Source organism: Butyrivibrio sp. MB2005 (assembly GCF_000424285.1).
Classification (GTDB): Bacteria; Bacillota; Clostridia; order Lachnospirales; family Lachnospiraceae; genus Butyrivibrio.
Window position 1 is genome coordinate 1 of record NZ_AUJP01000008.1, and the last position, 115343, is coordinate 115343.

General features: G+C 43.0%; 88 protein-coding genes, 6 tRNA genes, 1 rRNA gene, 1 other RNA gene and 1 pseudogene. 82 read left to right on the forward strand and 15 right to left on the reverse strand.

The window, feature by feature from the left end; translation table 11 throughout:
• The 8 genes from G610_RS0103560 to G610_RS0103595 all read left to right on the forward strand — a co-directional run.
• Positions 1-261, forward strand: a 23S ribosomal RNA gene (locus tag G610_RS0103560); the annotation flags it as partial.
• 78 nt (positions 262-339) lie between these two features.
• Positions 340-413, forward strand: a tRNA-Asp gene (locus G610_RS0103565).
• 24 nt (positions 414-437) lie between these two features.
• A tRNA-Val gene (locus tag G610_RS0103570) sits at positions 438-510 on the forward strand.
• A 27-nt stretch (positions 511-537) separates the two neighbouring features.
• Positions 538-610 (forward strand) — tRNA-Thr (locus G610_RS0103575).
• 8 nt (positions 611-618) lie between these two features.
• Positions 619-700 (forward strand) — tRNA-Tyr (locus G610_RS0103580).
• Between the two features lie 13 nt (positions 701-713).
• A tRNA-Met gene (locus G610_RS0103585) sits at positions 714-787 on the forward strand.
• A 9-nt stretch (positions 788-796) separates the two neighbouring features.
• Positions 797-869 (forward strand) — tRNA-Phe (locus tag G610_RS0103590).
• Positions 870-979: 110 nt separating this feature from the next.
• Positions 980-1501 carry an HD domain-containing protein gene (locus G610_RS0103595; RefSeq protein ID WP_051197581.1) on the forward strand — a complete coding sequence of 174 codons (522 nt, stop codon included), beginning with the start codon at positions 980-982 and terminating at the stop codon, positions 1499-1501.
• Positions 1502-1674: 173 nt separating this feature from the next.
• Here the strand turns inward: G610_RS0103595 and pckA are convergent, their stop codons facing one another.
• Positions 1675-3288, reverse strand: a complete 1614-nt coding sequence (pckA, locus tag G610_RS0103600; RefSeq protein WP_026523690.1) for a phosphoenolpyruvate carboxykinase (ATP) — start codon at positions 3286-3288, stop codon at positions 1675-1677.
• Between the two features lie 193 nt (positions 3289-3481).
• Positions 3482-4489 carry a LacI family DNA-binding transcriptional regulator gene (locus G610_RS0103605; RefSeq protein WP_026523691.1) on the reverse strand — a complete coding sequence of 336 codons (1008 nt, stop codon included), beginning with the start codon at positions 4487-4489 and terminating at the stop codon, positions 3482-3484.
• 125 nt (positions 4490-4614) lie between these two features.
• Here G610_RS0103605 and G610_RS0103610 point away from each other — a divergent pair, with 125 nt between their 5' ends.
• The 17 genes and pseudogenes from G610_RS0103610 to G610_RS0103690 all read left to right on the forward strand — a co-directional run bounded on the left by G610_RS0103610 (position 4615) and on the right by G610_RS0103690 (position 24239).
• Positions 4615-6003, forward strand: a complete 1389-nt coding sequence (locus G610_RS0103610; RefSeq protein ID WP_026523692.1) for an acyclic terpene utilization AtuA family protein — start codon at positions 4615-4617, stop codon at positions 6001-6003.
• A gap of 63 nt (positions 6004-6066) precedes the next feature.
• A complete protein-coding gene (locus G610_RS0103615) occupies positions 6067-6459 on the forward strand; it encodes an AtuA-related protein (protein ID WP_026523693.1) in 393 nt (130 codons plus the stop codon).
• On the forward strand, positions 6459-7670 hold the full coding sequence (locus tag G610_RS0103620) for a CaiB/BaiF CoA transferase family protein (RefSeq protein ID WP_242829606.1): 1212 nt from the start codon (positions 6459-6461) through the stop codon (positions 7668-7670). The genes G610_RS0103615 and G610_RS0103620 overlap by 1 nt, the downstream gene beginning before the upstream one ends.
• Positions 7671-7746: 76 nt before the next feature.
• Positions 7747-9438 (forward strand): CocE/NonD family hydrolase, encoded by a 1692-nt coding sequence (locus tag G610_RS0103625; RefSeq protein WP_026523695.1) that lies wholly within the window; start codon positions 7747-7749, stop codon positions 9436-9438.
• Between the two features lie 33 nt (positions 9439-9471).
• Positions 9472-11553 (forward strand): helix-turn-helix domain-containing protein, encoded by a 2082-nt coding sequence (locus G610_RS0103630; protein ID WP_026523696.1) that lies wholly within the window; start codon positions 9472-9474, stop codon positions 11551-11553.
• A 342-nt stretch (positions 11554-11895) separates the two neighbouring features.
• A complete protein-coding gene (locus G610_RS0103635) occupies positions 11896-12879 on the forward strand; it encodes an ABC transporter permease (protein WP_026523697.1) in 984 nt (327 codons plus the stop codon).
• Between the two features lie 15 nt (positions 12880-12894).
• Positions 12895-13794 (forward strand): carbohydrate ABC transporter permease, encoded by a 900-nt coding sequence (locus tag G610_RS0103640; protein ID WP_026523698.1) that lies wholly within the window; start codon positions 12895-12897, stop codon positions 13792-13794.
• Positions 13795-13845: 51 nt separating this feature from the next.
• The gene (locus G610_RS0103645) at positions 13846-15489 is read left to right on the forward strand and encodes an extracellular solute-binding protein (RefSeq protein ID WP_026523699.1); all 1644 of its coding nucleotides are present in this window, start codon (positions 13846-13848) and stop codon (positions 15487-15489) included.
• Between the two features lie 96 nt (positions 15490-15585).
• On the forward strand, positions 15586-17136 hold the full coding sequence (locus G610_RS0103650) for a carboxylesterase/lipase family protein (protein ID WP_196809800.1): 1551 nt from the start codon (positions 15586-15588) through the stop codon (positions 17134-17136).
• Positions 17137-17239: 103 nt separating this feature from the next.
• The gene (locus G610_RS0103655) at positions 17240-18646 is read left to right on the forward strand and encodes an aminotransferase class I/II-fold pyridoxal phosphate-dependent enzyme (protein WP_035796861.1); all 1407 of its coding nucleotides are present in this window, start codon (positions 17240-17242) and stop codon (positions 18644-18646) included.
• A 19-nt stretch (positions 18647-18665) separates the two neighbouring features.
• The gene (locus tag G610_RS0103660; protein ID WP_026523701.1) at positions 18666-19259 is read left to right on the forward strand and encodes a hypothetical protein; all 594 of its coding nucleotides are present in this window, start codon (positions 18666-18668) and stop codon (positions 19257-19259) included.
• Between the two features lie 11 nt (positions 19260-19270).
• A complete protein-coding gene (locus G610_RS0103665) occupies positions 19271-19711 on the forward strand; it encodes a YaaR family protein (RefSeq protein WP_026496267.1) in 441 nt (146 codons plus the stop codon).
• A 20-nt stretch (positions 19712-19731) separates the two neighbouring features.
• Positions 19732-20808, forward strand: coding sequence for a DNA polymerase III subunit (locus G610_RS0103670; protein ID WP_026523702.1), 1077 nt, complete (start codon positions 19732-19734; stop codon positions 20806-20808).
• A 3-nt stretch (positions 20809-20811) separates the two neighbouring features.
• Positions 20812-21726: pseudogene (locus G610_RS23740) on the forward strand (PSP1 domain-containing protein); the annotation flags it as partial.
• A 388-nt stretch (positions 21727-22114) separates the two neighbouring features.
• Positions 22115-22855, forward strand: a complete 741-nt coding sequence (locus G610_RS0103680) for a tRNA1(Val) (adenine(37)-N6)-methyltransferase (RefSeq protein ID WP_026523703.1) — start codon at positions 22115-22117, stop codon at positions 22853-22855.
• A gap of 30 nt (positions 22856-22885) precedes the next feature.
• A complete protein-coding gene (gene rsmI, locus G610_RS0103685) occupies positions 22886-23758 on the forward strand; it encodes a 16S rRNA (cytidine(1402)-2'-O)-methyltransferase (protein WP_026523704.1) in 873 nt (290 codons plus the stop codon).
• A gap of 16 nt (positions 23759-23774) precedes the next feature.
• Positions 23775-24239: a restriction endonuclease gene (locus tag G610_RS0103690; RefSeq protein ID WP_026523705.1), complete on the forward strand. Its 465-nt coding sequence runs from the start codon at positions 23775-23777 to the stop codon at positions 24237-24239.
• Between the two features lie 75 nt (positions 24240-24314).
• Here the strand turns inward: G610_RS0103690 and G610_RS0103695 are convergent, their stop codons facing one another.
• The 3 genes from G610_RS0103695 to G610_RS0103705 form a co-directional block, all read right to left on the reverse strand.
• Entirely contained in the window at positions 24315-26294 is a 1980-nt protein-coding gene (locus tag G610_RS0103695) for an alpha-glucuronidase (RefSeq protein WP_242829607.1), read from the reverse strand.
• 108 nt (positions 26295-26402) lie between these two features.
• Positions 26403-27779: an MATE family efflux transporter gene (locus tag G610_RS0103700; RefSeq protein ID WP_242829608.1), complete on the reverse strand. Its 1377-nt coding sequence runs from the start codon at positions 27777-27779 to the stop codon at positions 26403-26405.
• 84 nt (positions 27780-27863) lie between these two features.
• Positions 27864-28664 (reverse strand): FRG domain-containing protein, encoded by an 801-nt coding sequence (locus G610_RS0103705; RefSeq protein ID WP_196809801.1) that lies wholly within the window; start codon positions 28662-28664, stop codon positions 27864-27866.
• 167 nt (positions 28665-28831) lie between these two features.
• Between G610_RS0103705 and G610_RS0103710 the strand changes: the two genes are divergently transcribed.
• From G610_RS0103710 to hflC, 3 genes are all read left to right on the forward strand, one after another.
• Complete coding sequence (locus tag G610_RS0103710; protein ID WP_026523709.1) at positions 28832-30937, forward strand: glycoside hydrolase family 3 C-terminal domain-containing protein; 2106 nt, start codon at positions 28832-28834, stop codon at positions 30935-30937.
• Positions 30938-31153: 216 nt separating this feature from the next.
• Positions 31154-32179: an FtsH protease activity modulator HflK gene (gene hflK, locus G610_RS19585; RefSeq protein ID WP_035792035.1), complete on the forward strand. Its 1026-nt coding sequence runs from the start codon at positions 31154-31156 to the stop codon at positions 32177-32179.
• A gap of 20 nt (positions 32180-32199) precedes the next feature.
• Entirely contained in the window at positions 32200-33075 is an 876-nt protein-coding gene (hflC, locus tag G610_RS0103725; protein WP_026523710.1) for a protease modulator HflC, read from the forward strand.
• A gap of 120 nt (positions 33076-33195) precedes the next feature.
• Here hflC and G610_RS19590 read toward each other — a convergent pair whose 3' ends face one another.
• Positions 33196-34491, reverse strand: coding sequence for a glycoside hydrolase family 5 protein (locus tag G610_RS19590; protein WP_035792092.1), 1296 nt, complete (start codon positions 34489-34491; stop codon positions 33196-33198).
• Between the two features lie 10 nt (positions 34492-34501).
• Positions 34502-37276: a carboxylesterase family protein gene (locus G610_RS23770; RefSeq protein WP_330368089.1), complete on the reverse strand. Its 2775-nt coding sequence runs from the start codon at positions 37274-37276 to the stop codon at positions 34502-34504.
• Between the two features lie 236 nt (positions 37277-37512).
• Between G610_RS23770 and G610_RS19595 the strand changes: the two genes are divergently transcribed.
• On the forward strand, positions 37513-38994 hold the full coding sequence (locus G610_RS19595; protein ID WP_081667192.1) for a glycoside hydrolase family 43 protein: 1482 nt from the start codon (positions 37513-37515) through the stop codon (positions 38992-38994).
• On the opposite strand, the gene G610_RS19600 is transcribed toward G610_RS19595, so the two are convergent.
• Positions 38974-39939, reverse strand: a complete 966-nt coding sequence (locus tag G610_RS19600) for a helix-turn-helix transcriptional regulator (RefSeq protein WP_242829609.1) — start codon at positions 39937-39939, stop codon at positions 38974-38976. The genes G610_RS19595 and G610_RS19600 overlap by 21 nt on opposite strands.
• 313 nt (positions 39940-40252) lie before the next feature.
• On the opposite strand from G610_RS19600, the gene G610_RS0103750 reads away from it, so the two are divergent.
• The 22 genes from G610_RS0103750 to G610_RS0103855 all read left to right on the forward strand — a co-directional run bounded on the left by G610_RS0103750 (position 40253) and on the right by G610_RS0103855 (position 69747).
• The gene (locus G610_RS0103750) at positions 40253-41722 is read left to right on the forward strand and encodes an endo-1,4-beta-xylanase (RefSeq protein ID WP_026523712.1); all 1470 of its coding nucleotides are present in this window, start codon (positions 40253-40255) and stop codon (positions 41720-41722) included.
• A 27-nt stretch (positions 41723-41749) separates the two neighbouring features.
• On the forward strand, positions 41750-44674 hold the full coding sequence (locus G610_RS0103755; RefSeq protein WP_026523713.1) for an extracellular solute-binding protein: 2925 nt from the start codon (positions 41750-41752) through the stop codon (positions 44672-44674).
• An 18-nt stretch (positions 44675-44692) separates the two neighbouring features.
• Positions 44693-45631 carry a carbohydrate ABC transporter permease gene (locus G610_RS0103760; RefSeq protein ID WP_026496253.1) on the forward strand — a complete coding sequence of 313 codons (939 nt, stop codon included), beginning with the start codon at positions 44693-44695 and terminating at the stop codon, positions 45629-45631.
• Between the two features lies 1 nt (position 45632).
• Entirely contained in the window at positions 45633-46496 is an 864-nt protein-coding gene (locus tag G610_RS0103765) for a carbohydrate ABC transporter permease (protein WP_026496252.1), read from the forward strand.
• 21 nt (positions 46497-46517) lie between these two features.
• Entirely contained in the window at positions 46518-48041 is a 1524-nt protein-coding gene (locus G610_RS0103770) for a hypothetical protein (RefSeq protein ID WP_026523714.1), read from the forward strand.
• 4 nt (positions 48042-48045) lie between these two features.
• A complete protein-coding gene (locus tag G610_RS0103775) occupies positions 48046-48705 on the forward strand; it encodes a YIP1 family protein (RefSeq protein WP_026496250.1) in 660 nt (219 codons plus the stop codon).
• A 21-nt stretch (positions 48706-48726) separates the two neighbouring features.
• On the forward strand, positions 48727-51306 hold the full coding sequence (locus G610_RS0103780; RefSeq protein ID WP_026523715.1) for a DUF5696 domain-containing protein: 2580 nt from the start codon (positions 48727-48729) through the stop codon (positions 51304-51306).
• A gap of 16 nt (positions 51307-51322) precedes the next feature.
• Positions 51323-52231, forward strand: a complete 909-nt coding sequence (locus tag G610_RS0103785; protein WP_035792038.1) for a carbohydrate ABC transporter permease — start codon at positions 51323-51325, stop codon at positions 52229-52231.
• A complete protein-coding gene (locus tag G610_RS0103790; protein ID WP_026523716.1) occupies positions 52224-53234 on the forward strand; it encodes a carbohydrate ABC transporter permease in 1011 nt (336 codons plus the stop codon). Before G610_RS0103785 ends, G610_RS0103790 begins: the two co-directional genes overlap by 8 nt.
• Positions 53235-53317: 83 nt before the next feature.
• Positions 53318-54856 (forward strand): ABC transporter substrate-binding protein, encoded by a 1539-nt coding sequence (locus tag G610_RS0103795; RefSeq protein ID WP_026523717.1) that lies wholly within the window; start codon positions 53318-53320, stop codon positions 54854-54856.
• A 141-nt stretch (positions 54857-54997) separates the two neighbouring features.
• The gene (locus G610_RS0103800; RefSeq protein ID WP_026523718.1) at positions 54998-56737 is read left to right on the forward strand and encodes an SGNH/GDSL hydrolase family protein; all 1740 of its coding nucleotides are present in this window, start codon (positions 54998-55000) and stop codon (positions 56735-56737) included.
• Between the two features lie 156 nt (positions 56738-56893).
• On the forward strand, positions 56894-58489 hold the full coding sequence (locus G610_RS0103805; protein WP_026523719.1) for a xylulokinase: 1596 nt from the start codon (positions 56894-56896) through the stop codon (positions 58487-58489).
• 124 nt (positions 58490-58613) lie between these two features.
• The gene (locus tag G610_RS0103810; protein WP_026523720.1) at positions 58614-59312 is read left to right on the forward strand and encodes an L-ribulose-5-phosphate 4-epimerase; all 699 of its coding nucleotides are present in this window, start codon (positions 58614-58616) and stop codon (positions 59310-59312) included.
• 193 nt (positions 59313-59505) lie between these two features.
• On the forward strand, positions 59506-60339 hold the full coding sequence (locus tag G610_RS0103815; RefSeq protein WP_026523721.1) for a transketolase: 834 nt from the start codon (positions 59506-59508) through the stop codon (positions 60337-60339).
• Between the two features lie 16 nt (positions 60340-60355).
• Positions 60356-61297, forward strand: a complete 942-nt coding sequence (locus G610_RS0103820) for a transketolase family protein (RefSeq protein WP_026523722.1) — start codon at positions 60356-60358, stop codon at positions 61295-61297.
• Between the two features lie 83 nt (positions 61298-61380).
• On the forward strand, positions 61381-62034 hold the full coding sequence (gene rpe / locus G610_RS0103825) for a ribulose-phosphate 3-epimerase (RefSeq protein ID WP_026523723.1): 654 nt from the start codon (positions 61381-61383) through the stop codon (positions 62032-62034).
• Between the two features lie 199 nt (positions 62035-62233).
• Positions 62234-63109, forward strand: coding sequence for a methionyl aminopeptidase (locus G610_RS0103830; RefSeq protein WP_026523724.1), 876 nt, complete (start codon positions 62234-62236; stop codon positions 63107-63109).
• 140 nt (positions 63110-63249) lie between these two features.
• Positions 63250-65304: a methionine--tRNA ligase gene (gene metG, locus G610_RS0103835; protein ID WP_026523725.1), complete on the forward strand. Its 2055-nt coding sequence runs from the start codon at positions 63250-63252 to the stop codon at positions 65302-65304.
• A gap of 134 nt (positions 65305-65438) precedes the next feature.
• Positions 65439-66374, forward strand: coding sequence for an alpha/beta fold hydrolase (locus tag G610_RS0103840; protein WP_026523726.1), 936 nt, complete (start codon positions 65439-65441; stop codon positions 66372-66374).
• 89 nt (positions 66375-66463) lie between these two features.
• Positions 66464-67177, forward strand: a complete 714-nt coding sequence (locus tag G610_RS19605; RefSeq protein WP_051197589.1) for a YesL family protein — start codon at positions 66464-66466, stop codon at positions 67175-67177.
• 235 nt (positions 67178-67412) lie between these two features.
• Positions 67413-68522 carry an ABC transporter ATP-binding protein gene (locus G610_RS0103850; RefSeq protein ID WP_026496236.1) on the forward strand — a complete coding sequence of 370 codons (1110 nt, stop codon included), beginning with the start codon at positions 67413-67415 and terminating at the stop codon, positions 68520-68522.
• Positions 68523-68655: 133 nt separating this feature from the next.
• The gene (locus G610_RS0103855; protein ID WP_026523727.1) at positions 68656-69747 is read left to right on the forward strand and encodes a PucR family transcriptional regulator; all 1092 of its coding nucleotides are present in this window, start codon (positions 68656-68658) and stop codon (positions 69745-69747) included.
• Between the two features lie 59 nt (positions 69748-69806).
• Here the strand turns inward: G610_RS0103855 and G610_RS0103860 are convergent, their stop codons facing one another.
• Positions 69807-70769 carry a radical SAM protein gene (locus tag G610_RS0103860; RefSeq protein WP_155830943.1) on the reverse strand — a complete coding sequence of 321 codons (963 nt, stop codon included), beginning with the start codon at positions 70767-70769 and terminating at the stop codon, positions 69807-69809.
• A gap of 33 nt (positions 70770-70802) precedes the next feature.
• On the reverse strand, positions 70803-71360 hold the full coding sequence (gene tadA / locus G610_RS0103865) for a tRNA adenosine(34) deaminase TadA (protein ID WP_051197591.1): 558 nt from the start codon (positions 71358-71360) through the stop codon (positions 70803-70805).
• Between the two features lie 113 nt (positions 71361-71473).
• Here tadA and ffs point away from each other — a divergent pair.
• Positions 71474-71573: signal recognition particle sRNA small type (gene ffs, locus G610_RS22585), an RNA gene on the forward strand.
• 54 nt (positions 71574-71627) lie between these two features.
• Here ffs and G610_RS0103870 read toward each other — a convergent pair.
• Positions 71628-73103 (reverse strand): nicotinate phosphoribosyltransferase, encoded by a 1476-nt coding sequence (locus G610_RS0103870; RefSeq protein ID WP_026523730.1) that lies wholly within the window; start codon positions 73101-73103, stop codon positions 71628-71630.
• 213 nt (positions 73104-73316) lie between these two features.
• Here G610_RS0103870 and G610_RS21960 point away from each other — a divergent pair, with 213 nt between their 5' ends.
• From G610_RS21960 to G610_RS0103885, 3 genes are all read left to right on the forward strand, one after another.
• Positions 73317-74699, forward strand: coding sequence for a 5-bromo-4-chloroindolyl phosphate hydrolysis family protein (locus G610_RS21960; RefSeq protein WP_051197593.1), 1383 nt, complete (start codon positions 73317-73319; stop codon positions 74697-74699).
• Between the two features lie 104 nt (positions 74700-74803).
• Positions 74804-75970, forward strand: a complete 1167-nt coding sequence (locus tag G610_RS0103880) for a toxic anion resistance protein (protein WP_026523731.1) — start codon at positions 74804-74806, stop codon at positions 75968-75970.
• Between the two features lie 66 nt (positions 75971-76036).
• Positions 76037-77200 (forward strand): galactokinase, encoded by a 1164-nt coding sequence (locus G610_RS0103885; protein WP_026523732.1) that lies wholly within the window; start codon positions 76037-76039, stop codon positions 77198-77200.
• An 11-nt stretch (positions 77201-77211) separates the two neighbouring features.
• On the opposite strand, the gene G610_RS0103890 is transcribed toward G610_RS0103885, so the two are convergent.
• Positions 77212-77832 (reverse strand): hypothetical protein, encoded by a 621-nt coding sequence (locus tag G610_RS0103890; protein WP_026523733.1) that lies wholly within the window; start codon positions 77830-77832, stop codon positions 77212-77214.
• Between the two features lie 187 nt (positions 77833-78019).
• On the opposite strand from G610_RS0103890, the gene G610_RS19615 reads away from it, so the two are divergent.
• The 8 genes from G610_RS19615 (at position 78020) to G610_RS0103935 (ending at position 87987) form a co-directional block, all read left to right on the forward strand.
• On the forward strand, positions 78020-79678 hold the full coding sequence (locus G610_RS19615) for a VanW family protein (RefSeq protein ID WP_081667196.1): 1659 nt from the start codon (positions 78020-78022) through the stop codon (positions 79676-79678).
• A gap of 12 nt (positions 79679-79690) precedes the next feature.
• Entirely contained in the window at positions 79691-80677 is a 987-nt protein-coding gene (locus G610_RS0103905) for an AIR synthase-related protein (protein ID WP_026523734.1), read from the forward strand.
• Positions 80678-80845: 168 nt separating this feature from the next.
• Positions 80846-81334 carry an Lrp/AsnC family transcriptional regulator gene (locus tag G610_RS0103910; protein ID WP_026523735.1) on the forward strand — a complete coding sequence of 163 codons (489 nt, stop codon included), beginning with the start codon at positions 80846-80848 and terminating at the stop codon, positions 81332-81334.
• On the forward strand, positions 81331-82491 hold the full coding sequence (locus G610_RS0103915) for an aminotransferase class I/II-fold pyridoxal phosphate-dependent enzyme (RefSeq protein ID WP_026523736.1): 1161 nt from the start codon (positions 81331-81333) through the stop codon (positions 82489-82491). The genes G610_RS0103910 and G610_RS0103915 overlap by 4 nt, the downstream gene beginning before the upstream one ends.
• Before the next feature lie 26 nt (positions 82492-82517).
• Positions 82518-83891 (forward strand): S1C family serine protease, encoded by a 1374-nt coding sequence (locus G610_RS19625; protein ID WP_051197596.1) that lies wholly within the window; start codon positions 82518-82520, stop codon positions 83889-83891.
• Between the two features lie 27 nt (positions 83892-83918).
• Positions 83919-84866: a 3'-5' exoribonuclease YhaM family protein gene (locus G610_RS0103925; RefSeq protein WP_026523737.1), complete on the forward strand. Its 948-nt coding sequence runs from the start codon at positions 83919-83921 to the stop codon at positions 84864-84866.
• Entirely contained in the window at positions 84863-87244 is a 2382-nt protein-coding gene (locus tag G610_RS0103930) for an endonuclease MutS2 (RefSeq protein ID WP_026523738.1), read from the forward strand. The genes G610_RS0103925 and G610_RS0103930 overlap by 4 nt, the downstream gene beginning before the upstream one ends.
• 41 nt (positions 87245-87285) lie before the next feature.
• Entirely contained in the window at positions 87286-87987 is a 702-nt protein-coding gene (locus tag G610_RS0103935) for a response regulator transcription factor (protein ID WP_026523739.1), read from the forward strand.
• A 55-nt stretch (positions 87988-88042) separates the two neighbouring features.
• On the opposite strand, the gene G610_RS0103940 is transcribed toward G610_RS0103935, so the two are convergent.
• Positions 88043-88924, reverse strand: coding sequence for a helix-turn-helix domain-containing protein (locus G610_RS0103940; protein ID WP_026523740.1), 882 nt, complete (start codon positions 88922-88924; stop codon positions 88043-88045).
• Between the two features lie 184 nt (positions 88925-89108).
• Between G610_RS0103940 and G610_RS0103945 the strand changes: the two genes are divergently transcribed.
• The 5 genes from G610_RS0103945 (at position 89109) to G610_RS0103965 (ending at position 95637) form a co-directional block, all read left to right on the forward strand.
• Entirely contained in the window at positions 89109-91382 is a 2274-nt protein-coding gene (locus G610_RS0103945) for a beta-glucosidase family protein (RefSeq protein ID WP_026523741.1), read from the forward strand.
• A gap of 233 nt (positions 91383-91615) precedes the next feature.
• Positions 91616-93052 (forward strand): sensor histidine kinase, encoded by a 1437-nt coding sequence (locus tag G610_RS0103950; RefSeq protein WP_026523742.1) that lies wholly within the window; start codon positions 91616-91618, stop codon positions 93050-93052.
• A gap of 51 nt (positions 93053-93103) precedes the next feature.
• Positions 93104-93598, forward strand: coding sequence for a tRNA (cytidine(34)-2'-O)-methyltransferase (locus G610_RS0103955; protein WP_026523743.1), 495 nt, complete (start codon positions 93104-93106; stop codon positions 93596-93598).
• A 63-nt stretch (positions 93599-93661) separates the two neighbouring features.
• Positions 93662-95212, forward strand: a complete 1551-nt coding sequence (gene rlmD, locus G610_RS0103960; RefSeq protein WP_051197597.1) for a 23S rRNA (uracil(1939)-C(5))-methyltransferase RlmD — start codon at positions 93662-93664, stop codon at positions 95210-95212.
• Between the two features lie 23 nt (positions 95213-95235).
• Complete coding sequence (locus G610_RS0103965; RefSeq protein ID WP_051197634.1) at positions 95236-95637, forward strand: GNAT family N-acetyltransferase; 402 nt, start codon at positions 95236-95238, stop codon at positions 95635-95637.
• A gap of 417 nt (positions 95638-96054) precedes the next feature.
• On the opposite strand, the gene G610_RS0103970 is transcribed toward G610_RS0103965, so the two are convergent.
• Positions 96055-96423: a helix-turn-helix domain-containing protein gene (locus tag G610_RS0103970; protein WP_026523746.1), complete on the reverse strand. Its 369-nt coding sequence runs from the start codon at positions 96421-96423 to the stop codon at positions 96055-96057.
• A gap of 107 nt (positions 96424-96530) precedes the next feature.
• Here G610_RS0103970 and G610_RS0103975 point away from each other — a divergent pair, with 107 nt between their 5' ends.
• Positions 96531-97466, forward strand: coding sequence for a hypothetical protein (locus tag G610_RS0103975; RefSeq protein WP_026523747.1), 936 nt, complete (start codon positions 96531-96533; stop codon positions 97464-97466).
• A 1-nt stretch (position 97467) separates the two neighbouring features.
• Positions 97468-97833 (forward strand): PBECR3 domain-containing polyvalent protein, encoded by a 366-nt coding sequence (locus G610_RS0103980; protein ID WP_026496214.1) that lies wholly within the window; start codon positions 97468-97470, stop codon positions 97831-97833.
• Between the two features lie 363 nt (positions 97834-98196).
• Here G610_RS0103980 and G610_RS0103985 read toward each other — a convergent pair whose 3' ends face one another.
• Positions 98197-99492, reverse strand: a complete 1296-nt coding sequence (locus tag G610_RS0103985) for an MATE family efflux transporter (protein ID WP_196809802.1) — start codon at positions 99490-99492, stop codon at positions 98197-98199.
• Positions 99493-99668: 176 nt separating this feature from the next.
• Here G610_RS0103985 and G610_RS22930 point away from each other — a divergent pair, with 176 nt between their 5' ends.
• The 12 genes from G610_RS22930 (at position 99669) to G610_RS0104045 (ending at position 114947) form a co-directional block, all read left to right on the forward strand.
• A complete protein-coding gene (locus G610_RS22930; RefSeq protein ID WP_242829611.1) occupies positions 99669-99821 on the forward strand; it encodes a hypothetical protein in 153 nt (50 codons plus the stop codon).
• Positions 99822-99836: 15 nt separating this feature from the next.
• Positions 99837-101213: an MATE family efflux transporter gene (locus tag G610_RS19630; protein WP_035796880.1), complete on the forward strand. Its 1377-nt coding sequence runs from the start codon at positions 99837-99839 to the stop codon at positions 101211-101213.
• 60 nt (positions 101214-101273) lie between these two features.
• Positions 101274-102365 carry a substrate-binding domain-containing protein gene (locus tag G610_RS0104000; RefSeq protein WP_081667198.1) on the forward strand — a complete coding sequence of 364 codons (1092 nt, stop codon included), beginning with the start codon at positions 101274-101276 and terminating at the stop codon, positions 102363-102365.
• Positions 102358-103836, forward strand: a complete 1479-nt coding sequence (locus tag G610_RS0104005) for a sensor histidine kinase (protein ID WP_026496210.1) — start codon at positions 102358-102360, stop codon at positions 103834-103836. Before G610_RS0104000 ends, G610_RS0104005 begins: the two co-directional genes overlap by 8 nt.
• 74 nt (positions 103837-103910) lie before the next feature.
• Positions 103911-105512 (forward strand): helix-turn-helix domain-containing protein, encoded by a 1602-nt coding sequence (locus tag G610_RS0104010; protein ID WP_026523750.1) that lies wholly within the window; start codon positions 103911-103913, stop codon positions 105510-105512.
• An 85-nt stretch (positions 105513-105597) separates the two neighbouring features.
• On the forward strand, positions 105598-106701 hold the full coding sequence (locus tag G610_RS0104015) for a substrate-binding domain-containing protein (protein WP_051197599.1): 1104 nt from the start codon (positions 105598-105600) through the stop codon (positions 106699-106701).
• A 256-nt stretch (positions 106702-106957) separates the two neighbouring features.
• Positions 106958-108151 (forward strand): multiple monosaccharide ABC transporter substrate-binding protein, encoded by a 1194-nt coding sequence (chvE, locus tag G610_RS0104020; RefSeq protein ID WP_026523752.1) that lies wholly within the window; start codon positions 106958-106960, stop codon positions 108149-108151.
• A gap of 116 nt (positions 108152-108267) precedes the next feature.
• Positions 108268-109824: a multiple monosaccharide ABC transporter ATP-binding protein gene (gene mmsA, locus G610_RS0104025; protein WP_026523753.1), complete on the forward strand. Its 1557-nt coding sequence runs from the start codon at positions 108268-108270 to the stop codon at positions 109822-109824.
• Positions 109817-111007 carry a multiple monosaccharide ABC transporter permease gene (gene mmsB / locus G610_RS0104030; RefSeq protein WP_026523754.1) on the forward strand — a complete coding sequence of 397 codons (1191 nt, stop codon included), beginning with the start codon at positions 109817-109819 and terminating at the stop codon, positions 111005-111007. Before mmsA ends, mmsB begins: the two co-directional genes overlap by 8 nt.
• Positions 111008-111188: 181 nt before the next feature.
• Complete coding sequence (locus tag G610_RS0104035; protein ID WP_026523755.1) at positions 111189-112295, forward strand: acyltransferase; 1107 nt, start codon at positions 111189-111191, stop codon at positions 112293-112295.
• 134 nt (positions 112296-112429) lie between these two features.
• Positions 112430-113824 (forward strand): GGDEF domain-containing protein, encoded by a 1395-nt coding sequence (locus G610_RS0104040; protein ID WP_026523756.1) that lies wholly within the window; start codon positions 112430-112432, stop codon positions 113822-113824.
• A gap of 31 nt (positions 113825-113855) precedes the next feature.
• The gene (locus G610_RS0104045) at positions 113856-114947 is read left to right on the forward strand and encodes a substrate-binding domain-containing protein (RefSeq protein ID WP_026523757.1); all 1092 of its coding nucleotides are present in this window, start codon (positions 113856-113858) and stop codon (positions 114945-114947) included.
• The last annotated feature ends 396 nt before the right edge of the window (positions 114948-115343 follow it).

Below are 115343 nucleotides of genomic sequence, written 5' to 3' on the forward strand. Positions count from 1 at the left end.
AGAGGAGCTGTCCTTAGTACGAGAGGACCGGGATGGACGGACCGCTGGTGTATCAGCTGCATCGCCAGATGCATAAGGCTGGGTAGCCAAGTCCGGAAGGGATAAACGCTGAAGGCATCTAAGCGTGAAGCCCCCCTCAAGATGAGATATCCCTCCATTATGGAGTAAGACCCCTTAGAGACTATGAGGTAGATAGGCACAAGGTGTAAGCATGGTAACATGTTCAGCTGATGTGTACTAATAGGTCGAGGGCTTGTCCAATAGGATATAGAACAAAGAGATTTGGAATAAGATGGAATAATTCAGTGTTCGGTTTTGAAGGTACAACTTCAAGAATTTGGCCCGGTGGCTCAGCTGGTTAGAGCGCCGCCCTGTCACGGCGGAGGTCAGGGGTTCGAACCCCCTTCGGGTCGCTCAAAATTGAATAAATTTTGAATGGGGTCTTAGCTCAGCTGGGAGAGCATCTGCCTTACAAGCAGAGGGTCACAGGTTCGAGCCCTGTAGGCCCCACTATTTCAAAGATTTTCTTTGAGATAAGCCGATGTGGCTCAATTGGCAGAGCAGCTGATTTGTAATCAGCAGGTTAACGGTTCGAGTCCGCTCATCGGCTCTTTATATGGATGGCTTCCCGAGTGGCCAAAGGGGACAGACTGTAAATCTGCTGCAAATTGCTTCGGTGGTTCGAATCCACCGCCATCCATTCAACTTAATATCGCGGGGTGGAGCAGTCTGGAAGCTCGTCGGGCTCATAACCCGAAGGTCATAGGTTCAAATCCTGTCCCCGCTACTCACAAATGCCTAGATAGCTCAGTTGGTAGAGCAGAGGACTGAAAATCCTCGTGTCCTTGGTTCGATTCCGAGTCTAGGCATCTTTTTTTACCCTTTTTTCGCTGAATTTTAATTTGATTTTTCCCCGTACAGCTATATAATGTAAAGCATCATATATTTGATTTGTAATATAGAAAGATGTAAATAGGTTATGACAAGAAAAGAAAAGAAAAAGCTTGCAAGGGAATTGCTTGAGAAGCATGGTAGTGAGATCCTGAATTCTCATTCTTTCTTAAAATCACATAAGTTTATACAGCATGGTGATATGTCTGTGTATGAGCATAGTGTTAATGTTGCAGAGAGAGCACTTAGGATCAATCGTTTTTTGCATGCCAAATGTAAAGAGAGAGATCTGGTCAGAGGAGCCTTATTACACGATTATTTCCTCTATGATTGGCATATAGACGGCAAAGATAAGGGAAATGTACATCCAAAGCTTCATGGCTTTTTTCACCCCTCTACGGCCCTTAAAAACGCATCCAGGGACTTCGTATTAACAGAGAGAGAAAAGGACATAATTAAGAAGCATATGTGGCCTCTGACAGTCGTTCCTCCGCTTTGCAGAGAGGCATGGGTTGTGACACTGGCTGATAAGTATTGTTCAGCTATGGAGACGATAGGCTTACATAAAGCCAGATTGAAGGCTAAATATATTGAACTGAACAATGATTGAGTATTATAAGAGGTTAGATATTTTCTGACCTCTTTTTTATTGTAGAAAGAAATAATAAAGTATCATAACTCTCTATATTTTAATGAAATGCATTAGCAAAAGATGATAAAAAAGGTGGCCACAAATCAATGTGACCACCTTTAATATCTTAATCAGATTTACTTTTCAAAGAATCAAAGCTTAGGGCCAGCTGCTACAAGAGCCTTACCAGCGTCGTTGCCTTCATACTTCTTGAAGTTCTTTGTGAATCTCTCAGCAAGATCCTTAGCCTTAGCTTCCCACTCAGAAGCATCAGCGTATGTATCACGAGGATCAAGGATTGCAGGATCAACACCAGGAAGAGATGTAGGAACTTCGAAATCGAAGATCGGGATCTTCTTTGTCTCAGCCTTGTTTACATCGCCGTTAAGGATTGCATCGATGATTCCACGAGTATCCTTGATGGAGATACGCTTGCCTGTGCCGTTCCAACCTGTGTTAACGAGGTAAGCCTTAGCGCCAGACTTCTGCATCTTCTTAACAAGCTCTTCACCGTACTTTGTAGGATGAAGCTCAAGGAATGCCTGTCCGAAGCAAGCTGAGAATGTAGGTGTGGGCTCTGTGATTCCACGCTCTGTTCCTGCAAGCTTAGCTGTGAAGCCTGAAAGGAAGTAGTACTGTGTCTGCTCAGGTGTAAGGATAGATACAGGAGGAAGTACTCCGAATGCATCAGCTGAAAGGAAGATAACATTCTGAGCATCAGGACCAGCGGAGATCTTGTTAACCTTCTGAACGATGTTGTCGATGTGCTGGATAGGATATGATACACGAGTGTTCTCTGTTACGCTCTTATCATCAAAGTCAATCTTGCCGTTAGCATCAACTGTAACGTTCTCAAGAAGAGCATTTCTCTTGATTGCGTTGTAGATGTCAGGCTCAGCGTCCTTATCAAGACCGATAACCTTAGCATAGCAACCACCTTCGAAGTTGAATACGCCGTTGTCATCCCAACCGTGCTCGTCATCACCGATGAGGAGTCTCTTAGGATCTGTTGAAAGTGTTGTCTTACCTGTTCCTGAAAGACCAAAGAAGATAGCTGTGTTCTTACCTTCCATATCTGTGTTAGCTGAGCAGTGCATGGAAGCCATGCCCTTAAGAGGAAGGTAATAGTTCATCATTGAGAACATACCCTTCTTCATCTCACCGCCGTACCATGTGTTGATGATAACCTGCTCACGGCTTGTGATATTGAATGCTACGCAAGTCTCAGAATTGAGGCCAAGCTCCTGATAGTTGTCAACCTTAGCCTTAGATGCGTTGTAAACAACGAAGTCAGGCTCGAAGTTTGCGAGCTCTTCATCTGTAGGAACGATGAACATGTTCTTGATGAAGTGTGCCTGCCAAGCAACTTCCATGATAAAACGAACTGCCATACGGGAGTCTTTGTTTGCACCGCAGAATGCATCAACTACGAAAAGTCTCTTGTCGCAGAGCTCTTTCTTAGCGATATCCTTAACAGTTGCCCAAACATCCTCACTCATAGGATGGTTGTCGTTCTTATACTCGTCTGATGTCCACCAAACAGTATCCTTAGAATTAGCATCCATAACGATGTACTTATCTTTAGGAGAACGTCCTGTGTAGATACCTGTCATAACATTAACAGCACCGAGTTCTGTATCCTGTCCAACTTCATAGCCTTCAAGACCGGCCTTTTTCTCTTCTTCATAGAGAACCTCATAAGAAGGATTATGAACGATTTCAGTTGTGCCAGTAATGCCATACTTTGTTAAATTAATTTCTGCCATTTCTTTAACTCCTTTTCTTTTTCTATTTTGATAGCATATGATTACAAAAAATCAATGCTAAACGCTCATACACTACATTATACAATATTCTGTTAGAAAAATAACAAAAATCATAGAAATTTTACAAATACTTTAAAAATAGGACAAAATAGAAATATTGTCTGCAAAATACCAAACAGATTATGAAAATAATTCACACGGGAGAGCTTTTCCTTGAAATGTATTCCACATGGAACTGTTGTCTGTCCGGTGTAAGATCAAATTCAGTAATTGCTCGGGCTATTCTTGTAAGGCATGCATCTGCCATCTCTTCAATAGGAAGTCCAACCACTGAAAGAGAAGGAATGGCGTATTCTTCATGATCCTTAAGACCGTTACCGATACTGATGAGTTCAAGGTCTTCAGGAATCTTTATTCCTTTTTCATGAAAGCCTTTGAGGGCACCGAATGCAATGTTGTCGGAAGTGCAAAGAACACAATCGGGAAGTTCTTTTCTTTTACATATCTCCAAAGCACCAAGATAGCCTCCGCCAAGGCTGTCCTGTACTTCAATTTTTCCAATATCTGATATGCCAAATTCATTCATCTTAAAACGAAAGACATTTTCTCTGATGTGCATTCCGTTGAAGGTTGCAACAGAGCCAAGAATGCAGGGGCGTTTTTTTTCATGCCTTGCAAAGACCTCTGCAGGTATAAGGCCGATTTCGTTATCATCCATATTTACAGTGGGATATTTGTCTGAATATCTGTTGTAGAGGACGATGGGAATTGGAAAATCGTTGCTGTCGAGGAATTCCATATCGTTCTCTGATGCATTACAGATAATCACTCCATTACTGCTGGTGAGCGTTCTTTGGGTGATGGCTTCACTAAGGTGCGATGTGTTATAAGGGTTGATATTTAGTCCGTACTTATAACCATGCTTAATTATTGAAGACTGTAAGCCTGATAAAAATCTTGAAAGCGTATCCTGTCTTGCGGAAGCGTCCCAGAATATGGTGATAACCGGCATATTGGGCAGGTTACTTCTAAGAAGCTTTGACTGCATGTTGGGAGTGTATCCAAGCTTAACTGCAGCCTCCTGGACTTTTTTTATAGAAGACTCTGAAATATTTCTTTTCTTACCAAGTCCTCTAAGAACTATAGAAACTGTACTGGGTGACAGTTCTGTGTATTTTGCAATGTCTTTAATTGTAACCATAATAAAAAATCCTTTAGTCAAACGATGTACTATTGACATTATACACTAAACGGGGTTATATTCAATATGCTAGTACAACGTTGTAGTAATTATTTACTATCTCTATTATTTCAGGAGGCTACGAAATGAAGAAAATAGCTATCGGCGGAGGTCAGGGATTTTGGGGTGATTCTCCGGATGCAGCAATACATATGATTAGAAAAGCTGATATACAGTATCTTGCCTGCGATTATCTTGCAGAGCTTACACTGTCTATCATGGCAAGACAGAAGATAAAGGATCCCACAAAGGGCTTTGCGCCTGATTTTGTAACAAGGCTCCTTAAGGAGGCCGGAAGAGAGGCTTTTGAGAAAAAGATAAGGATTGTTACAAATGCAGGTGGAATGAATGTCCAGGGCTGTGTTGATTCTATAAAGAGCTGGGCTGAGGCTGAGAACTTAAAGGGTTACAAGATTGGTTATGTAACAGGAGATGATATTAAGGATAAGATTCCTCAGCTTATTGCAGACGGATGGGAATTCCCTTCAATGGACACAGCGGGAAGCGATGATACAAGCGGTGTTCGTTTTGAAGATATAAAGGATAAGATTTACAACTGTAACGCATACATCGGTCATGAGCAGATTCAGAAGGCTATAGCAGACGGTGCGGACACGGTTATAACAGGAAGAGCAGCAGACTCTGCACTTTTCCTTGCACCTTTTGCTCATGAGTTTGGATGGGCAGATGATGACTGGGATAACCTTGCAAGAGGTATTATGGCAGGTCACCTTCTTGAGTGCGGCGGTCAGGGTGCAGGCGGTAACTTCATGTATGACTGGAGATCCGTTCCTGATATGGAACATCTTGGATTCCCCATCGCTGAGATTACAGAGGATACATTCGAAATCACTAAGGCTCCGGATTGCGGCGGACTTATTACTGAGCAGAGTGTTAAGGAACAGTTCTTATATGAGGTTCTTGATCCTGCCAATTATTACACACCTGATGTTAACGTTGATATCAGCCACGCTACTGTAACTCAGAAGGGTGAGAACAGAGTAGCTGTTGCAGGCATAAAGGGTAAGGAAAGACCTGATACCATCAAGCTTTGCGTTGGATATCACAAGGGCTGGAAGACAGTTTCAATGCTATCCTTTGCATGGCCGGATGCCTATGAGAAGGCAAGATACTGCGCAGATGTGATCATGAAGAAGATGCAGGAGAGAGGCATGAAGGCAGATGATGTGCATATCAGCTTCATCGGTCTTGATTCACTTCATCTTGGAGTTGCTGATAAGAGTCCTGAAACAATCGCAAGACTTAATGAGTGCGTAATGAGAATCGCAGTATTCTCAGAGGATAAGGCAGAATGTGCAAAGATCATTCCTGAGATCAGCCCACTGCAGCTTAACGGACCTCAGGGAGCATCTTTCTTTGGCGGAAGAGCACACGTTCAGGAAGTTATGGCACTTTATCCTACAGTTATTCCAAGAGATGCGCTTAAGGTTGAGAGTCACATTCTTACAGTATAAATTGGTAGCATTTTTGAACCAGAGGTTCAGGAATGGATTTTTAGTGAAAATTAGGAGGTCATCATGCCCAGAATATATTTATATGATATCGCACACGGAAGAAGCGGCGATAAGGGAGATACCAGTAATGTCTGTGTTTTTGCAAGAAAACCTGAGTATTACGACATAATCTTGAGGGAAGCAACACCTGAGAATTTGAAGAACTATTTTGGTGATATGGTTAAGGGCGATATCACAAGATATGAGGTTGCATCCTTAAACGGAATGAATTTTGTTATGCACCACGCACTTGGCGGCGGCGCTACTATGAGCCTTAGACTTGACTCCCTTGGAAAATCCATGGGATCAGCAGTTATGAGAATGAAGATAAACGTATCAAAGGAAGAACTTGACAGTCTGCTTGAAAGCGGCGTTAAGCTTATGCCCTTCGAGGATCCTTATGCGGAGGAAGAGTAATGGAACAGGCTTTAAATATGGGCGGACAGGCACTTGAGGATGTTCGCGTCCTTGATCTTACAAGAGTTGTGGCAGGACCTTATGGCGGATCGATTCTTGGAGATTTTGGAGCAGATGTAATTAAAATAGAGGTTCCCGGAAAAGGTGATGATGCAAGAGGCTATGCGCCTTACAGAAATGGCGAGAGCATGTACTATGCCAATCTTAACAGGAACAAAAGAGGAATCACTTTAAATCTTAAGAGTGATGAAGGAAAAGAGATTTTTAAGAAGCTTGTTGCCAAGGCAGATGTACTTCTTGAAAACTACAGACCAGGTGTCATGGAGAAGCTTGGTCTTGGATATGATGTGTTAAAGGAAATAAATCCAAGACTGATCTATGCTGCCTGCTCCGGCTTTGGAAGCTATGGAAGATACAGCCAGCGTCCCGGATATGACATTATTTCTCAGGGAATGGGCGGACTTATGTCAGTTACAGGTATTCCGGGAGGCGAGCCTACAAGATCAGGTAATGCTATGGGTGATATCCTTGGCGGAATGAATATGATCATGGGCGTACTTATGGCGCTTCATGCAAGAGAGCGTACAGGACTTGGCCAGAGAGTTGATGTTTCTCTTGTTGATTCGGTTGTGGCAAGTCTTGAGAATGCGTATATCAGATATTTTGACTCGGGAAAAATCCCTGTAAGAAATGGTAACGCATATGCATCAATCGCACCTTATGATACATATCATGCAAAGGACGGATTTGTAGTTATCGCCTGTGGTAACCAGAAGCTTTACGAGAAATTCTGTAAGCTCATAGACAGAGAAGATATGATAACCGATGAGCGATTTCTTACAGTTCCTCTTCGTGTAAAGAACAACCTGATCCAAAAGGCAGAGATAGAGAAGTGGACAAAGGACAGAACTGTCAGTGAGATAGTGGATATTATTCTTGGTGCAGGTATTCCTGCAGGTCCTATCTATGATGTTAAGCAGATAACAGAGGATGAGCATATTTGTAAAGACAGAGAGATGTTCATTGATGTAGATCATCCCGTTATCGGACCTATGAAGGTAAATGGCAATCCCATTAAACTCATGGATATGATGCCCAGAATAAATCGCCCTGCTCCTACTCTTGGACAGGATAATGACAGCATTTTAAAAGACGTACTTGGCTATTCAGATGAAGAAATCGCTGCTTTTAAGGAAGCAGGGACAATCTGATAAGTTTTAATTTTCGGCCACCGTATCCGGACGGCATAGCTACATGTAAACCGGCGATTAAAGAGGAGAACGAACCATGGCATTAGATAAGGCAGCAATTGAAGAGATGATCAGGCAGTATATGGAGAAGCAGAAGAAGCTTCTTTGCAACATTCCACTTGATATAGTGGCAGAAGAAGGCGAACTTGAAGAGGTCATGATTCCTTCAGATGATGGAAAAAAGCTGAAAACATGGTTCTTTTTCCCTAAAAATATGGAATATCCTCTTCCCTGTATTGCAGTTAGATGCTGCTATGTGGATCAGGTGGAATTACTGAAGCTTAAGGCAAGGGAGTTTAATAAAAGGGGCTTTGCCTTTGCAGTTCAGTGGTGCCGCGGTATAAATGGCTCTGAAGGAGAGTGGGTACCTAACATAAATGAGAGAAGAGACGGACTTTCCTTTATGAATGCACTTCAGGAAGACGATAGGATTGAAAGTGTTGGCTACTGGGGAGATTCATATCTTGCACTTACAGGATGGTGCATGGCTGATGCGGTTCCCTCCAAGGTTAAGACCATGTATCTTGGAGTCTATGGCTGCTTTAGACATACCTCTGCATACAAGGATGGTATGTTCAGGCAGGACATCCTGACAGACTGGGCCATGAATAATGCGGGAGTTCCGATTAGCGCAGACTATCTTGAAAGCGCAGCTTACATGCCGCAGGCAGAAGTTGATGAGAAGCTTTGGGGCGTAAAGCTTGACTGGTACAGGGACTGGATTACTCATACAGACAGAAATGATCCCTATTGGGAAGAAGGCTTCTGGGGAATGCTTAAGGAAATCCCCGGGAAGGTGAAGATACCCGTATGCGTCAGACAAGGTTGGTATGACCATCATCTTGGCAGCGCTATTGAGACCTGGGAAGCTCTTAGTGATGAGACCAAGGCTATAAGCAGAATAGAGATTGGCCCTTGGAATCATGGGTATGCAAATTGTATAGATCATCAGAATACCGAGAATGTAGGTGAAGATGCATTTTCATCGCCTGCTCTTTGGTTTGATGAGATACTTAGGAAAAATAAGACTACTTCAGAGAATGTAAGATTATATGAAGTAGGTGCAGATAGATGGGAATATCCTAAGGAATTCCCGGTTAGATCAGAGAAAATAAAGAGCTTTTATCTTGATAAGGATAAAAAGCTTTGCAGAGAAATGTCATCAGATAACGGAGAATGCTCTTTTGTATATGATCCAAAGAATCCGGTTATGGTATGCGGAGCGGAGTCAACCTTCCATTCTATGATGGAAAATGGATCACACATACAAAAAGAAGCGGACTATCGAAGCGATGTTACCAGTTTTGTATCAGATAAACTGGAAGAGGAGATCCATGTCCTTGGACAGATCAATGTAAAGCTTCATGTATCATCTGATGCGGAGGATACAGCCTTCTATGTAAAAGTAATTGAGGAATTTGAGGATAAAAAGAGTTATAATGTTAGAGGTAGCATTACCACTTTGGCATATAGAAATGACGCTGACGCAAGACAAAGCTATGAGCCGGGTGATGTATGCGAGGTCAACATAAAGCTCTGGGACATCGATTGGTGTTTTCAAAAGGGCAGCAGGATCAGACTTGATATAACATCATCGAATTTCCCTGAATACAGCTTACATTCAAACAACGCCGGAGTATGGTCACTTCAAAAAGATCAGAAAAAGGCAAAACAGACTATATATACAGGCAAAGAAAGGGCCTCTGTCCTTGAGTTGCCCATAGCATAACTTATTTTACTAGAAAAAGATGGGAGAACTTGAATGTTTGGGAGACTCTCAAAATATTTGAAGCACCGCCCAATACTGAGAAGATGGATTTTAGTAGGGCTGGCTATTGTTTTACTCACCGGTGTGGGTATGATAGGGTCAGCCTTCTTTTTGGTGCATAAATTGTATGCCAAGGAGGAGTCTCTTCAGGAGGAGCTCCTTCGTGAGCAGGTGGCATCAATTGAAAACATCTGCGAAGAGGTAGTACTTGGGGCACAGACCTTTATAACCAATAATCTGGTTCAGATTGCGGCAAAAAAGCATGATGAAAATCTGGAAGACAAAATGCGTCTTTCTGAGATAGCGGATCTGATGGATGAATATGGCGCTGTTCATGATGTGTTTGGTAAGATGTATCTTTTTTTACCTAAGAATACGCCATCAGTTCTGACAAAAGAAGAATTTATCAACATCAGTGATAATATAAACAGCGTTCAGGGCCTTGGTCTTACAGCTGAGGATATGCAGATTTTGTACAACGATGCGCTGTACAGTAAGTTTAAGGTTGCAGGATCAGGCAGTGAGAAGCGCCTTTTTTACTCTATGTCCACACAGTATGCAGCTCCTTTTGAGGAGCAGGATGCCGTCTTACTCATAGAGATAGATAAGACCAAAATGAAGGAAGCAATAAATAATAATTATAATTTTTTGCTTATTTCGGAAGATGATGAATATATAGAGCTGGGCAACGGTGGTCTCGACGAAGAGATGATTACTGAATGCAAAGCTTCTGTGGATAAGCATATAGTTGGTAAGAAGGTAATATATCCTTTTGCATTGGGACCTTATGGACTCAGAATGGTCGCTGTTCTTGATACGGGACTTGCTATTGATGCAGTTAAACCCTTTGTTGTCGGGGTAATTATTTATGGTCTTGCTCTTATTCTGCTGGGCGGAATTTTTGTCACCCACATTATGAGAGTTCAGTACAGACCCATCGAATCACTTCTGGATTTCATGGATAAATACGAGACTACCAGATTTGCAGATGGTTCTGAGTTAAATGATGACGAGTTCAAGCGTATTGAAATTGGAATAAGTAAGTCAATCAATAGCATTCAGATGTTGCAGGTATCCCAGAAGGAGCTCGATAAATTCAAAAATGACAACGAGACAAGGATTATAAGACTGTTGAATTACGGAACGGATACCTTATCCGAGGATGATGGCGATGGCAACAGATACCTGGTAGTCAGCTATGATATCGATAATCCTACTGAAACTCCAATGGATCAGAAGGAGAGAGATCAGGTATGGTTTATCATTCACAATGTATCGGAAGAGCTTATTGGGAAAGAGAATCTGCTAATTACAGGCGGCCTGGCTCACTGGTTTTACAATATTGTTGAACTTAGAGGACAGGATGAGCTGTCACTTCCGGACCTGACCGATAAATTAAATACCGTATGCAGCTTTATCAGAGAGAAGTTTGATATAGCTCTTGTAGCGAACATTTCTGACATCCATCATGGTAAAAAAGGAATCCCTACAGCCAACAGAGAGGCTATGCTGGTTCGAGAATACCGTATTTATGTAGGTACTCTTCCAAATGTAGCATTCTATAAAGAGTTGTCTCTCGATGATGAAGCAAAGGCAACCCTGACAAGCTGGGATCAGATGGAGCAGGTTCAGAACCTTTACCGCATGCATAGAGGCATTGAAGCTCAGAGCATGCTTGATAATATCGTAAATGCCGCTGTTGAGAGCAGTAAAGGCACTGATAGTGTTGATGAATCCGAGAAGGAAAACAGCGGAAAGAGCATGCAGCTGGTGGAGAAGGCCAAGGAGTTTGTTGATAAGCAGTATTCTGATAAGGATATGAACGTCAACAGCGTGGCAAACGAGCTTAATGTCAATAATTCCTATCTATCAAGAACTTTTAAACAGATATATGGCATAGGAATGCTGGAATATATCAACAATGTAAGACTTGATAACGCTGAAATACTTATGGCAAACGGAATGACTGTTAAAGATGCTGCCGACAAGGTTGGATTTACAACACCAAGACCTCTTATAAGATGCTTTAGAGAAAAACATGGAACCACCCCGGGAGATTTTTATAAGAGTAAATAATTTATTAAAAAAATAAAAATTTTATTACCCAAAGTAAATAATTAAGATGATTATAAAATCGGAAATACGTAAATGTATTTCCGATTTTTTATTATAAACATTCTGTAAAATATCACTATTTTTCATAGTAAAAAATTGTACATCAATCTCAGAATGCAGATAAATACAGGGTTTTCAGAGGACAATATTTCGGAACATAGCACATTTTTTACATAATGACAAAAATGATACCCTGACGTAAAAAAGCGGTTCTTTTAATGCGTATAGTACAACGATATACTAAACTCACACAAGGCAATCAGCTGCATAGGGAGCAGCCAAAAGAAAAAGGAGAAGGAAGGAATGGAGCAAAAAGTAACAAAAGAAAAGCCGGTGATTCCGGCAACGGGGTATGTAGAGCATGCCGGCTTTGCAGGGTTCTTACATAATTTAAAGACAGACATCCTGCGAAACAAAGTAATCTACATTATGTGCATACCGATCGTGGTATGGTACATCATTTTCCATTATATACCGATGGCAGGTATCATAATGGCATTTCAGAAGTATACACCGGCACTTGGAATATCAGGTAGCCCTTGGGTAGGACTTGATAACTTCACAAGATTTTTTACCGGTCCTTATTTTGGAAGACTTCTTAGAAACACAACTGTGATCGGTGTTCTGGATGTAGTATTCGGATTCCCGGCACCAATTATTTTCGCATTGCTTCTTAATGAAGTAAGAGCAAAATTCTATAAGAAAACAATTCAGACAGTTTCTTATATGCCCTACTTCATATCAATGGTTGTTGTCTGCGGTCTTATCGTAGACTTCACACAGAGCGGCGGACTTATTTCAAACGTAGTAGCTAAGCTTACAAACACAACAGTAGAGAACCTGCTGGCTAACCCTTCAAACTATTGGGCAATACATATTGCTTCTAATATATGGCAGGGAATGGGCTACGGATCAATCATCTACATCGCAGCACTTGCCGGTGTTGATCAGGAGCTTTACGAGGCAGCAGTTCTGGACGGTGCATCAAGATGGCAGAGATGTATCCACATTACAATCCCGTCCATCATGCCTACAATCATGATCATGCTTATCCTCAGAATGGGATCCATCCTGCAGGTCGGCGCAGACAAGATTCTGCTTTTGTACACACCTGCAACTTACGAGACAGCAGATGTTATCAGTACTTACATTTACAGATGTGGTCTTCAGCAGTATGATTACGGTTTTTCAACTGCAGTAGGTCTTTTCAACTCAATAATCGGTACTGCATTCCTGCTTACAACAAATGCAATTTCAAGGAAATTTACAGAGTCAAGCCTGTTCTGATTGGAGGAAATAGAAATGGTAGTAAAAAAGACATTAGGAGATTATATATTTGATTCACTCAATTATATATTCCTCGCATTAATAGCTTTTCTGTGTGTGGTTCCAATCGTACATGTATGCTTTGCATCAATTTCAGAACCCGCACTTGTTGATAAGGCTACAAGTTTTATTCTTTTGCCTTTAGGTAAGCCTTCACTTAATGCTTACAGAATTATCATGCGATACAAGAACATCTGGATCGGCTACAGAAACACAATCGTTTATGTTGTAGCACAGTGCCTTATAACCAGCGTACTTTCAGTTATCGCAGGTTATATCACATCAAGAAAAAGATTTCGTTACAGAAATGCACTTATGATGTTCCTGGCATTCACAATGCTGTTTAACGGCGGAATGATCCCAACCTATATGGTAGTAAATAAGCTGGGACTTTTGAATACAAGAGCTGCGCTTTTGATTCCGCAGGCCATGGGCGTTTTCTATATAATTATTATGAGAACAGCTATCCAGGCTATTCCGGATTCTCTTGAAGAATCTGCAAGAATTGACGGAGCAGGGGAGTTGACAATCATGTTTAAGATCATCCTTCCTTTGTGTAAAGCGACCTTTGCAGTAATCATTCTGTTTATCGCAGTTGGTAAGTGGAATGAATGGTTCCCGGCTCTCCTGTATCTGCCTACCGCAAGAGATAAATATCCTCTTCAGATGTTCATGAGAGAGATTTTGATTTCTGCGCAGAACTCCACAAATTCAGTTACTGCAAATGCAGGCGATCTTATGGATAATGCTCAGATGTATAAGACACTGGTTAAATACGGATCAATCGTAGTATCAACACTTCCGATTCTCGTTATATATCCGTTCGTACAGAAGTACTTCGTTACAGGTGTAATGGTAGGATCTGTAAAAGGTTGACATTATTGGTATCAATTAAAAATGATATAAATGAAAGAGAGGTAATTTTTAATGAAAAAGAAGGTATTGGCAGTAATGCTGACAGCAGCAATGCTTGCAGGAACTATCGCAGGCTGCGGTAGTAAGGGTGCAGACACAGGTTCAGGCACTGATTCAGCAAGTTCAGGGGATGCAGCTGTAACAGCAGATGCAGGCGATTGGACATGGCCCCTTGCAGAGAAGAAGGAGCTTAGCATCTGGATCGTTTGGAGTAACGACTATGTAGAGAATCCTAATGACCTTAAAGCTATCCAGAAGATGGAAGAGCTTACAAACGTACATGTTAACTGGCAGGTAGTAGACGCTGCATCCGCTCAGGAGCAGTTCGGTCTTATGCTTGCATCCGGTGAGTATCCGGATATCATCCGTGACTGCGGAACATATTATCCCGGCGGAACAGAGAAGGGTGTACAGGACGGCGTCCTTGCAGACCTTACAGACGTAGCAGATAAGTATATGCCTAACTATCAGGCACTTCGTAAGAGCAACGAGCAGCTCGAGAAGGATACTGTAACTGATGAAGGTAAGATTGTTGGAACACGTACAATTGCATCATACTTCGGTGATGTAAAGGGTGAGAGAGTTTGGGCTGGTATGGCACTTCGTGGTGACTGGCTCAACGATCTTGGTCTCGAGGTTCCCAGAACTATCGATCAGTGGGAAACAGTTCTTACAGCATTCAAGGATAACTATCCTGAGTGTGAAGCACCTCTTATGATCGGTACAAATGGTTATGACTACTTCAGCCACTTCCTTTCAGCTTATGGATGCCTTGGTGAATTCTACAAGGATGGCGACAAAGTTAAGTATGGTCCTCTTGAAGATGGTTACAAGCAGTGGCTTACACTTTTCCATGATTGGTATGAGAAGGGTCTCATCGATCCTAACTTCATGACAAATGCAGCCGACATCATGTCTCCTGCAGATTACATGGGCACAGGCAAGGCTGGCGCAGGTATTCAGCTTTGGGGTATGACAGCAGACGTATTTAAGCAGCAGGGTTACAACACAGATGAGGACTTCAATATCGTAGCTACATCTGCTCCTGTTCTTAAGGAAGGTGACACACCTGAAATCGGATTTGCAACATCTGACCTTGTTAAGGAAGAAGTTGGTATCGCAGCTACAACAAAGGATCTTGAGCTTGCATGCAGATATCTTGATTTCTGGTATACAAACGAGGCTATGCTTCTTGATTCTGTAGGTATCGAAGGCGAGTCTTACACAAAGGACGGCGACACATATCACCTCACAGATGCTATGCAGCAGATGGTAGACGAGGGTAAGGTTAACACACTTTCAGAGGCAGTTTACACATATTCACTTGGAACATCTGACTTCGGTCTTTACAACTGGGGTATGTTCGATCCCATCTATGAGGGACAGGATGCTCTTAAGGCATACGACGAATTCAATAAGGACCAGTTCGACCTTATGCTTCCTTCCTGCATGACAATGACAGATGCTGAGAACTCTGAGTATGTAACACTTTACACAGATATCCAGACACTTGTTCGGGAGAACACAGTTAAGTTCATCACAGGCGAGCAGTCACTTGATGACTACGATGCATTCGTAGAGCAGCTTAAGACATACAACATCGATCGTTGCATCGAGCTTAAGCAGGCAGCACTTGATCGTTACAACGCTCGTTAATCTTTAAAGAAACAGAGAAGGTATTTAACAATATAGGGTAGGGGGATGATCATTATCCCCCTACCCAATTAATTACAGAAAAGTGGGGACATAATAATGAAATTTTTTAAACAGGATGAATCAACAATCGTAAGTACAAAGGCCGGAAAACTTCAGGGATATTTCTATGACGGTACTTACATTTTTAAGGGCGTACATTACGCAGAAGCAGAGCGTTTCTGTCAGCCTACAGAGGTAGAGCCCTGGGAAGGCATCAAGGATGCAACTTCTTTCGGAATGGTTTGCCCTCTTATGCAGCAGGATACACCCAGAGGAGAGCTGATGGTTCCTCATGCATACTGGCCTCAGGATGAGCACTGCCAGAACCTTAACATCTGGTCAACAAAGCTTTGCAAAGAAGCTAAGAAGCCAGTAATGGTATGGCTTCACGGCGGCGGATTCTTTGCAGGTTCTTCTATAGAGCAGCTCTGCTATGACGGAGCAGCAATGGCTAAGGAAGGCGACGTAGTAGTTGTTACAATCAACCACCGTCTCAACCTCCTTGGATACCTTGATCTTTCTCCTTTTGGTGAGAAGTATAAGAATTCCGGAAACTGCGGTAACGCAGATATGGTAGCAGCCCTTAAATGGGTTAAAGAAAACATCGCAGCTTTCGGCGGCGATCCCGACAACGTTACAATCTTTGGTCAGTCTGGTGGCGGTATGAAAGTTACCTCTCTTATGCAGACACCTGAAGCTGATGGACTTTTCCACAAAGGTATTGTAATGAGCGGAGTACTCGGCAAAGACTTTATGGATACAGGAAAGGGTGATGGCAGACCGATCGTTACAGCTATGCTTAAAGAACTAGGACTATCTGAGAACGACGTTGAAAAGCTTGAGACCCTTCCTTATCCGGCTCTTTGCGAGGCTTATGGCAAAGTAGTTGAGGATATCAAGAAGCAGGGACTTTACACAGGTATGTCACCTATGATCAATGACTGGTATAAGGGTGAGCCTCAGTTCGTAGGATTCACAGAGAATTCCAAGAAGATCCCGCTTATGATCGGTAGTGTATTTGGCGAATTCGCATTCATGCCTCTTACATTCGATAAGACAAAGATGACTGAAGAAGAGATGAGAGCAAAGGTTGCAGAGACCTTTGGCGATCAGGCAGATGAGCTCATTGAGAAGTTCAAGGCAGCTTATCCTGATAAGAAGATTGTTGATCTTATTTCTTATGACTCAATCTTCCGTGCGCCTACTAGAGTACTCATTGAGGAAGCAAGTAAGAGAACAGAAGCACCTGTTTACTCTTATGTATTTGCTCTTGAGTTCCCGATTCAGCACAACAAGCCCGCTTGGCACTGCTCAGATATTGCATTCTTCTTCCACAATATCGATCTCGTACCTGTAGCAAACGTACCCGGCGTATCCGATAAGCTTCAGGAGCAGATCTTCAAGGCAGTAATGAACTTTGCAAGAACAGGCGATCCTAACCACGAAGAGCTTCCTACATGGGATGCATCCAAGCCCGGTGATGAAGCTACAATGATCTTCGACAGAACCTGCGAGTGTAAGCACAACTTTGATGCAGAGCTCGTAAAGCTTCATTCAAGCATTATTCCGAAGTTTATGTTCGGCGGAGATGTTGAAATTCAGCACTAATTCATATCTTAAAATATAGTCATGACAGGCAGCTGCGTATGTAGCTGCCTGTTTTTATGATAAAATATAAATATATTCATTAAATTCCAAGAAAACGGACAAAATGGCGAAGAAACATATTTTAGACGAACTTCAAAACTTAAGAGACAGTGATCTCTATCCTTTACATATGCCCGGACATAAGAGAAATAAAAATGCAGGTCCCATGGCAGGCTATATGGATATTGATATCACGGAGATAGATGATTACGATAACCTCCATGATGCAGAGGGTATGATTCTTGATGCGGAAAAAAGAGCAGCAAAGCTGTACGGCGCAGAGGAGACGCATTTTCTTGTTAATGGCAGTACCTGCGGAGTACTAAGTGCGGTATCAGCAGCTGTTTCTAAAGGCGGAAAGCTGATAACTGCAAGGAATTGTCATAAGTCTCTATACAATGCAGCTTATTTGAGGGAGCTTTCGCTTTCATACATCATGCCGGAATGTACCTGGCTTCTTGGCAGGATAAGTCCTTCGTCAGTCAGAGAAACCCTTTTACAAAATGAGGATGCACAGGCACTTTTTATCACATCTCCAACATACGAGGGAATATCATCTGATATAAGATCCATAGCAGATATCTGTCATGAAAAAGGAGTTATCCTTATCGTGGATTCTGCTCACGGTGCACACTTTGGCCTGGACGATAGGCTCCCTAAAAGTGCGTTAAATGAAGGTGCTGACATAGTTATATGCAGTGTTCATAAGACATTGGCCTCAATGACACAGACAGCGCTGATACATGTACAAGGAGATTTTGTTAACAGAGAAAGACTTCGCAGATATCTTAGGATTTACCAGTCGAGCAGTCCTTCATACGTATTAATGGCATCAATTGATTCATGCCTAAGGGATATCGAAGAGCGGGGCGAGGAAGTATTTTCAAGGCTTCTCGCATACAGAACTCGAATTGAAAAGGAAACTGCCGGTTGCAGGAATATATTCATTCCTGACATGAACGAGATAACTGATCCGGGAAAAGTACTGATCTGCTCGGCATCAGCAAATATCACAGGGCAGCAGATATATGATATACTTCGTTTAGAGTATCATTTGCAGCTGGAGATGGCAGGAGATACCTACGGTCTTGCCATTATCACAGGTTACGATACGGATGAAGGAATAGACAGGCTGATACAGGCCATAAAGGATATGGATTTGCGACTTGCCGGTAAAGGTAATCCCGGTGAGTACAAAACCTTTAATATTCCAAGAGCAGTTTTTCCTTTATATAAGGCATGGGATGCGGATTGTGAATATGTCGATATTTCCGCAGCTGCAGGCAGGATTGCGGGAGATTTTATAAATCTTTATCCGCCGGGAATACCTCTTATAGTCCCCGGAGAAACCTTTGATAAAGATCTCATAGCAGAAATTGGGGAATATATTAATGCGGGTATGAATGTCCAGGGCGTAGAAATTGCGCATGCCGGAGATAGAAGATTAAAAGTAATAAAAAGTGAAAGTTAAGTTGGAGTAATTAATACTGATGGGAAAGATTTATGAAATAATGGGCAGGAGCTCCTGCGGTAAGGATACAATATACAAAAAGCTCCTTGAGAGAGGTAATGCGAATCTCAATAAGGTGATCATCTATACCACAAGGCCCATGAGAGACAGAGAATGCGATGGTGTACAGTACTTTTTTTGCGATGAAGAGCGTTATCTGGAATTCAAAAACAGTCGAAAGATAATAGAAGAGAGGACCTACAACACTGTCTATGGGCCCTGGCATTATTTTACCGTGGACGATGGACAGATAGATTTGGATAAAGGAAATTACCTTATAATCGGCACAATTGAGATGTATACATCGATCAGGGATTACTTTGGCAAAGACAAGGTGGTGCCCATGATGATCCAGGTTGATGACGGAGTGATCCTTCAAAGAGCCCTTGGAAGGGAGCTGAAAAGGGAAAATCCCGGATATGATGAGATGTGCAGAAGATATCTGGCGGACAAGGCGGATTATTCTGATGAGAATTTGAAGGCAGCAGGTGTCGATAATTTTTTCAATAACGACGGCGACATCGAGGAGTGTCTTAGCGAAATCGAAGCATTTATCCTTGCGGATGAAAAATAAGAGGAAACCTAATGGATATACGAATAGACAATATTCAAAATACACAGCAGGTTCAACAGACACAGTCACAGCAGGAGGTAAGCGGTGACTTTAAATTCACGCTTACAAGTAAGATTGAGGACTCGTCTCTGGCGGAGCGCCTTAACCTTATGATGCAGGACATCGTTCAGCAGGGAAAACAGATATCCAAAAAGAACGATATCAGAGACATGCAAAGATATCGCTTTCTTATTAAGGATTTCCTTAATGAAGTGGTTACGAGATCCCATGCCTTTTCCAGAGAAAATTTCCTGGACAGAAGAGGAAGACACAGGGTTTACGGCATAATCAGACTTATTGATGAAAATCTTGACGAGCTGGCACAGGAGCTTGTTAAGGATGAAAAGGACAATATCCAGATACTGGCAAAAATAGGCCAGATTCAGGGATTACTGCTTGATATATTTACGTAATGACGGGAGGAGCTGCAAAAATGGCGCATTTTGCAGATATTATTGATCAGGGGCAGATAGTGGAACACATGCAGAATGCCCTGAGAACAGGAAAAATATCCCACGCATATATTATCTCCGGTGATGTCGGATCCGGAAAAAAGCTTATAGCTGATACATTTTCCAAGGCAATTTTATGTGAAAACAGAAAAGATGACGGTAAGCTCATAGAGAGCTGCGACGAATGTCATTCCTGCAATCAGACAGAGAGTGGATCTCATCCTGATATCAGGAAGGTGACCCACGAGAAAGCCACTATCGGTGTTGACGATATCAGGCAGCAGGTCTGCGATGATGTTTACATCAAGCCCTATTCCGATCATAAAATCTATATAATACCGGAAGCCGAAAAGATGACGGTTCAGGCTCAAAATGCTCTTCTTAAGACCTTGGAAGAGCCGCCTGCATACGCTGTTATCATCATTCTGACAGCCAATATAGATGCATTTTTGCCAACAATACTGAGCAGATGCATTGTATTTCAGATAAAACCCGTAAGGGACGATCTTCTTATGAAGTATCTTATGGAAAAAAGGAAGATTGTGGACTATAAGGCAAGGCTTTCTGTTTCCTTTGCTCAGGGCAATATAGGAAAAGCAATTCTGTTATCTGAGAGCGAGGAGTTTGAGAGGCTTAAAAACGGCACAATTGATCTGCTATCGAGGATGGAGAGACTCACCGTAAATGAAATTGCAGACAGAATGTCCGATATGCTGATCACAGGTAATGCAGTTGAAGAGAGTGATGATTCCGATACAGAAGAGAAAAAGGCAAAGGCCACATCCAAAAAGCCGGATCCTGTAGCGGTTAATAACTATCTTGATATATTATTGTTTTTGGGCCGTGATTTCCTTGTGTATAAAGCCGAGGATAGCGCTGAACACTTGATTTTCGCGGATAAACTGTCGTATATTAGTAGTGTTACCACAAAATGTACGTATAAACAGATAGGCAATATGATCAAAGCTGTCGATGAGGCCAGAAGCAGGATAAAAGCTAACGTTAACGTGCTTCTTACTCTTGAGATGCTAATGCTAAATATAAAGGAGAATTTATAATATATGACCAGGGTTATCGGCGTCAGATTCAGAACGGCCGGAAAGATCTACTATTTTGATCCCGGGGATTTTGAGATAAAAAAGGGAGACCACGTCATCGTTGAAACTGCCAGAGGTATCGAGTTTGGAACAGTTCTGTGCAATCCAAGGGATGTGGAGGATGAAGAGGTTACAAAGCCCCTCAAGGGCGTTCTTCGTATGGCAAATGACAAGGACGTTGAGCAGGAGGCTACCAACAGGATAAAAGAAAAGGAAGCATTCCGTATCTGTAAGGAGAAGATCATCAAGCACGGTCTTGAGATGAAGCTTATCGATGCAGAATATACCTTTGATAACAATAAAGTGCTGTTCTATTTTACAGCAGATGGACGAATCGATTTCAGAGAACTGGTTAAGGATCTTGCTTCAGAGTTCAAGACCAGAATTGAACTTAGACAGATAGGTGTACGAGATGAGACCAAGATAATAGGCGGATACGGCATCTGCGGAAGACCGCTTTGCTGCCACTCTTATTTATCCGATTTCATTCCTGTATCTATCAAGATGGCCAAGGAGCAGAATCTTTCACTTAATCCCACCAAGATTTCAGGTGTGTGCGGAAGACTTATGTGCTGCCTGAAAAACGAAGAGGATGTATACGAAGAACTCAATCGCAAGATGCCCGGAGTAGGCGATATTGTTGCTTCTAACGATGGCCTTGAGGGCGAGGTTGCAAGCGTTAATATTCTCAGACAGACAGTTCGTATCCTTGTGGATGTGGATGATGAGAAGGAAGTACATGAGTATCATGTGGACGACATCACCTTCCTTCGTAAAAAGCAGAAGCATAAGCAGAACAATGCTCCCAAGGAAAAGGATGTAGATGAAGAAGCACTTAAGGCTTTAGAGCAGGAAGACATCTCAGGTCTTGATGATGACGGAAATGCAGGAGCGCCTAAGGCTAATAAGGGCGATAGAAACCGCGACAGGAAAAACAACGATAGAAGAGACAGACAGAATAAGCAGAACAAGCAGGGCGGTCAGAATCGTCAAAATAACCAGAACCCTCAGGATGCTCAGAATGCTGCCGGCAAAGATAACAATCAAAACAATCAGAACAGTCAAAATAATCAGCCGGGAAAAGGCGCAGCTGAAAAGGAAAACGCCCAGAATAATCAGGGCGCAGGTGTAGAAGCTGCTGAGCAGAAGGGCCAGAATGACGGCGATAACAGGAAAAAGAAGAATCGCCACGGCGGAAACAGAAAGAACTTTAACAGAAACGGCAATAAAGGTGGCGGTAAGCCCCAGGGCCAAAAGGGTAACCAGGATGGAAGCACCAAAGCTTAAGACAGGTGAGAGACTTGATGACCTTCAAAGGAACGGTTTTCAGATAATCCAGAATCCCGAGAAATTCTGTTTTGGCATGGATGCTGTGCTTTTATCTGCTTTTGCAAGTGCGGGAAAAGGGGCAAGAGTCCTTGATCTTGGAACGGGTACAGGAATCATTCCGATACTTATGGCAGCTAAAACACAGGCAAAGGAACTGGTAGGACTGGAGATCCAGGAAGAAAGTGCAGATATGGCGATGCGCAGCGTGATGCTAAATGAAATAGCTGATCGCGTGCGCATTGTATGCGGAGATATAAAAGAGGCGGACAAAATATTTGAACCTGCCTCTTTTGACGTTGTGACAACAAATCCTCCATATATGATAATGGGCCATGGACTAAGAAATCCTGAAGGACCAAAAGCCATAGCCAGACATGAAGTACTCTGCGACCTTGATGATGTACTAAGGGCTGCAAAGATCATGCTTCATCCGGGCGGTAAGTTTTACATGGTACACAGGCCCTTTAGACTTTCAGAGATTTTTGTAGCCATGACTAAACACAGGCTTGAACCCAAAAGAGTGCGCTTTGTGCACCCTTACGCCGATAAAGAGCCAAGCATGGTTCTCATTGAGGGCCTTAGGGATGGAAAGCCCAGGTTGTCTGTCGAGCCCCCGCTTATTATTTATAAAGAAGATGGCAAATACACCGATGAAGTAGCCGAAACTTACGGCTTTTAAGTATTAATTGCAATTAAAATAGGAGTTCTAATGGAAGAAAACAGAACGGGTATGCTTTATTTGTGTGCTACTCCCATAGGGAATCTTGATGATATCAGCTTTCGCGTATTAGATACGCTAAAGAATGTGGATATCATCGCTGCGGAAGACACAAGAAACAGCATAAAGCTGCTTAATCATTTCGATATTCATACAGAAATGACCAGCTATCACGAATACAACAAGGTGGAGAAAGCAGAGTATCTAATAAGACTCATGAATGAAGGTAAGGACATCGCCCTTATTACAGATGCGGGAACTCCTGCCATCTCAGATCCCGGAGAGGTTCTGGTCAGAATGTGCCATGAAGCAGGCATTATTGTGACATCGCTCCCGGGGCCTGCAGCTTGTATCACAGCCCTTACGCTCTCAGGACTTAGCACCAGAAGATTTGTCTTTGAAGGTTTTTTGCCTCCTGCAGATGATAAAAAGGAGAGGCGAAGAATACTGGATAGCCTTAAGGACGAGCACAGGACTATCATCATGTATGAAGCACCTCATCACCTAAGGGGAACTTTGGCTGACCTTGCGGATACACTTGGGGACAGGAAGATCACCATTTGCAGAGAGCTTACAAAGAAGTTTGAGGAGATAGTGCCCACAACCATAAGCTCAGCCATAGCTTTTTATGAGGAAAATGATCCAAGAGGAGAGTACGTACTTGTAATAGATGGGGTAAGTCTTTTGGAGCTTGAAAAACGAGGTCAGGAAGAATGGCTTAAAATGAGCCTTCAGGACCACATGGCCTACTATGAAAAGGACGGAATGAGCAGGAAAGATGCCATGAAGCAGGTTGCTTCAGACAGAGGAGTAGGAAAGCGCGATATTTACAAGGCTCTTTTGGAGGAAGAAGGTAAGGAATAAGATTTGGGGAGGATAAATGCAGGCAGATTTACTTAAAACCACATACATACTTATCGCTGTCATAGCAGTTATCCTGATCATGGTGGTTATAGTTCTTCTAATTAGGAGATGGAGAAACAGACCTCTTCCCATGGATGAGCTTGGCGGCCATGAATTTGAATACTACTGCGCAGACCTTCTAAAAAGCCACGGCTTCCAGGAAGCTACGGTTACCAAAGGAAGCGGAGATTTCGGAGCAGATATCCTTGCGGAGAAGGATGGCGTAAGCTATGCGGTGCAGTGTAAGTGCTACGACAGGCCAATCGGCGTAAAGGCCATACAGGAAGTATATGCAGGAAAAGACTTCTATGACTGCATGGTTGGCGTAGTAATGACCAATCAGTACTTCACAGAGCCCGCGGTTACCATGGCAAAGAAGCTAAACATCATGCTTTGGGACAGAGGCTATATAGACAGTATGGAAAAAGAAAATGAACATTAGCGAGGAGTAAAAAAGAGGCTATGGAACAAGTTAAGTTCCATAGCCTTTAGTTATTTAAGCTGCTCTAAAATTTTATCAGAAAATATCTCTTCCCTTTTCATCTGCTATTCCGCTTTTTCTAAAGAAGTAGGAATTCACCTGATCGCACCACTCCTTAGCATTGTGAATCTGCATGTCAAAGCGCTGCTTTACTCTTGCAAATGCTTCAGGTTCAATCTCCTTTTCAAGACTGTCCCACATAGCTGCAAGCTCTTCAGCTTCTGACTCACCCTCAAAGTGGGTATCGTAGATGTACTGTATAAGAGTTCTGCCGTCCTTCAGCTTCCAGGTATAAGGGATGTGATGGAAGAAAAGAAGCAGTTCTTCAGGGCAGGTCTTGGGATCATTGTAGATTTCAGCATTTTCCTTGTAGTACTGCTGAGCATAGCCAGTACCCTTATCGCTTCTGTCAACGCCAAGTCCCAGGTGGTCTGCTCTGTGGTAGGTGCCCCATCTTGAGTACTCATAGCCATCCACACTTGGTCCGTAGTGGGTTTCCGGAGTAACCATCCAGCCAATTCCAAGAGGACAGGTATATTTCTCGTATATTCTTCTTGAGTCAAGAAGCATCTTTACAAGCTTATCCTCAGCGGCCTCGCTGAGAGCAAAGGTCAACTTAACCCACTCTCTTGCGATCTCTTCAGAGGAAAGAGTCATATCAAAGGCAAGTCTGCCAAAGCCGTAGGTGTTGGCAGCAGCCAGGTCGTTTCCTGTCCAGTTGAGGTCGTTACCCGTATTAATAACAGCAGCGATTCCGCAGTTCTTATTTCCAAAAGCTTTGCCGCTTATGACATCTGCTACAGTATCCTTATCATCCTGGCAGTGTGTTCTGAACTCAAGAACTTCCTTGAACATGGGCATAAGATAGCATAAGTCGATCTGATGTCCTGTATACTCCTGAGCAATCTGAACTTCCAGCATCTGATTTGTCTTGGTAAGACCGCCAAGAAGAGGAGAAACGGGTTCTCTTATCTGGAAATCCATGGGGCCGTTCTTAATCTGAAGAATAACATTGTCGTGATACTCACCGTCAAGATCCTTGAAATAGTCATAGCCTGCGCGGGCTCTGTCTGTCTTTTTATCTCTCCAGTCCTGTGTGCAGTTATATACAAAGCATCTCCAGATGATGAGTTTATCGTATTCTTTTACAATGTCAGCCAGCATGTTTGCGCCGTCTGCCTGTGTCCTTCCATAGGTAAAAGGACCGGGTCTTCCCTCAGAATCGGCTTTTACAAGAAAACCTCCAAGTTCAGGAAGCTCTGTGAATACTTCCCTGCATTTATCCTTCCACCAGGAAATAACCCCTTCATCAAGGGGATCGCAAATGTCCATCCCGCCGATTTCTATGGGAGATGCGAAATTAAGAGACAGGTACATTTTGATACCATAGTCTGCAAAAACTTCAGACAGCTCCCTTAGCTGTGCGTAATATCTGTCAGTTATCATGTAGCTGGCAGCCTGCTTTACATTTACGTTGTTAATTACGATGCCATTAATGCCGATGCTTGCCATGAAACGTGCATAATCACGGGTCCTGTCATCAACAATAATCTCATTATTAACATAGAAAAATGATCTTCCCGAATAACCTCTTTCAATGCTGCCATCCATATTGTCCCAATGGTTCATCATACGAAGCGGATTATCAGGCTCTGATAATAGCTCAAAATCAGCGTCAACTTCTCTTAAAGTGATAAGTCTAAGAAGCTCGAACATTCCATAGAGGGCACCGTTTTCGTCGGATGCGCCGATTGTAACTGTGCTTCCCATCTTTTTAACAACAAAGCCTTCCTTAGCTATGGATGAATCCTTTATTACCTTAAGCTCTGTGTCAGCACCGGTATCTGTAATCTCAGCTCCCGTAAGTTTTGGAAGAGCAAGAGAAACTTCGTTTTTAAGGCTATTAATAACTCTGTTTTTCTCATCAAATCCATCAAAAGAAATATGCCATTTTCCGCCATCATCACTTACTTTGTGATAAGCAAGCCAAAGCTGTGACCAATCTGTATTTTTCACTGTAATAATTCTCCTTAATGTACAAATAATGCCATGTAACACAATAATTCTAAAATTTTTCGTGGTACATGGCATTTCAATATTTGCGAAGTTGTATTTACTTATTGCTTAGGTAATTGCCTTGGTTTTCCATCTTCCAACCTTGTAGGTAAGGAAGGTTATGAATGCACCAAGGGTCCAGGTAATCAGCATTGAGAGCTGCATCATGTAGCAGTTACCCTGGGGAAGCTCAGGTGATTTTGTAAGGTTTACAAAAATGTAGGCCATTGGCACACGCATGATGATTGATGAAAACATGGAGATCCACATGGGAGCAACCGTATCACCGGCTCCGCGCATAATACCTGAAAGGCACTGGGTAACCTCCATGGCGATATAGCCAACAATCAGGATGCACATCATCTTGTAGCTCATATCGATAAGCTCCTGGGTACTGGTGAAAATTCCCATAATATATTTTCCAAAGATGATGATCAGTACTGAGAGAATTGCGGAAATCCCCATTGCTGCAAGAGTTCCGCTCTTTGCACCCTTTTCTACGCGGTCGATTTTTCCTGCTCCGATATTCTGACCTGCAAAGGTGGTCATGGCACTTCCGAATGAGAATGCGGGAAGCATTACGAATCCGTCGACTCTCATAACGATTACGTTAGCAGCTATATACAGCTCGCCGAAGGTGTTTGTAAGGTTCTGAACAACTATCATGGACATTGAGAAAATAGCCTGTGTCACACCGGAAGGAAGTCCTAACTTGATAAGGTTCATTGTGTAGTATTTTTCCGGTATCAGGTATTCCTTCTTCATGTCGAAAACATCTGACATCTTGGTAAGCTTCCTCATACAGAGAAATGCTGATACAAACTGTGCAAGTACTGTTGCAAGGGCAACACCTGCTACGCCCATCTTGAAGGTAGCAACAAATACAAGGTCCAAAGCGATATTGAGGAATGTTGCAACCAGCAAATAAATAAGTGCTGAAACAGAATCACCAAGACCTCGAAGGATTCCGCTCATTATGTTGTAGAATCCACCGCCCAGGATTCCGATGAAGATGATCCACAGATAAACCGTACACCAGTCAATGATGCTCTCCGGGGTTCCAAGGAGTTCCAGTATGGGCCTCGTTATTATGGGACCCATGATCATAATGATAAGTGATGCTATTGCTGTCAGTGTGATACTGCAGCCAATTGCTTTTGATAAGTGTTCCCTCTGCTTAGCGCCAAAATACTGGGAAACCATGATTGATGCACCTACTGCGATACCCATGAAAAGAACAAGCATGAGATTAAGGATGGGACCTGCACTTCCGACTGCTGCAAGTGCGTTATCGCCAACAAATCTTCCAACTATTATGCTGTCTGCTGTGTTATAAAGCTGCTGTGCGATGTTTCCCAGAAGCATGGGAATGGTAAACTTGACAATCTGCCTGACGGGGCTGCCCTCTGTCATGTCAACAGGGGCGAAAATACTCTTAAAATTCATAACTTTCACCAACTTCTTTTTCTTTCTCTTCTATAAAATATGTTAATGAAAAGTATGACAATTGTCAAGGTTTTTAACCGGCTATTATTTTACAAAATAGTGTCTTCCAAGCCAGCGTGAAATGCCGTCGAGGCCCGGATATACTATTCTTTCGGAGATGTTTTGGTGATCAAGCATGTCTCGTATCTGCCATCTCAGCTCTTTTCTGATAATATACTTCACTGTTTTTTCTGTGTTCCTGTTAAGGAACCCCTCAATATCCTCCATGGAACTTGGGATGACGGCAAAAAACGAGTACTGGTTCACGATTCTGACATCGACAGAGGGTGGCTCTATCATCAGAAGCGACTCAGAGCCCATATCTTCATCATACTGTTCCAGGGAGGAGCAGGCTTCTGCCAGCATATCAACGGAAAATACAGTGGTTGCGTACTTTGTTGCGATTTTTTGATATTTTTCCGGTAAAAGATCGTGGAGCTCGTGGATGTCGGTTCGCCAGACTGCGCTGTCGTGAGCTTCCATCTCATCCATATCATTCTCTGTTACGGAGAAATGCAGAGCCATAAGGGGCGAAAATGACCAGTCAAGAAGCCTTGTGGGAAGACCGTGATGCTGTCCAAAGATCATCTGTCGCCAAATGGAGCGCTCAATCGTGGGCTCTTCAAGGGCGGCATATTTTGTAAAGTTTCTAAGCATACAGGGTTCAAGTTCTTTTCTTTTGTCCTTACAATTGCGCATAAGGCTTGTGGTGAGAGGAAACTCTGCGTCAGGCTGCCCTCTGTAGACAAAGAGATTCCGGTGACGATCTAAGTCTTTTCTGTATTCCTGTTCGGAAACCATATCAAAAAGGGAGTTCATATCAGAAATTTCAACCGTTTTAATCATATTGAGGACCCTCATTAAGAATGAAAAACATTTATGGTTGCTTACAATAATATTTTATCACATTGCGCAATTTTTAAGTGCATTGAAGCAACGAATGAGTGGAAAAAATAAGGGCTAACACTTACAATTTGCTCATCAAACTGACTTTAGTTATAAGAGGATTCGATATGAACAGAGAAGAAGCAAGAAAAAGAGCAGAAGAACTTGTTAGCAAGATGACCGTTCAGGAGAAGGCATCTCAGCTTAAGTTCGATGCAGAAGCAATCGACAGACTAGGAATTCCCGCATATAACTGGTGGAACGAGTCTCTTCACGGCGTAGCAAGAGCAGGTACCGCAACCATGTTCCCTCAGGCAATAGGAATGGCTGCAGCTTTTGACGAGGAGCTTATGCAGGAAGTGGGCGAAGTAATCGCTACTGAGGGCAGAGCCAAGTACAACGAGCAGAGCAAACGCGGTGACAGAGATATCTATAAAGGTCTTACATTCTGGGCACCCAATGTAAACATCTTCCGTGATCCCAGATGGGGACGCGGTCATGAGACTTATGGTGAAGATCCCTTCCTTACAGGAAAGCTTGCAGTGCCTTTTATCAAAGGTATGCAGGGTGATGGTGAGTATATGAAGGTAGCTGCATGTGCCAAGCATTTTGCAGTTCACTCTGGTCCTGAAGCTTTAAGACACCATTTTGATGCAAAGGCTTCCAAGAAGGACATGGAGGAGACATATCTTCCCGCTTTTGAGACCTGCGTTAAGGATGCAGATGTAGAAGCTGTAATGGGAGCATACAACAGGACAAACGGTGAACCCTGCTGCGGACACGAGGTTCTGATGAAGGATACTCTTCGCGGAAAATGGGGCTTTAAGGGACATTTCGTTTCCGACTGCTGGGCTGTTCGTGATTTCCATGAAAACCACAAGGTTACAAGTATTCCTGAGGAATCAGTAAAGCTTGCCCTGGAAATGGGATGTGATCTTAACTGTGGTTGCACATATCAGAGAGTAATGAATTCATACAGAGCAGGAATGCTTGATGAAAAGTACATTACAGAATCATGTATCAGACTTTTCACAACAAGATTCCTTCTTGGTATGTTTGATGAGACAGAGTATGACAAGATTCCTTACACTGTAGTAGAGAGCCCTGAGCACCTTGCAGTTGCAAGCAGAGCAGCTCTTGAAAGTGTAGTAATGCTTAAAAATGACGGCGTTCTTCCTCTTAAGAAGGGCGAATATAAGACAGTGGGCGTTATCGGTCCCAATGCAGATTCCAGAGTTGCTCTTATGGGTAACTATCACGGAACAAGTTCCAAGTACGTAACTGTACTTCAGGGAATCCAGAACGCAGTAGGAGAGGACACAAGAGTTCTTTACTCAGAAGGCTGCGATCTTTGGAAGGAAAATATCAGCGGACTTGCTAATCCCTTCTATCCCGACAGATTATCAGAGGCTCAGACAGTTGCTGAATATTCAGATATCGTATTTGTTGTTCTGGGACTTGATGAGACCCTGGAGGGTGAAGAGGGTGATACAGGTAACCAGTTCTCATCAGGAGATAAGAACGACCTTAACCTTCCTCTTTGCCAGAGACTTCTTTTGAAGAATGTCCTTGATATGGGAAAGCCTACCGTTGTCATTAATATGTCAGGAAGCTCTGTAAACCTTGAGCTTGCTGACAAAAGAGCAAACGCTATTCTGCAGGCATGGTATCCCGGAGCAAGAGGCGGCGAGGATATCGCTAAGATTATCTTTGGCGAAGTATCTCCTTCCGGTAAGCTTCCTGTAACCTTCTACGGAGAAGGCAAGGATCTTCCTGAGTTTACAGATTACTCAATGAAGAACAGAACCTACAGATATTATGAAGGAACTCCTGAGTATCCCTTCGGTTTTGGACTTACATACGGCGATAATAAAGCACTTTCCGTGAAGACAGGCGACTTTACAGAGGACGGAATGGACGTCACTGTAACAGTTAAGAACGACGGAAAAGTGGCTACAGATGACGTAGTACAGATCTATATTAAGGATATGGACAGTGAGTTTGCTGTTAGAAATTACAGTCTTTGCGGCTTTAAGAGAGTAAGTCTTAGTGCCGGCGAAGAGAAGGATGTAACAGTTAGCTTGGATAAAAGAGCATTTACTACAGTTGATGAAGACGGAAACAGAGAGATTTTCTCTAAGAACTTCACAATCTATGCCGGCTTCTCACAGCCTGATGAGCGTTCTAAGGAACTCACAGGATACGAATGTGTATCTGCAAAAGTTACACTCTAAAAAGCTCATAAATACCTTCTATTATACGGCGGCGGACCTTTCATGGTCCGTCGCTGTTATTTTACCTAAAAAGCAAGATAGAGGGCGATAAGTGGGACAACTGTGTATGGAATGGTTTACGAAATCACATTATAATCATATCAACATAAAAAACATGCAGATAGCACGCATTGCTGATATACTGATTTTTGTTATGAAAAAAGTAGGAGGAAATAAATGGAAGTAGAAAAGAATGTACGCAAAAAAGTAGAACACTACAAGGACAGAAAAATCGGACCCTTTATTCCGATCATAATCGTTCTGGTTTTCCTTGCAGGTGCAGCCTTTGACTCCTTTTATAATGTAAGTGAGCAGGAGCAGGCAGTTGTAACACAGTTTGGTAAGGTTGTGGCTACCAATTCAGCAGGACTTTATTTCAAGGTTCCCTTTATCCAGGCTGTTCACAAGGTAGATATGACAACCCACGGTATAGGAATCGGATATACCATAGATGGAAACGGCCAGAATATCACTGTTGAGGATGAGGGTCTTATGATCACCTCTGATTTCAACTTTGTTGATATCGATTTCTATCTTGAATACAAGGTTAGCGACCCCGTAGCTTATATCTACAACACAAGTGATCCTGAGACCATCATGAAAAATGCCGCACTGGCAAGCATCAGATCAACAGTTATCAACTTCCCTGTAGATGAAGTAATCACCACAGCTAAGGGCCAGATCCAGTCCGATGTTAAGACACTTTTATCAAATGAACTCACCAAGCAGAATATCGGTCTTTCAGTTGTGAACGTATCCGTACAGGACGCAGAGCCCCCGACGGATGAGATCAAACAAGCCTTCAAGGCTGTAGAAACTGCTAAGCAGGGAAAAGAAACCGCTGTAAACAATGCTAAAAAGTATCAGAGTGAGCAGGTTCCCGCTGCAGAGGCAAGTGCTGACAGAATCGTTCAGACTGCAGAAGCTGCCAAGGCTGCAAGAGTTGCAGAAGCAGAAGGTGAAGTTGCAAAGTTTAACAGCATGTTTGAGGAATACAGCAAATACCCTCTTATCACCAAGCAGAGATTATTCTATGAAGCTATAGAGGATGTCCTTCCGGATGCAAAGCTTATTATCACTGATGGACAGACAGAAGAGATACTTCCTTTGGATAGCTTCAATCAGAGTACTACAGAAATGGCTCCTATTCTGAATTATGGAGACACTACTGAGACAACTGATCAGAATACAGATGGTGAATAAGATATTGGAGGATATGATATATGAAAAAAACAATAGCCGGAACCCTGGTAGCGTTTATCGCTTTAGCACTGGTGGTAATCCTTGGCAATTCATTATTTACAGTTCATCAAAAAGAATTTGTTGCAGTAAGACAGTTCGGTAAGATTGTACGCGTTGAAAACGAGCCCGGTCTTAAGATGATCACTCCTTTCGTACAGTCAACCCAGAGAATTAATGCAGCGATCAAGATGTATGACATCCCTAAATCCGATGTCATCACAAGAGATAAAAAATCCATGATAGCAGATACCTACGTGCTTTGGAGAGTTGTTGAGCCCGTTAAATTTATCCAGTCACTTAATGCTATCGATTCAAGGGCTCAGGAGAGAATAGAAGCTGCTGTTTACAATGCTACAAAGACAGCTATCTCTTCAATGAGTCAGGATGAAGTTATCGAGGCAAGAGGTGAGACTCTCACAAAGCTCATCACAGATGATGCCAACTCAGATATGGACGGATATGGCATTGAGATAGTTACAGCTCAGATAAAAGCTCTTGACCTTCCGGATGACAACAGAACCGCTGTATATGAGCGTATGACATCAGAGCGTAACAACATCGCAGCTTCTTATCAGGCAGAAGGTGCAGCAGAAGCTCAGAAGATAAAGAACGAAACCGATAAAAAGGTTGCTATCTTAACAGCAGATGCCGAGAAAACCGCAGCACAGCTTGAAGGTGAAGGCGAAGCAGAGTACATGAGTATTCTTTCTGAAGCCTATAACACAGAGGATAAGGCAGATTTTTACAACTATGTTCGTTCTCTTGAAGCAATGAAAAAATCCTTAAACGGTGGACAGAAGACAATTATTCTTGATAAGAATTCTGAGATTGCAAGACTTCTCTATGGCATGAACTGATAAATTAGAGCCCAAACCCGTACCTGGCGGGTGTTTTGGAAATATATATAAAACAGAAGAGGCTATGGAACTTAACTTGTTCCATAGCCTCGATTTTGTTTAAAGCCTTTTGCCAGGGTATTACTTATAAATATCCATGATTGCGTCTACAACGCTTTCTCTGTACCAGGTCAGGTTGTTACGGTCAAATATTGCAAAGTGCTCATTGCCTTCCTCATACTGACCATTATCCCACCAGATGCAGGGTACACCATTTGCTTTTGCAATTGAGAGGTAATCAGAAACCCATCTTGTTACGTGGGTTATATTGTCATTTTTGTGGATAGCTCCGTATTCAGTGATGATAACAGGAATATCCTTACTTAAGAAAGTCTTCTTTAAGTCATTGAATACATCCTGAATATCCTTTTTGTGGCTGCCATCCCATGTGTTTAACTCCCAATCTTCATCGATGTCAAAGGTAAATGCATAAGGTGTGTAGGCATGTATTGATACGCCTATATGGTCATCCTCGGGAATCTCAACATCATTAATTGTTACAGGAAGAGGAGATGCAGCAACGGATGTTATAAGAAGAAGTCTCTTCTCATTGTTGCCGCCTGTTGCTCTTACTGTATCAACAAAGGTCTTGTTAAGACGATTTAAGCATTTTCTTACTTCGTCTGTTCCGCCGTCCCATTCATGGGCATCGCCCTTAATTCTGGGCTCGTTCAGACCCTCGAATATAAGGTGATCTCCGTAGTCTTTGAAGTGTTCTGCGATTTGCTTCCAAAGTGCAGCGTGTTTTTCATCGACTTCATCAATGTGAGCATCATCAGGGATTCTCCAATCCTCCTCATGATGGGTGTTGAGGATTACATACATTCCATCATCAAGGGCGTAGTTTATAACCTCTTCAACTCTGGAAAGCCAAGCTTCATCAACGGTGTAATCCGGTGCTTCGCCTATGTGGTCCATCCAGGTGGTGGGAATTCTGATAAGGTCAAAGCCCTTGTCGTGAAGGACATCAATCATATCCTTGGTGGTCTTGGGGTTACCCCAGCTGGTTTCAGCAGCGACTCCCTTTGTGCCGTGGGAGTCGAAGGTGTTTCCAAGGTTCCATCCTGTGGTCATTTCAGCGACCAGGTCTTTTGGTGAAATATCTCTCATTTCGTATTTATCCCCCGCTGCTGCAGGTGCATCTTCTGTTGTTTCGGCATCTGCTTCCTCAGCATCGTCTGTAGCTTCTGCTGTTTCTTCTGTTTCTTCTGTTTCTTCTGTGGCAGTGGTTTCGGCTTCCTCAGAGGCAGCAGTTTCTGCTTCCTGTGTAGCAGCCGGCTCTGCAGGCTTTTGTCCGCAGCCGCTTACTGTGGTAGCCATAAGGGCTGCAGCAACCATAACTGCCGAAATATTTTTCTTAATTACATGTGACTTCATTTTTTGCTCCTTAATCATGCAAGAATTCTATGGAAGCAAGGCTTGCGCTTCCTGTACCATTATACCTTAGATAAAGAGCATGTGTGCCACTTATTTTCGGGAACCTGCACTCAAAGGCTGCCCATATATTTGATGAGATGGCTTCAATCTCTCCAAGAGGCGCATCATTAATGCCGGTCTTTACTTCGAACTTGCCGCCAAAATAAGCTCTTGTGCGAATTCTAAGACCTGTAACATCCTTAAGGTCAAAGTACTTAAATCCAATGGTAGTACCGTCTGTGATGGACTTGATATAACCGGGATTCTGATCGCCGTCGCCGCCTTCCTGGACAACTCGTGGAGCTGTGGGCTCAACGTAGATGTCATGCTTTTCTGTAAAGATGTTGCAGGCAAGATATGCCGGGTATTCACCTACATCAGAAAGTGGACCGCCGTTAAGTCCGCAGGATGTGATCTCAACCTGCGGAATTGATCCGTCAGCATTAATTGTGAGCTTTTCTGCGCAGCCCTGTCTGCTGTACCAGTTACCGTTTGTGTGTCTGTGATAGAAGATATACCAGTCATCACCTATCTGAACCATGCTTCCGTGGTTATTTGCGCCGTAAGCAGTAGCTTCCTCAGCCCTTTTGTAGCTGTCTATGTGAAGGTCGCAGTTACTTACAAGGACGCCGCCATACTTGAAGGGACCTCTGGGATCCTTGGAGGTAGCATAGCAAAGCTCATGCATAACTTCTGATGAATAAATGAAGTAGTAGGTGTCCTTATGCTTTCTGATTGATGATGCCTCGAAGAATGCATGGCCTTCGAATTCAGTTCCTGCAGCATATTCTTTTCCGGGAGCTACAAAAATGGGAGCTTCCTTAATTGTCAGCATATCTGGACCAAGAACTGTCAGCATGGAGCCGTGTCTTGATTTATCACCCTGTCCGCAGAAGCCTGTGTACATATAGGTAACATCGCCCTCTGTGAGAACGCCGGGATCAAACTGAGGCTCATCGCCCTCTTTATCTCCAAGCTTTGTGCCATCTTCATAGTGAACATAGCCGTAGAACTCGTAAGGGCCTGCCGGAGTATCACTTACTGCCACAGAAACGATTGAAATCTTATCAAGCACATAATACAGATAGTATCTGCCGTCGGGGCCAACCGTTACATCAGGGGCATAGAGACACATATGGCCGTCCGGATTTGCGGGATCCTGAGTCTTTTTATAAATAACACCTTCGTAGTGCCAGTTGCCAAGGTCATTTATAGGAGCAGAGTAGCAGATATAATCTCCAAGGCAGAAGGTCTCGCCGTTGTAAAGATCATGAGATCCGTAAACATAGACTCTGTCTCCGAAAACATAGGGCTCTCCGTCGGGAACATACTCCCAGCTTGGAAGATAAGGATTTACAGCCTGCTTTTTACTGTTCTGGCGGATGCCACCTTCAAACTTAGGAGTTGCGCCTCTTCCAAGGAACTCCATCTCAGCTCTGCACTTATCTGTGTAGGGGATCCACTTGGGAAGCTCTTCGCCATCCCACCCCTTGCCGTTAGGATCGCCTGTCTTTATAAAGTTGGCAAAATAGTCGCACATCTGACGTGCCAGATCAAAGTGCCTTCCGGCGTAAGGTCTGTGACATTTTGCAAGGGATTCAAAGAAGAACCACAAATCTACTGAATGGAAGGTTCCGGGATAGGAATCACCCTTGTTGCCATCACCCGGGATATCGGGATCAAAGCGATAGTAGTAATTATTCTGTCCGTTTTTCTCAGCATCAAGGAAGGTCTCTTTTACTGACTTTTCTACGATGCTTTCGCCATTAATTGCAAACTCATCTGAAGTATTTCCTGAGATTATGGGAGCTTTGGTGCATTTGCCCTCTGCAAGAAGCTCTATGGGATTACCCTTGCAGAACTGGCCGTCCATAATAGGGAACATTCTGGGATGATCAGCGATATATTTTCCATAGCCGTTAAAAATCTCTTCAGTGGAAAGCTTTCTTGCTTCTTCAAGTGTTGATACGCCGAGAACCTCGAAGAATTCTTTTCCGTGAGCTTCAGCCTTTTCCAGTGTGAGAGGCTTAAAGATATCAGAATCTTCATCAGGATGATGGATCATTCCGCTGATTACAACGGCGCCTTTAATGATGTCAAAGTTTTCCTCATTGGTGAACTGCTGCATTACACTGGATCCGCCTGCTGACTGACCTGCAATTGTAATTTTGTCAGGATCTCCGCCAAAGGCTGCAATATTTCTGTGAACCCAGTGAAGTCCGGCTCTCTGATCGAGAAGGCCAAAGTTACCGGGAGCATCGGGAGCTTCTGCTGTGATGTCGGGATGAGCAAGATATCCGAATACATTCAGACGATAGTTTACGCTGACAACGATAACGCCGCGTCTGGCAAGCTTTTCGCCGTCAAACTCCATCTCTGCTGTGTATCCCCACTGGAATCCGCCGCCAAAGAACCATACAAGAACAGGAAGCTTTTCGTCTGTCTTTTTAGCAGGTGTCCATACATTCAGATACAGGCAGTCCTCGCTGATTTCGATGCCGGGATCTACGTGCCACTCGCGGCAGTATATATCTGTTCCAAGGCCCGGTCTGTCCTGAACGGAGATAGGAGCAAATTCAAAGGCATTAAGTGTGCCTTCCCAGTCCTTGCAGGGCTGAGGTGCTCTGAATCTGTTCTCGCCAACAGGCGGAGCAGCGAAAGGAATGCCTTTATAAACTGTTACTCTGGGATCTGCACCGGGCAGACCCTTAACTTTTCCGTTTTCTACTTTTGTCTCTCTAAGCATGTCTTTTCCCCTTTATTTTGCTATCATTCATTAGTTTTTAGTGAAAGAAATATATACATAATTTATATTATCTGACACTTGTAAAGTCTTATCAATAATTGCTACGCCTTAGTCAAAGCTTGCCTATATGCAGCTTTACGCAATTACTGAAATTATTTTCGCAACTTTTTTGTGGCGGCTATTGCAGACTCAAATTTATATTTTTGTTAAAGTAATTTTTTTGAGGAGACGTAAATATGATGAACGTTTGTGCACAGCCTGCAGAAGTGGGTGAGATCGAAGCTACCGCAGAACTTAAGGAAAGCTATAAGGCAGTAACTGACCATAATCCGCTTATGGTGCAGCGCTTTGGTGCAGATCCTTACGCTCTTGTATATGACGGAAGAGTATATATCTATATGACAGGGGATAAGATTTCCTATAACCCTGATCGCACAGTAAAAGAAAATACCTATGGAAACATAAACACAATCTGTGTCATTTCATCAAGTGACCTTGTAAACTGGACTGACCACGGAACTGTTTATGCAGCAGGTAAGCTTGGCGCAGCAAACTGGGGTAACAACTCCTGGGCACCTGCGGCTGCTTATAAAAAGATAAACGGTAAGGACAAGTTTTTCTTATATTTTGCCAATAATGGAAACGGCATAGCTGTTCTTACAGCTGATTCACCTACAGGACCTTTCACAGATCCTTTGGGAGAAGCTCTTATTTCAAGAGAAACACCTACCTGCGCAGAGGTTACATGGCTTTTTGACCCTGCTGTACTTATGGATGATGACGGAAGTGCATACATTTATTTTGGCGGCGGTGTTCCGGGACCTGATAAAGCAGACAACCCGGGAACAGCAAGAGTTGCAAAGCTTGGCGATGACATGATAAGCCTTGATGGCGATCCCAAGCCCATTAAAAATGTACCTTACCTCTTCGAGGATTCAGGCATCAATAAGATTGGAGATACATACTATTACTCATATTGCTCCAATTTCGATGTAACCAAGGATGCCACCCAAAAATATGGCTTTGAGTCCGGTGAGATCGTGACCATGAAATCAGATTCACCCATGGGACCTTTTGAGCTTTGCAATCCCGTTCTTAAGAATCCTGAATTTTTCTTTGGTCTTGGCGGAAATAACCACCACTGCATATTTGAGTTTAACGGTGAGTGGTACATTACCTATCATTCAAGAATTCTTGAGGAAAAGATGGGAGTTCTTGGCGGCTACAGAAGTACCAGCATCGACAAGCTCATATTGAATGATGAGAATGAGCCTACAACAAGTAAAGGCACAAGAACAGGTGTTAAGCAGCTTGAGACAGTTGATCCTTATAAGGATGTGAAGGCTGTTACAATTTCAAACGCAGCAGGAATAGACACAAAGCAGTTTGGCGAAGAGGCTAAAAAGTACGGATCAGGCGACATGATCCTCTCTGAGATCTCCGATGGCAGCTGGACCTGCGTAAGCGGAGTTGATTTTGGAAAAGATGGTGCCAAGGAAGTTTCAGTAAATGCCTGCGGAACAGGAAGCGGAAGCATCAGCATTCGTCTTGATACTCCCAGCGGTAAAGAGGTGGGAACAGTTGAAATCGATAAGCCCGGAAAAGAGCTTAAGAAGATAAAAGCTGTTTTGGACGAAAAAATAACCGGAAAACACAATTTGTACTTTGTATTCTCTGGTGAAGATTATGAAGTATATTCATGGAAGTTTGGGCGATGATACATCGCCCATATCTTTATTTCCCAGGCCGCCTGAGAAAAGGGTTCTGTATTCACCAGGCGTGCATCCCTTCTTTTGCTTGAAGGTTCTGTTGAAGGTAGGGATGCTTGAGAATCCGGCCTGAAGAGCAATATCTGTAATTGACAGATCGTCTCTTGTCAGAAGGACCTCGGTTGCCTTAATTCTGGTATTTATCAGATAATCGTAGAAGGTGCAGTTCATGTATTCCTTAAACAGTCTCGAGAAATGGAACTTGGAGAAACCGCTGTAGGAAGCCACATCTTCCAGAGTGATCTTATTCGTATAATTCTCATCAATATAATCGATGGCATTATTTAATCTGTCAAAATACTCTCTTCTCTTAATAGGTGAAGTATCATTGAAAAGCTGAAGCTTATTCAGATGATATCTGGATAAGATGGTCAGTATCTGGAACAGGTGCGAATAAATCGAGAACTCGTAGAATTCTGATTTCTGAAAATACTCATTCCAGATCTGTGAAAAGAGATCGTAAATATCATTATATATAGGAGCATATTCGTCAGGAGTAATGTGTATGCAGTCCTGAAGCATGGAGATAAGTCCCGAATATCCTCTTACAGACGAAAAGAAGTCTATATCGAACAGACATATATATCTTTCACCGGTCCTGGGTGCATGGAGAAAATGCGATTTTCTGGGCGGGATGAAAAGAATATCTCCCGGAAGAACGTGATGTCTTTCTGTATCAACATCAACGTCATAGTAATTTACTATAGGAAATACTATCTCCAGCGCATTGTGCCAGTGAGTAGGATAATCCGTAGTCTCGATATTATGCCAGATACGGATGGAACTGTCCTTAGGAAAGATTGATTTCTCATTATCACCTTCCAGCACACGCTCTGTAAAATCAGTATTCTGCTGATAATAATTGAGTTTCAACTCGTCTTTTAACTTAATCACGATATGTACCCCTTGCTAACCCCAAATTAACATTGCAATCGTATATTAGCACAAATGATAACACATTACTATCAAATTTTGCTTTTTTGTTTTAAGTACAATGGTAATTTTATTAAAGAACACAAGGCATCTATGTGGTTTTTGTATATAGTGCACAAAAAACATGGTTCATTTTTTGCTCATTAATCGCAATATCTGAAAGGCGCAAGGCAAGAAGTGGTAAGCATGCCCATTTTGAAGCCATTATACTAAGCATTATCATAACTGACTATGATTAGCAAAATTTGGTAAGCAAATATTGGGAGGATACATCTTGTATCGGAGGGGCAAATCTTTTATTTCAGCAATTGCCTGCATGACAGCGTTGGGGTTAACACTTGGTGGCTGTGGCAGTGCAGATCATACAGAAAATCAAGCAGAATCAGAAAGTACCATATCGAATGAATCGGCTGAGACTGAAAGCTCCGAAGAGAGTAAGGAAAGTCCTGCCGAGAGCGAAGAAGCTTCTGAGAGTGATTCAGAAGAAGCTGCAGAGGTCACAGAAGTGACCGCGGAGGAGACGGAAGAGGTGGACGAAGCGCAGGAAGTTCCCATACTAAGGGACTGTGTACAACAGAAGATGGGATGCAGAATCGGATGCGCGCTCACAGGGGATGAGCCCTGGGACATTCCTCTCTGGAATCTGGTTACCACACATTTTAGTTCGGTAACGCTTGGAAATGAGTTAAAGCCCGATTCGCTGTTTGGATACAGCGTAAGCACATGCCCCGGAACAGAAGAGGCAGAGCTTAACGGAGAGACCATAACGGTTCCTGTTCTTAATTATAAGAATCCCGAGAAGATTCTTAATAAGATACTTAAATGGAACGAGGCCAATCCGGACAAGGCACTTGAAGTAAGAGGACATGTTCTTTTATGGCATTCCCAGACACCTGAGTGGTTTTTCCATGAAGACTACGATAAGACAAAGCCTTATGTAACACCTGAGGTGATGACCAAGAGAGAAGAGTGGTACATAAGAGAAGTACTTACACACTTCACAGGCGAGGACAGTCCTTACAAAGATCTCTTTTATGGATGGGATGTTGTTAACGAAGCGGTTTCGGATGCAACAGGAACCTACAGAACAGACACCGAGAATCCTAACGAAGATCTTAATGAAGACAGACACGGAAACAATTCAAGCTGGTGGCATGTATATCAGAGCGAAGAGTTCATAATAAATGCATTTAAGTTCGCCAACAAATATGCACCTGCAGATTTAGAGCTTTATTACAACGACTACAATGAATGTGTTCCTAAGAAAAGACAGGGTATCATAAAGCTCCTTGAAGCCATTAAGGCAGAGGAGGGAGCTCCCGGAGAGGGAACAAGAATTGACGCCATGGGCATGCAGGGACATTACAGTGTAAACAGCAATGCCAACGATGTAGAGGTTTCGGCCGAAGCCTACGGCGAAGTGGTTGGAAACGTACAGATCACAGAATGGGATCTTTCAGCATCTGATGGCTACGATGGCAGCGTGGAAGCCATGGAGACAGAGTATGAGAAGCAGCGCAAGACATACAACCTTATGTACTACGCACTTCAGTCAGCAAAGAACTCAGGCAAGGTTAACATCACAGGAATGACTTTCTGGGGAACGGTTGATAAATACTCATGGCTGAACTTCCGCTCCAATGTCGGCGGAGGAAGTAAGAAAGACCAGAAACAGTGCCCGCTTTTGTTTGACAGTAATTACGAACCAAAGCCGTGCTTCTATGTTTTTGCGGATACTAATTAACCTAAAAAGGGAAAGAGACTTAAGGTAATGAACAAAAATCTAAAAACCGTAATTGGTGTAATCATAGCTTTAGCAGTAGTTATAGGTATATGCGTAGTACTTTCTCACACCGAGGTAAAAGACTTCCATGAAAAATATGAAGGAGTCGACCTTACTGAAGAAGTAGAGGGAATGGAGAGAACAGGAAGCTATACCGGATACCTGAATGAACATGCCGGCGTGAAAAAAGCAGACAAGGATGTTGAGGTTAACCTTATGGATTACACATCCGAGGGCGATGTTCACGAAGAAGAAAATGCAGTTTTCACAGAGACAGGTTCAAAGATCACCTGGAATGTGGATGTGCCTGAAGAAGGAATGTACAGACTATTCATTGAGTACAAGCTTCCTGAGTCAAGAGGTGTAGCTGCAGAGAGAACAGTATACATAAATGATGAGCTTCCCTTTGAGGATGCAAGAAATATAGCATTCACAAGAATGTGGATGGACGGTGGCGAGGTCAAGGTTGATAACCAGGGCAATGAGATCCGTCCCAGACAGGTTGAGTATTTCGACTGGCAGAGTGCTTACTTCAAAGATGATATGGGATACATCGCTGAACCCTATCTCTTCTATATGAATAAGGGAGCAAACACTCTTACATTTGAAGCAGATAACGAGCCGATGCTCATTTCCAAGGTTGTTGTCAGTGCGGCAACAGAAAGACCTACTTATGAAGAGTATGCGGCAGCTAATGCAGGAAAGAGCGACAGCGCAGAAGCAAAGAGCTTCATGGAACTCATACAGGGTGAGGATTCAACAATCAGATCCGAGTCATCACTTTATGCAAAGTATGACAGATCATCACCCACAACAAGTCCTAACAGTGTAACAACCACCAAACTCAACTATGTAGGTGGTGAGAGCTGGAGAAGCTCAGGACAGTGGATTGAATGGAACGTTGAGATTCCGGCAGACGGTTTCTACAACATCATGGTAAAGGGTCGTCAGAACTACGCAAGAGGATCTGTTTCAACCAGAAGCGTACTGATCGATGGCGAGATTCCTTTCAAGGAGCTTGAGGAAATATCCTTTGGATATAACAACGATTGGGACAGCATTACTCTGGCAGATGAAAACAAGACTCCTTACAACTTCTACCTTACAAAGGGTACTCACACCATAAGGCTTGAGGCAACTCTTGGTGGAATGGGAACAATCCTTCAGGAAATGGAGGATTCAACCTACAGACTCAATCAGATTTACAGAAGAATACTTGTATATACAGGAGCAAATCCTGATATCTACAGAGATTATCATATTGATACAACATATCCCGAGATCATGGAAGCCATGGAGCTTGAAAGTAAGCGCCTCTACAAGATAGTAGATGACATGGTTGCATATTCAGGACAGAAGGCAGATAACATAGCAACAGCACAGACAATCGCTCAGCAGCTTGAAAGATTCTGTGCAAAGCCTCAGAAGATAACAACAGAGTTTGTAACATTCAAAGATAACATCACATCACTTGGTACTGCTTCACTTAAGATGAGTGAGACAAAGCTTGATATCGACTACCTGGTTGTATCGGGTACAGATACACAGCCCAAGAAGGACAAAGCCAACTTCTTTACAAAGGCAGCACATGAGATCAAGTCCTTCGCAGCATCCTTTGTAGTTGATTACAACTCAGTCGGTGATGTTTACGACGAGAATTCAGGTGAAGAGATCGTAAAGGTTTGGGTACTCACAGGTCGTGACCAGGGTACAATCCTCAAATCCATGGTCGATGACGATTTCACTCCCAACTCAGGAGTAAAGGTTAACGTAGAAATCGTTGATCCCGGAGCACTGCTTAACGCTGTACTTGCAGGAAGAGGACCGAACGTAGTTCTCTCAGTTGGTGCAGATCAGCCTGTAAACTACGCTCTGCGTGGTGCAGCTGAAGATATAACCCAGTTCGATGGTTGGGAAGAAGTAATGTCCCACTATTCGGAAAGTTCTTATGAACAGTACAGACTTGATGGTCACATCTACGGAATACCTGAGACACAGACCTTCAACGTAATGTTCTACAGAAAGGACGTACTTGAGGAGCTCGGACTTGAGCCGCCTCAGACATGGCAGGAGCTTATAGAGATGCTTCCCACAATCCAGGGAAATAACCTCTCTGTCGGAATTCCTACCGCAGCAGGAAGTAGCGGTGCTACAGCAGCTTCAACATCAATCATGTCGAACGTTCCTGACCTTTCAATGTACTTCTCACTTCTCTATCAGTATGGCGGAGATATGTACAACGAAGACGGAACAAAGACAACTGTTAATACAGAGGCCGGAGTAAGGGCATTTGATGACTACGTAAGATACTTCAATGATTATGGAATACCTACTATTTACGATTTTGTCAGCAGATTCCGTTCAGGTGAGATGCCGATAGGTATATCCCCGTATTCGACCTACAACACATTGATGGTTTCCGCACCGGAGATCAGAGGACTTTGGGATTTCACTCTCATCCCCGGAACAGAAGTAAATGGTCAGATAGACAGATCAGATTTCATTACAGGAAGTGCCACAATGATGATCAGTACAGACAATGATCAGCTCAGACAGAATTCCTGGGAATTCATGAAGTGGTGGGCAACAGCTGATACACAGGTAAGATTCGGTCGAGAGATCGAGGCACTCCTTGGTTCATCTGCAAGATATGCAACAGCCAACAGAGATGCATTTTCAAATCTGTCCTGGAGTGCTGACGACATAGCAGTACTTGATGAGCAGTGGGATCAGACCGTTGGTATCAGGGAGGTACCCGGCGGATACTTTACCGGAAGACATATCTCAAATGCCATCAGAAAAGTATTAAATGAGAAGGTTGACTCACGAGAGACAATCATAGATTACTCAATTCTGATAGATGAAGAGATTATAAAGAAACGTAAAGAGTTCGGTATGCCGGTAGAGGAATAAAAGGGAGAAACTATAGCGATGAAGGAATACCTGCAGAAATATTTTGTACTGCGTAAACATAATATGAATGTTGCGTGGAAAAAGGCTAAAAATCGTAAGATGTGTTACCTTTTCCTCGCACCCTACGCAATCTTATTTACGATGTTTTATGTGTTTCCTGTAGTAGCCTCGATCTATTACAGCTTCACATATTACAACATACTCGAACCTCCTAGGTTCATAGGACTTCAGAACTATGTGAGTCTTGTTTTACAGGATGACATATTTCTGATCGGTGTGAAAAACACAATGATGATAGCGCTGATCACAGGGCCTCTTGGATACATTTTGTCCTTCCTATTTGCCTGGCTCATAAATGAGCTGCCCAGATGGATCAGAAGTATCGCTGTCATCGTGTTTTACGCACCGTCTATAGCAGGTAACTGCTATGTAATCTTCTCAGTATTCTTCAGAGGAGATGCTTACGGATACGTAAACGCGTTCCTGATGAATTTAGGTATCATTGATGCACCAATACTTTGGTTTATAAATCCTCAGTACATGCTTCCCATATGTATGGTAGTTATCCTGTGGATGTCACTTGGTACCGGATTCCTTTCATTCGTAGCCGGACTTCAGGGTGTAGACAGAGCACAGTTCGAGGCCGGATACATGGATGGTATCAAGAACAGATGGCAGGAGCTGTGGTACATCACACTCCCCAACATGAAGCCCATGCTCATGTTCGGTGCGGTAATGTCAATCACACAGTCCTTTGGTGTTGCAGACGTAACAATGGCACTTTGCGGATATCCCAGTACGGATTACGCAGCAAGAACAATTGTTACTCACTTGTTTGACTATGGTTTCTCAAGATTTGAGATGGGTTATGCCTGTGCCATAGCAACTATATTGTTCCTCATGATGATACTTTGCAATAAAGCTATTCAAAGTCTGTTAAGGAGAGTTGGAACCTGAAATGAGCAAGAAGCTAATCAAGAAAAGAAAGCCAAACAGATCGATCGCAGGAGATATAGCACTTTACGTTTTCCTGTTACTTGTAGCATTTGTAATGGCATTTCCAATTATATACGCAGTCAGCAGTGCACTGAAGCCTTTGGATGAGCTGTTTAAGTTCCCGCCGAAGATCTTTGCACAGCATCCTACAATGGACAACTTCTCGGATCTGTTTGTAACAATGGGTAAATCCTGGGTTACATTCTCCAGATACTTGTTCAACACAGTGTTCATAACCTTCCTTGGAACCTTTGGACACCTCATAATCGCATCCATGGGTGCGTTCGTACTTGCTAAGTACGATTTCCCCGGCAACCAGACATTCTTCAAAGTTGTAACAGTTGCCATGATGTTCACAGGTTGGGTAACACAGATTCCTAACTACCTGATCCTGAACAAACTCGGATGGATCGATACCTACTGGTCAATAATCATTCCGGCATTTGCTTCACCTATGGGACTTTTCCTTATGAAGCAGTTCATGGAAGGTCTTCCGACATCACTTATCGAGGCTGCCAAGATCGACGGTGCCAATGAGTGGCTGGTATTTTCAAGAATTGTAATGCCTAACGTTAAGCCCGCATGGATGACACTTATCATCTTCTCAGTACAGGGACTTTGGAACAACAAGGCATCAACATACATCTATTCAGAGGAGCGCAAGACACTGGTTTATGCACTCCAGCAGATACAGAGCGGTGGTATAGCCAGAACAGGACAAGGCGCAGCCGTACTTGTAGTAGTAATGATCGTGCCGATCATAATATTCGTATTCTCAGAAAGTCAGATCCTCGAGACCATGGCAAGTTCTGGTTTGAAGGATTAATGCTGAAAGGACTTAAATCTTATGCGTAAGAAAAACATACTTTTAAAAACCGCAGCACTGGCTATGGCTGCAGCATTTACAGTCGTTACTCCGATAACGGCGCAGGCATCTGCGGAATATGGATATTCATACAATTACGATTACTGGGGCGATGTTCAGGAAAGCCCGGATCTGTACAACGTATGTAAGGTATTCACATCTTCAGACTTAGGACTTGATGTGAAATTAAAGAATCCTCAGGGAATGTACGTACATGGTGATAGCATTTTCATCTGTGACAGTGGTAATAACAGAATTCTTGAGCTGAAAAGATCTTCCGCTGAGAGCCTTGAATATGTAAGAACAATAGATTCTTTTAATGGCGGCGAAGGAGAGGCAACTCTTAATAACCCTACTGATATAGCAATATCAGAGGATGGAGATATTTTCATAGCAGATCAGGGTAATGCAAGAGTTTTAAAGCTTGATAAAGATTTGAATTATCTTATGAAGTTTGAAAAGCCCGATGATAAGACTCTTGATCCCAAGCTGGTTTTCCAGCCCAGCAAGCTGGCGATCGATACAGCTGAGCGTGTTTACTGTATAGCAGTTGGAATCAACAAAGGTCTTGTCAAATATGAAAACGACGGAACCTTCTCAGGATTTGTAGGAGCAACACCTGTTACCTATGATTGGACAGATTATATATGGAAGAAGTTCGCATCTCAGGAGCAGAGAGCCAAGATGGTATCATTCGTTCCTACAGAGTATGACAACATCTTCATGGATTATGAAGGCTTCATATATGCCTGCACCGGTGCAGTTAAAGCTGATGACCTTAGAAACGGATCAGCTGATGCAGTCAGAAAGCTGAATCTTATGGGTAATAACATCCTGGTTCAGAACGGTGACTGGAACGCATACGGTGATCTTTACTTTGGATCAGGCGGTGGTTACGAAGGACCTTCATATTTCACAGATATCACTGTGATGGACAACGACATCTATGCATGTCTTGATAAAAACAGAGGTCGTGTATTTGGATATGACGATCAGGGTCACATGGTATTCGCCTTTGGCGGAAACGGTAACATGGATGGTTACTTCAGACAGCCCTCAGCAATAGAAAGATATGGTCATGAGCTTTATGTACTGGATTCACTTGATTGTTCAATAACAGCTTTTGTGCCTACAGAGTTTGGTAATCTCGTTTATGATGCCATCGAACAGTTCGACCAGGGTAATTACGAAGCATCCGGTGCTTCCTGGGAGAACGTAATGAAACAGAATGGTAACTACGATCTCGCTTATATCGGTATAGGAAGAGCACTTCTTCGCCAGAAAAGATATAAGGAGGCGATGGACTATTTCGAGCTCAAGTATGACGCAGAGAACTACTCCAAGGCATACAAACAGTACCGTAAAGAGTGGGTTGAGGATCACATAGTAATAATTGTTATAGTGATCCTGGCACTTTTCCTTATCCCTCTTTCAATTGGAAGGGTAAAGAGAATACGCCACGAAATAGACACAGCAGACATTTTCGTAGCAGGCAGAAACAGGTGAGGATATGATTGCAAAATTAAAACAGTTTAATACACCGAAAGAAAAATATATAGACTCCCTTAAGTTTGCATTGTATTGCATCTCACATCCCCTTGACGGATTCTGGGATCTCACCCATGAGGGCAGAGGAACTTATGCGGCAGCAAATACTATTTTGTTCCTGACATTACTTATAAGAATACTGAAGCTCAGATATACAAGCTTTATATTCGTACAGGTTTACTGGGAAGAGCTGAACATCTTCTTATACCTGGCCAGTGTTCTTTTTCCGCTGGCACTTTGGGTAGTAGGTAACTGGGGACTGACAACACTTTTTGATGGAAAAGGAAGACTGGGACAGGTATATATGGCAACCTGTTATGCGCTTACTCCCTATCCGTTAGTACAGTTCCCGCTGATGATATTCAGTAACTTTGTAACAGTAGATGAAGCTGAGTTTTACAGCACATTAAGTGCTCTGACACTGGTTTATGCGGCGATTCTGGTTGTGGTAGCCATGGGGCAGATCCATGAGTATTCAGCTAAAAAGAACCTGCTGTTTACAGTAGCAACACTGTTCTCAATGCTGGTAATGATCTTTATACTTATGATCTTCTTTAGCATGATTTCGCAGGGTGTGTCATACTTCATATCCATTGCGAAAGAATTGATGTTCCGAATATAGGAGTAACAAGAGGTGACGAACTTGAAAAAGAACAATTTAGCCAAAAAAATAGGGAAAGCGGTTTTATCACAGCTTCCTAAAATAATACTTCTTCTGATCATCCTCACAGGTGTGTTCGTAGTTATCAACTACAAAGCACCGGCAGAACATGAGGAAGCGATTGCTCCTTACGCATATACCGGCGAGCAGGAACAGACAGTAATAGAGAATGATGAACTTAAGCTGGTAATGGATAACGCTACAACAGAGTTCTCCATTGAAGTTAAGGATTCCGGTAAAGTGTGGTACTCAAATCCCAAGGACGCAGCAAGTGATCCTATAGCACTTACTGATGAAAAAGCTCTTCTCCAGTCACCACTGGTAATGAGCTACTCAATCACACAGGGTCTTGAGACAACCTATAACTCATTCGGCTACAGTGCACAGAACGGAATTTATGAGATTGTTCCGGGAGATAATGAGATCCGGGTAAATTACTCAATGGGTACAGTTTCCAAGGAGTTCGCAATTCCTCCTGTAGCAACCAAGAAGGAATTCAAAAAGCTTCTTAAGAAGATGGACAAGAAGGATGCCGATCTGGTAAAGCAATACTACAAGAAATATGACATCAATAAGCTTAGCAAGAAAGACAATAAAGACGAGCTGATCGCAAATTATCCCATCATCGAAGAGAGTGTAATCTATGTCCTCAGACAGAAGACTAAGGATGCAACCAAGCAGCAGATGGAGGAGCTTTTTGCTGCAGCAGGCTACACCTATGATGATTATATAGAAGACAAAGCACTTGATATGTCTTCAACCTCATCAGATAATCCGATCTTCAATGCAAGCATCATTTACAAGCTTGACGGAAAAGACCTTGTAGTTGAAATTCCTTATGAAGATCTTGCTTATGATAAAGAAACACCTATTTATACGATAACACCTCTTCCGTATTTCGGAGCAGGCGGCCCTGAAGACGAAGGCTTTATCATGGTACCCGAGGGCGGCGGAGCAACAATAAACTTTAACAACGGTAAAACAGCACAGAGCAGTTACTATGCTAATGTATATGGCTGGGATAAGTGCTTAAAGAGAGATGCAGTTGTACATGACACAAGAGCTTACTACGGAGTGTACGGTGTATCTGAAGGAGAGGATTCCTTCATCTGTATTCTCGAGGATGGCAGATCCTATGCAGCAGTACAGGCTGATATAGCAGGCAAAAACAACAGCTACAATTACGTAAATGCAATTTACAGCGTAAATCAGCGTGAAAAATACGATGTAGGTGATATCGCTAACAGTGATATTTACGAATACATCCCTGAACTTCCAAATGAGACTCTCAGACAGAGATATTCCTTCATCGGTTCAGGAAGTTATGTGGACATGGCAAAGGATTACGGCAGCTATTTACAGAATGAGTATTCAGGATATCTGGATATGCTTGATGAAGAGAGCACACCTGTTGCCATCGAGATAGTCGGAGCCATCGACAAGATCAAGCAGATTGTTGGTATTCCGGTATCAAGACCTCTTAAGCTTACAAGCTTCGATGAAGCTGCAGATATAGTTACACAGCTCAGTGACAGCGGCGTTACCAACATGGATGTCAAGCTCACAGGCTGGTGTAACGGAGGCGTTAAGCAAAAGCTTCTTAAATCTATTAAGCCCATCGGTGCACTTGGTGGAAAGAGCGACCTTAAAAGCTTCATAAGCACAGCTGAGTCAAAGGGCGCAACAGTTTACTTAAACGGAATTACACAGTATGCATATGACAGTAACATATTCGACGGATTCTTCTCATTCCGCGATGCGGCCAAGCTCATCAGTAAAGAGAGAGCACAGCTTCATGAGTACAGTCATATCACATATGCAGAGAGAGAAAACTCAAACAATACATACTATCTGCTTCACACAGAGCTGGCTGACAGCCTTGTGAGCAATCTTGCAAAAACAGCTGATAAGTATGCAGCAGGCGCTTCCTTCCAGGATCTGGGCATGGATCTTTCATCAGACTTCTACAGGAAGAACACTTACAGCAGACAGGCGGTTCTTAACCTCCAGACAGAGAGGCTTAAGAGCATTGCCGATGCAGGAACACCTATCATGGTAAACATGGGTAATGATTACGCAGTTCCCTATGCAAGCATGATAACAGGCATGGATTTAAGAGGTAGTGAGTACACAATCCTCGATGAGTGCATTCCTTTCTTCCAGCTTGCAGTACATGGAAGAACAAACTACACAGGAAAAGCAATCAATATCTGCGGAAACGAAGAGAACGAGGTTCTCTACAGCGCAGAGTATGGCGCAGGTCTTAATTTTACATTCATGGAAGAGACATCATTTGCAACACAGAAGACCTTATACACAGATTACTACGGAGCAACCTTTGATGCATGGAAGGACAAGATGCTCGAGATCTACACAAGATACAACAACGAACTCGGACATACCTTCAATCAGGAAATGGTAGACCACAAGAATCTGAGCGCAGACGTCTCCCGTACCGAATATGCCGATGGAACAGCGGTTTATGTAAACTACGGTTACAGCGAATTTGTAACTGAGGATGGAGTAAAGGTTCCGGCAAGGGATTATATGGTAACTAGGTGAGAAAGGATAAATAGTAATGAGTAAGCAGAAAAACAAACTGGCCGGATTACAGAAAAGAAAAGCCATATCAGGATATCTTTTCATATCCCCGTTCATAATCGGTTTCCTGGTATTCCTTGTTAAACCGCTTTTTGAGTCATTGTATATGAGTTTTTGTAATGTGGATCTTTCAGCAGGTAAGATTACGAAAACTCTGGCAGGATTAGAAAACTTCAAGTTCGCATTCAGAGTTGACCCTGAATATACAAGACTCCTTGTGGAAGAGCTTTCAAGAATGATGGTTTATTCACTGGCTATAATCGTGTTCAGCTTTTTCGTGGCACTGATCCTTAACCAGAAATTCAAGGGAAGAGCTCTTGTAAGAGCAATATTCTTCCTTCCGGTTATTCTTTCATCCGGTGTTATTATCGGTCTTGAATCAAATAACCAGCTCATGGCATCCCTGGCTCAGACAATTGAGCAGACAACAGAGGGTGTCAGCGTGACAGCAGCTCTTGAGGATATATTGAGAACAGCAGGCGTCGGTGTAAGAGCATACGAGCAGGTATTCGAGGTTATCGACAATATCTATGATGTAGCCCTTGCATCAGGTATCCAGATCATCATTTTCCTCTCAGGACTTCAGACCATCTCATCAAGCATGTATGAAGCCGCTGATATCGAGGGATGTACTAAATGGGAAAGCCTCTGGAAGATCACATTCCCTATGATAAGCTCACTTTTCCTTGTTAACTGGATTTACACAGTAGTCGATTTCTGTATGAGATCTGATAACCAGGTTATCGAGAAGATTCAGAAGGTTATGATCGATCAGCAGCAGTACGGAAATGCTTCAGCAATGTCTTGGATTTACTTTGTGCTTGTCCTTGCGTTTGTTGGAATTACATCATATTTCATTTCAAAGAGGGTTTACTATTATGACTAATTCAGAAGCTATGGCAAGCTATAAAAAGATGGGATTCTGGGAGAGAAACAAGCTCTCAGGAGGATACCTTCTTAAAAAGGTAATCGGTGAGAAAGCTGTAAGTATCATAAGATTCATTCTTTTATTCGGAATGTGCTTTATGATCATTCAGCCCATACTCAATAAAATCTCTGTAAGCTTTATGACAGAGCAGGATCTGTATAACCCCGTTGTAATCTCAATACCCGAGCATTTCACAACAGCCAATTACAGACTTGCTGCAGAGCTTATAAGCTTAAAAGAAGCGGTACTCAATTCATTTTTGATCTCACTTACCATTGCGGCACTACAGATTGCAGTGTGCACACTGGTTGGTTACGGATTTGCAAGATTTGAGTTCCCCGGTAAGAAGTTCTGGTTTGCGATGGTCCTTTTGGTAATTCTTATTCCGCCGCAGACAATTGCCAGCTCACTTCACCTTCACTTCAGATACTTTGATGTTCTTGGTATTTTCAAGTTGATAACCGGAGAGACGCTGAACCTTCGTGGATCAAAGTTACCTTATTACCTGATGAGTGCCGGATGTATGGGACTAAAGAACGGATTGTATATTTACATGATCCGTCAGTATTTCAGAAATATTCCCGGCGACCTGGAAGAGGCGGCTTATGTTGATGGTTGCGGAACACTTAAGACCTTCTTCACAATCATGCTTCCTCAGGCAAGACCTATTATTACTTCCTGCTTCCTTTTCGCATTTGTATGGCAGTGGACAGACGGATTCTATTCCAGAATGTTCCTTGGAAACACAAAGCTTGTAAGTACAGGACTTTCAAGAATCGTAGACAGCCTTGGAGCTTACATTCAGAGAATTAACGGAGTTAAGACCACAATTTCTGTTGCATATTCGAACTGCATACTTGCAACAGGTACACTTATCATCATTGTACCCATTATTGTTATTTACCTCTTCGCACAAAGAGAGTTCGTTGAGAGTATTAGCAGTACCGGTATAAAGATGTAAATAAAGCAGTCAGCCGGAGCATTAGCTCCGGAGGATATAAAAGTTTCCTATGAGTAGGAGTATTTAAAAAGGAGGATTAGAGTATGAAAAGATCTCTAACAACAAAGACAACCGCTGTTATCACAACAGCAGCCATGCTCATGAGTATGGCAGCATGCGGTGGCTCATCAAACACTGAGGCACCTGCAACTGAAGCAGACCAGGCTGAAGCTACAGAGACAGAAGAAGTAGCTGAGGATGCTGCAGAGGAAGAAACAGAGGACACAGAGGAAGCAGCTGATGAAGAAGCTGACGAAGAAGAGGATGAGGAAGAGGAAGAAGTAGCTGATAGCGACTACGATCCTTATCAGGTTATCACAGATGCTGATGGCAACCCCATCGACCTTGGTGGTATGGATATTATCATCCGTGACTGGTGGTCAGGTGACCCGACAGAACCTCAGAACGATTATGAGGAAGCTCTTCAGGAGTACAGAGATTGGATCCAGGAGACATACAACTTCACAATCAAGCCTCAGGCTATCTCCGATTGGGGTTCAACACCTACAGATTTCGTAGATTATGCTACAACAGGTGATGACGGTAACAACTATCTCTGGACTCTTCGTGATGATCCGGCTATCACATCTGCTATGGCTAACGGTCTTATGTATGACCTTTCTACACTTGACTGCCTTGATTTCTCTCAGGACAAGTTCCAGAGAAACAAGCTCCATGAGCAGTACTCAGATGGCGACAAGATCTACGCTATGTTCGCTGGATATTCAGAAGCTCGTACAGGTGTTTACTTCAACAAGAGACTCCTTACAGATGCAGGTATCGATCCTGAGACAATCTATGATATGCAGGCAGACGGAACATGGACATGGGATGCTTTCGAGGATCTCCTTTCCAAGGTTCAGAGAGATACAGACAACGATGGTGTTATCGACGTTTACGGTCTTACACTTAACGAAGGTGTTATGACAACTGAGGCAGTATTTGCTAATAACGGTGAGTTTATCGGCAAGGATGCTAACGGATTTACATATGAACTTGAGAACCCTAACACACTTGAAGCTCTTGAGTGGTGCGTAAAGATCTATGACAACTATGATATGCCCGATCCTGAAGGCGCTGAGTGGGATTACTACAAAGAAGCATTCATCAACGGACAGGCTGCATTCCTTGTAGAGGATGAGTATGCTGGATGCCCTGGCAACTTCCTTGAGGATATGCCTGATGAACTTGGATTCGTTATGTTCCCTAAGGGACCTAAGGCTTCTGATTACATCAACGTTTGGACAAACAACCCGGTTTCAATCCCTGCTTGCTATGATGCTGATAAGGCTTGGAAGCTTGCATTCGCTTGGAACCTCTATACAAACGCTCCTTCTGCTGAGTACCTTGATTACAACGGATATCTTTCAACAGCTAGAAATGGTATCTTCGACAGCAGAGCAGTTGATGAGACAATCACAATGATGACAGAGAAGGGTTGCATCGCTTATCACGGCATGGTTCCTAACCTCAGCCTTGGTTCTGACTTCGTATGGAACATTGCTCCCGGCGCAGTAGTATCTGAGCAGGTTGAAGCAATCAGAGATACATGGAAGTCATATGTAGATGATGCAAACAAATAATTAACATTTAACAGAAACTGTTAATGTAGATTTGGGCGGTGTCTGTAAAGACATCGCCCTAGTTGTTTTTAATAGCAGATAATGACAGTACTTCGCATAGGAAGTGCTTTTTAGACAAAACGGAATTGAAGGAATTTGATTATGCAGGTAATGGAAAGAAAAGGACCCACAGCGCCAAAGGATCCGGAGAAAAAACGCCCATATTTTTTCATAATGCAGGGTAAGGGAATATTCGGAGCTCCTCAGCCTGATGGAAGGGGAATTCAGTTTATATATGAAAATGACGGAAGGATCATTGATGCTGCAAAGCTTTCCGGTAATGTAACAGATGAAGAGATGCTTGAGAACCTTAAGAGCACAAGGGGCTTCAGAAAAATGGTTCACAGTATCGGTGTAAGTGTTTCTTCAAGAATCAATGATGAAAAAGTAAAATTTGTAATGCAGATGTATCCGAGAAATCCCGGAGAACCTGCGACTGAGATAACAAAAGAATTTGAAACCGATGGTATGGAGACGACTATTGATCTTGCTGATGTTTCATGGGTTCCTACAGATTATGAGATAGGACAGATCCGCTTTGAATTTCCGGAATCCGGAGTTCAGGCAATGGCAGATGTGAGATTTTATCTAAACGACGGATTTACAGCTCCTCCGCAGCCAATGGAATATGCGGTGGATTTTGAATCTGACGGATATAAAGAAATGATTGCAAGAAGCCTTATGAAGGCCGGCAATACAAAGAGACTTGAGAAGGTTCTTGAAAAGGCTGCAATGGGCGAAGAAGTAACACTTTCATTCATAGGCGGTTCAATCACTCAGGGAGCAGGTGCTATACCGATCCATGAGAAAAGCTATGCAAGACTTTTTGCCAATGAATTCGAGAAGAAGTTCTCTAAGGAAGGAAAAGTCAAGCTTGTAAAAGCAGGCGTTGGCGGAACTCCCTCAGAGCTTGGAATGATCAGATTTGAGAGAGATGTACTCAGGGATGGCCAGGAACAGCCGGATCTTGTGGTTATCGAGTTTGCTGTTAATGACGAGGGCGATGAGACCAAGGGCGTATGCTATGAGTCCCTTGTAAGAAAAGCTCTTGCACTGCCCTGGAAGCCTGCGGTAATACTGCTCTTTGCAGTGTTCTCCTACGACTGGAATCTTCAGGACAGACTGTTACCGGTTGGAGAAAGATATAATCTTCCTATGGTAAGCATTCTGAATGCGGTGACACCGCAGTTTTCACTTCTTCCTCAGGACGGCAGAGTAATATCCAAGAACCAGTTCTTCTATGATGTATATCATCCAAGTAACCTTGGTCATCAGGTTATGTGTGACTCACTGCTTTACGTGCTTGATGAAGTAAATGCAGGAAGAATCGGCAGCAATGAAGAGGAAAAGCCTGTTGAAGAAATCGCTCCTGTTCTTGGCAAGGATTTTGAGAAGGTTATACTTCTTGACAGAAAAGAAATGCCCCTCTTAAAGAGCAGATTTGGAATTACTCTTTTTGAGATGGGGGCCTTCTCTGATATTGATAAGGATCTTCAGAAGGTTGAGATGGACAGCGAGATCACTCAGGTTCCTGAGTTCCCCTATAACTGGGCACATCTTGATGATTCTCAGGGAGATGATCCTTTCAGATTAAAGCTTAGCTGCAAAAAGCTGTTGCTTGTTTTCAAGGATTCGGGACTTCCCACAGCAGGTACCGCAGAGGTATTTGTTGACGGTAAAAAGGTAATGGATGCTGATCCTTTAAAGACGGGCTGGACCCACTGCAATCCCGTTATCATCCTTAACGAGGAAGAGACGAAGGAACATGAAGTAGAGATTCGCATGGCTAAGGATATGGAAGGCAAAAAGTTCACAATACTGGGATTTGGCGTTGTTAAATAGAAAATATTACACAAAAAAGTAAAATATTTTAAATTTTTATAAAAAAATAGTCCGCATAGTAGTGCGGACTATTATAAACTATATTATAATGTTCATTGTGAGCATAAAAATATAACTCAAAACCAGGCAAAAACACAGAAGGGAAGGTGCATTTAAATGGGAGATGCAAAAAGTTTTATCGCTGAAGGCAAAACTTTACTCGGAATCGAATTTGGTTCCACCAGAATTAAGGCTGTGCTTACAGATATGGATAACAATCCGATAGCACAGGGTTCTCACAGCTGGGAGAACAGACTTGATAACGGAATCTGGACTTATACCCTTGAGGATATTTGGGGTGGACTTCAGGACTGCTACGCAAACCTTGCAAAGGACGTTGAGAAGCAGTATGGGGAGAAACTTACTAAGGTAGGTGCCATGGGCTTTTCAGCTATGATGCATGGCTATATGGCATTTGATAAGGATGGAGAACTTCTTGTTCCTTTCCGCACATGGAGAAACACAATTACAGAGAAGGCTTCCGATGAGCTTACAGAGCTCTTTGGTTATCACATTCCTCAGCGTTGGAGTATCGCTCATCTTTATCAGGCAATGCTTAACGGCGAGGAGCACGTTAGCAAGGTAGATTTCTTTACAACCCTTGCAGGTTACATTCACTGGCAGCTTACAGGCGAGAAGGTTCTTGGCGTAGGTGATGCTTCAGGTATGTTCCCTATCGATTCAGCAACTTGTGATTATAACGAGAAGATGGTTGGTCAGTTCGATAAGCTTACAGAGGAGAAGGGCTTTTCATTCAAGCTTCGCGACATTATTCCTAAGTCTCTTCCTGCAGGTGCTGATGCAGGAAAGCTTACAGCAGAAGGTGCTAAGAAGCTTGATCCTACAGGAACACTTCAGGCAGGTATCCCTGTATGTCCTCCCGAGGGCGATGCAGGAACCGGTATGGTTGCCACAAACTCAGTTGGCGTAAGAACAGGTAACATCTCAGCAGGAACATCAGTATTTTCAATGGTTGTTCTTGAGCATGACCTTTCAAAGGCATATCCTGAGCTTGACCTTGTTACAACACCTTCAGGCGAGCAGGTTGCAATGGTTCACTGCAATAACTGCACATCTGACCTCAACGCTTATGTAGGACTTTTTAGAGAATTTGCACAGGCTGTAGGCGCTGACGTAGATGATGATACACTTTACGGAACACTTTACAGAAAGGCTATGGAAGGCGACGCAGATTGCGGCGGACTTCTTGCATATAACTATTTCTCAGGTGAGAGCATTACAGGCTTCAACGAAGGAAGACCTCTTTTCGTAAGAAGACCTGATGCAAAGATGAATCTTGCCAACTTCATGAGAACACACCTTTACACAGCACTTGGTGCGCTTAAGGTTGGTAACGATATCCTTATGAAGGAAGAGAATGTAAAGGCTGACTTCTTCTTCGGCCAGGGCGGATTCTTCAAGATCAGAGGCGTTGGTGACAGAGTAATGGCAGCAGCCCTCGATACACCCATTAAGCTTATGGAGACAGCAGGAGAAGGCGGCCCTTGGGGTCAGGCAATCCTTGCAGGATTCATGCTTAATAAAGAGGATGGAGAGACTCTTGAGGCTTATCTTAATAACAAGGTATTTAAGGATGGCAAGGTTGAGACCTGCGAACCTGTTGCTGATGACGTTAAGGGCTTTGATGAGTTCATGAAGGATTACAATGCAGGTCTCGCAATCGAGAGAGCTGCTGTTGATACATTGAAGTAATGTGCCCCTCATCCGGCACTTCGTGCCACCTTCCCCCCAGAGGGGGAAGGCAAAATTATGAGCCTTCTCCCTTGGGAGAAGGTGGCGCCGTAGGCGACGGATGAGGGTAGAAAAGGAGCAAATCATGTTAGAAGAACTTAAACAGAAAGTATACGAAGCCAATATTCTGCTTCCCAAGTATGGACTTGTAACCTTCACATGGGGTAATGTCAGTGAGATCGACAGAGAATCAGGGCTTTTCGTAATTAAGCCAAGCGGCGTAGACTATGAGACCATGACTCCCGACGATATGGTTGTTATGGATCTTGATGGTAATAAGGTTGAGGGAAAGCTTAATCCCTCTTCCGACACACCTACTCACGTAGAGATTTACAAGGCATTTAAAGAAGTGGGCGGCGTTGTTCACACACATTCATCCTATGCCACAAGCTGGGCTCAGGCAGGAAGATCCATTCCCTGCTACGGCACAACCCATGCAGATTATTTTTATGGCGAGATTCCCTGCGTAAGATGTCTTACCAAGGAAGAGATAGAGGATGCCTATGAGGAGAACACAGGTCATCTTATCGTAAATGAGTTTAATGCCATGGGAAAAGACCCTGTTGCTGTTCCTGCAGTTCTTTGCAAGAACCACGGCGTATTCTCATGGGGTAAGGATGCTCATGAAGCCGTTCACAATGCAGTAGTTACAGAAGAGGTTGCCAAGATGGCATACAGATGCGAGGTTATCAATCCCAGAGTAATGCCCGCACCTCAGGAGCTCCAGGATAAGCACTACTACAGAAAACACGGCGCCAATGCTTATTATGGACAGCTTAAGTAATCACTTAGCCCGGTTTTTTCGGGCTTAGTGTACTACTTAGTTCTGGCGAGGGCTTTAGCCCGAGAGCAGAACTTCCTTATTAACAATTATTTGATAAAACACCGCAAAAAATACGATAGACGCATATTTCTAAGTGTGCTAAATTTTATGTGAAGATTTTTCGCGCTATTAAAGCAAAGGAAGTGGAGGAATTATGACAAATAAAGAATTGCAGAAAATTGCAAACGAAGTCCGCAAGGGCATTGTTACGGCTGTTCATGCAGCAAAAGCAGGACATCCCGGCGGATCACTTTCAGCAGCAGATATCTATACATATCTGTATTTTGAGGAGATGAACATCGATCCCAAGGATCCTAAGGCTGAGAATCGTGATCGTTTTGTTCTTTCCAAAGGACATACAGCACCCGGCCTTTACTCAGTAATGGCTCAGCGTGGTTATTTCCCTGTTGAGGAGCTTACAACTCTTCGTAAGCTTGGATCAAGACTTCAGGGACATCCCAGCATGCAGTACCTTCCCGGACTTGATATGTCTTCAGGTTCACTTGGACAGGGCATTTCAGTAGCATGCGGTATGGCACTTTCTGCAAAGCTTGATAATAAGGATTTCAGAACTTACACACTCCTTGGTGATGGTGAGATCGAAGAGGGTCAGGTATGGGAGGCAGCTATGTTTGCAGGCTTCCGTAAGCTTGATAACCTTGTAGTTATCGTTGATAACAACGGCCTTCAGATTGACGGACCTGTTGATCAGGTTTGCTCACCTTATCCCATCGACAAGAAGTTTGAGGCATTTAACTTCCATGTAATCAATATTGATGCTCATGATTTTGATGCGATCAGAGCAGCCTTCAAGGAAGCAAGAGAGACTAAGGGTCAGCCCACAGCTATCATTGCACATTCCATAAAGGGTAAGGGTGTATCCTTCATGGAGAACCAGGTTTCATGGCACGGTGTTGCACCTAACGACGAAGAGTACGCACAGGCAATGGAAGATCTTAATAAGATTGGCGAAGCATTAGAAGCATAAAAGTGGAGGTTACAAAATGAGCGAAGTTAAGAAAATTGCTACCAGAGACAGCTATGGTAAAGAGCTTATCGAGCTGGCTAAGGTTAATGATAAGGTTGTAGTTCTCGATGCTGACCTTGCTGCAGCAACAAGAACAGGCTGGTTTAAAAAGGAGTTTCCTGAGAGACATATCGACTGCGGTATTGCAGAGTGCAACATGATGGGTATCGCTGCAGGTCTTGCAACAACAGGTAAGATTCCTTTTGTCAGCACATTTGCTATGTTTGCAACAGGACGTGCTTTCGAGCAGGTTCGTAATTCAATCGGATATCCCCATCTCAACGTTAAAATCGGCGGAACACATGCCGGTATCACAGTAGGTGAGGACGGAGCAAGCCACCAGTGTAATGAGGACCTTGCTCTTATGCGCACAATTCCCGGAATGGTAGTTATGTGCCCTGCAGATGATATCGAGGCAAGAGCTTGCGTACGCGCAGCAGCTGAGCACGAGGGCCCTGTTTACATCCGTTTTGGACGAGCAGCTTGTCCTGTAGTTAATGACAGACCTGATTACAAGTTTGAACTTGGTAAGGGAACAGTTCTCCGTGAGGGAACAGATGTATCCATCATCGCTACAGGTATCGGTGTTGGTTCTGCTCTTGAAGCAGCTGAAAAGCTTGCTGCAGACGGCATCAGCGCAGAGGTTGTAAACATCTGCACAATCAAGCCCATCGACAGAGAGCTTGTTGTAGCAACTGCAAAGAAGACAGGCAAGGTTGTTACAGTTGAAGAGCATTCCGTAATCGGCGGTCTTGGAAGTGCTGTATGTGATGTACTTTCAGAAGAGTGCCCTACAGTTGTTAAGAAGATCGGTATGCAGGATCGCTATGGTGAGTCCGGAAGTGCAGGAGATCTTGTTAAGAAGTATGGTCTCGATGGTGAGGGTGTATACAGCTCAGTTAAGGAATTCCTTAAGTAATTTATGCAATAATGATTTGACTCTCAGCCCACATATGTGATATATGTGGGCTGTATATTTTTAATCAGAGGTTATATAGATTTATGAACATTCTTGCACCATCAATTTTATCGGCAGATTTTACAATACTTGGACAGCAGATCAAGGAGACAGAGGCAGCAGGCGCAAAGTACCTTCACTTTGATGTAATGGACGGTATATTTGTTCCTTCCATATCCTTTGGACTTCCTGTTTTAAAGTCTATTCGCAAGGCATCAAATCAGGTATATGATGTACACCTTATGATAGAGGAACCCATCAGATACATTGAGGAATTTGCCAAAGCAGGAGCGGATATCATAACTTTTCATCTTGAAGCTGCATCAGACCCAAGAGAAGTAATAGAGAAAATAAAGAGCTGTGGTAAAAAGGCAGGTATTTCCATAAAGCCAAAGACACCGGTGGATGCATTAAAGCCTTATCTTGAGCACGTGGATATGGTTCTTATCATGACAGTTGAACCGGGATTTGGCGGACAGAAATACATAGATGAATGCACAGCCAAAATAACTGAAGTGAGAAAACTTATCACTGACGCAGGACTTTCAACAGATGTTGAGATAGACGGCGGCGTTACAATTGACAATGTTCATATTCCCTTAGAGGCAGGCGCCAACGTAATTGTAGCCGGCTCTGCAGTATTTAACGGTGATATAGCTGAGAATACAAAGCTTTTAATGGAAAAGCTCTCAAAGTGATATTTACGGATATATCAGGTTTTAACAAATTGGAGATTACTAACAGGAAGCGGTGGCAGAGATGCTGCCGTTTTTTATGCCATAAGGTGGCTTTTATTGACAATGGCGGCGCAAAAAGGCATACTAGAAATTGGCTAACTAGCTGTAGGTATGGATTTCTGACTATACAAAGAAGTTTTTGGCTAAAGAAAGGCAGAAGATGTACAAGAAAATTGAAAGAAATGCACCTTGCTGGTGCGGCAGCGGTAAGAAGTATAAGAGCTGCCACGAGGCCTTTGATGATAAGATCATAGGTTACGAGCGAATGGGACATATCGTCCCGAAGAGATCACTTATTAAAACAGAAAAAGATATCCTTGGAATCAAAGAGAGCGCCAAGATTAATATGGCATGTCTTGACGAAGTTGCTGACAAGATCAAGGCAGGAATGTCAACTCAGGATATTGATGACATCGTAGCAGATGTTACAAAGAAAATGGGCGGAATAGCAGCACCTCTTAATTATGAGGGCTTCCCCAAAAGTGTCTGCACATCCATTAATGACATGGTTTGCCACGGCATACCTTCCAAAGACGATATTCTTAAGGATGGCGACATTATTAATGTTGATTGTTCTACTATATTAAATGGCTACTATGCAGATTCTTCCCGAATGTTCTGCATCGGTGATGTGGATCCTGAGTGGAAGAAGCTGGTTGATGTGACCAAGGAAGCTATGGAGATAGGTATTAAAGCTGTAAAGCCCTGGACCCCTTTGGGAGATATGGGCGATGTAGTTCACCAGCATGCGCTTAAGCATGGCTATACAGTAGTTCGCGAAATCGGCGGACACGGATGCGGCAATGAATTCCACGAAGAGCCTTTTGTAAGCTTCGTAAGTAAACCAGGTACCGAGATGCTCATGGTACCCGGCATGGTATTTACGATTGAGCCTATGATCAATATGGGTACTGACAGAATCTTTGTTGATGAAGAGAATGACTGGACAGTTTACACAGAAGACGGTGCTCCGTCAGCTCAGTGGGAAGTAGAGCTTGTGGTTACAGAAGACGGCTGCGAGCTGCTTTGCTGGTAACCCTCATCCGTCAGCTTCGCTGACACCTTCTCCCTGGAAGGGAGAAGGCAAAAAACAAAAATATATATCACCTCATTTGATGCCTTCCCCCTTTAGGGGGAAGGTGGCACGAAGTGCCGGATGAGGGAGAAGGAGATATAATGCAGAACAAAGGTAAATATTATATAACAACGGCAATTGCCTATACATCAGGAAAACCTCATATCGGAAACAGCTATGAGATAGTCCTTGCAGATGCAATTGCCAGATACAAGAGAAAAGATGGTTATGATGTTCATTTCCAGACTGGTTCTGATGAGCATGGCCAGAAAATCGAGACAAGAGCTATTGAGGCAGGATTTGATAGCCCTAAGGCATTTGTAGACGATGTGGCAGGCGTTATCAAGGGCCTTTGGGATATGATGGATACTTCCTATGACCGTTTCATCCGTACAACTGACGAGGACCATGTACAGCAGGTTCAGAAGATTTTCAAGAAGTTCTATGATCAGGGCGATATCTACAAGGGTTCCTACAAGGGAATGTACTGTACAGAGTGTGAGGCATTCTATACAGAGTCTCAGCTTGTGGACGGAAAATGTCCTGAGTGCGGATCAGATGTACATCCCGCTGAAGAGGAAGCATATTTCTTCAAAATGAGTAAGTATGCACAGCAGCTTATTGATCACATCAACAGTCATCCTGAATTCATTCAACCTGTTTCTCGTAAGAACGAGATGATGAACAATTTCCTTCTTCCCGGTCTTCAGGATCTTTGCGTATCAAGAACCTCATTTAAGTGGGGAATTCCTGTAACCTTTGATGAGAAGCATGTTGTTTATGTATGGCTTGATGCACTTTCAAACTATATAACAGGTATCGGTTTTGATGTAGATAACAGCAGTGAGTCCTACAAAAAGTGGTGGCCTGCGGACCTTCACCTTATCGGTAAGGATATTATCAGATTCCATACAATCTATTGGCCTATTTTCCTTCTTGCTCTTGGCGAGCCTCTTCCGAAGCAGATTTTCGGACATCCCTGGCTCCTTCAGGGCGGCGAGAAGATGAGTAAGTCCAAGGGCAACGTTATCTATGCTGATGACCTTGTAAGTATCTTTGATGTAGATCCTGTTAAGTATTTCGTGCTTCACGAGATGCCTTATGATAATGATGGTGTTATTTCCTGGGAACTCATGGTTGAAAGATACAACTCTGACCTTGCTAATACCCTCGGTAACCTTGTAAACCGTACAATTGCTATGTCCAACAAGTACTTTGGTGGCGTAGTAGCCGATAAGGGCGTTGAAGGCGGCGTAGATGCAGATCTCAAGGCTGTTTGCACAGGTGCTTATGAAAAGGTTGAGAAAAAGATGGATGAGCTTCGCGTAGCTGATGCTCTTACCGAGATTTTCACAGTATTTAAGCGCTGCAACAAATATATTGATGAGACTGAGCCTTGGAACCTGGCAAAGGACGAGGCACAGTCAGACAGACTTGCAACAGTTCTTTACAACCTTGTAGAAGGTATCACAATCGGTACAAGCCTTCTTGAACCCTTCATGCCCAGAACTGCTGAGAAGATCTTTAACATGCTCAATACAAAGAGCCGTGATTTTGATACCCTCTCTGAGTTTGGTAAATATGTAAGCGGCACAAAGGTGACAGATGCACCTGAGCAGTGCTTTGCAAGAAAGGATCTCAACGAGGTTCTTGCAGAAGCAGCAAAGATCACAGAGAAGCAGAAGGCAGATTATATCGAGTCTCAGAAGAAAGCAAAAGAAAACCTCACAAAGGCTGGAATGCTCAGAGAAGCAAACGCTATCGTAATCTGCGGCGCTGACAGCGCAGCAGAGGAAGGCGCTTCCGAAGGTATCGATATTCCCGCAAAGGATGAGATCACTTTTGATGATTTCATGAAGCTTCAGTTCCAGGTTGGTGAGATCATCGCATGTGAAGCAGTTCCGAAGTCCAAAAAGCTTCTTTGCTCACAGGTTAAGATCGGAAGTCAGGTTAAGCAGATTGTATCAGGAATCCGCAAATACTATACTCCCGAGGAGATGGTTGGTAAGAAGGTAATGGTTCTTGTAAACCTCAAACCCGCTATGCTTGCAGGCGTTAAATCAGAGGGAATGCTTCTTTGCGCAGAGGATGCAGAAGGCAATCTTGCACTTATGACTCCCGAGAAGGCAATGCCTTCGGGTGCTGAGATAGCATAAATAATTATTTTGTGACATAATTTACGAATTTTTAAGAATGCACATTACGAAATTGTGGTAAAATAGTATTTAGAAAAACTGTCAAAAAAGTGGATGGTATTGAAAATTTTGGCATTACTATTAAGGGGGTTATTATGGCACGAAAAGAGGAGCTTACCTACAAATCAAGAGACCGTGAAACCACGATTCATGCAATAAGATGGATTCCTGAGGAGAAGCCAATTGCAATATTGCAGATAATTCATGGTATGCAGGAGTTTATAGACCGCTACGATGAATTTGCAAGATATATGGCGGATAATGGCATTCTGGTAATCGGTAATGATCATCTTGGACATGGCGGATCTGTTTCAGAGAGAGTTCCTTACGGATATTTTTGTAAGAATGATCCTGCCACAGTGCTTCTTAGAGATGCACACAGACTTAAGAAGATGACTCAGGAAGAGTATCCCGGCATCCCGGTAATCCTTATGGGACATAGCTTTGGATCTTTTATTGCCAGAGAGTATCTTACAAGATACGGCACAGGTATTCAGGGCGCCATCATTCAGGGAACAGGCTATATGTCTATAGGTACCATCAAAGCCGGCAAGGGAATGGCTGCTTTCATTGGCGCTATGCTTGGTGAAAAGCACAGATCAGGATTCCTTAACAACACAGCATTTAAGGGATACCTCAGCCGTATATCCAGTCCCAAGACCAAGTTTGACTGGCTCTCACACAATGAAGAGAGTATCAATAAATACATAAATGATCCCAGAGATAATTTTGTATTCACAGTTAATGGCTTTGAGACACTGTTTGAGCTTCTTTCAAGAGTTCAGGATACAGGTAAGATGGAAGATATTCCCAAGAAGCTTCCTATCCTTCTCACAGCAGGAAAAGAAGATCCCGTTGGTGAGTATGGTTCCGGTGTTGAGCAGCTTTACAAGGTATGGACAGAGCAGATAGGCCTTACCAATGTCGAACTTAAACTCTACGACGGAATGAGACATGAGCTTCAGCAGGAAATCGGCAGAGAGACAGTATTTGCTGATCAGCTTGCATGGATCAAGAAGACCATCGGATAAAAATATTTAATGATTTATATGCCTGAGCATGATATTATGTATTGTGCTCAGGCATTTTTAGTAGTTTCTTGATATAGGAGTTATTTATAATGGGAAAATTATTTGACTTAGACAGTCCTTTTATGAGGGCACTTAACAAAATCGCAGATCTTATGCTGCTCAATCTTGTCGTATTATTCTTTTTAGTTGTTCCTTTTACAGGCGGCGCTGCTCTTACAGGAATGCACTATGTGCTCCTTAAAATGGTAAGAGATGAAGAGAGCTACATTATAAAGGGCTTCTGGAAATCCTTTAAGCTTAACTTTAAGCAGGCCACTGTTTTGTGGATCATCGTTTTAGTTGTAGGCGCTATTATCGGTGTGGACTTTGCATGGATATATTACAACGCTGATAAGGTTCCGGCTGCTTATACCTATATAATGTTTGGTGTCAGCATCCTGCTTTACATGGTTTCACTTTACATATTCCCACTGCAGTCAAGATTCGATAATCCAATCAAGCGCACTCTGAAGAATTCAGTGATGTTTGCCATACTTGGTCTTCCGAGAACAGTTGGAATGACACTTGTTTCACTTATTCCTATTGTGCTGCTTTACTTTTTTGATATGCAGATCCTTCCTATTCTCATCCTTTTTGGAGTAACAGGACCTTCATTTCTTATGGCGCTTATGTACAACGGACTTTTCAAGAGATTTGAGCCCAAGGTAGAAGAGGAAGAGACCAAAGAGCCCGTGAATGACGAAGATGACGAAGAACTTCAGGCAGCAATCAAGCGCATGCAGGAAGCAAGAGACAGGAAATAAAAGCCAATAATTCAAGCAGGATTTAAGGTGATTTGTCACATTGTACATAAGATTTTAATATCTTTGTGCAAAAATTCCTAACCAATTTATAAAAAAATTATTAAATGGCAATTCTTACAACGAATGGTCAAATCTTTGTATAATTGTTGCATAGCCAAAGCATAGTGCTTTGGCTATACTTTTATTTGTCAGGAGCGGAAAGCTCTTTTTTTGAGAAATAGGAGGGAAACTAAAAATGGCAAGTTTAACACTTGAAAATGTATGCAAAGTTTATCCTAACGGTTTCGAAGCTGTTAAGAATTTCAATCTTGATATCCAGGATAAGGAGTTCATCATCTTCGTAGGACCTTCAGGATGTGGTAAGTCAACAACACTTCGTATGATCGCAGGTCTTGAGGACATCTCTTCCGGTACACTTAAAATTGGTGACCGTGTAGTTAACGATGTAGAGCCTAAGGACAGAGATATCGCAATGGTATTCCAGAACTACGCTCTTTATCCTCACATGACAGTTTATGATAACATGGCATTTGGTCTTAAGCTTCGTAAAGTTCCGAAGCAGGAGATCGATAAGATGGTTAAGGATGCAGCTAAGATCCTCGACCTTACAAACCTTCTTGATCGTAAGCCTAAGGCTCTTTCAGGTGGACAGAGACAGCGTGTTGCTATGGGACGTGCTATCGTTCGTAATCCTAAGGTATTCCTTATGGATGAGCCTCTTTCCAACCTCGATGCTAAGCTCCGTGTTCAGATGAGAACAGAGATCGCTAAGCTTCACCAGAGACTTGGTACCACAATCATCTACGTTACACACGATCAGACCGAGGCTATGACACTTGGTACAAGAATCGTTGTTATGAAGGACGGTGTTGTTCAGCAGGTAGATACACCTCAGAACCTCTATGATAAGCCTTGCAACCTCTTCGTTGCTGGATTCATGGGATCACCTCAGATGAACTTCCTTGATGCAGAAGTAGAAGTATCAGGCGACAAGGCTTGCCTCAAGATCGCTGGCCAGTCAATCGAGCTTCCTCCGGCAAAGGCTAAGAAGGTTATCGATGGTGGTTACGCTGGAAAGACTGTAACATTCGGTATCCGTCCTGAGGATGTTGATGATTCTGAGATGGTTGTTAGCACATCTAAGGCTGTATTCGAGTCAACAATCAACGTATACGAGCTTCTTGGTGCAGAAGTTTATCTGTACTTTGATCTTGCAGGCTTCCCTGTAACAGCTAGAGTTGATTCTCGTACAACAGCTAGACCTGGCGATAAGGTTAAGTTTGCTTTCGACGTTGAGAAGATTCACGTATTCGACAAAGAGACAGAGAAGGTTATTACCAACTAATCGATACGCATGATATGCAAGAATAATAAGCTGTGCTTTACGTAAATTCGTAAGGCACAGCTTTTTTTCTATATACAACGTGCTAAAATTATTTTAGAATTAATTATATAAAATTCACGGAGGCAGAGATATCATGATTTCAGCTCAGATTGTACAGACCAGTATTGACGAATTATCAGCAATAACCAGAGTTCAGCTAAGCGTCCTGGACTTAAAGGGTAAAATTGTTGCTGCTACAGCTGAGGCGCCTTCATTTGACAGCGCTTTTATCTCGGATTTTGCAAGTTCTGCCGTTGATTCCCAGGTTATAGGCGGAGTTCATCTCCTTAAGATTTTTGATGAGGGCGAGCTTCTATATATCCTTATCGCGTCAGGTCAGGGCGAAGATGCTTACATGGTAGGAAAAATCTGCGTAAGCCAGCTTCAGAACCTTATAATCGCCTATAAGGAAAAATACGACAGAAACAACTTTTTCCAGAATCTTCTTCTGGACAATCTCCTTCTTATCGATATCTACAACCGTGCAAAGAAGCTCAGAATCGATGTAAATGTGCCAAGAGTGATCATTCTGGTTGAGACAAGAGCAGAGAGAGACAGCGGCGCAGCAGAGCTTTTGTCCAGCATGTTCACATCTCAGGCAGGAGATTATGTAACAGCCGTTGATGAAAACAGCGTTATCCTTGTAAAATCTGTAAAAGCAGGTGAGAGCTACGAGGATATTGATGATATAGCGAATACTATTGTAGACATGATGAATACCGAGGCCATGCTTGATGTTCGCGTATCCTACGGCACAATAGTTGGGGAGATCAAGGACCTCAGTAAATCCTATAAAGAAGCTAAGATGGCTCTTGATGTAGGAAAAATCTTCTACGCTGAGAGACATGTGACAGCTTATAACACCCTTGGAATAGGCAGACTTATTTATCAGCTTCCTATTAACCTCTGCAGGATTTTCATCGACGAGATATTCGGTGACAGGGAGATTCCTGAGAATCTTGACGAAGAGACATTGAACACCGTCAACAAGTTCTTTGAGAACAACCTTAACGTATCAGAGACTTCAAGACAGCTCTTTGTACACAGAAATACTCTTGTTTACAGAATTGAGAAGCTGCAGAAGGCAACAGGCCTCGATGTAAGAACCTTTGATGAAGCTCTTACCTTTAAGATCGCAATGATGGTTCTAAACTACATGAGATATGTAGATAAAAGTGATTTCTAAGATTAGCATATGACTTTATAAAAAATTCGCCAGGTAGCAACCTTTAGCTATCTGGCGTTTTAAATTCCTTCAAAATCAAAGGCAGGTATAAAACTCTCTGAATCCGTGCCGCTTCCCTGGAAAAATCCATTTTCTATTCCAAGATCTATGCAGTAATCAATAAGCTTATCATAATCTTCCTCATTTACGCCGGAAAGAAGCTCCGGGAATTCAGACAGATCGCCGTGGGGCGTAAACTGATTCATGATACTTAGATATATCCTGTCCGAGAACGTGGATAAAAGCTCTCTTACCACATTCATGGAATCCTGAAGCTGTCCGGGAAGCATCAGATGACGTACAATGACTCCGGATTTCATAAGAGGACCACAGTAATCATCTTCGCTGTTTTCCATAAGATCATTATAGGCAAAAGCTCCCAAACCTTCGTTAAATAATGGTTCTCCAACCTGCCTGAGCATCTCGGATATTGCAGCCATGGAGACCTTAAAATACGAAGGAGCATGACTGTATCTTATAGCCAGTTCGTCGGAGTAATACTTGCAATCCGGCAGATAGATATCAATTAGGCCCTCGAGAGCCTTTATGGTCTCTACATTTTCATAGGCGCTTGTGTTATAGACAATAGGAATGGACAGCCCTTGCGATTTTGCTTTTTCCAGCGCGGGTATTATAAGAGGCACAAAATGCGTGGGTGTCACGAGATTTATATTGGAAGCCTTTTTATCCTGAAGCTCTAAGAAAATCTCAGCTAAGCGGTCTGTGGAAATCTCCTTTGAAACGCCGCCTGATGCAATCTCGCTGTTTTGACAAAAGACACATCGCATGTTGCAACCTGAGAAAAATACTGTACCTGACCCGTTCGTGCCTGAAATGCAGGGCTCTTCCCACATATGAAGGTAGGCCCTTGCTGCAGTAAGGACGCCGCCCTGGCCGCAGTAGCCCTTTATGCCGGCAGTTCTGTTTACACCGCATTTTCTTGGACATAGTATGCAGTTTTCAAGTGAGAGAATATCTGACATTAAGAGATGTACCTCAGAAATTTGTGAAAATGATCAGAGATCGGAGCTTTCAGATTCTTCTAAAGCCATAGCAGCCTTTTTGGCTTCTTTCTCAGCTTTGTTTCTTTTCCTGAGCTCAGTGAAAAATTCCTTAAGGATAGCACTGCAATCTTCCTCGAGGACGCCCTTTGTGATCTCAACCTGGTGGTTAAACTCCGGGTTATCAAGAATATTAATGACAGTTCCGCCTGAGCCTGCCTTGGGACTCAATGCGCCCATAACAACTCTGGGGATTCGGGACTGAACAATTGCGCCTGCGCACATCTGACAGGGTTCTAATGTAACATATAGGGTACAGTCCTCAAGTCTCCAGTCCCCCATTTTCCTGCAAGCCTTTTTTATGGCTGTTATCTCAGCGTGACAAAGTACGGATTTATCGGTGTTTCGCCTGTTGTAGCCGCGGCCTATGATCTTACCTTCATAGACGATGACGCAGCCGATTGGCACTTCACCAAGTTCTATAGCCTTTCTTGCCTGGGCAAGGGCAGCTTTCATGTACTTTTTATCAAGCTTTTCTCTGAGAAGTTCATCAGAGAGGTTCTTATCAGCCATAAAGAATTGCTCCTGTAACATACCCGGATTCAACATAAATAATTGACAATCGGGTAAGGTTTGCGTATTATTTAAAAATGACGGTCTTGTAATGGGTGCATGCATCCGTGCGGATTTGGGTCTTATGCAATGAGAACCCACGAACCGTGTCAGGTCGGGAACGAAGCAGCACTAAGAGGAATTTCTCATGTGTTGTAAGGTAGCCTGGGTTCGCCGCATGCATCCTTTACAGGATCGTCAAATTTTATTTGACGATCCTGTAAAGGTTTACCTCTCTACGTCTGTCATGTCGACGCCACTCATCTGATCGAGAAGCTTCATCTTTGTATCATAGAGTCTCTTGGAGAGATCTACATGCACTGAGTGAGGATTGAAAAGACGTCTTGTGGCATCCCATAAAGTTTCCTGCTCTTCGAGGCAGTACTTACGAATATCCATTGTTTTGGGAGATTCATATACACATTCACCATTTTTGAAAATAGGAACCATGATCTCGCGAAGAGTAAATGAACCTGCGGGAAGAAGTGTCTTTTTCCAGGGCTCAAGGGGATCGAAGAGGAGAAGCTGCTTATCCTCGGTAAATGTCTCGTGCTCAAGACAGATGAGGTCAGCCTTAACCTTGCCGTTTGCCTTCTCATAAACTCTGTAGATCTTCTTGTTTCCGGGATTTGTGATCTTCTCGGAATTCTCTGAAAGCTTGATCTTGGGCTCAAAACTGCCATCTTCACCCATAACTGCAGCAAGCTTATAAACGCCGCCAAATGACGGATTATCCTTAGCTGTGATAAGGTGAGTACCTACGCCCCAGGATGTGATTGCTGCGCCCTGAGTCTTAAGTGAAGTGATAAGATACTCATCAAGGTCATTGGATGCAGAGATAACAGCATCAGGGAAGCCTGCTTCATCCAGCATTTTTCTTGCTTCCTTTGAAAGATAAGCAAGGTCTCCGCTGTCGAGACGGATTCCGTAGAAGCTAAGGTCGATTCCCTCTTCCTTCATCTCCTTAAATACTCTGATAGCATTGGGTACACCTGATTTTAATGTGTCATAGGTGTCAACAAGAAGGATACATGCTGAAGGATAAAGCTTTGCATAAGTCTTAAATGCTGTGTACTCATCAGGGAAACTCATGATCCAGCTGTGAGCGTGTGTTCCTTTAACCGGAACATCAAAAAGCTGACCGCAAAGAACGTTACTTGTTCCAACGCATCCGCCGATAACTGCAGCTCTTGCGCCATAGGTACCTGCATCGGGACCCTGTGCGCGTCTTAAACCAAATTCCATTATTCCGTCGCCCTGTGCAGCATAGCAGATACGTGCTGACTTTGTGGCGATAAGTGACTGGTGATTTATTATATTAAGGATAGCGGTCTCAATAAGCTGAGCTTCCATGATGGGAGCTATAACCTTTACAAGGGGCTCTCTGGGGAAAATGATTGTTCCCTCGGGAATTGAATAAATATCTCCGCTGAATTTGAAATCTCTTAAGTAGTCCAGGAAATCTTCATCAAAGATACCAACACTTCTAAGATATTCGATATCCTCATCATCGAAGTGAAGTTCCTTAATATATTTGATAAGCTGCTCTAAACCGGCCATGATTGAATAGCCGCCGCCAAAGGGATTGTTTCTGAAAAAAGCATCGAAGATAACAGTCTCGTTCTGAGACTTGTTCTTGAAGTAGCCCTGCATCATTGTGAGTTCGTACAGGTCAGTGAGTAGAGTCAGATTCTGTCTGTCCATAATTACCCCCGTTTGCGAAATGCATCTTAAGATTTTGATGTGATATTCGCAAATCCTTTTTTAATTTGATTTTCGGATAAAATATCCAAATACAATAATACTACCAGAATGCATTAACTGTCATTGTTTTTTCATTGTAGTTATATTAAAATTAATAGGCTTTTGATATAATGTCAGATAGTGGTTTAGTCTGATTAATCATGAGGTTTTGATATGGGAGAATACGATAACTTACTAAATACCGGTAATGAGATAGTTAAAGAGGTCAATAAGGCTATAAGTACCGGAGATTATAGCAGTCTTGGGGATACGATCAGAGTCCAGGTTCAGGACGCAGTCAAGAAGGCAACAGAGAATCAGGGCCAGAACTTCCAGGGCAGAGCTTCTGCTCCGAGGACAGTTACATATTCAAGCGGAAAAGTAGTTCCAATGCGTGGACGTGTTTTCAGTACACCGTTCTTTTCATCAATGGCTTCAAAGTCCAAGGGCATAGGTAAGATAATTGCCGGTTCCATAGGCTCATTTTTCTTTGGAACATGGGGGCTTCTGTTCATGCTTGGAGCGCTGCTGAACGTTGAGAGCACTTTTATTCCTTTTTTGGTATTCGCTCTTCTTACAGCTCTTAATGTTTTTCTTATTTCCAGAGGTGTTAAGGATAATAAGCTTGCCAAGGCATATAAAAAATACGGTAACATCCTTGGTAATTCAGAGTATTTTGCAGTACGAGATCTTGCGGTTGCAGCAGGAGAGATGTCAGATTCAGTTCTTAAGAATATAAAGAACATGATGAAAAAAGGCTTCCTTCCTCAGGCCCGTCTCGACAGCGCTGAGACCACTGTAATGCTTACACAGAGAGCTTATGACAGATATCTCAATGCTGAGGTGGACAGACAGGAGAGAGAACGCAGACAGAGACAGGAAGAGATGCAGGGTTCACTTCAGAGGAATCAGACAGAGCAGCCTGCAGATGGCGGACTTTCCGGAATCATGAAGGAAGGTAACGATTACCTTAATCAGATCAGGAAAATAAATGAAGCAATACCCGGCGATGAGATGAGTTCTAAGCTCTATCAGCTTGAAAATATTATGAGCAGGATTTTCTCACAGGTTGAGAAACAGCCTGAGTGCGCAGATGATCTCAGGAAATTCATGAATTATTATCTGCCCACCACAACAAAGCTTCTAAACGCATACGTTGATCTTGATAAGCAGCCTGAGGTTGGTAACAACATAGCTCAGACAAAGCGAGAGATTGAGGATGCGATAGATGTTATAAACAGTGCTTTTGAGAATTTGCTGGATAGTCTTTTCCAGGATATGGCATGGGATATTTCATCAGACATATCTGTTATGAAGACAATGATGGCACAGGATGGTCTTACAGAGGACGGTCTTAGAAGCGCTTTGCAGAATTCCGGATCAGAGACTCCGGTAGCGCAGACAGCTACAGCAGCTCAGGCAGCTCCTATGGCAGCAGCCCAGGCAGCACCTGCATCAACCATGCAGATGGAGACAGCCATGGCTCAGGCTGCACAGACAGCGCAGGCAGTAGCACCTGCAGCACAGGAACAGACAAAAGTAGAATTAAAATTCTAAGGGGAGCTGGGGACCGTTCGAAGTTGCGAAGCAGCGAGTTACGGACCCCGTATCCGAACGGATTCGGTCAGAAAAAAATATTGTTTATGGAGGAGGATTTATAAATGGCAGACGAATTCAAAGAGTTTGAGAACTCGGCACCGACATTATCATTTGGGGCAGCAGCAGAGGAGCCCGCACCGGCACCGGCCGCAGCAGAGGCACAGGCAGCACCTGTATCACCTATTGAGGCTATGGCAAAAGAAGCTAACCTCAGTGAAGAAGAGATGAAGCAGGTAGATGCTTTTGTAGATCAGATCGATCTTAAGAATTCTCAGGCTGTAATGAACTACGGCGCAGGTACTCAGAAGAAGATGGCAGATTTCTCAGAGAAGGCCATCGACAATGTTCGCACAAAGGACATGGGACAGGTAGGTGACATGATCGCCGGTCTTGTTACTGAGCTTAAGAACTTTGATGTTGAAGAGGATGAGAAGGGAATCATCGCTCTTTTCAAAAAGGGATCAAACAAGCTCAACGTTATGAAGGCAAAATATGCCAAGGTTGAGACAAACGTTGAGACCATCAGCCGCGAGCTTGAGCGTCATGAGCAGCAGCTCATGAAGGACGTTGCGGTTCTCGATAATATGTATGATCTGAATCTCAACTATTACAAAGAGCTTTCAATGTACATCATTGCAGGTAAGAAGAAGCTTGAGCAGGTTCGAGCTACTGATCTTGTTGAAGCTCAGAAGAAGGCAGAGCAGTCAGGACTTCCTGAAGATGCTCAGGCAGCAAGAGATCTTGCATCTCTTTGCGACAGATTTGAGAAGAAGATCTATGACCTTGAGCTTACACGTACAATCGCTATGCAGACAGGTCCTCAGATCCGTATGGTACAGAGCGCTGACACCACAATGGCTGAGAAGATCCAGTCCACACTTGTTAACACTATTCCGCTTTGGAAGAACCAGATGGTTATCGCTATCGGTATCGAGCACTCAGCACAGGCTGCTAAGGCAGAGCGTGAAGTTAACAACATGACAAACGAGCTTCTTAGAAAGAATGCCGATGCTCTTAAGGTTGCATCTATTGAGGCAGCTAAGGAATCTGAGAGAGGTATCGTAGATATCGAGACCCTTAAGCACACCAATGAGACTCTCATCACTACTCTTGATGAAGTTATGAAGATTCAGACAGAGGGTAAGGAGAAGCGTAAGGCAGCAGAAGCTGAGCTTACTCAGATCGAAGGACAGCTTCGTGAAAAGCTTCTTCAGGCATCAAAGAACTGACATAATAAGGCGCAAAGCGCATAATTTTAGGCAATATTAGGAAGGTATTTTACAATGGAACAGAAAATGAAGGAAGAAGTCCTTGCCGGTTTTGGTAAGGTATTCGGGGAGACAGAAGGCGTTAAGGCTTATTTTGCACCCGGAAGAGTTAATCTTATCGGAGAGCATACCGATTATAACGGAGGCCACGTTTTTCCCTGTGCTCTTACCATAGGAACATATGGAGCAGCAGCTAAGAGAAATGACAGAAAAATGCGTTTCTTTTCCATGAACTTTGATAACTCTAAGGTGATCGAAGGTTCACTGGATGATATTGATAGCTCCAGAAATGCCGGATGGACAGCATATCCTGCAGGTGTTGTATGGGCTTTTGAGCAGAGAGGCTTTAAACTTGATACAGGTTTCGACCTTTGCATCTATGGAAATATTCCTAACGGATCAGGGCTTTCATCATCTGCATCTCTTGAGGTTCTCACAGGATTTATCTTAAGAGATCTGTATGGTTTTGATGTTACTAATCAGGACCTTGCTCTTATAGGACAGTATTCCGAGAACAACTTCAACGGTTGCAACTGTGGTATTATGGATCAGTTTGCCGTAGCCATGGGAAAAGAGGACAATGCTATTTTCCTTGATACAGCTGATCTTTCATTTGAATATGCACCCATAAGTCTTAAGGGAGCCAAGATCGTAATAGCTAATACCAATAAGAAGCATAAGCTCACTGATTCTCAGTACAATGCTAGAAGAAGCGCCTGCGAGAAGGCACTTTCAGAGCTTCAGACAGTATGCGATATAAAGGGACTGGGAGATCTTTCACCTGAGGAATTTGAGGCACATAAGGATGCTATCAAGGATGATGATCGCAGGATCAAGGCTAAGCATGCGGTATATGAGAACCAGCGCACTATTGATGCTGTAGCAGCTCTTAAGGCAGGAGATCTTACAAAATTCGGTCAGCTTATGAATGCATCTCACGTATCACTTCGTGATGACTATGATGTTACAGGCATTGAGCTTGATACCCTTGCTGAGGAAGCATGGAAGATTCCCGGTGTCATCGGTTCACGTATGACAGGCGGCGGATTTGGCGGCTGCACAGTTTCTATTGTTAAGGACGAAGCAGTTGAAGAATTCAAAGAGAAGGTTGGAAAAGCGTATCTTGATAAGATCGGCTATGAAGCTGCCTTCTACACTGTAGAAATCGGTGATGGCCCGACAATACTCTAAAAAGAAACTCCTTACAGAGATTCTGTAAGGAGTCTTTTAATTTGGTCTTTGCTAAGAGAACGAAGCTCCTCTGCCACAGGTAAAAGAGCGGAGATTTTTTCTTTTTTCTCTGAGTCTGACAACTCAAGTTTGTTTTGATAGAGATCGGTAAGAAGCTTATATGTGCCGGTTACATCGGTTCCGGTGTCCGTTGCGAATTCAAGAACAGTAGTTGCTTCTTTATATAATTTTGCATCATACAGGAGCTTGCCCCATTTTTGCAGGTTTGTTACAAGGGTTGTGTAATTCTGATCGTATCTCGTCAGCTCTGTAATATTTGGAGCTCCGTATTCAAGTTTAAGGTCCGTATTGGTAAAGCCTGTAAGATTAACGACCTTTTGATCTGCTAGGGATTTGATGACCTTCTCGCAGTACCTGGATTCATCATCATCAAGCGCTCCGAAGGGAAGAGCTTCTATAGGAATCTTTATATAATTAAGATTATCAAGGGGTTTTCTTCTTGTGAAATTCGCTTTACGCTCCTTTTCCCAGAAGTCAGCTTCCTTGGATTCTATCTTATAACTGGTTCTTCTGATGGCAATCTGCGTGATCAGAACCAGCAGTATAAAGCTTGTAAAAAAAGGCATCTTCATATATAATATCCTTTCAGAAAATGAGGAGATAAATTATGTTAAAGTTTTTTAATTCCGGTAAAAATAAAAAGCTTATTTCAGCAATTATTATTATCGTACTTATCCTTGCACTCGTTATTCCTCTTGCAAGTAGTGCGCTTTCATTCTGATAATAGCACATACCGGATAGAGGCGAAATGGAGAAGTTATGAAAAAATTTATTTATGGCTTTGTAATGGTGTTAGCTTTTGCTCTTTTTGTTCCAACGGGAAGTGCAAAGGCTTCTTCTGATACAATCGCAAATGGAATCTTCATAGGTGATGTTGATGTATCCGGAATGACCAAAGAAGAGGCCACTGCTGCAGTAAATTCCTACATCGAAGAGATTGGGCAGAAAAATATCACTCTGAAGGGTAAGGATGAGACCCAGAGAGTGACAGTTCAGGCAAGTGCCTTTGGGATTGGTTTTGCGAACCCTGAGGTTGTGGATGAAGCTTACGGCCTTGGAAAAGAAGGTAATATCATTCAGCGCTATAAGGCCATGAAGGATATTCAGAATAACGGTCATCGCTATGATATCCAGTACTCTTTTAATGATGATGCTATTTATCAGATTCTTGATGTTGACTGTGCATCTTTCAATGTATCCAAGGTAAATTACACACTGACCAAGACTGATTCGGGATTTGTGGTATCAGATGGACAGGTTGGATATATCCTTGATGAGAAGAGCTCACTTGCAAATATTAAAAATTATATTCAGAACGAGTGGAATCACGAGGATGGCGAGATAGATATAGCAATCGAAGAGGATGCTCCTCTTGGAAGCTATGAGGCACTTAGCAAAGTCGGTGATGTACTTGGCACATATACTACAAGCTACAAATCATCCGGCTCAGCAAGAAGCGCTAACGTGGCAAACGGATGCTCACTTATTAATGGAAAGACTATATATCCCGGTGAGGAATTCTCTGTACTTGATACGATCACACCTTTTACAGAGGCAAATGGATATTTTCCTGCAGGCTCATATCTTAACGGCCTTGTTGTAGAGAGTGTAGGCGGCGGAATCTGCCAGGTATCGACCACACTTTATAACGCAGTTCTGAAGGCAGAGCTTGAAGTTACTGAGAGACATAATCATTCTATGATCATCAATTATGTTGACCCTTCAATGGACGCTGCTATTGCGGAGTCAGGCGGTAAGAACTTTAAGTTTGTTAACAGCTCGGAATATCCTATTTATATAGAAGGAAGTACTACTTCAGACAAGCATATTACATTTACCATATACGGCGTTGAAACAAGACCTTCTTCACACAAGGTTGAGTATAAGAGCGAAGTCCTTGAGACAATACCTGCAGGCGCTGATCAGATTGTTGCGGATGCAAGTCAGCCCATCGGGTCCATTTCTTCACAGGCAGCTCATATAGGTTATAAGGCTCAGCTTTGGAAGATCACTTATGAAGATGGCGTGGAGACAGGAAGAGAAGTTATCAACACCAGTAATTATAAGATGGTTCCCAAGATCGTTACAGTTGGAACAGCTACCGGTGATCCTACTGCAGCAGCGCAGATTGCTACAGCCATTGCTACAGGCGATATAAATCAGGTTAATGCAGTAGCAGGTGCCATTGCAGCAGTTCAGGCAGCGCAGGCAACAGAAGGTGCTGATGTAGAGGCAGCTCAGGCAGCAGCTGCGGCAGCAGCGGCAGGAGCAGAAGCACAGCTTGCGGCTCAGCAGGCAGCAGCGGCAGCAGGTGAGACTCCTGCAGAAGCTCCGGCGGAAGCACCTGCAGAGGCACCCGCAGAAGCGGATCCGGAAGCAGTAACGACAGAGGTTCCTGTAGAGACACCGGAAGGCTGATGGAGATAAGGAATGAGAATAGGTAAGGCTACAGAAAGCATACTTAACAGATCCGTATTAAAGCTTATAAGAGATAAAAATAAGAAAAGCGCAGTTTCAAACTGCGCTTATTCTATAGATGGCGAAGAAATCCTGGCAAGTGCCATCAGTACCATTACGGCACCTGTCCAAAATGTTGGATACTATGCTGTATATAATGCAATAAATAACCTTTATGCAGACGGTATCACTCCTCAAATGACCATGATCAATATTATGCTGCCGGCAGAAGCAGAGGAGAGTGAGCTTAAGCAGATATCAAGGGATTGCAAAAGGGCGGCTGATGAACTTGGCATTTCAATAAGAGGAGGTCACACAGAGGTTACGGATGCCCTCACAAGGCCACTTGTAACTGCGGTTGTATCAGGTAGTAGCAGAGATACTGCTTCTGCGCAGAAGCATCCTGTGAAGGCCAAGGCCGGTGATGCCATCATCATGACAAAATGTGCAGGCATTGAGGGCAGTGCGATTCTTGCAGATGAGTGCCATGACAGACTTAAAGAGAGACTTCCTGAATATATTATTTCAGAGACATCAGGTCTTAAGAAATATATTTCAGTTAAGGAAGAAGCACTTATAGCAAGGGACCTTAAGGCTTCATTTATACATGATGTATCATCAGGCGGAATTTTTGCAGCTCTTTGGGAGCTTGGAACTAAGGCTGGATGCGGTTTTCAGGTGAATCTAAAAGAGATTCCCATGAGACAGGAGATAATTGAAGTCACCAACTGCCTTATGGTCAATCCCTACGAGCTTTCTTCCAACGGATCTCTTCTTTTCATAACGGATGAAGAAGAAATCGCCATGAGAAGGCTTGAGGATGTGGGAATTCCTGCAGCAATAATAGGAAGAGTCTGTGAAGGGAATGATCGCCTTATCATAAACGATGGTGAGAAGCGTTTTTTGGATAAACCTGCCGCGGATGAGCTACTTAGAGTAGATGAATTGCGAAGAATTTAATATGCGGATACCATTGAAAGTCGGGGAGGTATGCTATACATCCGCTTTATGGTAAAATAGGAAACGTATGGGCTGTGCGCATGATATTCACTTTGTGTATTTTTCACACAGTCGTCGCCGGATGTTGCAAAGGCTCACCGGCGCAGAACTTTTGCAGGGGAGGCAATTATGATTAACAGAGATGAATTACTTAGAACAATTGAGAAGAACAGCCGTATTGGCATAGATGAACTGGCGGTTATATTAGACGCAGAAGAGGTAGAGGTCGCCAATGAGCTTAAGAGTCTTGAGGAAGAGGGCGTAATCTGCGGATATCATACAATGATTGACTGGTCCAAGACATCCATAGATAAAGTTATGGCACTTATTGAGGTAAAGGTTACTCCCCAGCGAGGAATCGGTTTTGATTCCATTGCAGAGAGAATTTATAAATATCCTGAGGTAACCAGCGTATATCTGCTTTCAGGTGGTTTTGACCTTATGGTTATATTAGAGGGTAAGACCCTTAAGGAGGTTGCAGGCTTTGTTACTAATAAGCTTTCACCTCTTGATACTGTACTTAGCTGTTCCACACACTTCATTTTGCAGAAGTACAAGGATCACGGAACAATACTCACCAAGAAATATGAAGATACAAGGGAGAAGATTACGCCATGAGGAATCCTTTAGCAGATACAATAGTAGACATAAAGCCCTCTGGAATCCGCAAATTCTTCGACGTGGTAAAGACCATCGACGGCGCTATATCACTTGGTGTCGGCGAGCCTGATTTTGACACGCCCTGGCATATTCGAGATGAGGGTATATATTCACTTGAAAAAGGCAGAACCTTCTATACATCCAATTCAGGACTGATGGAGCTCAAGGAGGAAATCTGCAATTATCTTAAAAGAAAGCATGATCTGGACTACGATCCGTCATCTCAGGTGCTTGTAACGGTCGGAGGATCTGAAGCAATTGATCTTGCTTTCAGAGCCATGATAAATCCGGGAGATGAGGTGCTGATACCTCAGCCAAGCTACGTCTCCTATGAACCCTGTGCAATTCTTGCAGGTGCCAAGCCTGTTATTATTGAGCTTAAGGAAGAAAATGAATTCAGACTTACCGCTGATGAGATTTTGGAGCATGTGACAGACAAGACCAAGATTCTGGTTCTTCCTTTCCCCAATAACCCCACAGGTGCCATCATGGAGAGAAAAGACCTTGAGAGCATTGCAGAGGTTATAAAAGAAAAAGATCTTTTTGTTTTGTCTGATGAGATTTATTCTGAGCTCACATACACAGATAAGCATGTATCCATTACAGAGATACCTGGCATGTATGAGAGAACTATCCTGATCAACGGCTTCTCCAAAGCGTATGCCATGACAGGATGGAGACTTGGATATGCCTGCGGACCTAAGGATATCTTAGAGCAGATGACCAAGATCCATCAGTATGCCATCATGTGTGCACCTACCACCAGTCAGTATGCGGCTGTTGAAGCGTTGAAAAACGGTGATGAAGATGTTGCTATGATGCGTGAACAGTACAATCAGAGAAGACGCTATCTTTTAAATGAGTTCAGACAGATGGGGCTTCCCTGCTTTGAGCCTTTTGGAGCATTTTATATTTTCCCCAGCATCAAGCGTTTTGGCATGAGCAGTGACGAGTTTGCAACAAAGCTCCTTCAGGAGGAGAAGCTTGCGGTTGTTCCCGGAAATGCCTTTGGCGACTGCGGCGAGGGCTTCATAAGAATATCCTATGCATATTCGCTTGAAGACCTTAAGAAGGCTGTGGAGAGACTTAAGAGATTTATCTCAAGGTATGAATAAGTTTTGTACATAATACCGGGGGGATTATGGATAATAAGAACAGCGAAGAATTAGATAAAGTTAATAGTCCTATAGCGACACCTGACTTTATGAGGGAGAAAATAAAACAGCGTCCCATCAACAAGAAAAAGCTTCTACGAAGGACGCTTATCACCATGACGCTGGCAGTGGTTTTTGGTGCCGTTGCCTGTCTCACCTTTGTTTTTCTCTCGCCGGTCATAAATAATATGCTCTATCCGGAGAAGACGCCGGCACCTATAGCTCTTACCACTGAGGATACGGTAACCGACGAGATTCAGCCTGAGGATATGTATGCTGATGATAATGCCATAGCTGCTGAGGCAGCCAGTGTTGCTATAGATATGGCATCCACTGAGATTGACAGAATGCAGCGCGAGATCAACTCATTTAGGATCAGTTCCTCAGATTATGCGGATATGTACTCAGCCCTTAAGGACATTGCCTATGAGGGAGAAAAGAGCATAGTTAAAGTTACTGCTCTTACTTCGGATACCAACTGGATCAATGATCCCTACAACAGCACTGATGATATCTCAGGTCTTATAGTAGCTGATAATGGTTCGGAATATCTTATTCTGGTTCAGACCTCAGCAATAAAGGATGCGGAATCTGTGCAGGTTACATTTGCAGATGAAACATCAGCAAAGGCTTATCTCAAGCTTAGCGACAAGAATACAGGACTTAGTGTTATTGCTGTAAAAGTTAATTTTGTATCAGCTGATACCAAGACCAGGATTGCCACCGCAAAGCTTGGTAAATCCAATGGGGCATCCGTGACAGGTACGCCGGTAATAGCCATCGGAAGTCCGACGGGTACTCTTGATTCCATAAGCTATGGCTTTGTTACTTCATCCAATGTGGATATGGGTATCTGTGACAGCAATTATAAGCTTCTTACTACGGATATCTATGGAAGCAGCAATGCAAGCGGCGCCATAATCGATCTTTCAGGAGCGGTTATCGGCTTTACGGATATGGATTACAACTCTGATAATCTGCCCAATGTACTTTGTGCAATAGGCATCACGGAGCTTAAATCTCTTATCGAGGATCTTTCAAACGGAACAGGTAGAAGCTTTCTTGGACTTCATGGACAGAGCGTGCCTGAGGCTGTTCAGGAAGGTCAGAGCATTCCTGCAGGTGCCTATATTACACGTACAGAGATGGATTCTCCTGCCATGCTTGCAGGAATACAGAGCGGAGATATCATAACCAGGATCAATGATACAGAGATAAACGGCTATGATTCACTGGTGGATGAGCTGATAAGGCTTCACCCTGGTGCAGATATCACCCTTACAATTATGAGACAGGCTACAGGCGGCTACGTCGAGCTTAATATTGATATGGAAATAGGCAGTTCTACAGGAACTGACTGATAAGTAATATTTAGAATTGAGGTTTTTATGAAATTTATTAAGGATTTAAACTCAGGCGACAGGGTTGCGGATATTTACCTGTGCAAACACATGCAGGTGGCAACAACCAAGAACGGAAAGACCTATTATTCCGTTACGCTCCAGGATAAGACAGGAACGGTTGATGCCAAGGTATGGGAGCCCTACAGCGAAGGGATAGATGATTTTTCCGATCTTGACTACATTGATGTGTACGGTGAAGTGACAAGCTTTAACGGTGCGCTTCAGATAAATATCAAGAGAGCGAGACTCTGTCATGAGGGCGAGTACGATCAGTCCATGTACCTTCCTGTTTCTGAGAAGGACAATGATGAGATGTTTAAGGAACTCCTTGCACTCATCGATTCCGTTAAGAATGTACATTTAAATAAGCTTCTTAATCTCTTTTTCAGAGAGGATCAGGAGTTTATTAAGGCATTCAGAAAATCCTCTGCTGCAAAATCAGTTCACCACGCTTTTATCGGCGGACTTTTAGAGCACACCTTAAGCGTAACGAAGCTGTGTAATTATTTTGCAGGCAGCTATCCCGCACTTAACAGGGACCTGCTTATTACGGCAGCAGTATGCCATGACATAGGAAAAATAAAAGAGATTTCTCTTTTCCCTACCAACGATTATACGGACGAGGGACAGTTTCTTGGTCATATCGTTATGGGAAGCGAGATGGTTTCTGAGAAGATCAGACTTATTGAGGGATTTCCTGTGCTTCTTAAGCAGGAGCTGCAGCACTGCATTTTGTCCCACCATGGCAAATTTGAATACGGTTCTCCGAAAATGCCTGCAATCATCGAGGCTATGGCCCTTCATCTTGCAGACAATACGGATGCCAAAATGGAAACATTTACAGAGATACTGAAAAACACTAATGAGGTAGGTTGGCTCGGCTTTAACAGGCTTATGGAGAGCAACCTTTTTGACACAAGAGTAGAATCATGAATGAAAAAGTATTACACGTACTGGAGTATGACAAAATTGTAGATAAACTCAGTACTTTCGCAACGTCTGAACCCGGAAAGAAGATGTGCCGTGAGCTTTTGCCATCTTCAGACATAAGGGAGATAGACAGAAATTTAAAAAAGACAGATGCGGCTATTTCGCGTATTTTCAAAAAAGGCTCAGTGTCCTTTGGAAGTAACAGAGAACTTAGCGGTTACCTAAAGGCACTAAAAATCGGAAGTTCACTGGATGCGCCACAGCTTTTACATATCGCAGGATTTCTGGATAACGTAAACAGAGTAAAAAGCTACGGCAGAGCAGATAAGGACGAGGAAACAAGGGATGTTCTATCAGATATGTTTGACGGACTTGAACCCTTAACTCCCGTAGCTTCCGAGATCAGAAGATGTATCATTTCAGAAGATGAGATTTCATCTGATGCAAGTTCAACCCTTAGGTCGATCCGAAGGGATATCACCCTTACAGGGGAAAAAATTCACGGTCAGCTAAATAAAATGGTTGTGGGCTCTTACAGATCTTATCTTCAGGAGCCTGTTGTAACCATGCGCGGAGACAGATACTGTATCCCGGTAAAAGCTGAGTACAAGGGACAGGTAAGCGGAATTGTCCATGACCAGTCATCAAGCGGCTCAACACTTTTCATTGAGCCCAGCGTAATTGTGGAGCTGAACAATAAGCTCAGAGAACTGGCAGGCATGGAGAAGGCTGAGATAGATGTAATCCTTGCAAGATTATCTTCTGAGGCAGCAGACTATCTGACAGCTCTTTCCGATGATGCAAAGCTTATGACAGAGCTGGATTTCATTTTTGCTAAGGCATCTCTTGCCCTTGATCAGGAAGCTATAACTCCTATTTTCAATCAGGAGCACTATTTCAACATCATAAAAGGAAGACATCCCCTTCTTGATAAAAAGAAGGCTGTTCCCATTGATGTTTATGCGGGAAAAGATTTTGATATGATCATCATCACAGGTCCCAACACAGGTGGTAAGACAGTTACTCTTAAGACAGTTGGACTTCTTACACTTATGGGACAGGCAGGTCTTGCTATTCCTGCGGCCGACAGATCAGAGCTTTCTGTTTTCGAGGAGATTTATGCAGATATAGGTGATGAGCAGAGTATAGAGCAGAGCCTTTCAACCTTCTCATCCCATATGACCAATACTGTAAGTATTCTTGAGAATGCTGATGAGAATTCACTTTGTCTTTTTGATGAGCTTGGTGCAGGAACGGATCCCACAGAGGGAGCGGCTCTTGCTATTTCAATACTGAATCATCTCCATGAGAGAGGTATCAGAACCCTTGCAACAACACATTACAGCGAGCTTAAGGTCTATGCCCTTACAACAGAAGGTATACAGAATGCAAGCTGTGAGTTTGACGTAGAATCCTTAAGACCCACATACAGGTTGCTAATCGGTATCCCCGGCAAAAGTAACGCCTTTGCCATATCTAAGCGCCTTGGACTTTCTCAGGAAATCATCGATGCTGCAGGCGAGCAGATAAGCCAGGACAACAGGAAATTCGAGGATCTTTTAACAGATCTTGAAAACAGCAGAGTTACTATTGAGAACGAGCGCCTGGAAATCGAGAAATATAAAGAGGAAGTTGAGAAGCTTAAGGAAGAGCTTAAGAGCAAGCAAAGCAGACTTGATGAATCTCGTGACAAGATCCTTAGAAAAGCCAATGAGGAAGCAAGACAGATCCTTCAGGAAGCTAAGGATACAGCGGATGAGACCATAAGAACCGTAAGAAAAGCTCAGGCAGGAATTCCTATTCAGGAGCTTGAAAAGGCAAGGCAGAATGTCGGTGCGAAGATTTCCGATAAGAACAGCAAGCTTTCTATCAAGAATAAGCCTCAGAGCGGATCACATAAGACCCTCAAGCCCTCTCAGATTAAGCTTGGTGATTCCGTAAGAATCATTTCCATGGGACTTAAGGGAACAATCAGTTCCAAACCTGATAAAGACGGTAATCTTGTGGTACAATGTGGTATTATGAAGTCCAGGGCAAATATTAATGACCTGGAGCTTATAAAGGATGAGGGCGGCAAAGAGCAGATGAAAAAGTTCTACGGAAAGTACAAGATGGATCTTTCCGGAGCTAAGAACATCGGAACAGAGCTTAACCTCATCGGTATGAACTCGGCAGATGCCATTGCTGAGCTTGATAAGTATTTGGACAGCGCTTATGTATCACACCTTCCTTCTGTGAGAATCGTTCACGGTAAGGGTTCAGGTATATTGAGACAGGCAGTTCATGAGCATTTAAAATCAGCTCCTTATGTTAAGTCCTTTAAACTTGGCGAATTTGGCGAAGGAGATTCAGGAGTTACGGTAGTTACTTTTATAAAATAAAACAGACCGGTGGTATGAGGTCTGTGTATTTAGGGGGATAAATGGTAAGCAAACAGAAAATTTTGATCGTTGATGACGATAATAACATCGCAGAGCTGATCTCACTTTATCTTGTGAAGGAATGCTTTGAGACACTTATTGTCGGGGATGGGGAATCTGCTTTAGAGGCCTTTGAGACCTTTGCACCGAATCTGATTCTCCTTGATCTGATGCTTCCCGGTATCGATGGATATCAGGTATGCAGAGAGATCAGAATGAAGTCTCAGTGTCCCATAATAATGCTTTCAGCAAAGGGCGAAGTTTTTGATAAGGTGCTTGGCCTTGAGATGGGCGCAGATGACTACATGGAGAAGCCTTTTGATTCCAAGGAACTGGTGGCGAGAGTAAAGGCTGTACTTAGAAGATATAAGCCGGCTATTACAGAACCCGAGCCTACAGACGACAAGGTTGTAAGATATCAGGATCTTGAGATCAATATGACCAACTACTCCGTAAACTATCAGGGTGCCAGAATCGACATGCCGCCCAAGGAACTGGAGCTTTTGTATTTCCTTGCTTCTTCACCCAACAGAGTATTCACAAGAGAGCAGCTTCTTGATCAGATATGGGGCTATGAATATGTTGGTGACACCAGAACAGTAGACGTTCACATTAAGCGTCTCAGGGAAAAAATAAAGGATCACGAGACCTGGCGCATAGCTACTATCTGGGGTATCGGATACAAATTTGAAGTTCAGGTATAAAAAATGCCGTAAGACTAAAGGGTCTCTACGGCAGAGTATACCTAATAAAAATGAATTACTGCGGGCTTACACCTTTGCCCTTATACTGCAGAGGTGTAAGGCCGTATTCTTTTTTAAAATAAGTAATGAAGCTGCTGGTACTGGGAAAAGCCAAAAGGTCCGAAATGGCTGAAACCGACAGAGATGTGGTCTCCACAAGCGTCCTTGCGTACTCAAGCTTCCTGCTTCTGATAAATGTCATGGGACGCATGCCAAGCTCTTTTGCAAAGGTGTCGGAAATATAATTGGCAGAACGGTGACTTATCTGCGACAAGGTCTTCATGGTGATGTTATCGTGAAGGTGACGAAGAATGTATTCGCAGCAGGACTTGGTTATGGGACCGCACTCCTTAAAGGCGTAGTCGTGTACTGCGTAAGTGAAGTCGCGCAGAGCCTTGTTACTTAGAAGATTGATCTTCATGATGTCATTTATTTTGTCCATGTATCGCAGATATCCATCACTTATGGCGTAAGCAATGTGCTCAGGAAGACCGCCGTCTATGGCAGCTCTTGTAGCCAGAGTAACATTAGCGATTAAGAGATATTTTGCAAAAAGAAGAGGACTCTCTGAAACATCTCCCACGGTGTCGGGACCTGCAAAGGCACCCTTGGTATAGGGCTCTATTATTGTGGTCTTGGTTTTTACAATGTTGTCGAAGGCGGTGGATACTACTTCATCTATCCTCACAACATCTCCCGCAGCCACATAGTAGTAGATGGCTTTTTCCTGAATTCTGCGGGTTCCGTTATCGGGGCCCGGAGTGTCATTGGACATGAAAATATGCTGGGAGACAGAAGCGAATATCTGCTTGGATTCCTCCTTTATCAGCTTTTCCATCTTTTCAATATTCTTTTTAATATGTTCTTCTTTTGATTCCTGTCGTTTATTATCACTCATGGCATTATCGTATTAGCATATATGAATAAATGTTATAAAGTAATTTTGGTGAAAATTTATCTGTAAAATCTTATATTTATCTGTTAAATATCATAGCATTTTTCCCTATTATTGTTAATATCAATTTATCGGTTATAAGAGTGATTTCGGTACTCAAATAGTTTTACCGGGAAAGGAATTTAAAATGGCGACAGATATTAAGAAACTCGTTTCAGAGATGACACTTGAAGAAAAGGCATCCCTCCTTGGCGGCGATGACTTCTGGCACACCAAGGCAGTAGAGAGACTTGGTATTCCTAAGTTTATGATGTCAGATGGACCTCACGGTCTTCGTAAGCAGGACACAGAGGGGGATCACCTGGGAGTTAACGACAGTATAAAGGCTGTATGTTTCCCTGCTGCATGTGCTACAGCTTCAAGTTTTGATACAGAGATGATTGGCAAAATGGGCGAAGCTATAGGCGATGAGTGCCAGGCTGAGGATCTTTCCATAGTACTTGGACCCGCTGTAAACATTAAGAGAAGCCCTCTTTGCGGAAGAAACTTTGAGTACTTTTCAGAGGACCCTTACCTTGCAGGTAAGATGGCAGCAGCATATATCAATGGTGTTCAGTCAAGACATGTTGGAACCAGCATTAAGCACTTTGCGCTTAATAACCAGGAGTTTTTCCGTATGAGCAACTCTTCAGAAGCTTCTGAGAGAACCATGCGTGAGATTTACTTCCCAGCATTTGAGATCGCAGTAAGAGAGTCACAGCCAAAGACCGTTATGTGCTCCTACAACAAGATAAACGGAACCTATGCATCAGATAATGAGTGGCTTCTTACCAAGGTTCTCAGGGATGACTGGGGATATGAAGGCTTCGTAATGACAGACTGGGGCGCTGTTGATGACAGAGTACAGGGCGTGCGCGCAGGCCTTGAGCTTGAGATGCCCGGAAACACAGCTGAAAATGATGCAAAGATCGTTGCAGCAGTTAAGAGCGGCGAGCTTGATGAGAAGCTTGTGGACAGATCCTGCGAGAGAATCCTCAAGGTTGTTTATGACTATTTTGATAACAAAAAGGAAGGCGTTGTATTTGACAGAGACGCAGATCACGAGAAGGCAACAGAGATTGCTGCAGAGTGCGCTGTACTTCTTGAAAATAACGGCATTCTTCCTCTTGATGCAAATAAGAAGATTGTTTACATCGGTGAGTATGCAGAAGCACCCAGATATCAGGGCGGTGGCTCCAGCCATATCAACTCATCCAAGGTTACAAGTGCTCTTGAATCAGCAAAGGCAAAGGGCAGAAATGTAGAGTATGTAAAAGGCTTCCCGGCACAGGCAGACGAACCCCTTGATAAGGCTGAGCTGGATAAGGCTCTTGCAGCAGCTAAGAGCGCTGACGTAGTAGTTATTTTTGCCGGACTTCCTGACATCATCGAGTCTGAAGGCTATGACAGAGAAGATATGAACATGCCTGCAGCTCAGAATGAGCTCATTGAGGCAGTTGCAGAGGTTAATGAGAACGTGGTTGTTGTTCTTCATAACGGAAGCCCCGTTGAAACACCCTGGGCTGATGATGTAGCAGCAATCCTTGAGATGTATCTTGGCGGACAGGGCGTAGGTGAAGCTACAGATAAGCTCCTCTATGGCGAGAAGAACCCCAGCGGACACCTTGCTGAGACCTTCCCTATGAGAGTTCAGGATAACCCTTCATACCTTAATTTCAATACAGATCCCGAGAAGTGCTACTACAGTGAAGGCGTTTATGTTGGATACCGCTACTATGACAAGAAGATGATGCCTGTGCGCTGGGCATTTGGTCATGGCCTGTCCTATACAACCTTTGAGCTTTCAAATCTCAAGGTTTCATCCGACAAGATGAGCGATGATACCAAGATCAAGGTATGCGTAGACGTTAAGAACACCGGCTCTGTTGCAGGAAAAGAAGTAGTTCAGCTCTATGTGGGCGATTTAAACGGCACTCCCGACAGACCCGTTAAGGAGCTTAAGGGCTTTGCAAAGGTTGAGGTAGCTCCCGGAGAGACCAAGACCGTAGAGATGGAGATCTGCTCAAGAGCACTTTCATATTTTGATGAAGGCCTTGGCGATTGGTTTGCTCCTACAGGAAAATATGAGCTTCTTGTTGGTAATGCAAGTGATAACATCACTCTTCGCACAGAGATAAGCTTCGAGACAAAGAAGATTAAGCCTATGAGAGTTGATGGATCTCTTACAGTTGGCGAGCTTATGGCTAATGCCGCAACTGCACCTATCATCGGTGAAATAATGAAAAAGGCCATGGAGAATTCACCTTTCGAAGGAGCAGAGGAAAATGATGCTATCGGCGATAAGATGATGCAGGAGATGATCAAGTTCATGCCTGTTAAATCTCTTAAGTCCTTTGGAATGATGAATGATGAGCAGGCAGAGCAGCTCCTTGGCGCTGTAAAGGCTGCGCTTGGCAAATAATTAAATAAGCTTCTCATTAAGGTCCTCGGGGTGGTGTTATATGAGCCGCCTTGAGGGCTTTTTTAAAATACAGGAAATTCATTTGAATTTCCTGTATTTTAAAAAAGCAATTATGCGCAGCTCGCAATAAGGAAATTTATTGCGAGCAATATTGCTCGCGCGCAAGGATTTCGCAAGCGAAATCCTATTTTATGTTAAAATAGATTTGATTACTATAAATAACAGAGGACATAATGAAACGTACACTTTATCTTAAATTTCTAATTGCATATCTGCTTTTTGGAATTTTCGGATTCATAATGGTTGCAACCTTCGTATCCAACATGACCTTTGAGCACTGTAAGAGAGAAAAAGCGGAATCCCTCTATGCGGAAGCAACGCAGATTGCCAACACCTATGCGGCCGATCTGTATAATGCTGAAACATCCCTTGATACCGTTCATCGTCAGCTCAGTGCTTTGTCAGCATACATGGCAGGTGCGAAGATATGGATAGTAAACCCTTCCGGACGTCTCGTTCTTGATTCTTCCAAGATAATCAGTCAGAACGAAGAAATTATTGTCGACGGCTTTGATCCCACAGTAACTGCCGGAAGCTATTACACTATCGGAACCTTCTGGGGCTATTTTACAGAGGACAACATGAGCGTATTTGCGCCAATTACAGCTAATTATAAGGTGCAGGCCTACGTGGTAATTCATCTTCCCATCAGTCAGATCAGGAAAAATGCAGACGGATACCTCAATATTTCATATCTGATGCTGGTGGTCATGTTCCTTTTGTCACTTATAATACTTATCTTTTTCACAGAGCTGGTTTACATACCGCTTAGGCGAATCACTCAGGCTACCGAGCAGTACGCATCAGGAAATATGAACTATGAGTTCTCTGTCGAATCAGAGGATGAGATGGGATATCTTGCGGCATCCCTTTCATATATGGCAGGCGAGATCGCAAGACAGGAGGACGATCAGAAAAAATTCGTGGCAAATGTATCCCACGATTTCAGATCACCCCTTACCTCAATACGAGGCTACTTATCCGCAATGCTGGATGGCACAATTCCGCCCGAGATGCATGAAAAATATCTGGGCATCGTTTTGAATGAGACAGAGAGACTGACCAAGCTTACAAACGGTCTCCTTACCCTGAACAATCTAAACGCCAGAGGCATGCTTCTTGAGAGAGCTGACTTTGATATAAATCAGGTAATTAGGAATACTGCGGCATCCTTTGAGATGACCTGTCTTGAGAAAAAGATTGCAATCGAGCTTGTTTTGACGGATGATAAGATGCTGGTTAACGCTGACCTCAGTAAGATTCAGCAGGTTCTTTACAATCTTCTTGATAATGCCATTAAATTCAGTCACCACGATTCAGTTATCAAAATTGAGACTACAGAAAAAAGGCGCAAGGTTTTCGTATCCGTCAAAGACAGCGGTATCGGAATCCCCAAGGAAGATCAGAAGATGGTCTTCGAGCGTTTTTATAAATCGGATGCTTCAAGAGGAAAAGATAAGAAGGGCACAGGCCTTGGCCTTTCTATCGTAAAAGAAATTATTAAGGCCCACGGCGAAAATATAAACTGCATCTCTACCTATGGAGTTGGCACAGAGTTCATTTTTTCCATTCCAAAAGCCGCTTCCATGGACAGTGATGAGGAAGTTTAAAAGGCGTATTTTAGCGTCTTCTGAAATAACTACAGCAATAGGAGATTTTTAATGCATATAGTATTGCATCAGCCGGAGATCCCGCAGAACACCGGCAATATAGGAAGAACCTGCGTTGCAACAGGCAGCAGCCTTCATTTGATTGAACCCCTTGGCTTTGCTCTTCATGGAAAAGATATAAAGCGTGCGGGCATGGACTACTGGGATAAGCTTGATTACACCAGATATACGAATTACGAAGAATTTAAAGAAAAGCACAAAGGGGCTAAGGTATGGCTTGCAACCACCAAGGCAAAGCGTTCCTATACAGAGGTTTCCTTTGGACCTGACGATTTCATAATGTTTGGAAAAGAAAGCGCAGGAATCCCTGAAGAAATCCTTGTGGATAACGAAGAGGACTGCATCAGAATTCCCATGGGACACAATATCAGATCCCTGAACCTTTCTAATTCAGTGGCGATAGTTTTATATGAAGCCCTTCGACAGAACGGTTTTCCCGGAATGGAAGAAGAGGGAGAACTCCACAGACTTAAGTGGAAGGACTGATGCTTTAAGTGAGGCTTATCGGTTCGATAGTAAGATATTCCTAAGCATATACAGGAGAAATAAATGGCAAAGAAAAATGCAGCAAAGGAGAATGCTCCCTACAAAAAGGGAGATGTTCTCACTGTAAAAATTGAAGATATAGGAAACGACGGGGAGGGTATTGGCAAAGTTGATGGCTATACCCTTTTTGTAAAGGATGCGGTTATTGGCGACCTTGTAAAGGTCTCGGTGATGAAGAGCAAGAAAAACTATGCCTACGCTCACCTTGATGAAGTAATAGAAGCTTCAGATTGCAGAGTGGAGCCACCTTGCCCTGTATCAAAGGCCTGTGGCGGATGTCAGATTCAGAACATGGCCTACGAAAAGCAGCTTGAATTCAAGCAGAACAAGGTAAGGAACAATATCGTAAGACTTGGCGGATTCGATGGTGATTTTATCGATGACATCATGGAGCCTATTATTGGCATGGATACCACGCACTTCAGATATCGCAATAAGGCCCAGTTCCCCATCGGAACAGGGAAGGACGGACAGCCAATAGCAGGATTCTATGCTGGAAGAACCCATGCAATTATCCCCGTTGAGGATTGCCTTCTTGGAACAGAGGAAAATAAAGAGATTCTTGAAATTGTCCTTGACCATATGAAAAAGCATGGCATTCCTGCCTATGATGAGGCTACAGGTAAGGGTTTGATGCGCCACGTACTTATCCGCAAAGGATTTACCAGTGGTGAGATCATGGTTTGCCTGGTTGTGAATGCTAGGGGTGGAAAAGCCGCTAAGAATAATACTTCCGCAAATAACAGTGATGCCAAAACTTCAGCGCAGTTCCTTAAAGGACAGGACGAGCTTGTAAGCAGACTTAGTAAAATAAGCGGAATGAAGAGCATCTCCGTAAACATAAATAACGAGAAGACCAATGTCATTCTCGGAAGAGAGGTTCATGTAATCTGGGGAGAGGGAGCGATTTCCGACACTCTCTGCGGCATTAACTTCAGGATATCACCGCTCTCTTTCTATCAGGTAAACCCTGTTCAGACAGATAAGCTCTACACCACAGCTGTATCCTATGCAGGACTAACTGGAAAAGAAACCGTATGGGACCTATACTGCGGCATTGGAACCATAACCCTGTCCATGGCGAAAAAGGCAGGACATGTTTATGGAGTAGAGGTAATACCTCAGGCAATAGACAACGCCAGGGATAATGCGAAGAATAACGGAATTACAAATGCGACCTTTTATGTGGGAAAAGCAGAGGAAGTTCTTCCTGATTTCTACAACGGAAAGCTTGACGGAGAAAAGAGCCAGAATGGCGACTTTGGAGCATCTGACTCAGAAGATACAGCGGGCAGCAGAGCTAGAGCCTTACATCCTGACGTAATAGTAGTTGATCCTCCTCGCAAGGGCTGCGATATCGTCTGCCTTGAGACCATGCTCAAAATGTCTCCGGACAGAATCGTTTACGTCAGCTGCGACTCTGCCACCCTTGCAAGAGACCTCCGCATCCTCGTAGACGGCGGCTACGAATTAAAGAAAGTCCGCCCCTGCGATATGTTCCCGAATACGGTTCATGTGGAGACTGTAGTGTTGCTCACAAATATTTTGAGTTGAGAGAAAAACCCGACTTAAAAGATATGGCTGCAGATTGGTTTCACAAAAAGTGGGGAGTCCCCAAGGATGCTTATCTTGAATGTATGACAGCGTATCTTAATAAAGAGACCGAAAATGGTTGGTACCTATGCATGTTAGGAGATCAAATTGTCGGGGGGTTAGGTGTAATCGATAATGATTTTCATGACAGGAAGGACTTAAGCCCCAATGTTTGCGCTGTATATACTGAAGAGGCTCATCGTGGACAGGGGATAGCAGGAAATCTTCTTAATCTTGTTGTGGAGAACATGAATAAAAAAGGAATAGCACCGATCTATCTTGTTACAGATCATACAGGTTTTTATGAGCGTTATGGATGGGAGTTTTACTGTATGGCTCAAGGGGATGATGAACCGGAGCAGACGAGATTGTACATTCATCGATGATACATTTGAAATAAACAACTAGGAATAGACGCACTCTATACTTACTAATGGCAGGTATGAGTGCGCCTTTCCGTGTCTGAAAGAAAATTTATAAAATCCGGGTGCTTAATCATTTAACAAATTAAGCGAACGTTATGCTTTCCGCTTTTCAATAAATCGATAGTTTCATCATCTAATCCGAGCTCATCTACAGGAAAGGGATGTTGTTCACTGTTTTCAGTCAGTCCCAGAAGGTAGTCAGATGTTACTCCATAAAAATCCGCAAATGATGCAAAAAGCAAGAGAAGGTAAGTGGAAGAGGGCAAATTAGATGAAAAATCAACCTGTTGGAAATTCCGACAGGTTCGGATGGAAGGCAGTAGATTCTGCGAGGTGAATTCTGCCTATATTTCAGGGCTTGTTGGCAAGCCTGATAAATTATTTGTCGGTTTTGGAGGTAAGTTGTGATTCGCATATTCTTGTGCTATAGGTTATTAATCGTTTCAGGGTATCAGAATCAAAGTTATAGGCATTTTGCACCAATTCAAACAGATAAGGCGCATCTTTTTTACTAATTACAAGATAATCAGGGGACATATCATCTGTTTTACCTACAAGATAATCGACAGAAGTGCATAAGCATCTTGCAATTACTTCTACTGTTTGATATGAAGGTACTCTTTCTCCATATTCATATCTGCAATATCCTATTTTAGATAAGTTTAGTCTACGGGATGCTTCGGCCATGGTAATCCCGAGTTTTTCACGAGCCATTTTCAAACGTTCCGGAATTAATTGGTTTTCCATTTTTGTACCTCAAAAATTTATTGACAGTAACCATTGGATAACTTATAATAACCATTATCCAATGGTTACTATAACGCATTGGGTAAAATTTTTCAATGGATAGGCGTATGGATTTTAAGTATAGGATTATCAAAGATGAAACAGTTTACCTGAGAATGGCAGATTGTATTAATGCCTTAGGATATAGTTCAGAACAGGTCTTTATTAAAGAGAACCCTGATGCATATGAGGTATCTGATGAATATGGACTGCTTATCGAGGAAAGCAAGTACAATAATCTTCTTAATTGCAGGCATAATACATCGGAAGTTAATATGCAGATAACATATGTCGAAACGTTAGAGTGTCGGATAAACAATTATTGCAAACTTTACCCAATAAAGTATATGCTGGCAAAGGAATTACTTGAACACCAGGCATATCAATCGGGATATAGCAATATTGATGATTTCATAAACAAAAATGATATCCCTGATGAGATTAAAAGAATCAGCAAATCTTTTGAGAGCAGGAGTTCATCCTTAAAATCTTATAATAAAAAACTTCAGGAATTAAAAGATCCGGCATTCATCAATATGAATAGCATTGCTGAAAACGGACTAGAATTGCAATTTTTGACCGTATGTGAGAGAGGTTCTGTCGGTTTATTAGCGTTTATTATAGGTGAGAACTGTATTAAAGAGGTTCTTTTTGATGACGAATATATCTATACAGATTTCGGAGTGTTATCGGGTGAAGTATATTGGAAAGAATATTGTGACGATACAGATTTCGATAATGTTAAGATTAGTGATGTGAAACTTGGCAGAGACTTTAGGGAGTTCAATATATTAGAGAATTTAATATGGACGCTCTATAAGGTTGATTTTGATGATGAAGGGGATTGGTTGTATTGTGATAAGCCAGGTGTGTCTTTAGGAATTAACAAGGATATAGCAATGAATCTATTATCAAATGGTAATATTGCAAAAATTGTGTTGATACCGGGGATAGTAGACTGGAGACGAAACGTAATCTTGACTAAAGCTGAAATTGGGGCTTGACATGGGGAAGAAAGATAAGTTGATTGCGGTAGCTCGATTTAATACTGAGCTTAATCGGTATTTGGATACTGATTATGATGCTTTTATTATTTTTCGCTCTAAGGGACTTCTTGCTCATCTGATTAAGAGACAACATTTTCAAGCTGCGAAATATTATGATTATTTGCCGGATATTATTACAAACCCGGATTATATAGGCTTAAATGGAAGTGTACTCGAGATGGTGAAATGCTATAAGGACAACATTTTTATCACTATAAAACTTGATGTAAAGAAAAATAGGTATTATGTAGCCACAATGTTTGACATAAAGGAGGCAAAGCTTGATTCTTACATAAGGTCAGGAAGGCTCGTTAAAACCACTTGACTACGCGAAATATCTGATGTTATACTCCGGATATAAGAACATTTGACGAGCAGGAAAGGCACCCTGCGCTCCCTAAGTGGAATCTGATATGATGGATACGCCGCCCATCCAAATGTTTTTATGTTTTCACAGCGGATAATGTCAAGATCCTGATTGATGCTGCTGCGTAAGAAAGAATTCTTTGGGAACGAGTTTTTACCGCGGATCATGTTACAGTGTGCGGGTTGCTCGTTCTTTTTCTTTGTTACTTTGGTTTGTACATTAGAACACATGTCGAGACGGTTGTTCTTTTAAGTAGGGAAAAGGTCGATGGCTATGTTGATATAGCAATCACTTCATTTTATGTATAACATGTAGACCTCATTACGCTTTTCTCATCAGTACAAAATAAGTCACAGCCAGCATTATAAAGGCGCCAATCCATGCTGAGACTTCGGATACGGCTATTCCTCTAAAGGACATTCTGCCCAGGGTAAAACCGAATCCGAGGCGCAGTGCGACTTCGAGAAAGCCGGAAAACATGGGAACAACAGTATTTCCAAGTCCCTGCACGGCGTAGCGAAATACAAAAAGCCAGCCAAGAGCGAAAAGGCTTATTCCGAGAATGGGCATGAATTCGCTGCAATATCCGATAGTGACAGGGTCGCTTAGCATAAGCCTTGAGATCAATCCGGGGATTATGATCTGAATAAGGGCTAAAGGAATGTTCACGATGATGGATAGAAAAAGACCCTGCCATACACCCTTTCGTATTCTGTCATATTTTCCGGCACCTTTGTTTTGACCGACAAAAGTAAGAATGGCAAGACCCACGGAGATTCCGAACTGTTCAAACAGTCCCGCGAACTTCATACAGACAGAATAAGCTGCTACGTAGGCACTTCCCATGATGTTTACGAAATACTGTAGGATCATTCCACCTGCAGCAGTTACAGAATTCATAAATGCGACAGGAAGGCCTATTTTCAAAAGCTCAACACACAGGCCAGACTGCGGCAAAACAAAGAATCCCTTACCTGCTTTATCCTCGTCTGTCAGAACAGGAACCTTACTAAGGCCAATACGGCAGTATATATATGAGACAGCTTGAGCTATGACAGTGGCTATGGCAGCGCCTACAACTCCGAAATGAAAACCTATCACAAGCAAAATATCCAGAAGGATATTCGTTATGGATGAGATTATCATTGCTGTAAGAGGAGTCTTGCTGTCCCCAAGAGACTGAAGTATGGTAATCGCAAGATTGTTCAGCACAGTTACAATTATTCCCATCAAAATAACTGAAAAATAGCTATAGGCATCATCAAAAATATCTGAAGGTGTCTTTAGAAAAATGAGCATACTCTTTAGTGCCATTAGGCACAGTATTGTAAATACAATGCTCATGGCAGAGCTGATAAACTGCGCAGCCAGTATATATTCGCGAAGAAGCTTATGGTCACCTTTGCCAAATGACTGAGAAAAGCTGATTCCAAACCCTCTTGTAAGGCCGACAACAAATCCCAATATGAGAAAATTCAAGGTTCCAGAAGCGCCTACAGCTGCAAGGGCATTGTCTCCGATACCTTTTCCTACAATTATGCTATCCACCAGGCTGTAGACCTGCTGGAAAAGATTTCCAAAAAGAAGTGGCAGGAAAAACAGTACTATCTGCCTCATACTGTTTCCTGAAGTCATATTATTAGTTTTCAAAGTTTTATTCCTTTTGCTTTTAGTTTCTTTTGACAAGCTTATATTCTATATTGATGTTAAAAAGTATTCAACCGCGTTTTTGCTATTGCGAATTATTATTTTTTGTTCCATATTAAATTTAGCAAAACTTAAACAGGCAAAACTTGAAGGGAGAAGGATTATTTGTTGGGGCTTTGCCGGGGGTTATGACAATTTTGTCCGGAATGTCAAATGAAGCTCAGATGGAAGATAACCTTGAAACCTTCAAAAATTTTGAGCTCATGGCTGATGAAAGAAGCAGCGGAAATATTAGATAAATAAGTGATGATAAAATGAGTGAAACTTTAGCGGCCATAAGAAATGGCCAGAAATTAACAACCAGGCAGGAGGCTGCGCTGATATTAAAACTCAGTCTTCCTGCCATTCTTGCGCAGATATCTTCTATAATCATGCAGTACATTGATGCTTCCATGGTAGGACACCTTGGAGCCAATGCATCTGCAGCTATAGGACTGGTTTCCAGCACCACCTGGCTTGTGGGAGGAATAATCACAGCAGCGGCCATGGGCTTTTCTGTATGCGTTGCCCACAGGATAGGTGCTAAGGATGAAGCCGGTGCCAGAGTAATAGTAAAATGGGGGCTTGTGTGCTCCCTTATTTTCAGTATCGTAATTATGGCTGTAGGCGTCCTGGTAAGCGGATACCTTCCCACATGGATGGGCGGCGACATCGCCATAAGAAAGGATGCATCAAGCTATTTTCTGATATATGCTCTCTCAATTCCTGCAAGAGAGCTTCTTTTCGCATCTCAGGGTATGATACAGTCCAGCGGAAATATTCGCGTTCCCAGCATTTTGAATGTGGTAATGTGCGCGTTGGACGTTGTTTTTAATGCGATTTTCATTCCCAGGCTTGGAGTTACCGGAGCAGCCCTTGGTACGGCGCTATCCTTTGTGATAATTGCGGCGGTAATGCTCTATATACTTCTTGTAAAGTCACCTGCGCTCCACCTTACCGGCAGAAAAGAAAAAGATACGGCAGGTTTTATGGGATTTGCAGAAAGAGAGCTCCCGGCTTCTCTTAAGATTGCCATACCTGTTGCCATAGACAACATCATAATGGGCTTTGCATACGTTGCATTTACAAGAATAGTATCACCCTTTGGAACCGTGTCCGTTGCTGCCAATTCATTCTCTATTACAGCAGAAGGTCTTTGCTATATGCCGGGATTTGGTATCGGCGTAGCTGCCACAACAATCGTTGGTCAGTGCATCGGTGCCAGAAGAAAAGAACTGGCTAAAAGACTTGGCTGGATGGCAGTTGTTCTTGGAATGCTTATAATGGGAGCAAGCGCAGTTCTCATGTGGTTGTTCGCACCTTTCATGATAGGAATCCTTACACCTGATGCAGAGATTAGAAGAATGGGCACGCAGGTCCTTAGAATAGAAGCCTTTGCTGAGCCTCTTTACGGCGCATCGATTGTTGCTGCCGGAGTGTTCAGAGGCGCGGGAGAGACTCTTCTTTCAAGTGTTCTTAATCTTGTAAGCGTGTGGGCTGTCAGAATTCCTCTTGCATATTTTCTTGGTGCAAGATATGGATTAAAGGGCGCCTGGATTGCCATGTGCACTGAGCTTTGCGTAAGAGGAACACTGTTCCTTATTCGTCTTGCCCTTTGGAATACAAAGAAAACTGATGTCGCCACACACTAATTTGTGCGGCATCAGTTCAAACAGTAAACAAACCTCTCAAAATCTGCTAAAATTCTGAGTATGAGTACACATACATCTTCCGAAAAATCGAATAAGAAAATGCATGGGCACAATTTTCTGCTGTTTACGACTGTGCTTTTTACCATAGCTACGCTGGTGGTAGGAGCACTTGTTTTTCGTTTTTATATGGAAGACTTCAGAAAATCCGGCGAAGTAAACGAATATGACAAATACTATGTCATGATCACCGATAGCTACAAGGCGGATTTCTGGCAGTCAGTATATAAGGGTGCCTTTGAAGCTGCAAAGGAGCAGAACACCTATATAGATCTTCTTGGTGAGAATCTTGATCGTCAGTACAGCTGCGAGGAGCTTATGAAAATTGCCATCGCGTCTAAAGTTGACGGGATCATCGTTTATGCCAATGAATCGGATGAGATGACTAACCTAATTAACGAAGCCACACAGGAGGGGATTCCGGTTGTAACCCTGTACGGAGATAATACCCACTCAGGAAGAATAAGCTTTGTGGGTGTCGGAAGTTATAACATCGGACGTGAGTACGGCAGACAGGTTTTCAACATCATCAAGGAAAAACGCCGCGAGGACTTCAAAGACTCTGAGAAAATGAAACAGAGAAAGAGCATGGAGGTAACCGTGCTCGTTAATACCGACGCTCAGGACAGCGGTCAGAACATCATCATTTCTGCGCTACAGGAAACTCTTAGCCAGGAAAATGCCACGAATTCCGAGTTCAACATCTCGGTTGTGCCTGTTGATAATAAAAATGCCTTCTCGGTTGAGGAATCCATCAGAGATATTTTCCTTAATGAAAAAATCCCTGACGTGATCATCTGCCTTAATGAGCTGAACACTGTCTGTGCTTATCAGGCGGTAGTTGATTTTAATAAAGTTGGAGATGTCAGCATCCTTGGATATTATGACTCTGAATCAATCGTAAGTGCCATAGATAAGGGCATAGTTTATGCCACTATTTCAATTGATACGGCGCAGATGGGCCAGTACTGCGTGGAAGCCCTTAGTGACTACCATGAATTTGGTACCACCAGCCAGTATTTTACAGCGGATGTAACACTTATTAATGGCAGCAATGTGGCTGATTTCCTGAAAAAGGAGGAGATAGATGAATAGATTCTTTAACCTCCCTCTTCAGAAAAAAATCGTAGGCATCTACATGGGTGCCAATATACTAATTTTCATAGTTAATATTTTCCTGATTTTCGGAATCAACATCATGGCACAGGAAATGGAGATGGTTTATCACGACAACAGACAGCTTAATGCCCTCTCTGAGGCTATAGCGGACGTTCAGGATTCCATGACCGTTTACCTTAGCTCCAAGACCACTGATTCCCTGGAAAACTACTATAACAGTGCGCAGAAATTCCAGAATCTGTCGGAAGCCATAGGCGTTCAGGTTACGGATGAGTCCTTTAGCCGCATGAGACGTAATATCAAGTACATGTCAGAGAATTACTTAAGCGAAGTATCTCTCACAATTGAAGCCAAGCGCGGACGAAATGTAGAAAAATACAGAAACCACTACGAGAAGTCAACTGAGCTTTATGACTACATAAATGCCTATATCTCAAGTCTTAATATTGAGCAGTTTGTCAGTAACTCAGAGCACTACACAGAGCTGGCAAGCGCATTCAGAACCTTCGAGCTGGTCAGCGTGGCTGTTCTTACTCTCGTTATGATAGGAAACATCATAAGCATCATAATCATCGTAGGCATGCTCATAAGGCCGCTTAAGGACCTCGCAGATTCTGCGGATGAAGTCGCAACAGGTAACTTTGATACAGACCTTCCCGAGCCCCTCTACCATGACGAGATCGGTATAGTTATCGGTGCCTTCAACAAGATGGTGGTCAGCATCAAGGAGTACATTGTACGACTCAGGGAAAGTATGGAAAAAGAGCGTGACCTCCAGGAAAAAGAGCTTATGATGGAGACACACCTTAAGGATGCTCAGCTAAAATATCTGCAGGCGCAGATCAATCCACACTTCCTTTTCAACACATTAAATGCAGGAGCTCAGCTTGCCATGATGGAGGGTGCGGACAAGACCTATGAGTATGTCCAGACTGTGGCTGACTTTTTCAGATACAATGTTAAAAATCAGGAGACGGAGGTTACCATAAAAGAGGAAGTAACCCTCGTTGATAACTACATCCAGATCCTTAACGTCCGTTTTTCAGGGGACATAAAATATGAAAAACAGGTGGATAAGCGCCTTCTTAAGACTGCGATGCCCTCTATGACACTGCAGCCTATTGTTGAAAATGCAGTAAATCACGGCATCAGAGAGATGGGTGATAAAGGTGTTATTAAGCTCAAGGTCTACAGAGAGGACAGCAATGTCTGCATCAGTATCGGCGATAACGGAAAAGGCATAAGCCAGGAGGATATCGACAAGATCCTTGGCGGAAGCTTTGCCCACAAGGAGGAGCAGTATGAGCACAACGGAATCGGAATGGACAACGTTATCTCGCGGCTCAGACTGTTTTCGGAAAGGCCGGATGTTGTGGACATAAAGAGCGAAGGCCCGGGAAAAGGGTGCGAAGTCATTATCAGACTGCCGCTTCCTGCTGATGAGTGATCTTGATCAATACATCTGCCGGAGTATTGGGATATTCAAAACAGAATTATCTTTTAAGAAAAGAGGAGTAAGCCATGTATCGAATCATGCTTGCGGATGATGAAGGAATCGTAATTGATTCTCTGAAATTCATAATAGAGAAAGAATTTGGTGATACCTGCCAGGTGGAGTTTGCCAAAACAGGAAGAAGCGTAATAGAACTGGCAGAGCGCTTCAGGCCTGACATCGCCATCATGGATATCCACATGCCCGGTATAAATGGTATCGATGCCATGAAAGAGATAAAGCAGTTTTCAGCGAATACTGTTTTCATAGTAATGTCCGCCTATGACAAATTTGACTATGCAAAAGAAGCTATAAAGCTCGGGGTTCTCGAATATATCAATAAGCCTATGGATCGCATGAAGATCATAACAGTTATCAAAAAGGCCATGGTGCAGATCGACTCGGAGAGAGAAAAGCGCAGTAACGAGCTTCTTATTAAGGAAAAGCTTGAGACAGTAGAGCCCATAATAGAGAACGGACTTATCTACGACATCCTTTTAAAGGAACAGTTTGAAGAGGATGTCGACAGCTACAGAACAATCCTTGGAATTGAGGAAAATTATGGATATATGCTGGCTATCGTAAGCGGTGATACCCAGGAAGGAAATCACATGACCAACGCAGTCGGAAGCTCAGTTAAAATTTCCGGAAAATACCAGGAGATAAGAGAAGCCGTAAAGGAATTTTTTGACTGCAAGATCGGTAACGTAATGGCTAATAAGATTGCGGTTCTTATCCCTTATGAAAAGACAAAAATGGAGCTTGATGAGAGAAGTGCCCTCATCGAGAGAACAAGGGACCTTGTAAGATTCCTTGGGAAAAAGACTGACGTAAACTTCCGTATTGGAATTGGCGGGGTTAAACCTTTAAGGGAGCTTGGCGATTCCTACAGAGATGCGCTTAATGCACTCATTGCCACAACAGGAGGAGTGGCCCATGCAGACGATCTGCCACTTAGTCCTGCCTACGAGGAGGATTATCCAAGCGACCTTGAAAAGCCATTGTTTGAGGCTGTTGGAAAGGGAGATGTGAACAGTGCTCTCACCATAGCCAATAAATACTCAGACTGGATGGTTAAGATGGCGGAAGAAGGCGACATCATGGCCATGAGGCTGAAGGTCCTGGAGTTTTCACTTTACGCAGAGCACATTATGTACAAAAGCGGAGGCCAGACCTACAGATATTCATCCAGAAACAGCTACCTTCCTGAGATAATGGACCTTGATACACCGGAAGCTCTAAGGGAGTGGTTTTTAGGAAAGATTACATCTGCCTGCCACGACATAGCCAACAGGCGCGAGGAGAAATCCACAGATATCATCAAGACAGCCAAGCGCTACATAGAAGAGAAGTACGCAAGTGACATATCTCTTGATGACGTATCCAAGGTAGTCAACATCTCTCCCTACTATTTCAGTAAGATATTTAAGGAAGACAGCGGAGTAAGCTTTATTGAATATCTCACCAACATACGCATGGATAAGGCAAAGGAGCTCCTTAAAAACTCAGACTACTCCATGAAGGAAATCTGCTCCATGTGCGGTTACACCGACCCCAACTACTTCAGCAGAAGCTTTAAGAAAAATGTGGGAGTCACACCTACAGAGTACAAAGAGAATCCAATAGCATAGAATCCTGTTTTTCTCAGAAAGACGGAAAACTATAAATTTGCGGATTCCTATCTTATATTAAAAAAATCCGGGACGGACTTAAACGATGAAGCATTTTTACAAAAAAATACTAAAGAGATTTGCATCATGCCTTGTTATTGCCGCACTTGCAGCATGCAGCTTATCCGGCTGTAATCAGGAGAGCAGTAGCAGCAAAAAGGAGAGCGAGACAGAAGAGAAAAAAATCCAGATCGGAATGTGCTTTGATTCCTTCGTAATCGAGAGATGGCAAAGGGACAGAGACGTCTTTGTGTCAATGGCAAAGGAGCTTGGAGCAGAGGTAAATATCCAGATTGCCGGCGGTGATGTGGATGAGCAAAAAAAGCAGATTGATTACTTCATTAAAAAGGGAATGGACGTAATCGTAATAGTTGCCATAGATTCAATTCATATGAAGGATGCGGTAAAAAAGGCGCAGGACGCAGGTATCAAGGTCATAGCCTATGACAGAATGATCGCTGATGCAGGAACTGATCTGTATATATCCTTTGATAACGAAATGGTCGGCGAGCTCATGGGACAGGCTCTTGTGGATGCAGGTCTTACAGACAAAAAGGTAGTCATGATCTGCGGATCACCCAATGATACCAACGTTCCAATGGTTGAAACAGGCTTTGAAGCAGTCATGGAGGAAGCCGGCAACGAGATCATCGATAAAACCTATGCAGATGGCTGGAAGGCAGAGCTTGCCGGTGATTATGTCTACAATAATATAAGTACCATAATCAGATGTGATGCCATAATGTGCGGCAATGATGATCTTGCAAGCCACACCCTCAGGGCACTTTCAGAGAAAAGACTTGCAGGCAGAAAGCTTGTAGTCGGACAGGATGCAGACCTTGAGGCCTGCCAGAGGATCGTAGAAGGAACGCAGCTGATGACAGTGTATAAACCTATCGAGAAGCTTGCCCAGACAGCAGCGGTTTGCGCAGTTAAACTGGCAAACGGAGAGGCGCTTGACGCGGAAAGTCTTGAGAGCGATGGAACAGAATTATCTACCATAAACGATGGAAGCAATACGATTCCATATTTGAAGATACAGCCTGTAAGCGTAACTGCAGACAATATCAATGATGTAATAATCAAGAGCGGATTCCATCTAAAAGAGGATGTTTACTTAAACGTTCCCGGAAAAATGCCTGAAAACTAAATAAATCCAGTGATCATGCGGCCTTTACCCATTTGGGCCAAACGTAAAAACGTTAAACATAGCACATTTTTATAAAAAATCGATTGTTTATAGCAAAAAAATGCTAGCACAATCGATTTTTTATTTCACTCCATGATAAAAATTTGAAGAATGTCGTAAATTATTCCTAATGCTTTTATGATAGATTGTTTACTGTAAGGAACGGAAAACAAATTCCGTAAAATTTTTCATAATTTCTCATAGGGAGGGAAACAAAATGAAGAGAAAACTTTTAGGTACTTTTCTTTCAGTTGCTATGGCAGCTTCAATGCTCGTAGGATGCGGCGGCGGAAGCTCAGCTCCGGCAACAACTGACACAGGCGCAGCTGAGGAGACAGCTACAGAGGCTCCTGCTGCAGAAGAGACAACTGAGGAAGCTGCTACAGAGGAGACAGCTACTGAAGAGACAGCTACAGAGGACACAGCTGCTGGCGGCGGCAAGGTTGGTGTAGCAATGCCCACTAAGGACCTTCAGAGATGGAACCAGGATGGTGCAAACATGGAGCAGCAGCTCAAGGATGCAGGTTATGAAGTAGATCTTCAGTATGCATCAAACGATATCGCTACTCAGGTTTCTCAGATTGAGAACATGATCAGCTCAGGCGCACAGGTTCTTGTAATCGCTTCTATCGATGGTGATTCACTTGGAACAGTTCTTGAGCAGGCTAAGGAAGCAGGCGTTTCTGTTATCGCTTATGACCGTCTTATCATGAACTCTGACGCTGTTAGCTACTATGCTACATTCGATAACTACATGGTTGGAACAAAGCAGGGTGAGTACATCAGAGATCAGCTTGATCTTGACAACACAGATGGCCCTTACAACCTTGAGATCTTCACAGGTGACCCCGGTGACAACAATGCAAGATTCTTCTACGGCGGTGCAATGGACGTTCTTAAGCCTTACATCGACGAGGGCAAGCTTGTAGTTAAGTCCGGACAGGTTGAGTTCGACGACGTTGCAACAGCTAACTGGGCAACAGAGACAGCACAGTCAAGAATGGATGCTATCATTTCTGCAAACTATGCTGACGGAACAAAGCTTGATGCAGTTCTTTGCTCAAACGACTCTACAGCACTCGGTGCTACAAACTCACTTGAAGCTAACTACACAGGTGATTGGCCGATCATCACAGGTCAGGACTGTGACGTAGCTAACGTTAAGAACATGATCGCAGGCAAGCAGTCAATGTCTATCTTCAAGGATACTCGTGATCTTGCAGCTAAGACAGTTGAGATGGTTGACGCTATCATGAAGGGCTCAGATGCTCCTGTAAACGATACAGAGACATATGACAACGGCACAGGTGTTATTCCTTCATACCTTTGCGAGCCCGTATTCGCTGATGTAAATAACTACAAAGAGCTCCTTATCGACTCCGGTTATTACACAGAGGATCAGCTTCAGTAAGCTAATCTAAAACAAAATACTTATAGGGCGGGCCTGCTTTAGACCCGCCCATTGTATGCAAAACTTTTAAACCAGTAAAAAATAATTAACCTATTGTGAATAAAGGAGGGGTAATCTTGGCGAAGATATTATTGGAAATGAAAAATATCACCAAAACCTTCCCCGGTGTTAAAGCTCTGGATAACGTAAATCTTCAGGTGGAAGAGGGCGAGATTCATGCGCTTGTTGGTGAGAATGGCGCTGGTAAGTCCACACTGATGAACGTACTTAGCGGTATTTATCCGTACGGAACCTATGAAGGGGATATCAAATACGATTCTGAGGTTTGTAAGTTCAACGATATTAAGGACAGTGAAGCTAAGGGTATTGTTATCATACACCAGGAGCTGGCACTTATTCCTTACATGACAATCGCTGAAAACATGTTCCTTGGAAACGAACGGGGAACCAAATTTAAGATCAACTGGAACGAGACCAGTTCACTTGCTCGTAAATATCTGGATATTGTCGGACTTAAGGACAGTACACAGACACTGATTAAGGATATTGGTGTTGGTAAACAGCAGCTTGTTGAGATAGCAAAGGCACTTTCAAAGGATGCCAGACTGCTTATCCTTGACGAGCCTACTTCTTCGCTTAACGAGACAGATTCAAGAGCACTTCTTGATCTGCTTCTCAAGCTGAAAGCGGAGCGTAATCTTACTTCAATCATCATTTCTCATAAGCTCAATGAGATTTCTTATGTAGCTGATAAGATCACAGTCATCCGAGATGGTTCTACAATCGAGACCCTTACAAAGGGTGTAGATGACCTGTCAGAAGACAGAATCATCAAGGGCATGGTTGGACGTGAACTCTCAGATCGTTTCCCGAAGAGAGAGCATCATGTTGGCGAAGAGATCATGATGGAAGTAAAGAACTGGAATGTTTACCATCCTTTATATAATGAGAGAAAAATCGTTAATAACGTAAGCATCAAGGTAAAGAAAGGTGAAGTTCTGGGTATTTCCGGACTCATGGGCGCAGGAAGAACTGAGCTTGCAATGAGCGTATTCGGAAAGAGCTATGGCGAGAACATCTCAGGACAGGTATTCATCAAGGGACAGGAAGTTCATCTGAACACTGTTCAGGATGCGATCAAGCACAAGCTTGCTTACGTTACTGAGGACAGAAAGGGTAACGGACTTATCCTTTCCAATCCTATCAAGATAAATACAACACTTGCTAATCTTGATGCAGTCAGCAGCCACAAGATCATCGATAAAGATAAAGAGTATAAGGTTGCTGTTGATTACAAAGAAAAGCTTAAGACCAAGGCACCCACAGTTGAACAGAACGTTGGCAACCTCTCAGGTGGTAACCAGCAGAAGGTTCTTCTTGCAAAGTGGATGTTTGCGGATCCCGATATTCTCATACTTGATGAGCCTACAAGAGGTATCGATGTCGGCGCTAAATATGAGATCTACTGCATTATCAATCAGCTCGTAGCTGAAGGTAAATCAGTTATTATGATATCTTCAGAGCTTCCGGAAATTCTGGGAATGTGTGACAGAGTTTATGTCATGAACGAGGGTAGGATAGTTGGAGAGCTCGATGGCAAAGAAGCAACACAGGAAAAGATAATGACTAAGATTTTACAGTCATCCGGAAATAAGGAGGTAAACAATGGATAAGAACCAAGTACTTGGCTTTTTAAAGAAAAATACTATGATAATTGTTCTTCTCATAGTAGTAGCATTCTTCTCATGGAGAACAGGCGGAGCAATTCTTCTGCCTATGAACGTAAGTAACCTGATTTCACAGAACGCATACGTATTCGTACTTGCAACAGGTATGCTTTTGTGTATCTTAACCGGTGGTAACATCGATCTTTCAGTTGGATCAGTTGTATGCTTTGTAGGCGCTGTAGGTGCAACACTTATGGTTAACCTCAACGTTCCGATCCCGCTTGCAATCATTTGCATGATCCTCATCGGTACAGCAATCGGTGCTTTCCAGGGATTCTGGATCGCATTTGTAAGAATTCCTCCTTTCATCGTAACACTGGCTGGAATGCTTGCATTCAGAGGTATCTCAAACGTAGTTCTTAACGGACTTACAGTTTCTATCAAGGATAAGACTTCATTTGTAAACCTGTTCGGTGGCGGTGCTGACTGCTATGTACATGACATCTTCGGAAACGGTGCACTTAACCTTACATGTCTCTTTGGTGGTATCCTTGCAACAGCAATTTACGTAATCCTCAGAGTATCAGGACGTGTTAAGAGAACAAAGAACAACTACGAAGTAGAGAACTTCGCTGGATTCCTTGCAAAGACAATCGCTATCTCAGCTGTAATCATTCTCTTTGCTTACAAGCTTGCACAGCACAAGGGTATTCCGACAGTTCTTATCTGGGTTATGATCGTAGTTCTTGTTTATGGTTACATCACAAACAACACAACAGTTGGACGTTACTTCTACGCAGTAGGTGGTAACGAGAAGGCTACAAAGCTTTCCGGTATCAACACAAACAAGGTTTACTTCCTTGCTTACACCAACATGGGCTTCCTTGCAGCACTTGCAGGTATGATCACAATCGCACGTCTTACATCAGCTCAGCCTACATACGGCCAGAACTATGAGATGGACGCTATCGGTTCCTGCTTCATCGGTGGAGCATCTGCTTACGGCGGAATCGGTACAGTTCCCGGAGTTATCGTTGGTGCGGTTCTCATGGGTGTTATCAACCTTGGTATGTCACTTATGGGCGTTGATGCCAACATGCAGAAGGTTGTAAAGGGTGTCGTTCTTCTTGCAGCCGTTATCTTCGACGTAGTATCAAAGCGCGGCGGAAAGATGATCGCAAAGAACTAAGAAAAATAATTGTTTTAAGCATATTATCCTCGGAAGAGTTATCTCTTCCGGGGATTTTTTGTACTGTAAATATGATTAAAAAGCACGATAGACTAACGTGCGCGAAAAGATATATAATTAGGTTTGATAAATCGTTAAAGTTTTATTTAGAAACAAAACAGCTATGATAGGAGCACCAAACGTGGCGGATCGTAAAAGTAGACAATCAAATATTGAATTATTGAGAATCCTTGCAGCCTGCGGAGTTGTATGGCTTCATTACAATAACGCTACAATTGGCGGCGGATTTGGCTATGCAGCATCCGGCAGCGTAAATGAATTCATCATGATTTTCTTTGAGGCGCTTTCTATCTGTGCGGTTAATCTTTTTGTGCTTATATCAGGTTATTTTCTTGCTGATAATAATAAGAGAGATCTGCTAAAGCCCATAGAGCTTATTTTACAGCTCCTGATACTGGGTCTTGTTTTCTTTGGAATATTTATATTTGGAAATGGCGGCGGATTTGATACAGATGTATTTTTATCATTCTTCATGCCCGTAAACTGGTTCGTCTTTATTTACGGTGCGCTCTATATTTTTTCACCATACATAAATCTTGCCTGGAAAGGCCTTGATGCGACAGGGAAAAAGAGACTTATGACACTGATGCTGATCGTATTCTCGGTTTATCCTACACTTATTGAGATTGCAAAAACAGTATCCGGAAGGACTATGAACGGTCTTAGCAGTGTTGGAATAAACGGCGCCCAGTCAGGCTATACCATTGTGATCTTTGTATTTATGTATCTCATAGGATGCTCCCTTAGGGATATGGATAAAAACGGCGAATCTTTCACATCAAAGGAGATTACTACTGGAAAGCTTCTTGTCTGGTTTATCTTAGATGCGGCGATTATCATTCTTTGGACGTATTTTGATAAGCTTGTTCTTAAAAAGGACGTTTTTGAAAGTGTAGCCTGGAACTACGATAATCCACTTGTGATCATAGAAGCGGTGCTTCTTTTCCTTATATTCAAGAATCTGAAGATTGGAAGCAGCAAGGTTATCAATACGCTTTCGGCAGCGTCATTTACAGTGTATCTGGTACATGTAAGGTTCCTTCCTCTTTGCAATATTCAGGCTTTTGCTGAGGGAAGCCCTGTGCTTTTAGTTATTTCCATGCTTATATCCGCAGCAGGAATTTATGTGGCAGGCTTTGTGATTTATATGATCTACAGCTTCTGTACAAAGCCCCTTATTTCACTTTTGGATAAGACCTGGCAAAAGGGAAGAAAGTATACAGCATAACCTAAGTTTCCGCAGAAACAGTGACTCTCGGGATTATTTAGATAAATTAAATACTCAGTTTATCGTATTTTTATTTCTATAATGCAAATTATGATAGAATAATAATATCTATCAGACCGCCCAGGAGGTGAAGAATGAGCTCTAATAATCCGGATTATGAAAAGCTTAAGATAATAGCTGAGAGCTGTGTTGATCCATGTGCAGTTATGAGTGTTGAGAAGAATCCTGATGGAACCTGCGGAGAAATCAGGATTGTTGCAGCTAATGACAAATTCAGCATGACAGGAGAAAACACAGAGGGCGAACTATATACCAAATTTATCAGACAGGAAGCAGAGTTTGACGACATGTGCTTTAAATCTGCCTTCGAAGGTGAGCGTTTTCATACGTATATCGACACCACGGAGCTCTATGGCGGATGGTCTGAGAATCTTATTCTTCCACTAAAACCTTCATCAGATGGAAAAACTGGATATTGCCAGTTCATATATGGATTAGACGAAGAGATGCAGCCGGATAAGTTTTCTGCTATATCTCCCATTGTCGCAGGCTTTGTTATGAAAACCAGCGTAAGCCTTAAAAAAGGTGCAGATTTTAAGGCTAACCTCAACGAAGTATTGGATGATCTTCGAAATTTTGCAGACGCTGTTTCTGTTTGTGTCGTTTCTGCAGATAACGAGAAAAAGAAGGCGGAGATCATAGGACAGAGCATCAGAGATGGATCCATTGCAGCAGAGCAGCTTTTCAGTGAGGTTCCTTTTGAAATAGTTGAAGCCTGGGATGAGATCATTGGTGACAGTAACAGCTTCATAATCAGGGATATGAGCGAAATTGAAAACAACAGCAGAATTCCCGATAAGTGGGCTAACCTTCTTAAAACAGAAGGCGCAAGCAATGTGTGCCTTGTTCCTCTTTCCCATGAGCAGCAGACAAAGGGATATCTTATTATCAGCAGTTTTGATGCGGAGAGAGAAAGTGAAATAAAAGAAACAGCCAAGCTTATGGCTCTTTTCCTTGCATCTGAAATGGCTAACAGCGAGTTCTTAAAGAGACTTGAGTGGCTCACAAGCCTTGATATGCTTACAGGTGTTCGCAACAGAGCAGCCATGAACAGAGTGGTTGATGAGCTGGATGCAAGACTTAAATATCAAAAAGCTCCTTTCGGAGTAGCAATATGCGCCATGAACGGACTTAAGGCCCTTAACGCCGAGGGTGGACACGACGCCGGAAACGAGGCTCTTGCCAAGGCAGGAGAGATTCTAAGGGGAGTGTTTAAGGAGTCTCAGGTTTTCCGCTCAGCGGGCGAAGAATTCTCTGTTGTTGCAGAGGGGATTAGCAAAGAGAAATTTGAAGAAAAGATTGGAAAGCTTCGGGAACTTGGCAGCGATCCCGAGGGTGTTCACCTTTCCATTGGCTGGTTTACTGACGAGGATACAGGTGATATCAGAGCTGCCCTTAGAGAATCCTACCAGCAGATGCGCAAGGAAAAGAACAGTTTTTACGAGAAATATCCGGAAAAGAAGAGATAAAACTACCTTTTAGGCACGAGGAGGAATGCATATGAAGAAGAAAATGGGCAGTTTATTCATGGCCGGGGTGATAGCAGCAGCGATGCTTTCCGGATGCGCCGGGGCAGAGTCGGAGTCAGCAGACACAGAAGAATCGGCGGAGGCAGAAAGCGCTGAGACAGCAGAACAGGATACTGCCACAGAAAGCAGTAATGACATTTCACAGAAAAAAATCGGTATTTGCATATATCAGTTTGATGATAATTTTATGTCCCTTTACAGGGATGAGCTGGTAAACTATCTGGTTGACCAGGGATTTTCAGAGGAAAACATCACTGTTGAGGATTCAGAGCTCAGTCAGGAAAAGCAGAATCAGCAGATACAGACGATGATTGATAACGGCGTTGATGTTCTTATCATCAATGCGGTAAATACCTCGGAAGCAGCCGGTATCACTGACATGGCAGTTGGTGCAGGGATACCTCTTGTTTATATAAACAGAGAGCCTGATGTTGCCGAGGAGCAAAGATGGGTTGATAACGGCTGGGAAGTTACATACGTTGGCTGCGATGCAAGGCAGTCCGGAACTCTTCAGGGAAATATCATCGTGGATATCGGCCTTGAAAAGGTTGACCAGAATGATGACAACATAGTTCAATACATTATGATAGAGGGCGATCCTGAGAATATCGACGCCCAGTACAGAACGCAGTTTTCGGTAAAGGCACTGGAGGATCAAGGCTGGAGCGTAAAGTGTCTCTACGACGAGGTTGGAAACTGGGACAGAGAGTCAGCTAAGCAGCTCTCAAAGGAAGCACTTGAAAAGCATCCCGAGACGGAGGTTGTTTTCTGTAATAACGATTCAATGGCTCTTGGCGCACTGGAGTCCATTAACGAAGCAGGCAGGACCGTTGGAGAAGACATTTATCTTGTTGGCGTGGATGCGCTGACGGAGGCTTTGGACGATGTAATTGATGGATCAATTACAGGAACGGTCTTCAATGATTACTTTGATCAGTCACACAGGGCAGCAGCCGCAACCATCAACTACATGAAGGGTGCCGGCAACGACCACTACATCGGCTGCGACTATGTGATGGTCACAAAGGACAACGCCCAGGAAATTCTTGACAGGATTAAATAACCGTTAGGTTTTAGTTAATGGTCAGAACCTGCGAACATATATATTCGCAGGTTCTGGCTATTATATTAAAACGTAGCTGTAATATAGTCACAACATGGCATAAAGGATTATAATATAAGGCAGATGATGGTATATCATCTGTCTTTTTTGATGAGGGAATATATGCTTAATCCATTTTTATATAGATGTGGCTGTAGGAGGTAAATTGGGATTATTCGAATTGAAAAAGGATTTGATGAATTCTATTTTTCAGTTCTCACTTTGCACTTTATGTTTTTATCCTATTTTACAGTTGTGTTGTTGTAAAAAATGAATACTTGGAGACAGGTATATAAGATTGAAAAATACATAGTAATTATATATCTTTTTGTAAGCGACTGAGCAGGGCCGGTATAT

Excerpts from the sequence above, each read along its gene's own strand:
- G610_RS0103595 (WP_051197581.1), top strand. The coding sequence starts at position 980 with ATGACAAGAAAAGAAAAGAAAAAGCTTGCAAGGGAATTGCTTGAGAAG.
- pckA (WP_026523690.1), bottom strand. The coding sequence starts at position 3,288 with ATGGCAGAAATTAATTTAACAAAGTATGGCATTACTGGCACAACTGAA.
- G610_RS0103605 (WP_026523691.1), bottom strand. The coding sequence starts at position 4,489 with ATGGTTACAATTAAAGACATTGCAAAATACACAGAACTGTCACCCAGT.
- G610_RS0103610 (WP_026523692.1), top strand. The coding sequence starts at position 4,615 with ATGAAGAAAATAGCTATCGGCGGAGGTCAGGGATTTTGGGGTGATTCT.
- G610_RS0103615 (WP_026523693.1), top strand. The coding sequence starts at position 6,067 with ATGCCCAGAATATATTTATATGATATCGCACACGGAAGAAGCGGCGAT.
- G610_RS0103620 (WP_242829606.1), top strand. The coding sequence starts at position 6,459 with ATGGAACAGGCTTTAAATATGGGCGGACAGGCACTTGAGGATGTTCGC.
- G610_RS0103625 (WP_026523695.1), top strand. The coding sequence starts at position 7,747 with ATGGCATTAGATAAGGCAGCAATTGAAGAGATGATCAGGCAGTATATG.
- G610_RS0103630 (WP_026523696.1), top strand. The coding sequence starts at position 9,472 with ATGTTTGGGAGACTCTCAAAATATTTGAAGCACCGCCCAATACTGAGA.
- G610_RS0103635 (WP_026523697.1), top strand. The coding sequence starts at position 11,896 with ATGGAGCAAAAAGTAACAAAAGAAAAGCCGGTGATTCCGGCAACGGGG.
- G610_RS0103640 (WP_026523698.1), top strand. The coding sequence starts at position 12,895 with ATGGTAGTAAAAAAGACATTAGGAGATTATATATTTGATTCACTCAAT.
- G610_RS0103645 (WP_026523699.1), top strand. The coding sequence starts at position 13,846 with ATGAAAAAGAAGGTATTGGCAGTAATGCTGACAGCAGCAATGCTTGCA.
- G610_RS0103650 (WP_196809800.1), top strand. The coding sequence starts at position 15,586 with ATGAAATTTTTTAAACAGGATGAATCAACAATCGTAAGTACAAAGGCC.
- G610_RS0103655 (WP_035796861.1), top strand. The coding sequence starts at position 17,240 with ATGGCGAAGAAACATATTTTAGACGAACTTCAAAACTTAAGAGACAGT.
- G610_RS0103660 (WP_026523701.1), top strand. The coding sequence starts at position 18,666 with ATGGGAAAGATTTATGAAATAATGGGCAGGAGCTCCTGCGGTAAGGAT.
- G610_RS0103665 (WP_026496267.1), top strand. The coding sequence starts at position 19,271 with ATGGATATACGAATAGACAATATTCAAAATACACAGCAGGTTCAACAG.
- G610_RS0103670 (WP_026523702.1), top strand. The coding sequence starts at position 19,732 with ATGGCGCATTTTGCAGATATTATTGATCAGGGGCAGATAGTGGAACAC.
- G610_RS0103680 (WP_026523703.1), top strand. The coding sequence starts at position 22,115 with ATGGAAGCACCAAAGCTTAAGACAGGTGAGAGACTTGATGACCTTCAA.
- rsmI (WP_026523704.1), top strand. The coding sequence starts at position 22,886 with ATGGAAGAAAACAGAACGGGTATGCTTTATTTGTGTGCTACTCCCATA.
- G610_RS0103690 (WP_026523705.1), top strand. The coding sequence starts at position 23,775 with ATGCAGGCAGATTTACTTAAAACCACATACATACTTATCGCTGTCATA.
- G610_RS0103700 (WP_242829608.1), bottom strand. The coding sequence starts at position 27,779 with ATGAATTTTAAGAGTATTTTCGCCCCTGTTGACATGACAGAGGGCAGC.
- G610_RS0103705 (WP_196809801.1), bottom strand. The coding sequence starts at position 28,664 with ATGATTAAAACGGTTGAAATTTCTGATATGAACTCCCTTTTTGATATG.
- G610_RS0103710 (WP_026523709.1), top strand. The coding sequence starts at position 28,832 with ATGAACAGAGAAGAAGCAAGAAAAAGAGCAGAAGAACTTGTTAGCAAG.
- hflK (WP_035792035.1), top strand. The coding sequence starts at position 31,154 with ATGGAAGTAGAAAAGAATGTACGCAAAAAAGTAGAACACTACAAGGAC.
- hflC (WP_026523710.1), top strand. The coding sequence starts at position 32,200 with ATGAAAAAAACAATAGCCGGAACCCTGGTAGCGTTTATCGCTTTAGCA.
- G610_RS19590 (WP_035792092.1), bottom strand. The coding sequence starts at position 34,491 with ATGAAGTCACATGTAATTAAGAAAAATATTTCGGCAGTTATGGTTGCT.
- G610_RS23770 (WP_330368089.1), bottom strand. The coding sequence starts at position 37,276 with ATGCTTAGAGAGACAAAAGTAGAAAACGGAAAAGTTAAGGGTCTGCCC.
- G610_RS19595 (WP_081667192.1), top strand. The coding sequence starts at position 37,513 with ATGATGAACGTTTGTGCACAGCCTGCAGAAGTGGGTGAGATCGAAGCT.
- G610_RS0103755 (WP_026523713.1), top strand. The coding sequence starts at position 41,750 with ATGAACAAAAATCTAAAAACCGTAATTGGTGTAATCATAGCTTTAGCA.
- G610_RS0103760 (WP_026496253.1), top strand. The coding sequence starts at position 44,693 with ATGAAGGAATACCTGCAGAAATATTTTGTACTGCGTAAACATAATATG.
- G610_RS0103765 (WP_026496252.1), top strand. The coding sequence starts at position 45,633 with ATGAGCAAGAAGCTAATCAAGAAAAGAAAGCCAAACAGATCGATCGCA.
- G610_RS0103770 (WP_026523714.1), top strand. The coding sequence starts at position 46,518 with ATGCGTAAGAAAAACATACTTTTAAAAACCGCAGCACTGGCTATGGCT.
- G610_RS0103775 (WP_026496250.1), top strand. The coding sequence starts at position 48,046 with ATGATTGCAAAATTAAAACAGTTTAATACACCGAAAGAAAAATATATA.
- G610_RS0103785 (WP_035792038.1), top strand. The coding sequence starts at position 51,323 with ATGAGTAAGCAGAAAAACAAACTGGCCGGATTACAGAAAAGAAAAGCC.
- G610_RS0103790 (WP_026523716.1), top strand. The coding sequence starts at position 52,224 with ATGACTAATTCAGAAGCTATGGCAAGCTATAAAAAGATGGGATTCTGG.
- G610_RS0103795 (WP_026523717.1), top strand. The coding sequence starts at position 53,318 with ATGAAAAGATCTCTAACAACAAAGACAACCGCTGTTATCACAACAGCA.
- G610_RS0103800 (WP_026523718.1), top strand. The coding sequence starts at position 54,998 with ATGCAGGTAATGGAAAGAAAAGGACCCACAGCGCCAAAGGATCCGGAG.
- G610_RS0103805 (WP_026523719.1), top strand. The coding sequence starts at position 56,894 with ATGGGAGATGCAAAAAGTTTTATCGCTGAAGGCAAAACTTTACTCGGA.
- G610_RS0103810 (WP_026523720.1), top strand. The coding sequence starts at position 58,614 with ATGTTAGAAGAACTTAAACAGAAAGTATACGAAGCCAATATTCTGCTT.
- G610_RS0103815 (WP_026523721.1), top strand. The coding sequence starts at position 59,506 with ATGACAAATAAAGAATTGCAGAAAATTGCAAACGAAGTCCGCAAGGGC.
- G610_RS0103820 (WP_026523722.1), top strand. The coding sequence starts at position 60,356 with ATGAGCGAAGTTAAGAAAATTGCTACCAGAGACAGCTATGGTAAAGAG.
- rpe (WP_026523723.1), top strand. The coding sequence starts at position 61,381 with ATGAACATTCTTGCACCATCAATTTTATCGGCAGATTTTACAATACTT.
- G610_RS0103830 (WP_026523724.1), top strand. The coding sequence starts at position 62,234 with ATGTACAAGAAAATTGAAAGAAATGCACCTTGCTGGTGCGGCAGCGGT.
- metG (WP_026523725.1), top strand. The coding sequence starts at position 63,250 with ATGCAGAACAAAGGTAAATATTATATAACAACGGCAATTGCCTATACA.
- G610_RS0103840 (WP_026523726.1), top strand. The coding sequence starts at position 65,439 with ATGGCACGAAAAGAGGAGCTTACCTACAAATCAAGAGACCGTGAAACC.
- G610_RS19605 (WP_051197589.1), top strand. The coding sequence starts at position 66,464 with ATGGGAAAATTATTTGACTTAGACAGTCCTTTTATGAGGGCACTTAAC.
- G610_RS0103850 (WP_026496236.1), top strand. The coding sequence starts at position 67,413 with ATGGCAAGTTTAACACTTGAAAATGTATGCAAAGTTTATCCTAACGGT.
- G610_RS0103855 (WP_026523727.1), top strand. The coding sequence starts at position 68,656 with ATGATTTCAGCTCAGATTGTACAGACCAGTATTGACGAATTATCAGCA.
- G610_RS0103860 (WP_155830943.1), bottom strand. The coding sequence starts at position 70,769 with ATGTCAGATATTCTCTCACTTGAAAACTGCATACTATGTCCAAGAAAA.
- tadA (WP_051197591.1), bottom strand. The coding sequence starts at position 71,360 with ATGGCTGATAAGAACCTCTCTGATGAACTTCTCAGAGAAAAGCTTGAT.
- G610_RS0103870 (WP_026523730.1), bottom strand. The coding sequence starts at position 73,103 with ATGGACAGACAGAATCTGACTCTACTCACTGACCTGTACGAACTCACA.
- G610_RS21960 (WP_051197593.1), top strand. The coding sequence starts at position 73,317 with ATGGGAGAATACGATAACTTACTAAATACCGGTAATGAGATAGTTAAA.
- G610_RS0103880 (WP_026523731.1), top strand. The coding sequence starts at position 74,804 with ATGGCAGACGAATTCAAAGAGTTTGAGAACTCGGCACCGACATTATCA.
- G610_RS0103885 (WP_026523732.1), top strand. The coding sequence starts at position 76,037 with ATGAAGGAAGAAGTCCTTGCCGGTTTTGGTAAGGTATTCGGGGAGACA.
- G610_RS0103890 (WP_026523733.1), bottom strand. The coding sequence starts at position 77,832 with ATGAAGATGCCTTTTTTTACAAGCTTTATACTGCTGGTTCTGATCACG.
- G610_RS19615 (WP_081667196.1), top strand. The coding sequence starts at position 78,020 with ATGAAAAAATTTATTTATGGCTTTGTAATGGTGTTAGCTTTTGCTCTT.
- G610_RS0103905 (WP_026523734.1), top strand. The coding sequence starts at position 79,691 with ATGAGAATAGGTAAGGCTACAGAAAGCATACTTAACAGATCCGTATTA.
- G610_RS0103910 (WP_026523735.1), top strand. The coding sequence starts at position 80,846 with ATGATTAACAGAGATGAATTACTTAGAACAATTGAGAAGAACAGCCGT.
- G610_RS0103915 (WP_026523736.1), top strand. The coding sequence starts at position 81,331 with ATGAGGAATCCTTTAGCAGATACAATAGTAGACATAAAGCCCTCTGGA.
- G610_RS19625 (WP_051197596.1), top strand. The coding sequence starts at position 82,518 with ATGGATAATAAGAACAGCGAAGAATTAGATAAAGTTAATAGTCCTATA.
- G610_RS0103925 (WP_026523737.1), top strand. The coding sequence starts at position 83,919 with ATGAAATTTATTAAGGATTTAAACTCAGGCGACAGGGTTGCGGATATT.
- G610_RS0103930 (WP_026523738.1), top strand. The coding sequence starts at position 84,863 with ATGAATGAAAAAGTATTACACGTACTGGAGTATGACAAAATTGTAGAT.
- G610_RS0103935 (WP_026523739.1), top strand. The coding sequence starts at position 87,286 with ATGGTAAGCAAACAGAAAATTTTGATCGTTGATGACGATAATAACATC.
- G610_RS0103940 (WP_026523740.1), bottom strand. The coding sequence starts at position 88,924 with ATGAGTGATAATAAACGACAGGAATCAAAAGAAGAACATATTAAAAAG.
- G610_RS0103945 (WP_026523741.1), top strand. The coding sequence starts at position 89,109 with ATGGCGACAGATATTAAGAAACTCGTTTCAGAGATGACACTTGAAGAA.
- G610_RS0103950 (WP_026523742.1), top strand. The coding sequence starts at position 91,616 with ATGAAACGTACACTTTATCTTAAATTTCTAATTGCATATCTGCTTTTT.
- G610_RS0103955 (WP_026523743.1), top strand. The coding sequence starts at position 93,104 with ATGCATATAGTATTGCATCAGCCGGAGATCCCGCAGAACACCGGCAAT.
- rlmD (WP_051197597.1), top strand. The coding sequence starts at position 93,662 with ATGGCAAAGAAAAATGCAGCAAAGGAGAATGCTCCCTACAAAAAGGGA.
- G610_RS0103965 (WP_051197634.1), top strand. The coding sequence starts at position 95,236 with ATGGCTGCAGATTGGTTTCACAAAAAGTGGGGAGTCCCCAAGGATGCT.
- G610_RS0103970 (WP_026523746.1), bottom strand. The coding sequence starts at position 96,423 with ATGGAAAACCAATTAATTCCGGAACGTTTGAAAATGGCTCGTGAAAAA.
- G610_RS0103975 (WP_026523747.1), top strand. The coding sequence starts at position 96,531 with ATGGATTTTAAGTATAGGATTATCAAAGATGAAACAGTTTACCTGAGA.
- G610_RS0103980 (WP_026496214.1), top strand. The coding sequence starts at position 97,468 with ATGGGGAAGAAAGATAAGTTGATTGCGGTAGCTCGATTTAATACTGAG.
- G610_RS0103985 (WP_196809802.1), bottom strand. The coding sequence starts at position 99,492 with ATGAGGCAGATAGTACTGTTTTTCCTGCCACTTCTTTTTGGAAATCTT.
- G610_RS19630 (WP_035796880.1), top strand. The coding sequence starts at position 99,837 with ATGAGTGAAACTTTAGCGGCCATAAGAAATGGCCAGAAATTAACAACC.
- G610_RS0104000 (WP_081667198.1), top strand. The coding sequence starts at position 101,274 with ATGAGTACACATACATCTTCCGAAAAATCGAATAAGAAAATGCATGGG.
- G610_RS0104005 (WP_026496210.1), top strand. The coding sequence starts at position 102,358 with ATGAATAGATTCTTTAACCTCCCTCTTCAGAAAAAAATCGTAGGCATC.
- G610_RS0104010 (WP_026523750.1), top strand. The coding sequence starts at position 103,911 with ATGTATCGAATCATGCTTGCGGATGATGAAGGAATCGTAATTGATTCT.
- G610_RS0104015 (WP_051197599.1), top strand. The coding sequence starts at position 105,598 with ATGAAGCATTTTTACAAAAAAATACTAAAGAGATTTGCATCATGCCTT.
- chvE (WP_026523752.1), top strand. The coding sequence starts at position 106,958 with ATGAAGAGAAAACTTTTAGGTACTTTTCTTTCAGTTGCTATGGCAGCT.
- mmsB (WP_026523754.1), top strand. The coding sequence starts at position 109,817 with ATGGATAAGAACCAAGTACTTGGCTTTTTAAAGAAAAATACTATGATA.
- G610_RS0104040 (WP_026523756.1), top strand. The coding sequence starts at position 112,430 with ATGAGCTCTAATAATCCGGATTATGAAAAGCTTAAGATAATAGCTGAG.
- G610_RS0104045 (WP_026523757.1), top strand. The coding sequence starts at position 113,856 with ATGAAGAAGAAAATGGGCAGTTTATTCATGGCCGGGGTGATAGCAGCA.